65 protein-coding genes, 2 tRNA genes, 2 other RNA genes and 6 pseudogenes are annotated in these 90,205 nt (G+C 37.7%); 32 read left to right on the top strand and 43 right to left on the bottom strand.

Features of this window, described 5'->3' with window-relative positions; all coding sequences use genetic code 11:
- The 3 genes and pseudogenes from PVV59_RS05640 to PVV59_RS05630 all read left to right on the top strand — a co-directional run.
- Window positions 1–1,293 (top strand): annotated as a pseudogene (locus tag PVV59_RS05640) (MFS family transporter); the annotation flags it as partial.
- A gap of 534 nt (window positions 1,294–1,827) precedes the next feature.
- Window positions 1,828–3,135, top strand: coding sequence for an MFS family transporter (locus PVV59_RS05635; RefSeq protein ID WP_273755153.1), 1,308 nt, complete (start codon window positions 1,828–1,830; stop codon window positions 3,133–3,135).
- Window positions 3,136–3,622: 487 nt separating this feature from the next.
- Window positions 3,623–4,930: an MFS transporter gene (locus tag PVV59_RS05630; RefSeq protein ID WP_273755151.1), complete on the top strand. Its 1,308-nt coding sequence runs from the start codon at window positions 3,623–3,625 to the stop codon at window positions 4,928–4,930.
- Between the two features lie 68 nt (window positions 4,931–4,998).
- Here PVV59_RS05630 and PVV59_RS05625 read toward each other — a convergent pair whose 3' ends face one another.
- A complete protein-coding gene (locus tag PVV59_RS05625) occupies window positions 4,999–5,304 on the bottom strand; it encodes a DUF2853 family protein (RefSeq protein WP_273755150.1) in 306 nt (101 codons plus the stop codon).
- Window positions 5,305–5,401: 97 nt separating this feature from the next.
- Here PVV59_RS05625 and ssrA point away from each other — a divergent pair.
- The 5 genes from ssrA to PVV59_RS05600 all read left to right on the top strand — a co-directional run bounded on the left by ssrA (window position 5,402) and on the right by PVV59_RS05600 (window position 9,377).
- Window positions 5,402–5,758: a transfer-messenger RNA gene (gene ssrA / locus PVV59_RS05620) on the top strand.
- Window positions 5,759–5,935: 177 nt separating this feature from the next.
- Window positions 5,936–6,481, top strand: a complete 546-nt coding sequence (locus PVV59_RS05615) for an SspB family protein (RefSeq protein WP_273755149.1) — start codon at window positions 5,936–5,938, stop codon at window positions 6,479–6,481.
- An 8-nt stretch (window positions 6,482–6,489) separates the two neighbouring features.
- The gene (locus tag PVV59_RS05610) at window positions 6,490–6,672 is read left to right on the top strand and encodes a DUF4169 family protein (protein WP_273755148.1); all 183 of its coding nucleotides are present in this window, start codon (window positions 6,490–6,492) and stop codon (window positions 6,670–6,672) included.
- Window positions 6,673–6,682: 10 nt separating this feature from the next.
- The gene (locus PVV59_RS05605) at window positions 6,683–6,934 is read left to right on the top strand and encodes a ribbon-helix-helix domain-containing protein (protein WP_273755146.1); all 252 of its coding nucleotides are present in this window, start codon (window positions 6,683–6,685) and stop codon (window positions 6,932–6,934) included.
- A gap of 106 nt (window positions 6,935–7,040) precedes the next feature.
- The gene (locus tag PVV59_RS05600; protein ID WP_273755145.1) at window positions 7,041–9,377 is read left to right on the top strand and encodes an ATP-dependent helicase; all 2,337 of its coding nucleotides are present in this window, start codon (window positions 7,041–7,043) and stop codon (window positions 9,375–9,377) included.
- A gap of 37 nt (window positions 9,378–9,414) precedes the next feature.
- Here the strand turns inward: PVV59_RS05600 and PVV59_RS05595 are convergent, their stop codons facing one another.
- Window positions 9,415–10,056, bottom strand: a complete 642-nt coding sequence (locus tag PVV59_RS05595; protein ID WP_273755143.1) for a DapH/DapD/GlmU-related protein — start codon at window positions 10,054–10,056, stop codon at window positions 9,415–9,417.
- Window positions 10,057–10,194: 138 nt separating this feature from the next.
- Between PVV59_RS05595 and PVV59_RS05590 the strand changes: the two genes are divergently transcribed.
- Genes PVV59_RS05590 through PVV59_RS05580 form a run of 3 tightly spaced genes read left to right on the top strand, consistent with a single transcriptional unit; the run spans window position 10,195 to window position 13,520 of the window.
- Window positions 10,195–10,776 (top strand): SCO family protein, encoded by a 582-nt coding sequence (locus tag PVV59_RS05590; protein WP_273755141.1) that lies wholly within the window; start codon window positions 10,195–10,197, stop codon window positions 10,774–10,776.
- A 30-nt stretch (window positions 10,777–10,806) separates the two neighbouring features.
- Entirely contained in the window at window positions 10,807–11,676 is an 870-nt protein-coding gene (locus PVV59_RS05585) for a 50S ribosomal protein L11 methyltransferase (RefSeq protein ID WP_273755140.1), read from the top strand.
- Window positions 11,677–11,693: 17 nt separating this feature from the next.
- Window positions 11,694–13,520, top strand: coding sequence for an aminopeptidase P family protein (locus PVV59_RS05580; protein ID WP_273755138.1), 1,827 nt, complete (start codon window positions 11,694–11,696; stop codon window positions 13,518–13,520).
- Between the two features lie 239 nt (window positions 13,521–13,759).
- Here PVV59_RS05580 and ligA read toward each other — a convergent pair whose 3' ends face one another.
- The 23 genes from ligA to PVV59_RS05465 form a co-directional block, all read right to left on the bottom strand.
- Window positions 13,760–15,919, bottom strand: coding sequence for an NAD-dependent DNA ligase LigA (ligA, locus tag PVV59_RS05575; RefSeq protein WP_273755137.1), 2,160 nt, complete (start codon window positions 15,917–15,919; stop codon window positions 13,760–13,762).
- 112 nt (window positions 15,920–16,031) lie between these two features.
- Complete coding sequence (gene recN, locus PVV59_RS05570; protein ID WP_273755136.1) at window positions 16,032–17,693, bottom strand: DNA repair protein RecN; 1,662 nt, start codon at window positions 17,691–17,693, stop codon at window positions 16,032–16,034.
- Window positions 17,694–17,700: 7 nt separating this feature from the next.
- Window positions 17,701–18,594, bottom strand: a complete 894-nt coding sequence (locus tag PVV59_RS05565) for an outer membrane protein assembly factor BamD (RefSeq protein ID WP_273755134.1) — start codon at window positions 18,592–18,594, stop codon at window positions 17,701–17,703.
- Between the two features lie 161 nt (window positions 18,595–18,755).
- On the bottom strand, window positions 18,756–19,640 hold the full coding sequence (gene lpxC, locus PVV59_RS05560; RefSeq protein WP_273755133.1) for a UDP-3-O-acyl-N-acetylglucosamine deacetylase: 885 nt from the start codon (window positions 19,638–19,640) through the stop codon (window positions 18,756–18,758).
- 214 nt (window positions 19,641–19,854) lie between these two features.
- Window positions 19,855–21,627: a cell division protein FtsZ gene (gene ftsZ / locus PVV59_RS05555; RefSeq protein ID WP_273755131.1), complete on the bottom strand. Its 1,773-nt coding sequence runs from the start codon at window positions 21,625–21,627 to the stop codon at window positions 19,855–19,857.
- Between the two features lie 63 nt (window positions 21,628–21,690).
- Entirely contained in the window at window positions 21,691–22,992 is a 1,302-nt protein-coding gene (ftsA, locus tag PVV59_RS05550; protein WP_273755130.1) for a cell division protein FtsA, read from the bottom strand.
- Window positions 22,989–23,900: a cell division protein FtsQ/DivIB gene (locus PVV59_RS05545; RefSeq protein ID WP_273755128.1), complete on the bottom strand. Its 912-nt coding sequence runs from the start codon at window positions 23,898–23,900 to the stop codon at window positions 22,989–22,991. Before PVV59_RS05545 ends, ftsA begins: the two co-directional genes overlap by 4 nt.
- Window positions 23,888–24,808, bottom strand: a complete 921-nt coding sequence (locus tag PVV59_RS05540; RefSeq protein ID WP_273755125.1) for a D-alanine--D-alanine ligase — start codon at window positions 24,806–24,808, stop codon at window positions 23,888–23,890. Before PVV59_RS05540 ends, PVV59_RS05545 begins: the two co-directional genes overlap by 13 nt.
- 238 nt (window positions 24,809–25,046) lie before the next feature.
- Window positions 25,047–26,024: a UDP-N-acetylmuramate dehydrogenase gene (gene murB, locus PVV59_RS05535; RefSeq protein WP_273755124.1), complete on the bottom strand. Its 978-nt coding sequence runs from the start codon at window positions 26,022–26,024 to the stop codon at window positions 25,047–25,049.
- The gene (murC, locus tag PVV59_RS05530; RefSeq protein ID WP_273755122.1) at window positions 26,002–27,429 is read right to left on the bottom strand and encodes a UDP-N-acetylmuramate--L-alanine ligase; all 1,428 of its coding nucleotides are present in this window, start codon (window positions 27,427–27,429) and stop codon (window positions 26,002–26,004) included. Before murC ends, murB begins: the two co-directional genes overlap by 23 nt.
- The gene (gene murG, locus PVV59_RS05525) at window positions 27,413–28,549 is read right to left on the bottom strand and encodes an undecaprenyldiphospho-muramoylpentapeptide beta-N-acetylglucosaminyltransferase (RefSeq protein ID WP_273755120.1); all 1,137 of its coding nucleotides are present in this window, start codon (window positions 28,547–28,549) and stop codon (window positions 27,413–27,415) included. The genes murC and murG overlap by 17 nt, the downstream gene beginning before the upstream one ends.
- Window positions 28,546–29,694: an FtsW/RodA/SpoVE family cell cycle protein gene (locus tag PVV59_RS05520; protein ID WP_273755118.1), complete on the bottom strand. Its 1,149-nt coding sequence runs from the start codon at window positions 29,692–29,694 to the stop codon at window positions 28,546–28,548. The genes murG and PVV59_RS05520 overlap by 4 nt, the downstream gene beginning before the upstream one ends.
- A 144-nt stretch (window positions 29,695–29,838) precedes the next feature.
- The gene (gene murD / locus PVV59_RS05515) at window positions 29,839–31,233 is read right to left on the bottom strand and encodes a UDP-N-acetylmuramoyl-L-alanine--D-glutamate ligase (RefSeq protein ID WP_273755116.1); all 1,395 of its coding nucleotides are present in this window, start codon (window positions 31,231–31,233) and stop codon (window positions 29,839–29,841) included.
- Between the two features lie 4 nt (window positions 31,234–31,237).
- Window positions 31,238–32,308, bottom strand: a complete 1,071-nt coding sequence (gene mraY, locus PVV59_RS05510; protein WP_273755114.1) for a phospho-N-acetylmuramoyl-pentapeptide-transferase — start codon at window positions 32,306–32,308, stop codon at window positions 31,238–31,240.
- A gap of 21 nt (window positions 32,309–32,329) precedes the next feature.
- Window positions 32,330–33,751, bottom strand: a complete 1,422-nt coding sequence (gene murF / locus PVV59_RS05505) for a UDP-N-acetylmuramoyl-tripeptide--D-alanyl-D-alanine ligase (protein WP_273755112.1) — start codon at window positions 33,749–33,751, stop codon at window positions 32,330–32,332.
- Complete coding sequence (locus PVV59_RS05500; protein ID WP_273755110.1) at window positions 33,748–35,199, bottom strand: UDP-N-acetylmuramoyl-L-alanyl-D-glutamate--2,6-diaminopimelate ligase; 1,452 nt, start codon at window positions 35,197–35,199, stop codon at window positions 33,748–33,750. Before PVV59_RS05500 ends, murF begins: the two co-directional genes overlap by 4 nt.
- Window positions 35,200–35,222: 23 nt before the next feature.
- Window positions 35,223–36,965, bottom strand: coding sequence for a penicillin-binding protein 2 (locus PVV59_RS05495; protein WP_273755108.1), 1,743 nt, complete (start codon window positions 36,963–36,965; stop codon window positions 35,223–35,225).
- Window positions 36,962–37,369 (bottom strand): hypothetical protein, encoded by a 408-nt coding sequence (locus PVV59_RS05490; RefSeq protein ID WP_273755106.1) that lies wholly within the window; start codon window positions 37,367–37,369, stop codon window positions 36,962–36,964. Before PVV59_RS05490 ends, PVV59_RS05495 begins: the two co-directional genes overlap by 4 nt.
- The gene (gene rsmH / locus PVV59_RS05485) at window positions 37,366–38,364 is read right to left on the bottom strand and encodes a 16S rRNA (cytosine(1402)-N(4))-methyltransferase RsmH (RefSeq protein ID WP_273755105.1); all 999 of its coding nucleotides are present in this window, start codon (window positions 38,362–38,364) and stop codon (window positions 37,366–37,368) included. The genes PVV59_RS05490 and rsmH overlap by 4 nt, the downstream gene beginning before the upstream one ends.
- A gap of 263 nt (window positions 38,365–38,627) precedes the next feature.
- Window positions 38,628–39,017: RNase P RNA component class A (rnpB, locus tag PVV59_RS05480), an RNA gene on the bottom strand.
- An 84-nt stretch (window positions 39,018–39,101) separates the two neighbouring features.
- Window positions 39,102–39,611, bottom strand: a complete 510-nt coding sequence (locus tag PVV59_RS05475) for a lytic transglycosylase domain-containing protein (RefSeq protein WP_273755103.1) — start codon at window positions 39,609–39,611, stop codon at window positions 39,102–39,104.
- Window positions 39,612–41,036: 1,425 nt separating this feature from the next.
- Window positions 41,037–41,429, bottom strand: coding sequence for a hypothetical protein (locus tag PVV59_RS05470; protein ID WP_273755102.1), 393 nt, complete (start codon window positions 41,427–41,429; stop codon window positions 41,037–41,039).
- A 2,078-nt stretch (window positions 41,430–43,507) separates the two neighbouring features.
- Complete coding sequence (locus PVV59_RS05465; protein ID WP_273755100.1) at window positions 43,508–44,446, bottom strand: methyltransferase domain-containing protein; 939 nt, start codon at window positions 44,444–44,446, stop codon at window positions 43,508–43,510.
- Between the two features lie 533 nt (window positions 44,447–44,979).
- Between PVV59_RS05465 and PVV59_RS05460 the strand changes: the two are divergent.
- Window positions 44,980–45,327: pseudogene (locus PVV59_RS05460) on the top strand (Arm DNA-binding domain-containing protein); the annotation flags it as partial.
- Window positions 45,328–45,523: 196 nt separating this feature from the next.
- Here the strand turns inward: PVV59_RS05460 and ettA are convergent.
- Window positions 45,524–47,173 carry an energy-dependent translational throttle protein EttA gene (gene ettA / locus PVV59_RS05455; protein WP_273755098.1) on the bottom strand — a complete coding sequence of 550 codons (1,650 nt, stop codon included), beginning with the start codon at window positions 47,171–47,173 and terminating at the stop codon, window positions 45,524–45,526.
- Window positions 47,174–47,351: 178 nt separating this feature from the next.
- Here ettA and PVV59_RS05450 point away from each other — a divergent pair, with 178 nt between their 5' ends.
- Complete coding sequence (locus PVV59_RS05450; RefSeq protein WP_273755096.1) at window positions 47,352–47,888, top strand: hypothetical protein; 537 nt, start codon at window positions 47,352–47,354, stop codon at window positions 47,886–47,888.
- Between the two features lie 45 nt (window positions 47,889–47,933).
- The gene (pncA, locus tag PVV59_RS05445) at window positions 47,934–48,542 is read left to right on the top strand and encodes a bifunctional nicotinamidase/pyrazinamidase (protein WP_273755094.1); all 609 of its coding nucleotides are present in this window, start codon (window positions 47,934–47,936) and stop codon (window positions 48,540–48,542) included.
- 481 nt (window positions 48,543–49,023) lie between these two features.
- On the opposite strand, the gene PVV59_RS05440 is transcribed toward pncA, so the two are convergent.
- On the bottom strand, window positions 49,024–50,073 hold the full coding sequence (locus PVV59_RS05440) for a DUF475 domain-containing protein (protein WP_273755093.1): 1,050 nt from the start codon (window positions 50,071–50,073) through the stop codon (window positions 49,024–49,026).
- 364 nt (window positions 50,074–50,437) lie between these two features.
- On the opposite strand from PVV59_RS05440, the gene PVV59_RS05435 reads away from it, so the two are divergent.
- Both PVV59_RS05435 and PVV59_RS05430 read left to right on the top strand, forming a co-directional pair.
- Window positions 50,438–50,977 (top strand): helix-turn-helix transcriptional regulator, encoded by a 540-nt coding sequence (locus PVV59_RS05435; RefSeq protein ID WP_273755092.1) that lies wholly within the window; start codon window positions 50,438–50,440, stop codon window positions 50,975–50,977.
- 381 nt (window positions 50,978–51,358) lie between these two features.
- Entirely contained in the window at window positions 51,359–51,538 is a 180-nt protein-coding gene (locus PVV59_RS05430; protein ID WP_120122553.1) for a YegP family protein, read from the top strand.
- Window positions 51,539–52,324: 786 nt separating this feature from the next.
- On the opposite strand, the gene PVV59_RS05425 is transcribed toward PVV59_RS05430, so the two are convergent.
- Complete coding sequence (locus PVV59_RS05425) at window positions 52,325–52,636, bottom strand: hypothetical protein (protein ID WP_273755091.1); 312 nt, start codon at window positions 52,634–52,636, stop codon at window positions 52,325–52,327.
- Window positions 52,637–53,949: 1,313 nt separating this feature from the next.
- On the opposite strand from PVV59_RS05425, the gene PVV59_RS05420 reads away from it, so the two are divergent.
- A complete protein-coding gene (locus PVV59_RS05420; protein WP_005773173.1) occupies window positions 53,950–54,264 on the top strand; it encodes a helix-turn-helix domain-containing protein in 315 nt (104 codons plus the stop codon).
- On the opposite strand, the gene PVV59_RS05415 is transcribed toward PVV59_RS05420, so the two are convergent.
- Together PVV59_RS05415 and PVV59_RS05410 are read right to left on the bottom strand one after the other, a co-directional pair.
- Window positions 54,188–54,370, bottom strand: a complete 183-nt coding sequence (locus PVV59_RS05415; protein WP_273755090.1) for a hypothetical protein — start codon at window positions 54,368–54,370, stop codon at window positions 54,188–54,190. The two genes, PVV59_RS05420 and PVV59_RS05415, sit on opposite strands and share 77 nt — an antisense overlap.
- A gap of 1,196 nt (window positions 54,371–55,566) precedes the next feature.
- Window positions 55,567–55,643 (bottom strand) — tRNA-Ile (locus tag PVV59_RS05410).
- A 168-nt stretch (window positions 55,644–55,811) separates the two neighbouring features.
- Here PVV59_RS05410 and PVV59_RS05405 point away from each other — a divergent pair.
- Window positions 55,812–56,543 (top strand): SIMPL domain-containing protein, encoded by a 732-nt coding sequence (locus PVV59_RS05405; protein WP_273755089.1) that lies wholly within the window; start codon window positions 55,812–55,814, stop codon window positions 56,541–56,543.
- Between the two features lie 29 nt (window positions 56,544–56,572).
- Here PVV59_RS05405 and PVV59_RS05400 read toward each other — a convergent pair whose 3' ends face one another.
- The 3 genes from PVV59_RS05400 to dnaG all read right to left on the bottom strand — a co-directional run bounded on the left by PVV59_RS05400 (window position 56,573) and on the right by dnaG (window position 61,989).
- Window positions 56,573–57,034 (bottom strand): YcgN family cysteine cluster protein, encoded by a 462-nt coding sequence (locus PVV59_RS05400; protein WP_273755088.1) that lies wholly within the window; start codon window positions 57,032–57,034, stop codon window positions 56,573–56,575.
- Between the two features lie 617 nt (window positions 57,035–57,651).
- Window positions 57,652–59,667 carry an RNA polymerase sigma factor RpoD gene (gene rpoD / locus PVV59_RS05395; RefSeq protein ID WP_273755087.1) on the bottom strand — a complete coding sequence of 672 codons (2,016 nt, stop codon included), beginning with the start codon at window positions 59,665–59,667 and terminating at the stop codon, window positions 57,652–57,654.
- A gap of 384 nt (window positions 59,668–60,051) precedes the next feature.
- Entirely contained in the window at window positions 60,052–61,989 is a 1,938-nt protein-coding gene (dnaG, locus tag PVV59_RS05390; RefSeq protein ID WP_273755086.1) for a DNA primase, read from the bottom strand.
- A gap of 134 nt (window positions 61,990–62,123) precedes the next feature.
- Between dnaG and PVV59_RS05385 the strand changes: the two genes are divergently transcribed.
- The 4 genes from PVV59_RS05385 (at window position 62,124) to ubiC (ending at window position 67,701) form a co-directional block, all read left to right on the top strand.
- Window positions 62,124–63,341, top strand: coding sequence for a mechanosensitive ion channel family protein (locus PVV59_RS05385; protein ID WP_273755085.1), 1,218 nt, complete (start codon window positions 62,124–62,126; stop codon window positions 63,339–63,341).
- A gap of 70 nt (window positions 63,342–63,411) precedes the next feature.
- A complete protein-coding gene (locus tag PVV59_RS05380; protein ID WP_273755084.1) occupies window positions 63,412–65,103 on the top strand; it encodes a Na/Pi cotransporter family protein in 1,692 nt (563 codons plus the stop codon).
- Window positions 65,104–65,959: 856 nt separating this feature from the next.
- Window positions 65,960–66,211: a GlsB/YeaQ/YmgE family stress response membrane protein gene (locus PVV59_RS05375; protein WP_273755083.1), complete on the top strand. Its 252-nt coding sequence runs from the start codon at window positions 65,960–65,962 to the stop codon at window positions 66,209–66,211.
- A gap of 980 nt (window positions 66,212–67,191) precedes the next feature.
- Complete coding sequence (gene ubiC / locus PVV59_RS05370; protein WP_273755082.1) at window positions 67,192–67,701, top strand: chorismate lyase; 510 nt, start codon at window positions 67,192–67,194, stop codon at window positions 67,699–67,701.
- A 470-nt stretch (window positions 67,702–68,171) separates the two neighbouring features.
- On the opposite strand, the gene PVV59_RS05365 is transcribed toward ubiC, so the two are convergent.
- Window positions 68,172–68,624 carry a GatB/YqeY domain-containing protein gene (locus PVV59_RS05365; RefSeq protein WP_273755080.1) on the bottom strand — a complete coding sequence of 151 codons (453 nt, stop codon included), beginning with the start codon at window positions 68,622–68,624 and terminating at the stop codon, window positions 68,172–68,174.
- Window positions 68,625–68,882: 258 nt separating this feature from the next.
- Between PVV59_RS05365 and carA the strand changes: the two genes are divergently transcribed.
- Window positions 68,883–70,079 (top strand): glutamine-hydrolyzing carbamoyl-phosphate synthase small subunit, encoded by a 1,197-nt coding sequence (gene carA, locus PVV59_RS05360; RefSeq protein ID WP_273755079.1) that lies wholly within the window; start codon window positions 68,883–68,885, stop codon window positions 70,077–70,079.
- Between the two features lie 1,617 nt (window positions 70,080–71,696).
- Here the strand turns inward: carA and PVV59_RS09920 are convergent.
- Entirely contained in the window at window positions 71,697–71,897 is a 201-nt protein-coding gene (locus PVV59_RS09920) for an MFS transporter (protein ID WP_404978357.1), read from the bottom strand.
- Window positions 71,898–72,495: 598 nt separating this feature from the next.
- Here PVV59_RS09920 and PVV59_RS05350 point away from each other — a divergent pair.
- Complete coding sequence (locus PVV59_RS05350) at window positions 72,496–73,332, top strand: DUF1460 domain-containing protein (RefSeq protein WP_273755078.1); 837 nt, start codon at window positions 72,496–72,498, stop codon at window positions 73,330–73,332.
- A gap of 716 nt (window positions 73,333–74,048) precedes the next feature.
- Here the strand turns inward: PVV59_RS05350 and PVV59_RS05345 are convergent.
- Window positions 74,049–74,957 carry a cation diffusion facilitator family transporter gene (locus tag PVV59_RS05345; protein WP_273755077.1) on the bottom strand — a complete coding sequence of 303 codons (909 nt, stop codon included), beginning with the start codon at window positions 74,955–74,957 and terminating at the stop codon, window positions 74,049–74,051.
- Window positions 74,958–75,681: 724 nt separating this feature from the next.
- On the opposite strand from PVV59_RS05345, the gene PVV59_RS05340 reads away from it, so the two are divergent.
- The gene (locus PVV59_RS05340) at window positions 75,682–76,497 is read left to right on the top strand and encodes an RNA methyltransferase (RefSeq protein WP_273755076.1); all 816 of its coding nucleotides are present in this window, start codon (window positions 75,682–75,684) and stop codon (window positions 76,495–76,497) included.
- A 287-nt stretch (window positions 76,498–76,784) separates the two neighbouring features.
- Here the strand turns inward: PVV59_RS05340 and mnmA are convergent, their stop codons facing one another.
- Entirely contained in the window at window positions 76,785–78,008 is a 1,224-nt protein-coding gene (gene mnmA, locus PVV59_RS05335; RefSeq protein ID WP_273755075.1) for a tRNA 2-thiouridine(34) synthase MnmA, read from the bottom strand.
- Window positions 78,009–78,436: 428 nt separating this feature from the next.
- Here mnmA and PVV59_RS05330 point away from each other — a divergent pair, with 428 nt between their 5' ends.
- Window positions 78,437–78,712, top strand: coding sequence for a DUF1153 domain-containing protein (locus PVV59_RS05330; protein WP_120101864.1), 276 nt, complete (start codon window positions 78,437–78,439; stop codon window positions 78,710–78,712).
- Between the two features lie 141 nt (window positions 78,713–78,853).
- Here PVV59_RS05330 and PVV59_RS05325 read toward each other — a convergent pair whose 3' ends face one another.
- On the bottom strand, window positions 78,854–79,240 hold the full coding sequence (locus PVV59_RS05325) for a flagellar export protein FliJ (protein ID WP_273755073.1): 387 nt from the start codon (window positions 79,238–79,240) through the stop codon (window positions 78,854–78,856).
- A 552-nt stretch (window positions 79,241–79,792) separates the two neighbouring features.
- Here PVV59_RS05325 and ctrA point away from each other — a divergent pair.
- Window positions 79,793–80,494 (top strand): response regulator transcription factor CtrA, encoded by a 702-nt coding sequence (gene ctrA / locus PVV59_RS05320; RefSeq protein ID WP_120122575.1) that lies wholly within the window; start codon window positions 79,793–79,795, stop codon window positions 80,492–80,494.
- 225 nt (window positions 80,495–80,719) lie between these two features.
- Here ctrA and chpT read toward each other — a convergent pair whose 3' ends face one another.
- Window positions 80,720–81,358, bottom strand: coding sequence for a histidine phosphotransferase ChpT (gene chpT, locus PVV59_RS05315; protein WP_273755072.1), 639 nt, complete (start codon window positions 81,356–81,358; stop codon window positions 80,720–80,722).
- Window positions 81,359–81,573: 215 nt separating this feature from the next.
- On the opposite strand from chpT, the gene PVV59_RS05310 reads away from it, so the two are divergent.
- From PVV59_RS05310 to PVV59_RS05300, 3 genes and pseudogenes are all read left to right on the top strand, one after another.
- Window positions 81,574–82,170: a DUF1134 domain-containing protein gene (locus PVV59_RS05310; protein WP_273755071.1), complete on the top strand. Its 597-nt coding sequence runs from the start codon at window positions 81,574–81,576 to the stop codon at window positions 82,168–82,170.
- A 27-nt stretch (window positions 82,171–82,197) separates the two neighbouring features.
- Window positions 82,198–82,841 (top strand): annotated as a pseudogene (locus PVV59_RS05305) (hypothetical protein).
- Between the two features lie 411 nt (window positions 82,842–83,252).
- Window positions 83,253–83,501 (top strand): annotated as a pseudogene (locus PVV59_RS05300) (Arm DNA-binding domain-containing protein); the annotation flags it as partial.
- Between the two features lie 87 nt (window positions 83,502–83,588).
- On the opposite strand, the gene PVV59_RS05295 reads toward PVV59_RS05300, so the two are convergent.
- Together PVV59_RS05295 and PVV59_RS05290 are read right to left on the bottom strand one after the other, a co-directional pair.
- Window positions 83,589–84,707 carry a DegT/DnrJ/EryC1/StrS aminotransferase family protein gene (locus tag PVV59_RS05295; protein ID WP_273755070.1) on the bottom strand — a complete coding sequence of 373 codons (1,119 nt, stop codon included), beginning with the start codon at window positions 84,705–84,707 and terminating at the stop codon, window positions 83,589–83,591.
- A gap of 49 nt (window positions 84,708–84,756) precedes the next feature.
- On the bottom strand, window positions 84,757–85,713 hold the full coding sequence (locus tag PVV59_RS05290; RefSeq protein WP_273755069.1) for a Gfo/Idh/MocA family protein: 957 nt from the start codon (window positions 85,711–85,713) through the stop codon (window positions 84,757–84,759).
- A 161-nt stretch (window positions 85,714–85,874) separates the two neighbouring features.
- Between PVV59_RS05290 and PVV59_RS05285 the strand changes: the two genes are divergently transcribed.
- Window positions 85,875–85,951 (top strand) — tRNA-Met (locus PVV59_RS05285).
- Between the two features lie 216 nt (window positions 85,952–86,167).
- Here PVV59_RS05285 and PVV59_RS05280 read toward each other — a convergent pair.
- Both PVV59_RS05280 and PVV59_RS05275 read right to left on the bottom strand, forming a co-directional pair.
- Window positions 86,168–86,986 (bottom strand): DNA adenine methylase, encoded by an 819-nt coding sequence (locus PVV59_RS05280; RefSeq protein WP_273755068.1) that lies wholly within the window; start codon window positions 86,984–86,986, stop codon window positions 86,168–86,170.
- Window positions 86,987–87,128: 142 nt separating this feature from the next.
- Window positions 87,129–87,999 (bottom strand): annotated as a pseudogene (locus PVV59_RS05275) (phage late control D family protein); the annotation flags it as partial.
- Between the two features lie 295 nt (window positions 88,000–88,294).
- Between PVV59_RS05275 and PVV59_RS05270 the strand changes: the two are divergent.
- A pseudogene (locus PVV59_RS05270) lies at window positions 88,295–90,205 on the top strand (autotransporter outer membrane beta-barrel domain-containing protein); the annotation flags it as partial.

Below are 90,205 nucleotides of genomic sequence, written 5' to 3'. Positions count from 1 at the left end.
AACTGTAGATCCACATGATACAAGGAAACGTATTTTTGCTATCATATCCAGTGCATCAGGAAATCTGGTAGAATGGTACGACTTTTATGCTTACTCCTTTGCATCGGTTTATTTTGCATCACAATTTTTTCCTGAAGATGAAGATATTGTTACACAACTGTTAAAAACTGCAGGAATCTTTTTTATTGGCTTTCTTATGCGTCCTATTGGAGCATGGCTCTTTGGCTTCATTGCTGACCGCTATGGACGTAAACGCTCCATGCTTATTTCTGTTTTTATGATGTGTGGAGGTTCTTTTCTCATTGCTATACTTCCCACCTACAAAACTTTGGGAATAACAGCAGCATTTCTGCTGCTTTTAATCCGCATGTTTCAAGGGCTTTCCGTCGGTGGTGAATATGGTACAGCAGCCACTTATATGAGTGAGGTTGCCCTTAAAAATCATCGCGGATTCTTTGCATCTTTCCAATATGCCACTCTCATTACGGGGCAACTTCTTGCGAGTTTTATTATCTTTATTCTAGCACTTTATTTCACTGAAGATCAGTTAAAAGCATGGGGCTGGCGAATTCCTTTTGTCATTGGTGGCTTTGGAGCGATCATTTCAATTTATCTGCGCAGTTCGCTCCATGAAACAACGACCAAAGAAAGCCGCTCGACACAACATGCTGGAAGTATTATAGAACTTTTACGCAATCATAAAAAAGCTTTTTTTTGGTTATTGGCTTTACAGCGGGAGGATCGCTCACATTTTATACATACACCACTTACATGCAAAAATATCTGATCACCACCACCGGATTTGATAAACACACTGCGACGACAATAATGACTGCCGCACTCTTTATTTTTGTGTTACTCCAACCCCTCTTTGGTTCTCTAGCTGATAAAATTGGAGTAAGAGCTTCACTCATTATTTGGAGTATCTTATCCATTATCTGTACCATTCCAGTTCTTAAAATGATTGGAAATACCCATAATGCATGGACAGCACTCTTAATTATCATTGGAATACTCTGTATTATGAGTTTTTATACGTCCATTGCTGGTATAATAAAAGCAAAATTGTTCCCTACTTCAATCCGAGCAATGGGGGTTGGTCTCTCTTATGCTATTGCTAACGCACTGTTTGGTGGCTCTGCGGAATATGTAGCGCTTGGATTAAAAAATATGGGATATGAATCTGTTTTCTTTTTTTACATAATTGGTATGATGATTATTGCCCTCATCTCTATTCTCCTAATGCCAGATATAGACAAGGGGGGATATCTGAAAGATGATGAGATCCATTAAATTTGTATACACAATAAAAAGCCTAAATCCTTGGGCTTTTTATGAATATTCTAAAGTCTTTTAAAAAACAACAAACATAAAACAATTAATTTTCGACTGTTTCCATACAGTAAAAACTATTATGCTTCTTGCACAAGATGGAGAACCTATAAATTTATATTTATAAATTTATATTATTGAGACTTTTCAAAGATTTTTAATCACTAAGCGACAAGGTCATAGAAAATTACGCAACTTTTTCGCACTGTTCAAATATTCTATAGGAAATTTTTAAGCCAGTCATTTAAGCACTCTTTTTACCAACATTTCATCTAGCTTAAATCTCCTCTTCAATGCCCTCTTCCCCTTACATTCGCCGTAACGCACTTTACCTTACAACACAATAACGCCCTCAAAAGCCTCAAGCTTATATACAAACAGGCTTTCTTAAATAGCTTTCATAAGAAATTACTATGACACAATTAAATTTTAGTGATACAAGTAAAAACTTAAATAATAAAAAATAAATTATCAGTCTAATAAGGGAAAAATTTCATGAGTAACCAAATAACTGTAGATCCACATGATACAAGGAAACGTATTTTTGCTATCATATCCAGTGCATCAGGAAATCTGGTAGAATGGTACGACTTTTATGCTTACTCCTTTGCATCGGTTTATTTTGCATCACAATTTTTTCCTGAAGATGAAGATATTGTTACACAACTGTTAAAAACTGCAGGAATCTTTTTTATTGGCTTTCTTATGCGTCCTATTGGAGCATGGCTCTTTGGCTTCATTGCTGACCGCTATGGACGTAAACGCTCCATGCTTATTTCTGTTTTTATGATGTGTGGAGGTTCTTTTCTCATTGCTATACTTCCCACCTACAAAACTTTGGGAATAACAGCAGCATTTCTGCTGCTTTTAATCCGCATGTTTCAAGGGCTCTCCGTTGGTGGTGAATATGGTACAGCAGCCACTTATATGAGTGAAGTTGCATCCAAAAATCATCGTGGGCTCTTTGCTTCTTTTCAATATGCAACAACAATCTCAGGTCAACTTCTCGCGAGTTTGGTAATTTTTATTTTAGCCATTTATCTCAGTGAAGATCAATTAAAAGCGTGGGGATGGCGTATTCCTTTTGTCATTGGTGGCTTTGGAGCGATCGTTGCAATTTATCTGCGAAGCTTGCTTCATGAAACAACAACCAAAGAAAGCCGCTCGACACAACACGCCGGTAGTCTTAAGGAACTCTTTCGCAATCATAAAAAAGCATTCTTTTTGGTTGTTGGCTTCACAGCTGGCGGATCCCTCACATTTTATACATATACCACTTACATGCAAAAATATCTGATCACCACCACCGGATTTGATAAGCAAACTGCAACAACGATCATGACTGCGGCTCTCTTTATTTTTGTGTTATTGCAACCGCTTTTAGGGTCCCTAGCCGATAAAATTGGAGCAAGAGCTTCACTCATTATTTGGAGTGTCTTATCCATTATCTGTACCATTCCAGTCCTTAAAATGATTGGAAATACCCATAATCCATGGACAGCACTCTTAATTATTATTGGTATACTCTGTATTATGAGTTTTTATACGTCCATTGCTGGTATAATAAAAGCAGAACTATTCCCTGCCTCAATCCGAGCAATTGGTGTTGGATTTGCTTTTGCCATTGGGAATGCACTCTTTGGCGGTTCTGCTGAATATGTAGCACTTGGATTAAAAAATATGGGATATGAATCTGTTTTCTTTTTTTACATCGTTGGAATGATGATCATTGCCCTCATCTCTATTCTCCTAATGCCCGATATTGATAAAGGAGGATATCTTGATAAAGACAAACTTCATTAAACCTACTTACTAAACAAAAAAGCCCAAGAAATTGGGCTTTTTTGTAATTATTTACTCAAAAATTTAATTTTTTATAGTATAAAGCCCATTTCATTATCTTACTCTCAATCATGAAAAGTCATTGAACACTTTCTATGATCTTCAGGTATCATTTTCATAACATATTGAGTTATCAATACTTTTTATCATTTTGTATATCCAATAAAAAGTCTAAATACCGCAAAAATTTCTCATCTTTACCCTTTTTATATTAATCCCTCACAATAATACCTCTTGCAACGCATAAGAAGAATTAGTCTATGGATAAAAATTATTTAATAAATTAATCAAACTATTTATACTATATAATAAATAGATAAAACTTCCCAACATATGTTATTTAAAATATTTTTCATAAAAAATAATCATTATACGATTAAATTTTTCTAGCAATCATAAAACATTATGTTTAAAAATATGGATTATAAATCCAAAAGGGGAACAATTCATGAAAAATGGAACAGCTTCAGCATCACAGGATGCAAGAAAACGTATTTTTGCTATTATAGCAAGCGCATCAGGAAACCTTGTAGAATGGTATGATTTTTATATCTACTCCTTTGCATCGGTTTATTTTGCCTCACAATTTTTTCCTTCAAATGGCGACGCTATTACGCCACTCTTAAAAACTGCAGGAATCTTTTTTATTGGCTTTCTTATGCGCCCTATTGGAGCTTGGTTTTTAGGGTTTATCGCCGATCGTTATGGACGTAAACGCTCGATGCTTGTATCCATTTTTATGATGTGTGGTGGCTCTTTTTTTATAGCCATACTCCCCACCTATGAAACCTGGGGAATAACATCAGCAATCCTTTTACTTTTAGCTCGGATGATGCAAGGATTTTCAGCGGGTGGCGAATATGGTACAGCAGCCACATATATGAGCGAAGTAGCCCTCAAAAAACATCGTGGGCTTTTTGCTTCTTTTCAATCAGCCACCCTTATTACAGGCCAGCTTCTTGCCAGTTTCATTATATTTATTTTAGCATCTTATCTGTCTGAAGATCAGTTAAAAGCATGGGGATGGCGTATTCCTTTTGTGATTGGTGGATGTGGAGCGCTCGTTGCGATTTATCTACGCCGTTCACTCCACGAAACAACCACGAAAGAAAGCCGCTCTCACAAACATTCTGGGAGTCTTAAGGAACTTCTCACCAAACATACAAAAGCCGTTGTCGTAATTGCCTGTTTTGCATCAGGAGGATCACTTACATTTTATACCTTTACGACTTATATGCAGAAATATCTAATCACCACCACCGGCTTTGATAAACACACAGCAACAACGATTATGACAGCTGTACTGTTTATTTTCATCCTGTTCCAACCTGTAGCGGGGATCATCGCCGATAAAATTGGAACCAAAACTTTACTCATCATTTGGAGTATACTTTCTGCCATCTTTACATTTCCTGGACTCTGGATAATCGGAAATACCCATAGTATATGGGTTGCCTTATCTGTCATTATTGGCTTGCTCTTCATTATGAGCATGTATACATCCATCTCTGGTGTCGTAAAATCAGCCATGTTCCCCTCTTCCATACGTGCATTAGGCGTTAGCATCTCTCATGCCATTGGGAATGCCTTATTTGGTGGTTCTGCTGAATACGTTGCGCTTGGATTAAAAAAATACGGTCATGAATCACTCTTTTATTTTTACATAACTATCGTGATGATCATGGCTTTTATTGCTCTTCTTTTTGTTCCGAGTATGCGTCAAGGAGGATACCTCCAAGACGATGAAAAACGTTAACGCCCTCTATAAACGAAAAAGCCCAAAAAAATGGGCTTTTTTTATCATTATCACAAATTTAATATTGTTTAAATTTTATGAAGTGCATTGAGTTGTTTAGCAACTAAATAATAAAAAGTTATACGACTTTTTCTACGCTCTCCAGCCATCATCTGAGAAACTTTTGAAACAGCCATTTTAGCACTCTGCTCATCAACTTCTAAAACATCTTGAACCCATTTTTCAACACGTTCTAACTCTTTTGGATCCGATGTTGCAACAAGCGCTGCATCCTGCTTTTTCATCACCAAAGCTAAACGCTGACTAAGTCGTTCGACTGCCGCTGCATCAGGATTTGAATCATATACTTTAATATCTGCTAGATTATTTGTCATTTTACATCATCTCCTCTCCAAAAATGAGCGTCTATACTTTTATAGCCGCATCATATAGCTCCATAAATAATTAGAGGATTAAAAATATTAACAACCCCCCCTTTTCCTAAGACTGTTCTTCATCTATATTTAAAGAGCTGGCTTTCCAGCTATGGTAATAAATGGACGATGAAATAAGCCTATTGGACCCGGGGGCGGTACCCGGCGCCTCCACCAAAATATAAACAACCAAAATTATATTTTGGTGGGGGCGAAATAGGATCGACAAGGGTGTAAAGATCGCTCTTTTACTCGGCATTGTACCACCGTTATCGGGCTAAATGAGTAGTTGCAAATGACAACTATGCGGAAGCACGTCTCGCCGCCTAAGGTGGTGTGAATGTTTCAAATTGACTCTTAAACCGTCGCAGGTTTAAGCGGGGTTGGAAGGCACCTGGCAACAGAAGCCTTCACTTTTTAAAATGTTATTGATTGATCTTTCAGACATTATCAGACATTATTTTTTGTGTTTTTTGATTCAATGAGGTATCTTGTAGACAAAATACTGCTGGTTTTTAAATACATTCTATTACACAATATCGACACATCAGTACGGCCATTCTGCTACGTGAAATAAAAGGAATAAACTTCGATGGTTAAAGATCAAATCCGTTACGATATTCTCGTTCAGGATGCGCTTCGTGGAGTTATCCGTAAAGTTTTATCGGAAGTTGCTAAAGCAGGACTTCCGGGAAACCATCATTTTTTTATAACTTTTTTTACAAATGCTCCAGGCGTTAAAATATCTCCTCGGCTAAAAAATCGCTATCCTGAGCAAATGACGATTGTCTTGCAACATCAATTTAGAGATCTCAGTGTTTCAGAAACAGCCTTCGAAGTAACCCTCTCTTTCAGGGAAATTACCGAAAAGCTCGTAATTCCTTTTACTTCTATTCAAGTTTTTTATGATCCTGTAGCAACATTTGAAGCAGCATTTGATCTGCCCTCAAAACTTCCCTCTGTAGAAAGTGAAGTTTCAGAAAATATTCCATCTACGCTCATAGCTCCATCAAACAAACAAAAAAAAGAAAGTATGCTCACAAAAGAACAAAGTCTCAATACCAGTAAAGAGCCTTCAAATAACGATACAAAACAAAGTGCTGATGTTGTCTCTTTAGATTCTTTTCGGAAAAAATAATTTTTCTCATGACTGAACCGATAAATCTTCGCCAATTTCGAAAACAAAAAAAGCGTGCAGAAAAAGCTCTTCATGCCGAAGAAAATCGTTATCGTTTTGGACGAACAAAAACTGAAAGACTTTTCGAGCAACAACAATCTTTTAAAACGCAAAAATTTCTTGATCAAAATCGTTTGCGAAACGATGAGTAAAGGAGAAAAAATGAACGAGAGTAATTTTATGGATTGGTCAAAAGTCATTCCGCAAAAGATATCTGTTCGCGTTGATGGACACGCAACCAGCGTCTCTTTAGAACCGCCATTTTTAGATATTCTCAAAGATATAGCCCGCAAAAAAGGACAATCTTTAGCCTTTATTATCACTGATATTGATAGCCAAAGGCCACAACAAGTCAATCTTTCGGCCTCGTTGCGCATTTACGCTCTTCAAAGTATTCTTACTCAACGTCTTTAATATTTTCTTTTAACATTTCTTGTTCAATTAAAACTGTTGTAGCTTTTAAAAGAAAAGTTTTTTAAATCTAGCACTTTTATGAAAAAAAGATTACAAAAAAGGTATAATGAATAATTTTTCCGATCACATACCTTTTTTTGAAGAAGATGCCCCCCCAGCCTATGATGAAAAAAGCTCTGGGATTTCTTCCCATGTTCTAAAGAAAAAAAAATCATATAACACAGACTATTTAGAACAGCTCAATCCAGAACAACAACAAGCTGTTATGAATACTGAAGGCCCTCTTTTAGTTCTTGCAGGTGCAGGTACTGGAAAAACGCGTGTCTTAACAATCCGTATTTCTCATATTCTACGCTCTGGACTCGCCTCTCCTCAACAAATACTTGCTGTCACTTTTACCAACAAAGCTGCGCGTGAAATGAAAATACGTATTGGTGAACTTATTGGTGAAGTTGTTGAAGGAATGCCTTGGCTTGGAACTTTTCATTCTACTGGTGCTAAAATTTTACGCCGACACGCAGAGCTTGTTGATTTAAAAAGAAATTTTACAATTCTCAATAGCGATGATGTTCTTCGACTTTTAAAACAGCTTATTCAAGCTGAAGGCTTAGACGATAAGCGTTGGCCCGCACGAAACCTTGCCATGATGATTGATTCTTGGAAAAATCAAGGACTTTCACCAGAACATATCTCAAAAAGTGATGCGTATTCCTTTGGCAACGGCATGGGGCGCGAACTTTATCACAGTTATCAAAATCGATTAAAAGATCTTAATGCCTGTGATTTTGGCGACCTTCTGCTTCATTCTATCTCTATCTTTCAACACAATCCAGATATTCTTCGCAAATACCATTCTCAATTTCGCTATATTCTTGTCGATGAATATCAAGATACAAATACAGCACAATATCTTTGGCTTCGCCTTTTAGCACAACATCCTCAAGGTCGAAATGTTAATCTTTGTTGTGTTGGTGATGATGATCAATCCATTTATGGATGGCGTGGTGCAAAAGTCGAGAATATATTACGATTTGAAAAAGATTTTCCTTCTTCCCAAATTATTCGTCTAGAACGCAATTATCGCTCGACATCCCATATTCTTAAAGCTGCTTCTCATCTAATTGCTCATAATGAAGAAAGACTGGGAAAAGTCCTTTTTTCTGCTCAAATAAAGGGGGAGGAAGAAAAAGTAAAAATTCATTCAGCATGGGATTCGGCAGAAGAAGCACGAGCAATCGGAGAAGAAATCGAGCGTGCCCAACAAAACGGTCATGCATTAAATCATATGGCTATCTTGGTACGTGCATCATTTCAAATGCGTGAATTTGAAGATCGCTTTGTAACGCTTGGCCTTAACTATCGCGTCATTGGTGGTCCGCGTTTTTATGAGCGAATGGAAATACGTGATGCCATGGCTTACTTACGCGTTGTCGTCCACCCCGCTGATGATTTAGCTTTTGAGCGTATTATTAATACACCTAAACGCGGCATAGGCGATGCAACCTTGCGCATTCTTTATGAGAGTGCACGCGCACGTGCTGTTTCTCTCTTTTCTGCGGCTACTGACATCATTGAAACAGATGAGCTAAAGCCTAAGGCACGCAGTGCTTTACGAAGCCTTATTGAAAACTTCCGCCGCTGGCAAAATATGCTGCAAGACACCCCCCACAAAGAGCTTGCCGAGATCATCCTTGACGATTCTGGTTATACAACCATGTGGTTAGAAGATCGCTCACCAGAAGCTCCCACACGACTAGAGAACCTTAAAGAAATGATCCGTTCCATGGAGCAATTTGAAAATCTTCAAAGCTTTTTAGAACATGTTGCACTGGTAATGGAAACGGAAAATAATGAAAACATGGATGCCGTCAACATCATGACACTCCATTCCGCTAAAGGGCTTGAATTTGAAACAGTTTTTCTTCCAGGCTGGGAAGAAGGACTCTTTCCCCATCAGCGCTCATTAGATGAAGGTGGACGTTCAGGATTAGAAGAAGAAAGACGCCTTGCTTATGTAGGGCTTACAAGAGCAAAAAAATATCTGCATATATGGTTTGTATCCAACCGAAGAGTTCATGGACTTTGGCAATCTGCTCTTCCCTCCCGTTTTCTAGATGAACTACCAGCAGAACATATAGAAGCCATAGCCATGGAAACATCTTATGGTGGTTATGGAAAATACTCTTTTCAACATCAAGAATCCTTTTATAATGACTATGCTGCACCAAAACAAAATCGTGCACAAAAAAACAAAAACATTGAAGGGAAAGTTATTGCTCAATCAATCTCTGAAGCGCCATCAAATTTTTCTATCAATGATCGAATTTTTCACATAAAATTTGGTTATGGCCATATTACAGCGATAGATGATCATAAATTGACAATAATGTTTGAAAAAGCTGGAGAAAAGCGTGTACTGGATAATTTTGTAGACAAAGCTTAACGAAAGAAAACCACAATCCGTTTTTTCAAAGGGCCATTTATTCTGAATATCTTTTCCATTTGCAAATAAAAGCTTCAATGGGCAAGTTTTGCATATCAGGTAATGCGTTGTAAATTTTATCAAGCGGCCAATCCCACCAAGCCATATCTAAAAGATCTTCTATCACATGATTGGGAAAACGCATCCGCAATTGTTGAGCTGGAACCCCAGCAACAATCGTATAAGGCATAACATCTTTTGTTATAACAGCATTAGCTCCAATAATTGCACCATGTCCAACTGTTACTCCAGGCATAATAACTGCTCCATGCCCAATCCACACATCATGCCCAATGATAACACGTTTCGCACAACGCCTTTCACGAAAAGAACAATCGAGTGACTTATAACGAAAATATTCATTTGGACGATAGGTTATTTTATGCGTTGAAAGGCGCTCTATAGGATGCTCTAACGCATTTATCCGTACATGAGATGCAATAGAACAAAAACGACCAATATCGCTATAAATAGCCTCACTGTTACGTTCTAAATAAGAAAAATCTCCAACGATCACATTCCGCAAAATCACCCGCTCATTAATTTCCACATAGCGCCCTAATTTACAACCATGCAATCGTGCCGTTGTATGGATACGCGGTTTACTTTCGTGAAATCGAAGATCGTTCTCAATATTCATATTACCTTCCATCAATTATTTCATCAAGAGATATGGAAAGACATACCAAGCAAATCCATAAAATCAACCGTGAAACAAACATTGCAAAACAAACCAACCAATGCTAGATTTTTTCAACACTTTTAAGAGAGACAAGCGATGAAAAATGTAATCCGCATCTTAGGACTAACAGTTATATTTCTTACGGGGATTTTCATTTATGATACATTGATCAATAAGCCTTTAGGTGATGACTTTACTCTCACCGATTCAAATGGACAAACTGTTACGCAAGCTGATGTTCGCAGTAAACCTTCAATTATTTTCTTCGGTTTTACGATGTGCCCTGAAATCTGTCCTACGACATTAATGAATCTTGATCGATGGTTAACAGCTCTTGGGCCTGAGAGTGATAAATTAGGAAAATGGTTTGTGACTGTTGACCCTGAGCGTGACACCCCTGAAGTACTTCATGAATATCTCAGTAATTTTAACAATAAAATTATTGGCATTAGTGGAGATCCTGAAAAAGTTCATAAAATGGTCAATTCCTTTAATATCTTTGCTGAAAAAGTACCAGGGACAGATGGAAATTATACTTACGACCATACGGCTGCAATTTTTTTGCTTAAAAAAGGTGGCAAACTCGCTGGTATTATTCCTTATGAACCCAACGAGGATAATAATGAGTTAAAAGACCAAATTGCCATTGAACAACTCAAAAAACTTGTCTCAAACTAAATAAAAAGCCAATTATAAAGAAAGAACAGGATGTCACAGCAAATTCGTCTGTATTATACCACTTTTAAAAGTGAAGCAGAGCGATTTTATACGCTTATAGAAGCAGCTTTTGACGAAGAAGGGTATCCTTTGGCTCTTACAGAAATAGATGAAAAAAACACCATCTATGAACTTTCACTTTATGTAGAGCAAGACAATCAAGAGCGTGTTTTGCAACGTTTTGCACAGATCCTTTCTATAGATCCTCATAAAATTAACCATGAAATTTTACCCAATATTGATTGGGTACAAAAAAGCCTAGAAGGATTACAACCTATACATGCTGGTCCTTTTTTTCTCCATGGAAGCCATAACCGTAACGACATCCCCCAAGGTGTTTTTCCCATTGAAATTGATGCAAATCAAGCTTTTGGCACTGGACATCATGGAACAACAGCCGGTTGTTTGGAAATGATTGCCAAAATTATGAAACACGAAAATCCACACAATGCCCTTGATCTTGGAACTGGCAGTGGTGTCTTAGCCATTGGCATGGCAAAGCTCAAACCTATTGCTATACTTGCATCTGATATTGATCCCATTGCTATCAAAGTTGCAAAACACAATATCACACTCAATAGTGTAGAAAAATATATTACGGCAATTACAGCAATAGGCTTTGCCCATGATGAAATTGCATCACGTGCGCCCTTTGATCTCATCATTGCCAATATCCTTGCTAATCCGCTTATTGAACTTGCACCAGAAATGGTTCAATTTCTTCAAAAAGGTGGATCACTTGTACTTTCTGGAATTCTTGAAGAACAACATGATCTCGTATTGGGAGCCTATGTAAAACAGGGACTCAAACATCTTGAAACATACCACCATCAAGGATGGGTTACGATACATCTTAAATAAATGAAAAGGACGTTGTTATGTATCAATCTTTTGAAGCAACAACAAATCCCACCCATGCTCTCGAGCGTATTTCATCCCTTCGTAAAGAGCTTGATCGTCTTGGGCTTGATGGTTTTCTTGTTCCCCGTAGCGATGAACACCAAGGAGAATACGTCCCCCCCCATGCTCAACGCTTAAGCTGGCTTACTGGCTTTACGGGGTCAGCGGGTATGGCGCTCGTTTTAAAAAATAAAGCTATTATCTTTACTGATGGACGCTATAAACTCCAAGTTCGCCAACAAACTGATCCGCATATTTTTGAATATGAAGATCTCATCACTTGTCCTCCCTCACAATGGCTTGAAAAAAATGGAAAACAACTTTCTATTGGCTTTGACCCATGGCTCCACACCATTTCCGCTATAGATGCATTGAAAAAATCCTTAGAGATAAAAACAGGTGGAACGCTTATAGCAGTTCAACGAAATCCTATCGATCTTATCTGGCATGATCAACCACCATCACCGCAATCTGCCTTATCGCTTCACCCTCTCCAATATGCAGGATGGGATAGCGATGAAAAGCTCTCTTTAATCCGCAAAACCATACAACAAGCCCATGCAGATGCTTTTATTTTTACAGATCCCTCCTCTATTGCATGGATATTCAATATACGGGGTAATGATGTTTCCAACACACCATTTTCTCTTTGTTTTTCTCTAATCCCTATAGAAGAATCACCAACCTTATTCATTGACAGTAAAAAGCTTGGTGAAGAACAAAAACGATATCTGGAACGCTATACAAAATTATATGAACCAGAACAATTTATTGCCAAGATCAAAGATTATAGTCAAAAAGGCATGATTTTCGCCTTAGACCCACAGTTAGCATGCGAAAAGTTACGCACTGCACTTGAAGAAGATGGAAAATCTTTCATCCCACTAACCGATCCTGCTGCTCTACCCCGTGCCATTAAAAATGACACAGAACGAGAAGGTGCGCGCAAAGCTCACCTGTGCGATGGTGTTGCTCTTACCCGTTTTTTTGCTTGGTTAGACAAACAAACACCAAGCACAATAAATGAAATTTCTGCTGCTCAGAAATTAGAAGAATTTCGCATAAAGACAGCAAAAGACATGGGAAAAAAACTTGAAGATCTTTCTTTTGATACAATCTCAGCCGCAGGTGCAAATGGAGCTATTATCCATTACCGTGTAACGAATGAAACCAATAAAACACTCAAGGGTGGTGAACTTTATCTTGTTGATTCAGGAGGACAATACCGTGATGGCACCACAGATGTTACACGCACGATAGCAATTGGCGATATTGGAGAAGAAGAAAAACGCTGTTTTACTTTGGTTCTTAAAGGCATGATTTCTCTTTCAACAGCACTCTTTCCAAAAGGAACACGCGGACAAGATATTGATGTTCTAGCACGCATTGCCTTGTGGAAAGCTGGTTTTGATTATGCCCATGGTACGGGTCATGGCGTTGGTTCTTATCTTTCTGTTCATGAAGGACCACAAAATATTTCGCGCAAAGGATGCCAAGAATTGATCCCCGGAATGATTGTTTCTAATGAGCCTGGATATTATCGTGAAGGTGCATTTGGTATTCGTATTGAAAATTTACTCATTGTAAAGCCAGCACAAAAAACTTCTGGTGGAGAGAAAGAAATGCTCTCGTTTGAAACACTCACTCATTGCCCCATTGATCGAAAGCTCATTCTTCCGGAGCTTTTAACACAAGAAGAACGACAATGGCTCAATAATTACCACGCACGTGTTTATCAGATGAATGCACCTTATTTAAATGAAGAAGAGAAAGAATGGGCAAACGAAGCAACAAAACCCCTTTAAGTGAAAAAACACAGATACCTCTTAAAGCTTTCAACAAAAACAACCCCACCCCTTTTTCAAGCAAAAATGTAAACTAAACATAAGGAAATAATTAAAACTCTCCATTATTTCATCTTGATAAAACACTATCTTACAACATAAAAAAACAACTATAAATTGGCTTTCAATATCAGTAAATCGTTTCGAATGAGGAAAAATGAGAAGAATGTCCATCAATGCTTGAGCATCATTCCCCCTCCCTAAACATTATGTTCCTCAATCAGCTGTAGCCAAGCCTCTTCATCAATAATCTCAACACCTAACTCCCCAGCTTTAGTCAATTTTGATCCCGCTCCAGGTCCTGCAATAAGAAGATCTGTTTTTTTAGAGAGAGAACCGGAAGTCTTTGCCCCTAGTCGCTCTGCCAATGCTTTTGCTTCATCGCGAGACATATGCATCAAAGTTCCTGTAAAAACAATGATCTTTCCCGCTAACGGTGAAGATGCTTTCAAAACAGGCTCCTCATCGAGAGGAGTCACTTCTTCAAGCAAAACAGACAAAACCTCACGATTATGGGCTTCCTTATAAAAATCAATAATTGCGCACCCTACCTGTGGTCCAATTCCTTCGATATTGGTAAGCTCTAGCCAAGCTTCATTACCTTCTTTATCTTCCTGCTCACATGGCATAAGTGCTTCCATTGCCGCAGTTTCAAAAGCTGTATAAGTTTGATAAGCACGTGCAAGACGTCGCGCATTCACCTCACCAACATGACGAATTCCTAGAGCAAACAAAAAACGGCTGAGAGGAATTTTGCGGCGTGCATTAATGGCATCATAAAGTTTACGCACGGAAACAGCACCAAAACCCTCCATATTTTCCAAACGTACTAACGAATTTTCTTGGCGCCGCTGTAAAGTAAAAATATCAGCTGGTGTATGAATTCGAAGCGCTTCATCTTGAGCGTGGAAAAAAAACTCTACTTGTTTTTTACCCAAACCCTCAATATCAAAAGCATTGCGTGCAACGAAATGACGAATACGCTCAATCGCTTGTGCAGGACAAATAAGCCCCCCTGTACATCGACGTACCGCTTCTTCTGCTTCACGAACCGCATGACTTCCACAAGCAGGGCAAAGATGAGGGAAAACAAAAGCAGAAGAGTCTTTTGGACGTTTTTCCACTACAATGTCAACAACTTGAGGAATTACATCACCAGCACGTTGTATAATCACCGTGTCGCCGATACGAATATCACGCCCCTCACGAATGGGCTCTCCTTTATGACCAATTCCTTTAATATAATCCTCATTATGCAAACTAGCATTGGTCACCACCACCCCACCAACAGTGATAGGCGTAAGACGCGCAACAGGTGTTAATGCACCGGTGCGCCCCACTTGAATATCAATACCCTCTAAAAGAGTCATAGCCTTTTCTGCTGGAAATTTATGTGCAATAGCCCAACGCGGCGAACGAGAAACAAACCCCAAACGCTTTTGGAGCATCAAATCATTAACTTTATAAACAATGCCATCAATATCATAATTTAAAGAATAACGGCGTCCTTCTATATTATGATAATAGGAAATAATTTCTTCTACTGTCTTAAAAACTCTTGTTAATGGATTGATAATAAAGCCATATTCTTTGAGCTTTTTCATCATCTCCATTTGGCTTTCTGCAAATATTTCACTCACCTCACCACAAGCATAAGCAAAAAATTGCAGCTTTCTGCTGGCAGTTATCCGTGAATCCAGTTGACGCAATGAACCAGCCGCCGCATTTCGAGGATTGGCAAAAGTTAACTTACCCTTTTCTTGCTGGCTGATATTAAGTGCTTGAAAATCTTCCCGCCCCATATAAACTTCACCGCGAACCTCAAGAATATCAGGAATTTTTCCTTGCAAAACTTTTGGAATATCAGAAATTGTTCGTGCATTCGCTGTCACATTTTCTCCAACAGTTCCATCACCCCGCGTTGCGGCACATACAAGCCGCCCCTTTTCATAGCGCAAAGACAACGATAAACCATCAATTTTTGGCTCTGCTGTTATTTCTAACATTTGTGTTTCTGAAAGCCGTAAAAAACGACGCACACGTTCAACAAATTCAGTAACATCTTCAAAACTAAACGCATTATCAAGGGAAAGCATCGGTTGTGTATGAACAGATTTTTCAAACTTCTCCAAAACCGGTGCTCCAATTTTATGTGAAGGAGAATCTATACGAATCAGTTCAGGAAAGAGAGCTTCAATTTCCGCATTACGCCGGCGAAGGGCATCATATTCTGCATCAGAAATTTCAGGTTGATCATCACGATTATAAAGCACATCATGACGTGCAATCTCTTTTGCTAACCACTCTAATTCACTTTCTGCTTCAAGAGCAGTAAGGTTCTTAATTCCGTCCTTATTCATAAAATCTATTCCAAATGGTGGACTATCGTCATAAAAATCTCAACTCTTTAATTAAAAAGTGAACTTAAATAAGCACATGCTTGTCAATCTTTTTATCTTATCCCAATGATGACTAAGCAAGAAGCTTTTGAGCAGCCGCTCGTGCCTCCTCAGTAATCTGTTCTCCTGCCAACATACGAGCAATTTCTTCTGCACGTTCCTGCTCTTCCATTTTATGAATAGCTGTAACAAAGTGCCCTTTATCATCATTTTCCATCTTTGAAATAAGAAAATGACTGTGCGCTTTTGATGCGACTTGGGGTGCATGTGTAATAGCAAAAACCTGAATTCTCTCCGATAAACGCTGTAATCGTTGCCCAATAGCGGCCGCAACTGCGCCCCCAGCACCTGTATCAATTTCATCAAAAATCAATGTAGGAGCCGATCCGCGGTCAGATAACACAACCTTCAATGCCAATAAAAAACGAGATAGTTCACCACCAGAAGCAACACTCAGCATGGGGCCAGCCCGTGTTCCAGGATTGGTTCGAACAAAATATTCAATACGATCACACCCCTCTGCACTTCGCCTTTCAAAATCAGTCTGCATTTCAACAATAAATTCTGCCTTTTCTAATTTTAATGCCGGCAACTCAGCCATAACACTTTCAGATAAATGCTTTGCTGTCTCTCGACGCTTTATTGTTAAAGCTTGTGCCAATGTATCATAATTTTTCTGTGCTTGCCCCGCCTCATCTTCAAAACGCGTTAACGTGTTCTGAGCCTCTTCAAAATCAGTAAGTTCAGCATCCATTTTATCGCGTAACTGAACCAATTCATCCGCAGAAACTTGATATTTACGAGCAAAACCGCGAAGCGTAAAAAGGCGTTCTTCTATCCGTTCTAATTCATCAGGTTCAAAATCCAATGCCCGCATAGCCGCCTCAATCCCTTCCTGTGCTGTTGCAAGTGCATGCAATGCCTCATCAAGAGATTTCACCACTGGTGTAATAAGCTCTTCTGCCTCAGGAATTTTCCGCTCAAAACGCCTTACCAAATTAGAAAGAACGGGTATTGGCGATTTTTGACCACTTAAAAGATCATCTGCTTCTTTAATATCCGTCGCTATTTTTTCTAATTTAAGCATATCAGCACGACGCAAAGAAAGAGCATCTTCCTCACCAAATTGAAAATCAAGCTTTTCAAGCTCTTCTACACATGCCCGAAGATAATCCATCTCACGCGTTGCATTCTCTACTTTAAGACGCTGTTGATGCAAACGCTCTTCACATTCATGCCATACCCGATAACATTGACGTAAATTTTTCACATCATCTTCAAGTCCGCCAAAAGCATCTAATAACTGGCGGTGCGACGCAACATCAACAAGTGCACGATCATCATGCTGTCCATGGATTTCAACCAAGTGACGACCAACACTCCGCATTAAGGCAACACTCGCCACCTGATCATTGATAAAGACACGACTGCGTCCATCACTCGATTGCACACGTCGTAAAATGATATCCCCCTCATCATTAAGACCATTCTCACGAATAAGTTGACGTGCAGGATGTAAAAGAGGGACATCAAAAACAGCGGTGACCTGCCCACGATCACTACCATGACGCACAAGTGAAGCATCCCCTCGTCCCCCAAGAGCCAGCGACAAAGCATCAAGGAGAATAGACTTCCCCGCCCCTGTTTCACCAGTTAAAACAGTCAACCCCGCCGTAAAATTAATATCGAGCGTTTCGATCAAAACAATATTATGAATCGAAAGCTGTATCAGCATGAGAGAATCAACGTGCCCTCTTCTTATCACTACCTAAAGCATTCGAGATCCAAGAAGATTTATGCTCATGTGGCGCTATTTTATTCTTCTTCAAAAGATTATAAGAAAATTTATACCACTCACTTTTAGGATAATTACGCCCTAAAATAGCTGCTGCCGTCTGTGCTTCAGCCGTTAAACCAAGAGCCAGATTAACCTCTGTCAAGCGGAAAAGCGCTTCTTCAATTTGATTTGTATCGGAATATTCTTCAACGACGGTACGAAACCGTCTACTTGCAGCAAGATAACGCCGCCCTTCTTCATAATAGCGGCCAATCTGCATTTCTTTACCAGCCAACTGTTCGCGCCCAAAACGAATTTTATCTTTAGCATCTTTGACATATTCAGAATGAGGATAACGCTCTATAAGAAGCTGCATCGCAGCAATAGCGCGTTTTGTATCACGTTGATCACGCGTAACATCAGGAATCCGACGAAAAGAAGAAAGACCAATAATATAGTACGCATAAGCCGAGTCACTAGACCCAGGATAAAGAGTAATATAGCGTTGAGCCATACTAATTGAATCATCATATTTTCCGAGACGATAATTTGTAAAAGCACCCATGACTAAAGATTTACGGCCCCAGTCTGTATAAGCATACTGTTTTTCAATCTTCAAAAACTTTTTTGCTGCATCTCCAAGCCGCCCACTCTCAAGGCTAGCAAGCCCCTGATTATAAAGAACATCTGGTGGATCTATTTTCAAAACATAAGCAGATGGATCAAGGGTATTTTTCTCTTTAAAGAGACATCCCGCTAACATACAGGTGCTTCCCAAAAGCACCACACCTAATATCTTGCGTACAATGTTAGATTTCCTATATGCCATATTTCTAATGCACACATGAGATTTTTTCATAATTTTCCCGGCCTCCACAGAACATCATCTTGCAGCAAAAATAATTTATTAAAAGCTTTTATACCATATCACTTTAAAATGCACATAACCAATTTAGCAGTTTAGGTCAATCATCCCCTTAAAAATCAAATAAACAATAAAAAAATCTTGTCAATTTTCTTTTACTCTTTCTCTAAAGAGCTTTTTTCATAATATGATTCATCTGCCAAAAGAGCTTTCACCAATTGTGCATTAATTCTATGGCCACTACAATAAGAACGAAATAATCCAATAAAAGGTCCCCCGAGCAAAGCAGTATCACCAATCGCATCAAGCATCTTATGACGAACACATTCATTTTTCCAATAAGGACCATTAGAATTTAAAATTTTATCATTAAAACCGATAACAAGAGAATTTTCTAAAGAAGCGCCCCTCGCCTTTCCAGAAAGCCGTAATTTTTCCACCTCTTTGATAAAACCAAAAGTGCGTGCACGTGACAAATCATCGCGAAACCCTTGTGTCGTAAGATCAAAACTAAAATGTTGCTTACCGATGGCTGGAGAAGGAAAAGAAATCGTTATATCAAAACGGCGTCCATCAAATGGCAAAAGCTCTGCAAAACCATGAGATTCTTCAACCCGTAACGGCTTTTTTATCATGAAATAAGAACGGAGTGCATTTTGCTGGACAATGCCAACATCTTCAAAAGCTTGGCAATATTGCCATGCAGAACCATCTAAAATAGGAATCTCATTATGTGACACTTCAATAACAAGATTGTCTAAATTATAAGCAGCAATGGCTGCCATCAAATGTTCAATTGTTTCAACTCTTACTTCTCCATCTCCAAGCATCGTTGATAACTCAGTTTCTCCCGTTTGCGATGCATGGGCTTGAAATATTTTTTCTGTTCCGTCTAATCCACAACGCTTAAAAAGAATACCACACCCAACATCTGCTGGACAAACCTTTACCACTGACAAACAGCCACTGTGAACGCCAATCCCCTTAAATATTACTGCTTTTTTAAGAGTAGACTGATATCTTGGCACCAAATTCATCATATTATTTTATTGCATTTCTTTTACATCTTTTAACAAAATTTATAAAACCATAAAGAAAATATTCATAGTAAATAATAAAAAAACCGCTTGTTATAAGCGGTTTTTTTTTAAACAAAGTATTTTATCTAAAACAACAGTATATTTTACTTTATAATTTCTGTCTCATCGTCAAAAGAGATTATAAAATTTTTTACTTTTCCTCATTTCTTACAAATTAATTTGCCTGACGACGTAAAAACGCTGGTATTTCTAACTGATCTTCTTCACTGATAAAAGTACGCTGATCTTGTGGAACTTGAGGATGCAACTCACCAGAACGACGTGGAACATAAACAGAAGCATCTTGAGAAAGCGCCTGAGAGTTTTTATTGTAAAGAGAAGACTCTTGCTGCTGTGAGGATCTTACAGCAGGTTCCAACCTTGCTTCTGGCTCTTCATCCTCGCGATGTGTTAAGCTCTGTTTCAAACGCTGCCAAAGATTACGAGGGCCTTGATCAGTCACAGACGTTCTTTGTCTCTGTCCATGAGCAACAGGAGGAAAATCCTTTAGCTCAGGCATCCGCATTGGAGCACGCGCTTGCATCTGTTGCGTTTGTTTTGGTTGCACTAGCTTTTCTTTTTGCTTCACAACCCCTGTCATCTCATCAAGAACATGCGCTGTAGCCTCCATGCTCACAGGAGCCGTCATAGTTTGTTGAGAAGTACGACCTCCTTGCATACGTGGAGCATTTGATATCTGATCCTGCACAATATTTGAACCATAAGCAACAGCTTTTGTCGCACTTCGCGTCGTCATTGCTTCTGCAGGCTGTGCAAAAATTTGACTTTTAGGACGGAACTGTTCACCTGTTGGCTTCCCTTTTTCTATTTCAAGCGATTCAATGACTTCAACCATTGATTCAGAACGTAAGGGCGATGACTGAACATGAAAAGAACTGTGTGACGTTCCGGGATCGTTCTTGCGTATTGAAGAGGTCGATCTTTGAAGTTGAGGCTGAGATGGCTGAATCACATCACTAACCTCACGATCAATACCGGTGGCAACCACAGAAACACGAATAACACCTTCCAATGACTCATCATCAATGGCCCCAAAGATCACATTCGCATCAGCATCCACTTCTTCACGAATACGATTAGCAGCTTCATCAACCTCAAAGAGAGTCATATCACGCCCGCCCGTAATAGAAATCAATAAACCACGTGCTCCACGCATAGAGGTATCATCTAACAATGGGTTCGCAATAGCCGCTTCAGCAGCAGCCAAAGCACGCCCATCACCAGATGCCTCACCCGTTCCCATCATGGCTCGACCCATTTCGTGCATAACAGAACGAACATCAGCAAAATCGAGGTTAATCAAGCCCTCTTTAATCATCAAATCCGTAATGGAAGCAACACCAGAATAAAGCACTTGGTCAGCCATAGCAAAAGCATCAGCAAACGTTGTTTTATCATTTGCAATACGGAAAAGATTTTGATTGGGAATAACAATCAATGTATCGACAGACTTTTGTAATTCTTCAATACCAGCCTCGGCCGTTTTCATACGACGAGCCCCTTCGAACTGAAATGGCTTTGTCACCACACCAACGGTCAAAATACCTTTTTCACGTGCTGCACGAGCAACAACGGGAGCAGCCCCTGTTCCAGTTCCTCCCCCCATACCAGCAGTAATAAAAACCATATGAGAATCTGCAAGATGATCAATAATTTCATCAATACATTCCTCTGCCGCGGCTTGTCCAACTTCTGGTAAAGCCCCAGCACCCAAACCTTCTGTCACAGCAGCACCAAGCTGAATAACACGTTCAGCCTTTGACATAGCCAAAGCCTGTGCATCCGTATTTGCAACAACAAAGTCAACTCCCTGAAGACCAGCATTTATCATATTATTCACGGCATTCCCACCACCACCGCCAACACCAAAAACGGTAATGCGTGGCTTCAATTCCGCGATATCTGGCCGATGCAGATTAATCGTCATTTTCTTTTCCTTCTCATAAGACACCGCAAGCCAAAGCGATGAAATTTATCCAACTAGACTTAACTAAAAACTCTCACGTAACCACTGACCAACACGCTGAAAATACCCACGCGTGCCCATCGATAAATGATTTCCTGCTGCCTGCATTGTTTTTTCTTCAAAACCCACCAATTGGGGATAAATTAACAACCCCACAGCAGATGTAAACGCCGCCCCTTTTGCAAGAGAAGGAAGCCTCGAAATCCCTAAAGGCCGCCCGATACGAACATTTCTTCCTAATATAGTACGTGCCATTTCCGGCAACCCCGTTAACTGGCTTGCTCCCCCAGTCAAAATAACACGCTTACCAATGATGTGACCAAAACCAGAACGATTTAAACAATCACGAACCATTTCTAAAATTTCTTCAACACGCGCACGAATGATGCGCCCAAGAACCGCGCGAGGATATTGAATTTCACGTTGTTCACTCCCAATTTCTGCTACATTAATCATTTGCCTCTCATCAGCACTTGTTAAAAGTGCTGAACCATAAACCACTTTTAAACGTTCCGCCTCTATTAGAGACATAGAAAATCCGCGCGCAACATCAAGAGTGACATGATGCCCACCAACTGCCAAAGCATCCGCATGAACAAATTTTCCCTCAAAAAACACTGAAAACGTTGTTGTTCCACCACCAAAATCAATACAAGCAGCTCCTAAATGCGCCTCATCATTCATCAAGACAGCAAGACCACTTGCAAAGGGAGTAGCAACCATTGCTTCAACACTCAAATGCGCACGATTAATACACGTTTCTAAATTGCGCAAAGAGGCTGTTTCTGCTGTTACCACATGCACGTTGACACCAAATGTTTCCCCTGTCATGCCAATAGGATCAGAAATTCCTTTATCTCCATCCAAGATATAAGAAACTGGAACTGAGTGCATAATATGACGTTCAGCATCAAAAGCTTTACGCGAAACATCTGAAAAGGCCATACGCATATCACGCTTAGTGACTTCACGACCATTCAAATCGACCTTTCCCTGAATCAAAGTACTTTGTAATCGACTTGAAGAAAAATTCACAATTACTGAATCCACCACCAAACCAGCCATTTTTTCTGCCGCATCAACCGCCAAGCGTATTGATTGTTCTGCTGCAAACATATCCATGACAACACCGGATTTAATACCGCGTGAACGCTGTACTCCAAAGCCTAGAATTTCCATAGAATGCGTACGACCATGCAAATAGTGCGCATATTTCAAAGGACGTAAACAGGCAATAAGACAGACAATCTTACTTGAGCCAACATCAAGAACCGTTAAAAAACGTGTCTTACGCCCCCCCCGATGATGTGATCTGAGCAACATCATGGGTTTCCTACCTTTCGCGTCTTTAAAATACGTTCTTCTTCTGCGACACGAGCTTGATAACGCTCCAACGTTTCATCTGATAAAGAAACAGTAATTCGATCAGCAAGACGTAAATCAATACTGAGAATATCGCGCGATAAAAGATCTTGCATTATACCAGATGAAACAAGAGAGGAAAGTCTTTCAAGAGCACCATTTTCAGGCAACATAAGGCGCATTCCATTATCCAAAACAAGATCCCAACGCCGATCACCTACCCGTACAAAAGCACGAACACGATCATACACTTGCCGATAAACTGACAGCGCTTGAATAAATCCTTTAGCTGCATTTTGCGCACCCTGCCCAACCACAAGAGGCAAATCCCGAACAGTTTCTCCTTTAAAAGGCACAATAACACGGCCCGTATGATCAACAATATCCATTATGCTATCATGTTGCCAAATAGCATAAGGTTCACGCTCCACAACGGAAATACGCATTCTATTGGGATAAATTTTCTGAACATTTGCCGATTGAACCCAAGCCTGTTTTTCCAAAAGAGAACGTGCTCTTTCAACATCAAAAGTGAATATAGAAGGTGCAACATCAAGTTCTAAGATTTTTAAAATATCTTGCTTTGTCAAACGCTTATTACCACTGATATCAATATCAACGACCACAAAACCACTATCCGATATAATCGTGTTTACGACCATAGGCATCTGACCACTTGATGAAAGTCCATAAAAAGCTGTCATAAAGAAAAAACATACAACAGCAAAAGAGCCGAAATGGCGTGGAATATGAATGTTGACAAAAACAAACTCAAACATAAACCGAAGAAAACGACGATAAAGACGTGGCAAAGCCGGCACTGAAAGCACCTCCATCGGAACATTTATTTTATTAACATTCAACGCATACATGATGCGTCCTCCACCATCCATTGAACAATATCGCCGTAAGTACGGCCGCTCGCTTTTGCAATATCAGGAAGAAGAGACGTCGATGTCATACCCGGTTGCGTATTAATTTCAAGCCAAACCAATTCTCCTGTTTTCTCATCAAAACGAAAATCAGAACGGCTAACACCTCGACACCCTATCGCCTGATGGGCTGCTAAAGACATTCTTTGCACACTTTGGTAAATATTTAGTGAAAGTTGTGCAGGACAAATGTGAAGAGAACCACCTATCTTATATTTTGAGTCATAATCGTAGAACCGAAAATATTGGCTGGGAAGAATTTCACACACATCCAGCACTTCATTGCCCAAAACAGCACAAGTCAATTCACGACCAGGAATATATTTTTCAACCATCACCTCATCGGCATATTCCCATTCTCCCCCCCCAATACTATGCGGTGGTGCAGCTTCATTTTCTTGGACAATGACAACACCAAAGCTTGATCCTTCACACACAGGTTTAATAACATAAGGAGGCTCCATGGGATGTACCTGCCCAACAGCAAAGCGGTTCATAATACGAGAAGGAGCAACACAAACCCCAACACTTGCAACAATAATTTTTGCACGCCCCTTATCCATAGCCAAAGCAGATGCCATCACACCAGAATGGGTATAAGGAATTTTTAAATATTCAAGAATCCCCTGGATCCGACCATCTTCACCAAATGGACCATGCAATGCATTGAAGGCAATATCGGGCTGCAACTGTTCAAGAACAGAAGCAATATGAGTGTCAACATCCACGCGGCTCACGCGATACCCTTGTGCCTCAAGAACATCAGCACAAGCAGCCCCTGAAGATAAACTTACAGAGCGTTCAGAAGAAAAACCTCCCATTAACACAGCTATATGTTTATCTTTCATAATAAATCACCCTCTTTCGCATACTATATGTAGCCTATATAGAAGACATCAGTACCACATACAGAAAAAACACAGTTTATCCTTGCGAATCAATAACCTAGCATTTTGCATAATGAATCAGACTCAAAAGCTTGATGCAAGATATTCTTTGTTAATTTATTGATTCTTAATAGAAATTTTTTATTATCTCTTTGAAATGACTCAATTTTTTATTGATACTTTTTTAGTGAACAATAAATCAATGAAATGGATCAAAAGGAGAAACACTTCGACCCTGCTCAAATTGACCAATACGCTCTATTTCCCATTGTAAAAGGTGAGCCGAATGTGCAAAAACACGCGCACGCACTGTTTCTCCCAATGCTTCAAGATCATATCCTGTTGCTTGCCCTGTATTAATCATAAAATTACAGTGTATTTCACTCATTTGAGCCCCACCAATCCGTAAACCTCGACACCCTGCTTCATCAATCACGCGCCAAGCAGATGTATCTTTAGGATTTTTGAAAGTTGATCCCCCTGTCTTTTCGCGAATAGGTTGCACAGTTTCTCTGTGGAGGGCAACTTCATCCATAGCAGCACGAATAGTATCTTTATGACTGGGTTCCCCTTCCAATAAAGCGGCCGTAAAAATAAAACCTTTAGGAATATCACAATGACGATAGGAGTAATGCATATCTTTTAAACTCAAGATATGACGTTGTCCCTTACGATCCAGCGCATAGACCTCAACAACACGTGCTGCTGTTTCAACATCATTTGCACCGGCATTCATTTTGAGAGCCCCTCCAAGACCACCAGGAATACCATGATAAAAATGGAAACCTGCAATTTCTGCCTTTAAAGCGGCAGCAGCTAAATGTTTATCCGCGGTACCAGCGCCAACTAAAAAGCCTTTTGGAGAAACTTGCTGCACTTGCCCAAAATTTTTGGGCGAAAGACGAATCACAACCCCAGGAACACCGCCATCACGCACCAGAAGATTAGAACCAATACCTACAATTGTCACAGGAACAGTTTCAGGCAAATTTTGAAGAAAGAGGGCTAAATCTTCTTCATCAACAGGCTGATAAAAAAGCTCTGCCAACCCGCCGGTGCGAAACCATGTCACCTTACGCATCTCAACATTAGGGGTAAGCTTGCCTCTTATACCTCCCAACAGCGGCTGCAATTGCGCCAATAGCGCCTCACCATCAATGTGCTGAAAATTTATCATGACCATCAATTCCCGACAACTGATGAGGCAACGCACAAGCCCATTGTGTAATATTGCCAGCACCAAGAAAAACAACATAATCCTCTGCCTGAGCAAATTTTGAGACGAGAGATACAACGTCTTCCAGACCGTTTATCAAGCGCACATCACGATGACCCGCCATTTTAATATGTTCTACTAGTTCTTTCGAACCAAACCCTACAATAGGCTCTTCTCCAGCCGCATAAACAGGGGCAATCAACACTGTATCGGCATCATTAAAACAAGCAGCAAACTCATCAAATAAATGATACAAACGCGAATAACGATGGGGTTGTGCAATGGCAATGACACGCCCTTTTGCACTCTCACGCGCCGCACGCAAAACAGCTTTTATTTCAACAGGGTGATGTCCATAATCATCAAATATTTCAATGCCACGCCAACTTCCTGTTCGTGTAAAACGCCGTTTTACGCCTCCAAATTCCGCTAACCCCTTCTTTATTAATTCATTTGAAATGCCAAGTTCATACGCAATCGCTATCGCTGCTGTTGCATTGGCAACATTATGCTCTCCTGCCATGGGCAAAAGCAAATTTTTCAACTCAATCGTCCTTCCTGTCTTGCGTGAACGAACAAGAACATCAAAATAGGTTTTTTGACCATCCATCGAAAGATTAAGAAAACGAACATCCGCTTGTGGATTTGCACCATAAGTAATCACCCAACGATCATCAATACGGCCCGCCAATGACTGAACCTCTGGATGATCAAGACACAAAACAGCGAAACCATAAAAAGGAACATTTTCGACGAATTGCCGAAAAGCTGCGCGGACAGCATCAAAACTTCCATAATGATCCAAATGCTCAGCATCAATATTGGTAACAACAGCAATATCAGCAGGCAGCTTTAAAAATGTTCCATCGCTTTCATCGGCTTCAACAATCATCCAATCGCCCTCTCCCGTACGAGAATTCGTACCATAGGCATTAATAATACCGCCATTAATCACCACTGGATCAAAACGACCAGCATCAAGAAGCGCTGCAACCATTGATGTAGTCGTTGTTTTACCATGTGTACCACCCACCGCGATTGCGCGCCGAAATCGCATTAGTTCCGCCAGCATTTCTGCACGTCTGACAAGCGGCAAATGTCTTTCTTTTGCAGCAATATATTCAGGATTTGTTTTTTTAACGGCAGTAGAAAAAACAACAACCTCTGCATTTCCTAAATTTTCAGCACAATGACCGATATGAATATTAATTCCTTTTCTCCGTAAACGTTCAACATTGGCACTCTCAATTTGATCGGACCCTTGAACTTTATAGCCAAGATTATAAAAAACCTCCGCAATTCCACTCATACCAATCCCCCCGATTCCAATAAAATGGATAACGCCTATATCAAGTGGCATTTTCATCAAAAAGCTCCTCTTTTATATCTGACAACAATCGCCCTGCAATTAAGGATTCAGCCATATCAGCAAGGCACCGTGTTGCATGAGGTTGCCCAACTTTTTTTGCAGCAAGCGCTTGTTCTTCCAATAAATGTGGTGCACAATAAGCTTGCGTTAGAAGAGCAGAAAGCTTTTGTGCATTTAAATCTTTTTCTAATATAATTTGCGCACCACCCATACGTGCAAGAAGAGCAGCATTGGCAGCCTGATCATGATCCAAAGCATGAGGATAAGGAACAAGTAAAGCAGGTCGACCAATCACCGCTATCTCACAAACCGTTGAAGCCCCTGCGCGCGACAAAATAAAATGGGCATGTGCCATACGTTCAGCCATATCATCAAAGAAAGGAGCAACCTCAGCTTGTACCCCCATATCACGATAGGTTTTAATCAACTCTTCAGCGTCACCACGAATTTGCTGTACAATGCGTAAGCGTTTACGGTTCTGATCATCGAGCAAAGCAATCGCTTCTGGAACAATATGTGAAAAAAAAGAAGCTCCTTGACTACCCCCAAAAACCAAAAAATAAAATGGCTCATCACCTATAGAAGACTGATAAGGAATTTCTGCCGCTTTCAACACAGCCTCACGCACTGGATTCCCCGTTAAAAGCGTTTTATGAGCATAAGGACCATGTGGTGACAACAAACCACCAGCGATTGCACGCACAAAAATTGCCAACACTCGGTTAGCACGCCCCATAACAGCATTTTGCTCATGAATAAATGTTACACGCCGCATTAAGGTCGCCATAAAAAGAGGAGGGAAACTGGGATACCCCCCAAAACCACCAACGAGAACAGGACGTAATTTGTAAAATAACGCCAACGATTGCCCCATACCTTTTAGCAAAGACCAAAACGTTTTTATCAAAGCAAAAGGATGGCGTCGTATAAATGTTGCCGATGAAACGATATGTATATGCTCTTCATCAAAGCTGCTTACAAAAGATCGCGCTCTTTCGTCTGTTATTAAATGAACATCATATCCACGCCACCTTAATTCAACAGCAAGGGCCTCAGCAGGAAAAAGATGTCCACCTGTCCCCCCCGCCACCAAAACAATAACTTTTTTATCATTCATGAAGAGGTATCCAAGACAGAAGAAGAAACAGCTGAAAGACGGGACTCTGGCCAACGACGTGTTAAACTGAGTAAAATTCCCATTGAAAATGCAATCGCCACCATTGATGAACCACCATAAGAAATAAACGGCAATGTCATGCCTTTGGGAGGGATTAAGTGAAGATTAACAGCCATATTAATCGCTGATTGAAAGCCTATCATCATGGCTATGCCCGTAATACCTAGACGTATAAAGGAATCACGCGTATTCATAGCTATATACAATGAGCGCATAACGATAAAGCCAAAAAGCATCATAATTAACAAACAAAGAATAATACCATATTCTTCAGCAGCAACAGAAAATACAAAATCTGTATGGCTATCAGGAATGATCCGTTTTACTGTTCCCTCTCCAGGACCTTGTCCAAACCAACCACCATTTAAAATAGCCTCACGTCCTACATCCACTTGGAAGGTATCTCCTTCCCCTGTCAAAAAACCATTGATACGATCGCGCACATGAGGCAGAAAAAGATAAGCAAGAATAATTCCTACAACGCCAAAAATGAGAAAGAAAAAAATAACCGTAAGAGGCACACCAGCAATAAAAAAAAGCCCTCCCCATGTTGCACTTATTAAAATTGTTTGTCCAATATCAGGCTGTAAAACCAGAAGAACACAACAAATGGCATAAAGTAGAGTTGCTAACATGTAACCTGGAATTCCCCTCTTACGTATCTGTTCTGAAAAAAGCCAAGCGGACATCACCACAAAAGCCGGCTTCATAAACTCTGAAGCTTGTACAGAAAAACCAAAGAGCAAAATCCACCGCCGTGCTCCCTTTAATTCAGGACCCCAAAATAGAGTTACAACCATAAGAACAAGCGTTACAATGAGCAAAAGAGCACATAAACGACGAATATTAGGAAGCGAAAAAAAGGAAATAGTAACCATTGTAAAAAATGCTAAAATGCTAAAAATGATATGCCAGCGAACAAAATAAAAACTATCAGCAATTCCGATTTTTTTTGCAATAGTGGGACTAGCAGCAAAAGACAGCATAATGCCAATCCCCATTAAAATTAAACAAGCAGCAAAAATAGAGCGATCAATTGTCCACCACCAATTCGCAATTGGGTCTCTATCTGCACGCGTAATCATTTATATCCACCTTATCCGTTTTATAAATCGTCTCAAAGTGATAAGGTTCCCCAACCTGCCTAACAAACACTTTAAAAACTAAATTATACAAAAAAAGATTCTGGAGTCTTAACGCAAAAATATTTTTTTATAATTGATACTTTTTTATTGTAACTGCATCACCAAAGAGACAAATGCTTCACCCCGCACCTCATAATTTTTAAATTGGTCATAACTTGCACAAGCAGGTGACAAAAGAACCACCACCTCCTTTGCCTTGCAATGCATTGCATCAATGCTCGCTTCATGCACCGCATTCTCCAAAGTTAAACTCATTGAAAAAGGAAAAGCAGAACCAATAATGCGAGCAAATTCTTCTGCCGCACTCCCAATCAAATAGGCCTTACGAATTTTAGGAAAAAAATCTCTAAGAGACTCAATTCCTCCCTTTTTTGCCTGCCCCCCAACAATCCAAAAAATATCATTAAAGGCGCAAAGTGCAGGCGCTGTTGCATCCGCATTCGTCGCCTTGCTATCATTGATAAATAAAACCGCCCCCATTTTACGCACCTGCTGCATACGATGAGGCAATCCTTTATAGCTTGCTAAATACTTGTCCATAAAAGGATCGGTTATTTTTAAAGCCTGCAACGTTGCCAAAGCCATAAGAGCATTTTGCGCATTATGACCTCCACGCAAAGAAGGCACAGAAGCAAGATCTGCAAGCATATATCGCTGTCCTTGACGAACAGAAAAGAGCTTGGTCCCCTCTGCATAAAAACCATTTTCTAGCAAATGATCCTTGGAAACTGCCTCAATTTGATGCCCCTCGTAAAGCAATTGTTGATACAACATCTCACAAGCGGCATCATCAACTGAAATAAAAGCCTTAGAAGCCTGAGCAACCAAATGCCTTTTGGTTTGCACATAATGCGCAAAACTCCCATGACGATCAATATGATCAGGTGTCAAGTTTAATAAAAGCCCAATGGTTGGCTGAAGAGAGGGCGTAAGATTAATTTGAAATGATGAACATTCAATCACATAGATACGTTGTTTAACAAAAGGCTTAAGCATCAATATTGCATTTCCAATATTTCCCCCCATTTGCACATCATAACCCATTTTTTCCAACAAATGTGCAAGCAAAGCCGTTGTTGTCGACTTTCCATTCGTACCCGTAATCGCAATGAAAGGAACATCCTCATCACAAAAACCATAACGCTGTAAAAAATGATGGCGCGCACGAACAAATAATTCAATATCACCGATAATTTCTATATTCGCTTGACGTGCTTTTTTAACAACCCAATGAGGTTGAGGATAATTTAAAGGAACGCCAGGGGCGAGAATCAATGCTACAAATTCTGACCAATCTTCACTGTGGAGATCTCTTGTTGGAATATTTTGCCGAAAAGCTTCTTGCACGCTCGCAGGATTATCATCCCATGCCACCACTTCTGCATCACCACACATCAACGCTTGTGCCGTTGCTAATCCAGACTTTCCTAATCCAAACAAAGCAACTTTTTTCCCCTTATAACACGCAATAGAAATCAAAATCTCACCGCAATTTAAGTGTTGAAAGACCAATGAGAGCAAGAACAATTGAAATAATCCAAAACCGTATCACCACTTGGCTTTCAGTCCAGCCTTTTTTTTCAAAATGATGATGGATTGGTGCCATAAGAAACACGCGTTTTCTTGTCAATTTGAAATAACCAACCTGAATAACGACCGAAAAAGCTTCCATAACAAACAGTCCACCAATAAGAGCCAACACAATTTCGTGCTTTGTAGCAACCGCAACAGTCCCCAATAAACCTCCAAGAGCCAACGAACCAGTATCCCCCATAAAAATAGCAGCAGGCGGTGCATTAAACCATAAAAAGCCAAGCCCTGCCCCTACAACAGCTCCCAATAAAACAGCCAATTCACCTGTTCCCGATACATAGTGTATTTGGAGGTAATCAGCAAAATTCATATTACCACAAAGATAAGCAATCAGAGCAAAAGATAAGGCAGCAACCATCACAGGAACAATAGCAAGACCATCAAGACCATCGGTCAAATTAACCGCATTCCCTGTCGCGACAATAACAAAAGCAGAAAAAGGAATGAAAAACCAACCCAAATTGATAAGATAATCTTTTAAAAAAGGCAAAGCGAATCCAGATGAGCCAATTTGCAGGATGATAAAAGCAGCAATTGCTGCAACAACAAACTCAAGACTTAAACGTGCTTTCCCAGAAAATCCTTTGTCTGTTTGTTTTGTAACCTTAAGATAATCATCATAAAATCCAATTGCCCCAAAAGAAAGCATAACCAAGAGCGATACCCAAAAATAAATATTCGATAAATTACACCACAAAAATGCTGATACAACAATGCCGGTTAAAATCATTAATCCACCCATTGTAGGTGTTCCAGCCTTTTTAAAATGTGTTTGAGGGCCATCGGCACGAATTGGTTGCCCTTTGCCCTGCCGCAACTTAAGAGAAGCAATGATGCTAGGTCCGAACAAAAAAACAATGAGTCCAGAAGTCAGCATCGCTGCTATCGTACGAAAAGTAATGTAGCGGAAAACATTCACACCTGGAAGCCAATCACTAAACGAAGAAAAAAACAGCATCATGGGACAAAAAACCTTTTAAAACTATGAAGAAACCGCTTTATAGCGCTCAAGCAATGCCGTAACAATATTTGATGAACAAAGGCTATTGGATGATTTAATCATCAAGAGATCTCCAGGAGAAATTTCTGCCAAAAGAAGCGGTAAAATTTTCTCAATATTTTCAGCATAATGAACCTCAACATCAGCAGATAAATCACTGACTAAAGATTTCATCGCCTTACCAAATAAAAAAACGGGATTAGCTCCAGAAAGACGTATGGGCTTTATTAAATCACGATGAAGCTTTTCACTATACTCTCCTAACTCTAGCATATCCCCTAAAACAGCAATTCGCCGCCCCCCTTCCCCGACTGCTCCTGTCGCAAGAAGCTCAAGAGCCGCACGCATAGATGCGGGATTAGCATTATAGCTTTCATCAATGAGATAAAATTCACCTTCATTTGATAAAGACAACCGATAACGAACACCCCGCCCTTTTTGAGAAGAAAAATGACTCAAAGAAAACACAATAGGATCTAAATCAACACCAATAGCATCACAAACAGCAAGAACAGCTAAACTATTTTGCACAATATGGCGTCCAGGAGCACCAATTTGGACCTCCCTATCCTGTCCTCCAATGCGCACCATCATAGAAGAATGATCGGTTAAAAGACGTATATCCCGTGCCTGATAATCAGCATTTTCAGTCTCACCAAAGCTTAAGATCTTTTTCACACCGCATTGCATTGCTTTTTGAACGAGATAAGAAAAAAAATCACTATCTGCATTTAAAATGGCAATGCCTTCCTCATTCAATCCTTCAAAAATTTCAGCTTTTGCCTCTGCTATTTCTTCAAGATCTTTAAAAAAACCCATATGTCCTGCACAAATATGCGTAATGAGAGCAACATGCGGACAAACCAGTTTAACCAGAGGACGAATTTCATCCTTATGATTCATACCAATTTCAAAGATACCATAATCACTCTCTTTAGGCATTCGCGCCAAAGTAAGTGGAACCCCCCAGCAATTATTTAAAGAAGCGAGATTGCCATGAACATTCCCAGCCATTGCAAGGACTTGTTTTAAAGCTTCTTTTGTTGTTGTTTTTCCCACCGATCCTGTTATCGCGATAATTCTAGCTCTTGAACGTTTTCGTGCGGCTTTTCCAAGTTTTTCTAGGGCTTGCAAAACATCAGGAACAACAATCAATGGAGCTGATATCTTTTCCATATCCTTCAAACGATTTTCCGCAACAATAAGAACGCCTGCACCTCGTGCATAAGCCTGCGCAGCAAAATCATGACCATCGAGATAATTCCCCTTAATGCAGAAAAAAATATCGCCTTCTACAAGAGTACGGCTATCAATGGAAACCCCAGAAAAAGTTTCCGGCACGCTTCCTATACCAATACCATCAATGGCCGCAACAAGTGCTTGTTTATCCCATAAAGCTGTCATCTCCTCTGATCCTTTAGAGCTTCTATAGTCTTCAGACGATCTGAAAAAGGATAAGTTGTCTGCCCTATAATTTGGCCATCTTCATGACCTTTTCCAGCAATGATGAGTGTATCACCAGCTTTCAAAAGCCCCACCGCATAAGAAATAGCTTCACCACGATCTGCGATCTCTATTGCTGTTGGTACCGCCTGCAAAATATCCTTGCGTATTTTTTCTGGTATTTCTGTACGCGGATTATCATCCGTTACAATAACAATATCCGCTTTATCGGCTGCAATTTTTCCCATCAAAGCTCTTTTCCCTTGATCTCGATCTCCTCCACAACCAAAAACAACAACCAAACGCCCTTGCGTAAAGGGACGAACAGAAAGCAAAACCTGCTCCAAAGCTTCTGGTTTATGCGCATAATCAATATAGACAGGCGCATTATTTTCTTTCTTTCCAACAAGCTCCAACCGACCAGGGGCCCCCTGCAAAATTTCAAGCGCAGAAAAAACCTTATCAGGAGAAAGACCTGTTGCAATGGCTAGCCCAGCCGCCACCAGTGCATTGGTTACCTGAAAATCTCCAGCTAAAGGCAAATCAAATGTATAAATCTTGTTTTCCACACGACATTCGATACACTGTTTTGAACGTTGATGTTCAACACGATTAATCGTGATAAATTGTCCCTTACGTCCAATTGTCAAGATACGGCGGCGCGCTTGTGTAACAGCATTAATAACCTTTTGTGAATAGACATCATCAGCAAAAACCAGAGCAGGAGCATCTTCAGGCAACAGTGTATCAAACAACCTCATTTTCGCCCGCAAATAATCCTCTACACACCTGTGATAGTCCATGTGATCTCGCCCTAAATTGGTAAAGGCACCAGCCGTTAAACGGACTCCATCAAGGCGTCCTTGATCAAGTCCATGTGAAGAAGCCTCAAGAGCTGCATGAGTCACACCTTCATGAGAAATTTCATAAAGAAGACGGTGCAAGACAACCGGATCAGGTGTTGTGAGAGAACCATAATCATTCCGGTGAGGAGAAACAACACCAACCGTTCCTATACTGGCAGCACACAATCCAACATGAGTCCAAATTTGCCGAACAAAAGAGACAACAGATGTTTTACCACTTGTACCGGTCACAGCAACGACTGTTTCAGGCTGAGAGCCATAAAAACGTGCAGCCGCCAACGCGAGACTATGACGAACATTAGTAACCCGTAAAATCGGAACAGATAAATCCTCAAGAACCGCCTCGTAATCAGTAACAATTGCGCGCGCTCCCCGCTTTATCGCATCATTGATATAGTCTCTTCCATCCCCTTTCGTTCCTCGAACAGCGACAAAAACATAGCCCGGCAAAACTTGTCGAGAATCTGCACTGATCCCTGTTATTTCTATTGAAGAAAGCTTCTGATCTTCAAGACATTCTGTAAAAACTGTTCCAAACAACATAACGACACACCTTTATATTTATTTTACCGCTGTTTAACGAAACTTGAATGGCTCTTTTTACCTAAAAAAGGCTCATATTCTTTTTTGAAATCAGGTTTTATACCAAGAAAACTGGCTGAGCGACGAACAATATTCGCAAGCATTGGTCCAGCATTCATCCCTGCTGTTGCGGAATGTTTTCCCTCCTCTGGCTTAGGTTCATCAATAATTGTTAAAACAACATAAGCAGGATCATCAATCGGAAAAGCAGCCAGAAAACTATTGAAATTTTTTGTTTTAGAATATTTCCCATTTTCAACTTTCTCAGCTGTTCCTGTCTTTCCACCCACCCGATAGCCTTCTACTTTTGCATTACGTCCAGAGCCAATATCACTATTTAATTTATAAAGGTAACGCATATTTTGACTTGTTTTGGCCTTCAAAACCTGTTTTGCATGGTGCAAAGTTTGTTCTTTTGTCCGTTTTAAAAATGTCGGTGTAATCAACCAACCACCATTCATTAAAGCAGCAGCCCCAACAGCTGTTTGCAAAGGTGTTGTCGCCATACCATGCCCAAAAGAAATTGTCATAGAATGGATATCTTTCCAATGATGGGGCACAATAGGATGGGCAACTTCAGGCAACTCTGTTGTAAGACGATCCAAAAGCCCAAGTTTTTGCAAAAAACCACGATGTTTATCAATCCCTATCGCCAAAGCCTCTTTAGCAGAACCAATGTTGGAAGAATAAATAAAAACCTCCCATAACGTTAAAGGACGATTTTTTCCGTGAAAATCATGAATCGTATAGCCACTACTTGCTTTTATAGGCTTGGAAGCATCGATAACACTGTTTAAGTGAAAAATACCGGAATCAAGGGCCATGGCGGTCGTAAAACTTTTAATGATCGACCCCATTTCAAAGGTTCCAGCCGTCATCCGATTAAGACGATCACTTTTTAAAGCTTCAATAGGATTTCCAGGATCAAAATCTGGGAGTGATGCCAAAGCCAAAATTTCCCCCGTATGTATATTTAAAATAACAGCACCTGCAGCAATTGCCTTATAACGCTTCATAGCCTGAATAAGTTCATCATGAACAATTGTCTGAAGTCGCACATCAATCGAAAGCTGAACTTGTTTTAATGATTCTTCCACGGCAAGACCAGCAGCACGCAAAGCACTCAACCCCGTATCATCGATATATTTTTCCATACCTGCAATGCCCTGATTATCCACATTGACCATGCCGAGAATATGGGAAGTTATCGCTCCATCGGGATAAAAACGACGAATTTCAGTCCGAAAACCAATTCCTGGGATACCAAGAGCCATAATTTGCGTTTTCTGCATAGGTGTTAACCCACGCTGTATCCAAGAAAAACCGGTTTTTCTTTTTAAACGTTTATAAGTTTCCTGCCAATTCAGATCCGGTAAAACTGTTGAAAGCAATTCAATTGTTTCATCTACATCAATAATACGTCGTGGCTCAGCAAAAAGTGAATAGGTTTTAATATCTGTTGCTAATAAACGACCATTACGATCAACAATATCTGGCCGTGCCGTCAATTGAAGAACGCTTGGCCCTTTTGCTTCTTCAATCTGTCCACCTTCCAACCCATAAGAAATCAGGCAAGCTCCCATGATGCCATATAAAACCAAAAAACAGAACAACGAAAAAAGCAAACGTGGACGACTAGAATACGAACGATGAATAGAAACATTAGGATGATTCAACGAATCCTTTAAGCGCTTTTTTTTCTGTGAGGATAAACAAGCCGATTTCATTGCTGTACGCCTTTTTGAACAACGCGATTGACTTGAGAAGCCCTATTATTTACTAAAATATCCTGATTATCTTCCAAGATATTTTGTTTAATTATATCTTCAATTGGATCGTGTTCTCGTACAGGAATATCTTTAAGCTCCACGATTTGATGCGGCTGTATAACCTCTAACCCAAGTTGTTTTTGATAACGTTTCGCAAGTTTTTGCATGCGTGAAGGCTTTATCATGACAGCCCACTCAGCATGAAGCAAACTCACCGTATTTTTTGCTGCAGCAATTTCATGCTCAAGATGACGAACCTCGCTCATTCGTTTTTGAACATCATATTTTATTTTATAAGTAAGACCAGCCATACAAATCATAATCATCACTAAAATCATATCAAATGTACGGAAAACTGTCATTTTTTGCCACCTTTAAAACCGGCAATCTCTGCTAAACCAAATAACTTTATATCCTCTGCAAGAGCTTCTGCATCAGTCCGCACCCCTATACGCAATCTCGCAGAACGTGAACGAGGATTTTGCTGTAATTCCTCTTTATTTGCCGTTATTCCCCCTTTAAACAAAGGGAAAAATGTTGCTGGAGAATGCTTTGTTTCAGGTAAATGGCGTGATCTCATACCTTCTCCAGAACGAGCGACAAAAAATCTTTTGACCATACGATCTTCAAGAGAATGAAAACTGACAACACCCAAACGTCCTCCAGCTTTTAAAACGCGTTCAGCAGCAAATAAACCACGCGCTAATTCACCAATTTCATCATTAACATAGATACGAAGAGCCTGAAATACACGTGTTGCAGGATGAATGCGATCTCCAGGCTTACGCCCTACCAACACCTCAATGGCATGCGCAAGATCACCTGTACGCAAAAAAGGCTGAACAACACGACGCTTTTCAATCATTCGTGCAATTCGTCCCGCATAACGCTCTTCTCCTAATATCTTAAAAATACGTGCTAAATCTCTTGCTTGTAGATGATTTACAACATCACTTGCTGTAAAACCCGTCTGAGCCATTCGCATATCTAAGGGACCATCTTTTTGGAAAGAAAAGCCTCTTTCTGCTTCATCAAGCTGCATTGAAGAAACACCAATATCCAAAATAACTGCATCCACTTTCTCTTCAACGACACGATCGAGCTGTGAAAATTCCATATGAACCAAACGAAGCCGTGGAAAAAATTCATCAACAAGAGATTGCCCAGCATCAATAGCGTGAGGATCACGATCAAGAGCAATCACCTTTGCCCCTGCCTTTAACAAAGCGCGCGTATAACCACCAGCACCAAAGGTGCCATCAATCACTTTTGCTCCAACCAATGGCATAAGCCCAGCCAAAACTGGCTGCAACAACACTGGAATATGGCGTTCAGCTCTTTGATCCTGTTTTGTCAAAATAATCCGTCTTGAAGTTATGCTGTTTCAAATCAACAGCTCTCTCATAACAACCGATATAAGAATAACCCAACCCTTAACTTTCATATTAATGACTATGAACGAAAAAAGCTAAAGTTATCCCAAGACATATCCTAGTGTATTATACTTAAAGAAATGTTATAATTTTTAAAAATACTCTTTATTCAAGTGCCTATTTCAAATACAGACTTTATAAAAGCCCATACGTCATTGAACGTATAAAATATCGCGTATCATCATGAAATATCAGTCGGCCTATAAGCCGGGTTCTGTATAGTAAAGCTCACACTTTACATGGCAACCATTCATCTGGGACGGATGTTACCACCCGCCTCGTGCAACCTACCCGAATGACTCGCCCGGAAATCGGCTGCAATTAAATTTTGCACGTCATTTCTATTTGGTCTTGCTCCCGGTGGGGTTTACCTTGCCACATTCATTACTGAATGCGCGGTGGGCTCTTACTCCACCCTTTCACCCTTACCTATAAAAATAGGCGGTTTACTTTCTGTGGCACTTTCCCTAGGGTCACCCCCGCCGGGTGTTACCCGGCACCGTCTTTCCATGGAGCCCGGACTTTCCTCACCTGCCGCTTTTCAGCATTGGACAAGCGCGGCTGCCCAGCCGACTGACGTGTTAAATCATAAAACATTTTCTGCTCCGTGAAAATAGCCTCTTAAAAATATTTTATAGCCCCTCCCTTTCAGAAGACGTTTTTATTTTAATGAAGCTAAATACATTTTCACTTTTGCGCAATATTTTGCCGAAATGGAATTCATTTTTTTTGCAGCATGACCTGCGTTATATTTAAGGATTGTACCACACGTACTTCCACCACTGAGCTTATAGGCTTGCGCCAAATAACGCATACCATATTCAAGATTGGTCGCAGGATCGTACAAATCTTTTACAGAACCATTAAAGCCCAACCCTCGTGCTGTAGAAGGTTTTATTTGCATCAAACCTATTTCGCCCGCGGCCCCTTTTATGCTTGCCTTATAATTACTTTCAACTTTTACAACAGCATGTGCTAAATTAACGGGAACATTATGCTTCGTTGCAAGTTTCCGAATAAGAAACTCATAAGGACGCGCAGGTGTCTTAGAAGCAACAATCACTGAGCCTTCTTTTGATTCTGCAATATTTAAGGCACTATGAGTCCAGTTTATATCAAATATAAAAAATACAGCACACGCTGTATTTAACAAGATTTTTAAAAATTGCATTTTCTTTCTCTTCACAACATTCTCAAATTCTATCCGCAAATAATTTGCAAGCATATTGTACAAAAAAAGAAAGCAAAAGAACGGCTTAAAAAAGGAAATACTAAGATAATTTCAAGATAAAATTCTGTATCAAAAGAAAATCTCTTTATGCACAAATTATAGATTGGCCTATATCATAAAATAAAAAAATAAAGAAACTATAGTTAATCTTATAGCATATTCAATGAATATGATATATTCGATCCATTTCTATTATTGCTGTCGTATCACCAATTTTATAGTACAAAGATAGCAATTTAAATAGGCATAATATTTTTTACAAGCAATGATTAAATTCTTTATTGAAATTAATTCAACAAAGCAATAGAGACAAAATCATCTTTATTGAAGAGCCTCGATATCGCAAAAGTTTCACAAAAAATAAAAACCGTTATCCATGCTTCTCACGCGCCAATAAATAACCGGCAACACTTTTTATCATCAATAAACCATTAACCCAAAACCAATCTCTTACCTCAGCATCGTGCATAAAAAGCTCATAAATATACCAAAATTCTCATAATCTTTATCAATTCAAAATGTAGCAACAGCCTTTGATATTTGAGATAACTTAAAGAAAGCTTTTTGCTTCTTTCTAAAAAGAGTTTTTATCCACAAATGTCCCCTTGCTTTGTGTTGTGTAAAAAACTGATCTTGATTTCTTTAACAGATTGAAAACAAGAGAATTCCACAATATTCGAGATTCAAACTTCACGTATAAAAGGAAAAATGACTATTAAAAACAACATCCTTCTTTGTTCATACAACAAAGATTAATAATTATTTTTATCTGTTTTTTAATTCTTGAAAATGCAATATCCTCAAAGCCTTTTGAAGGAAAATAGACCTCTCATCCTCATCTAAATATTTTTTACTTGATCCCAGATTATCACCTTATCAGTCTTGCACCTCATCTTTACAAATCGTACAAATGAATAAACATCTTAAAATCCGCAAGAAAAGAAAAGGAAAATCAAGCCTTTTGAGAACTTTCTATTCTCTTAACTCAAACAAAAAATAACGGACATATAAAATCCGCTTAATATGCTTTATTATAACAACCCATGCCTTTGCTTTGTTAGCAATAAGCGCTATCAGATTATTCGCACTCTTTAATGAAAATACTGTTTTGATTTAAGCTGCTTTTTATTCCTTTTGTCACTGTAACCATTGACAATATAGTTAACCTGAAGCATCCCTTATAAACTTGCGATCACTCTCTGTAATGATCACAACATGATTCTTATAATCCGCTTGTTTTACATTTTAGGTAATATAAATTTTGCGAATGATCTCACAAATTGACTATTTTCCATGCACTTTTCAAAACATCACAAAAAGCCCTACCCATCAAAATCAAACCCAAAAGCGCGATAAAAAAAATAATTAAAAATAAGCATTTGCAATGGAAGGACGAGACATCGCTTTTGAGAGAGCCATAGCAACAGTTTCACCAAACTTGTGGGCTTCTTCACGACTCTGACCACTCTCCGAAGCAAATGAAACCGCATTGCGACGCACTTGCTCAATAAACAGCTCTTGCTGCTGAGGACTCATCTTAGAAAGACGCTCAATAATATCTGGAAAAGCCATCGCCCATCTCTCTAGCAATAACGCCTCTGTTACCTCAACCTGCTGAGAAGAAGAGGAGGAGGAGGAAGAGAATAGGTAGCTAGAAAGAAACTTATGAACCACAACACTGCGAGAAGCAAAAATGCACACGCCAAAAAGAAGAAATATAAATAAAATAAAAACAATACGACTGGAGGAAAATCCCATTATCTCTTACCTAAAGACCACAGAATCAAACACAGTTTCTCTTTATAGCATTCAACGATTTTTCAATAAAGAAAAACTCTCATCATTGCAAATGAACACGATAACACGAACCACTCAACGAACTCTTATCTCCCCCCTAGGACTACATGCTACGTAATAATAAATTTTACATCTTTTAAGGCCCCAGAAAACACCTTACCAAGCCCTAAAAGTAATTTATAAAAAAACCTGACTGAGGAAATCCTCAGTCAGGCCAGACGATCTAGGGGATCCACGCGGGGGGGGGGGGAGGAGGTTCCCCGATCGTCTTCTCGCATCGACCACTAAGATAGCCGATGCAATATTCTTGCTATGGAATAAAATGCTTTAAACAACAAGAAATTCTTATCATCTTCTACGCAAAAAAACAAAAAAGAATTATAAATTGTTTAAAAATGGTGTAATTTAGGCAAAAAAAATTTAAAATGACCCAATTTGAAGCAATTTTATTCTCCAAAATATTAATCAGAATCTACAACCATCATGATTTTTATAATAATTTCTTTCACAACTTTAGTGATCATCATTAAAAAACAAGTAATCTGTATATATTCATCCTATAAAAAATAGAATCAGGAGAATCACTTGTCCAACAGCGATCACCACAAAAGAAAAACGTCGTCTTTAAGTCTGATACAATAACAGTAGAAATATCTGTTCAAAAGAACAGATAAATTATTTAAAATAAAACAATAAATTAGAGAGAAAAAATCTTATCTATCTTCATAAAAGTTTCTGAAAATAGCCCTTAAAAAAATACTATCAAATCTCTTGACTGCTAGCATCAATGAAGAGAATTGAAACAGCTTACAAAAAATGAGAATTCTAAAGGCATTTATTTCGAATCATGCCTCATGATCATTCTCAATAACAATAAACTACCTTACAATAGCCAACCACCCCCTCTATGCTATCGTAACAAAAACGATAAATACAGACCTTTTAATCTTTACCACTTAAACTGCCTTACAAAATGATCAATAAAACAATTTTTGTATTCAAAAATCTCTCTACTCTTTTCACATATCAAGATATTGATTTTAATAATTATTGATCATTTTTATATTAAATGGCCGTTCCCAATCTTAATAAGCACCCCCTATTTTAAATCTTCCAATATTGAATCAATCACAGCCACACTCTCAGAATATCATAAATAGATTGGCATAGGAATAAAAGTAATAAAAAAAGAGTCAAAATATCTCCGATGAGCCATTTTAAAGCAAGGATGACACAATATTGAAAACTGAAAATAAAATGATGATGCAGGCTTACAATTTTTATTTAAACGAAAAAAGACACCGCTCCATGAATTTTACGCTATATCATTCATAAACTGTACCGTAAGATGCCCGCATAAGAAAAAAAGAAATTCACTTTTGGCAAGAAAAATGGACTTATTTAATAACCTTCATGATTTTTCATGATCAAGAAATACAAAGATTTCATGTGATATGATGCTTTTTCTTATTGCTTTCAAACACGGATTACCCATAGCTCACTACCAATCTAATTTTTATAAATATAACACAAAGCATATATATGAATGCTTGTAAGATAAAATTAAAAAGCACCATCTTTGACATTTATGAAGATACAAACCACCACCATATTATATTGTAGCTGCTCTCATATTGAGCAATATGTATGAAAGGTTTATGCCTTTTTCAAACGGTTTTATTGACACAAAAACCTCTCTTTGTAACAGAAAAACAGATGCCTTTTGATTGTAAAAATTAAAGATTTAAAATAAAAAATATTCTTTTATTGAAAGACCTTATTGGAGTTTTAAAAGATCATTCATCTTTTAAAATCAATTTATTGATGAATTAATAACACGATATCAAGACACCTGAAATGATAATTCTTACAACCTTACTCTATAAGAATTACACAGGCCTCCACGCCGCTATGAAATACCAATACCTTATATAAAGACATAATACAAAAAATAATAACTTCTCAATAATTGAATAAAGTTTTATCACTGCGCTATTCCTTGAGAAAAATAGAGAATAAAGCATATTAACAAACACGGTTTATGCAAAATTGATTTGTTTATCTTTAATATCATCAACCAATAAACGCGGATCACGAGCAAGCCAAATTGTTACCCCACACACTTCACTGTTTTTACTTTGTATAGGAGTAAGACAAATCGTTTGCTCTAAAACAAGTTCCGCATTTTTAAGCCATTGTTCTATTTGTGAATCCGAAAATCCAAGGTGTATCCGCTCTTGATCAGGATGTGAAGATTCAACTTTATGATAACAAAAATCCACAATCAATAAACGCCCATGAGGACGTAAAACATCTGATATCTTATGAAGAACCATTTCAGGGTTTTCAAGAAAATGTAAAACCCAATGAAGAATGACTAAATCAAAAGTTGTCTCTCCAACAGGCAAATGCAAAATATCACGATTAAGCACAACTTCAACCGCATGCGTATAAAGATCAGAAAACAATTTTAAGAGAGAAGCTCCCCCCATTCCAATATTGAGCATCGTCTGAAATGGCTTATCACCCACGATTTTAAGTAAAGCATTTTCAATACTCTGATCTGCCACATAAGAGGATCGCAAGACATCCCATTGCGATGTATTTTGTAAGAAATGTTTCTTCCTCGTTTTTTGACGCTGCTTTTTGATATCCTTCAAACGCTCTAAATCATGCGCTAACAACATATCATGCTTTGGCAAAGATGAAAGAATGCTCATCACAATGTCTTTACCCCAAAAATCATGACAAAACTTAAAATAAAGACAACCTTCCTTCTGATAACGCCCAATCAATCGTGCTTCGTACAATAAACACAAATGTCGCAATATACACGCTTGCGACTGATTAAGAATAAAAATAAAATCAGGAATTGTTAAATCTTCATGATTTAAGAGTCTGAGAATACGTAAATGACTCACTTCTGCAACTGCTTTCAGCAGCACAATCATCGCATCTAAACTTGCACTTTTTTTCATAATTATTCCCTAACCTTTCCTATAAAGATTTATTTATAGGAACAAAAGTCAAGCATAATGCGCATATTCTTATCTATTTCGTTACCACTTTTTATCACACTACGAAAAAAATGGGCCACTACAAAAGATGAATAGCTCTTATTTCATTGCCAAAAATAATTATAATATATTGATTTATAATAGTTACTTATCATTTTTAACTTAAATAAAAGGCTATCGTAATTTTTTCTCATTTCGAACCTATTCATGGTAAATCAAACAAAACCATTCTCTAGCACCTCAAAAACAGTGCTCTATAGATAAAAAACATGAAGGTAAATAAAATGCCTCTTCATAACTATCTCAAAACAAAAACGATCCAATATGGAGAGAGAATAAATAATAAGATAGTTTTACTTTTCGCTTTTTAAGAAAAGACGCTCATTCTTAATATAACCAATTGATTTATAATAATAATCTATCGTTATTCATATTGAATTAGACCCTCGAATAACGTAAGATTATCTCATTTCAAATCTCTCTATCTTGAATCAATCAAAACCACTCACCGTCTTAATGCTAGGGCTGTCGCAACATTGGGGGCTGGTAAATAATAATTGATGGTGCCGGCCTGCTTCTCCACAAGCGTAAAGATGGGAGTGCTCAATGGGGCTTTATCGTTATACTCTTCACGGGCGTCGTCGCGAAATGGGTTTTAGGAGCGTTGAAAAACGTCTCTTTAAAAAAAGCACGTGAATTGGCAACTGGGTGGCGTTCTGTTTTCCATGAGGGGCGTGCCCCCCATTAAAGAACGCAATAAACAAAAGCGTGAGGCAATGCGTAATCTTCATTATGACCAGAGCATTTGCAGAATAGCATTTTCCATAAAAAGATTCTCCCTCTTCATGGCAACTTTATAAATAAGAACAACTATATCACGAGTAGAATGGCGTTATTTACACCATGGACTCATAAACAGTCTCTCCTTTTTTCAATGAATAAAAACTTTCACAAAGCAAACACGACTTTATTGATGAATATCATTAACACAACAACACACTTATTTTCTCGATAAAATTCCAATAAGATTAAGAAATTCTAGCGTGTAAGAGGCTTATAATTTACATGCTTAGGATTAAGGGATTCTGCCCCAAGGCGGCGAACTTTATCAGCCTCATATTCAGCAAAATTCCCTTCAAACCATTCCACATGACCATCACCTTCAAAGGCTAAAATATGTGTTGCCAATCGATCAAGAAACATACGATCATGCGATATAATCACTGCACAACCAGCAAAATTTTCTAATGCATCTTCCAATGCACCCAACGTTTCAGTATCAAGATCATTTGTCGGTTCATCAAGAAGCAGCACATTCCCCCCCTCTTTTAAAAGTTTAGCCAAATGGACACGATTGCGCTGCCCTCCTGACAAATTTGCTACCCTTTGCTGTTGGTCGGTCCCTTTGAAATTAAAAGCACCGCAATAAGCACGACTATTCATCTCATATTTGCCTAACTTAATAATATCATTTCCGCCAGAAATCTCCTCCCAAACAGTTTTATCCCCAGCCAAGGAATCGCGACTCTGATCCACATAACTCATGTGAACTGTTTCACCGATCCGTATTTGACCTGAATCGGGCTGTTCTTGTCCCGTCAACATTTTAAACAAGGTCGACTTTCCCATACCATTGGCCCCAATAACGCCAACAATGCCCCCAGCGGGAAGTTTAAAAGAGAGAGAATCAATCAACACACGTTCACCATAAGCTTTAGAGAGATGATCAACTTCAATAACAACCTGCCCTAATCTTTCTCCAATAGGAATAATGATTTGCGCCTCTCCAGGACGGCGTTCACGTGCCGCCTGAACCAACTCATCATAAGCTTTAATCCGCGCTTTTGACTTTGCTTGTCTCCCTTTTGGACTAGAAGCAATCCATTCTTTCTCACGTGATAAAGCACGTTGACGCGCCGCCTCTTCACGCCCTTCTTGAGCCAAACGCTTAGCTTTAGCCCCCAAATAAGCAGAGTAGTTCCCCTCATAAGGGATACCTTTACCACGATCTAACTCTAAAATCCATCCCGTAACATTGTCGAGAAAGTAACGATCATGGGTTATTAAAAGTACAGCGCCAGGATATTCACGCAGATACCTTTCAAGCCAAGCCGTCGTTTCAGCATCTAAGTGGTTTGTTGGTTCATCCAAAAGCAACAAATCAGGTTTTGACAAAAGCAATTTACAAAGCGCCACACGCCGCTTTTCACCACCCGAAAGTTTTGTCACATCACCCTTAGCAGGCGGACAACCAAGAGCAGCCATCGCCATTTCCACTTGACTTTCTAAATCCCAAAGATTCTGACTGTCAATAATATCCTGAAGCTTTGCACTTTCATCAGCCGTTTCCTCGCTATAATTCATCATCAATTCGTTATAACGCTCAAGAATAGCCTGTTTATCCGCAACACCTTCCATCACATTGCCACGCACATCTTTACTTGCATCAAGCAAAGGTTCCTGTGGTAGATAGCCACAACGTGCCCCTTCAGAAAGCCATGCTTCTCCTGTATATTCTTTATCTAGCCCAGCCATAATCCGTAGAATAGTCGATTTACCCGCACCATTTGGTCCTAAAATGCCGATCTTCGCATCTGGATAAAAAGACAAATGAATATTTTCTAAAATTTTTTTATTGCCGTAAAACTTGTTGAGCCCAGCCATATGGTAGATAAATTGACGTGCCATAAATTTCTCTTTATATAAGTTTCTTTTTATATTGTGCGATATTAAAGATCAGGATTTTGAGAAAACTGCTTTCGCTTTTTGAAACTGTACAGTAAATAGAGCTTACATCATCTCAAAAGCTTTTCGCTTTAATATTGGTACATTTTTTCCTATCTCACAAGCCCCAGTATGGTTTTAAATGCAAAAAAACATCCCTTCAAGAAGAAAAAAGAAAATCTTTTTAGCAGTACCAGAAACATGTTATCAAACATTACCCCTCTTTTCCATACCAGATATAACATTATATTTTTACCGTATTAAACCAACCTATCAATGTAATATGGAGACAGAAAGAAAAGTAGTTCTCTATGCGCCTTCTTTTTTTTCTTTATGGGCTTTGCATTACGCAGTAAAAAATCCTTCCCTCTTTTCATCAGTTTTTTGTTACGGGAAACAATGGACTTCACCCCTTGCCTTGATGTGGCTTAAATTGCGTTTACAAAACGACTGCCGCCTTATGGGATCTGACGTCCCAAGCCCAATGATCATGAAAGCTTTGCGTCAACACGTCGCAACAAATAACGACAGTACGCTTCCCATTGGTACGTGGTTACACTTCGTAAAAAACTATAAAATAAACTGTAAAAACTTACCTATTCCCCTCTTTTGGCTTGATAATTATAAAAATAAGATCAATCTTCAACAAGCCATTTTAAAACTTCAAGACGAAATATAGCTTTTAAAAATACGATAAAAGCTCATCTCCTATAGGAATATATTTATGGAAAAAAAAGCCTTACTCGTCATTGATGTTCAAAATGACTTCTTACCTGGTGGAGCACTTGCAGTACCACAAGGTGATGCTATTTTACCCACTGTCAATAATCTCATTAATCGTTTTGATCACGTTATCTTAACCCAGGACTGGCACCCCCAAAACCATTGCAGCTTTGCTTCCTGCTATCCTGAAAAAAAGCCCTATGATACCATCAATCTTGACTATGGTCCTCAAATACTTTGGCCTGATCATTGCATACAAGGAACACAAGGAGCAGAATTTCACCCATCTCTCAGAGTAGAAAAGGCACAACTTATCCTTAGAAAAGGCTATAATCAAAAAATGGATAGTTATTCTGCTTTTCTTGAAAATGATCAAAAAACACCAACGGGTTTACAAGTTTATCTCAAAGAACATGGTTTTACCAAGCTCGTTATGTGTGGCTTAGCAACAGATTTTTGTGTTGGATTTTCTGCTCTACACGCCATACAATATGGTTTTCAAGTCAGTGTTTCATTAAATGCCTGTGCTGGTATTGATGTAAACGAATCCCTGAACACAATGCTTAAAACGATGAACGAAGCTGGTATCGAACTGTTAATGGTTTCCTAAAATATTGTTTTCTAGCGATCTATTATAAGGGCACTGATTTATAAGAAATAAATTATTCTTTGCATATTTTTTCATATTAAGTGAGAAACCTAGAATAGGATAAGATTCTCTCATTTCAAACCTAATTTATAATGAATGAACTATTCTCTTACACACCACAAATAGGATCAATATAAAAATAAAAATCATTCAAGAAAGCAGCAAAAATGCCTCTTATACATCGTTAAATACAAGAGCTGTCGACATCCTTAAAGCGGATAAAAATAATAATGCCCGTTTGCACCTTTTATTTAAGTTCAATCTATCCAAGAGATTTTACATTATCCCTTCACGGGAAGAAGCACGTCATAGATTCAACTTTAAAATAAGGACTCCACTAAGAAAGACAATGGCATTTTGTTTTGCACGAAAAATCTCTTCTATTAATTCTATTACGAATATGCGATAAACAAAATTATGAAAAAAATAGAAGTTTTATTAGTTAAGACGCAACATGTTTATCCAATTGACGACGTTTAAAACGAAGCGAAGAATACAATGCCATTCCAATAATACAGACTCCCACAAGTCCTGTTAAGACTTCAGGAACCGATATAATCGTTTGCAGATACATAATCACGGCAAGAACTAAAATTGCATAAAAAGCACCATGCTCCAAATAACGATAATGCAATAATGTACCTGATTCGACCAACATAATTGTCATAGAACGAACGTAAAATGCACCAATTCCAAGACCAATTGCGATAATAAAGAGATTGTGTGAAAAAACAAAAGCACCAACCACACCATCGAAAGAAAAACTCGCATCGAGAACTTCTAAATAAAGAAATGCCCCGAGTCCCCCTTGAGCTACTGTCGTCAAAGTTTTCTTAGAAGAATCCAAGAAATGACCGGCAGCCTCAACAGCTATAAAAGTCAAAAGTCCATAAAGGGCTGCCAATAAAAAAGTGACTTTATCTTCCGCCCCAATCTGCCCTGATATGAATAAGATCAAAATCAAAACAATTGCAATATCCATTCCAACAAGTGCTCCAAACTTTTGAGCAGGTTTCTCTATAACATCAAGCCAATGGACCTCTTTTTCAAAATCAAAAAAATATTTTAAACCAACCATCATAAGGAAAGTTCCTCCAAAAGCGGCAATTCCCATATGCGCATTGGTTAAAACTTCGGCATATCGATGTGGTTCCCCTATTGCTAATTTAACTGCCGCAATTGGATTAATTCCAACAGCCACGACAACTACTAACAACGGGAAAACAATCCGCATCCCAAATACAGCAATCAAAATACCCCATATAAGAAAACGACGACGCCATAACGGATTCATTTTACCAAGAACACGTGCATTAATAATAGAATTATCAAAGGATAAAGAAATTTCCAAAACCCCTAAAACACAGCAAATAAAAAAATATTTAAAAAAACCAGTAATGCTTCCCGTTTCAAACCAACCGATAGCCCCTCCTAAAAAGACACCAATAATGGTGAAAAAAAAAGCAAAACCAAAATAGCGTAATAGAGACATGATCATTCCTCAAAGTTTATTTTCTAATTCACTTACAGAACACACATAATACAAATCAAAAGCTTGTATTTCTTTAAAGTTGCATCTCTTAATGCAGAGGTGTATAGAATATATATGGTAAAGTTACATGAAAATTTTCTCAAAAAAGCAAAAGACAAATGCAGTAAACAGAGAATTTTGTTTTGAAATGAATGTTAATCGTCAACACAAGAGAGTTGAGAGAGTATTTTTTATCCATTAAAATAAAAAAATAAAGAAAAATTAAAACGATAAATATTGACATTGTGTCATAGAATATTAATACATAGTGTGCTTTTATTATTTAATGATTTATACCATGATGATTTACTGAGGGAGATAATTCGTGGCACGTCCTGAAACTGAATCAAAAACCATATTTGGAAAACGTTTACGTTATGTACGTCTTGCTTTAGGCGATCCATCACGTGAAACCTTAGCTAAAAGTTTTAGTATGACAAAAAATTCCATTGCTTTTTATGAGCGTGGAGAGAGAGAACCCAATCTTAGTGTCTTACAAACATATCGCACGTTATATGGTGTCAACATTAATTGGCTTTTAACCGGACAAGGAAAAATGTTTGACACCGAATATACAAAAGGTGATTTTGACTGGAATTATTTTATAAAAAAAATTGAGGGGTTAGAAGAAACACTTACCAAGTGTGATCGTAATGAAAAAATAAATCAAGAAAAAATCGACAGCTCTTATGAAAAATTGCAGCAATATTTATCAAGACAAGGTTTATCAAATGGCCTTAACCCTAAAACTGCAACCTCTCTGATCGATATGAAAGCCAAAATGTCTAATTCTTATACCCTTAGCTTATTCATTGATTTACTCATTCGAAGCGTATCCCAAAAAGAAGTTATTGCTAATCAATAAACGCCTACTTCAAAAAAACAAGAAGTGATTAAGCGCCACCAGCATGGAGACTAGTATCTTTCCTCTGTCAATGCTGGTGGAAGTTTTTGCGCTCTATAAAATTTACTTCTGTAAAAGAAAAATATTTGTATTGTAAATGAACATATAGTGTCATTAAATTAGAAAAATAATTTTATAGTATAAAATTCTTATTCATATCTTATTGACAAGAAATTTTTTCTTGTTAGAAGAATAATAGCTCTCATAGAAATTATTTTTAAAGGTCAGAAAATTTAAGGGGAATATATTGACGACTTCCTATAGAGACATACATTAGTATTTGTAAATGGGTTAGTTGAGTATTCATCCTGAAAATTATCAGCTATTTTATGAGGTGGAAACATGTATTTTGAGGTGTTTCAAGGTGTTCACAATCAGTGGTATTGGCGTTTAATCTCAGGAGATGCACAAAAAGTTGCTTTTTCGAGTAAAGGATATCCAACAAAACAAGATATCTTAATGAATATTGAGCAAATCAAAGAAATTACCCATAAAGCTCTTATTAAAGAACTGCAGTCTTAACATTCCTTACCATTAAGGTTAAGAGTTTAATTTGTATAATGAGATTGCTGGTTGCATTTTTGTAATGAATGAGAGGTAACTGATTTTTTCTCAATAAAGGAGTTTTTTGCGTTATTTTTAGTACGTGTGCGTAACAATTAAATGTTTGTAGAGTGTGTGTTATATTCAGATATAATTGAATTTTGATAGCATCTATCAAGCAGAAAATTCCACAAGCCCTGCGTCTCTTCATAGAACAAACGTCCATGAAGAGAAAATAAATTATAAATTGGGAATGTAAGTGCTTTCCTAGCTGTCAATATCATTTGCATTTATCGTTCTATTTTATATCGAATTATCATAACTGACTTATCCCTTCATCATCATAAAAATAAAATATCTCTTTCTTTTTATTATCATGCAATTTTTTATGCCTATTCCTTGAAACTATCGAAACATTATACCTAAAACCTAATAAGAATACGCAAAATTGTTTTCTACAATAATATAAATCCACCACAACAATAGCCGGACCGTATAGATCCCCTTTTTAATACTCTAGCATAGCTATAAACTGGGACAGTATCATAAATTTTATTTTGTCGCCAACGATTACTTTTCTATAAACTTTAACGATTTTATAAATTATTGATCAGAGCAACCTTGAATATTCTTTTCCAAAACAACCTCTCTATAAGCATCATTATAAACTTTATGAAAGTCATGTCTCTTTCTTATTATTTCTAATCTTTCTAACGCATCTAAAAATCCTTTAATGGATAAATTGGATGCAAAATATAAATATGATTAGCTTTTATTATCTTCAGATTTAAGCACTTTTTGATATTTTTTTTCATTTTCTTCATATTGCCTAATTTGTTTTTTTAGTTTTTCAATTGCTTTATCACGTCTTTTAATCACCATATTTTGCTCTCTAAGAGTTCTATCTCGTTCTTCAGTCATCTTCATAGAATCCCTCAAAAACTCATGCTTTATCCTTCTGGATTCCTCTTTTAGAGCTTTAATTTGACTGCGATAATATAAAGAAAACCGAAATATAACTCCACTGAACAACAAAACAACAATCATTGCTCCCAATAAAATTTCGTTTACACTCATTTTGATCTCCTCTCATTACCGCTCAAGTGATCATCTTAAGCAATTTGTTTTGATTCATCCTCCATCAAAAAAGAAGGCAATAAACCACATATTCCAAGTGCGAATAATCGCCCTCGGCATTCCTATTTTCTCCATTAAAACATTGATAAATGACGCAAAAAACACTCTGAAAGCGTCTAAATCCACACGCTCTCACCAATTACTTTCGACATATTTACTGATCCAAAATATAAAAAATAAGGAACTCCTAACAAAACGAATAATGTGATAAAACCAATACACGCCTTCTTTGAAATGTCCCTATCTTCCTCTTTTCGCTGTATGGAATATGGATGTATGTGAAAATTTTTTCGTTATTACAAAAATCTTCAGTGTCACAAAACACAGCTTTTCTGTAAAGTAGTTTTACCTTCCCACAAATTTTTACATCACCACAAACCAAAACATTATTATAAACACGAGCCTTTCTATAATCACGAGTATCTCTATAAACTTCAATATATTGAGATATTAAGCATTCAAAATTTAACCCAAAACGACTACGTTAGTATAAACATATACCTCTCCACTCATATTCAAATGACAAAAAATTCTCCCCCCTCATAAACATGCAAATTATTGACCAACTTAGACGATCATATATTAGCGCATTGTCATAAACACAGATTTTATTATAAACTGTCGTATCATCAAAAGTACCCCCATCTTCATAGAACTATTGGTTGCGTATATTCTATTCCCCACACAACCATCTTCGTGCCCCAAATTATTTTTATGTTCTATAAAAACAGCAAAATCACTTTTTTTGATATTTCCAAAGTTTTTTAACACATACATACGACATACCATCTGATAGTGACCTAATTTATTACAATAAAAGAGAAATGAGCATTTTAAACCTATGAATTTATGTTTTTTCTATAATCACGATTTTATATCTTAAGGCTGTAAAGCTTTCATCATATACTCACATATCGACTTAACACAGAATTTTTACAAATGCTGATGTTGGGGTATATCTTGATTTATAATGCTGCTACGTATACTATCACAGCGAAATCTTATGAAAACACGCATGCGTATTACCGTTTCTGGTATACGCGCTGATTTCTTCACAACCGTGGAACTAAGGAACCATTTTTATTGATTCGAATCTAAAAGTGTATGGGGACATTTTGTTATTAGTTAAAAACAACTCTATATGCTTCATTAGCGAAGAGCTACGCATGGATATTTTCACGCTCCTTGTATCATATATTATGGATTCGCGATGCAATATTAACGCTATAGCGTAAATGTGTAAAGGTCTAAAAATGACAAAGACTGAAAAAGATTGGTTCCAACGCTTAATTGAATTGATAAAAAGTGACGGACGGACAATGATCGAAATAAGCAGAGCAGCAGGATGTGGACAAAACTATGTCCAACAAATGATAAAAGGAGGCAAGAGACCTTCAGTCGATAAACTGATGGCTATTCTAAACACACTCGGAAATGCTAGCGCCATATATGTCATAACTGGCTTCAACATCTCCGATGAAGACTTAAAACTTATAGCTTTGATTTCGTCTGGAGATAAAAAGAAGATTGAGGCTTTAAATGTTCTGTTGAATGAGAAGCAGTTGTAGAATTTTCTACTCTATCCAATATTGCTTGCTTTTGAGAGGTTGATAAAGACTCCCATTTAACAATAATATCCGATAAAGTCGTCTCAAATTTTTCATCACTCTTCATAGTCACACTCCATATTGTCAAACAATATAACGCTAAAGCGTTTAAATATATCTCATACCTTAGAAAAAAATATTTGCAATAGGCAGTATGGAAGCAATTGTGTACAAACTTATTTTATAAAATAAGATAAAATTCTATGAGTTATGTACCATGGTGAAAAAGAAAGCATCGCTCGATCCAAACTTTCTTATGAAAATTGGTACGATCTATCAACAACGCACATAATATTACGAAAATCTTGTGATTCGGACCAATAACAAATTAATGTGAAAATATCCCTGAAGATACCCCTGAACTCTTTATAAAAGAATACGAAGAAGCTTATTTCAAAAGAAAAATATACCATAATCTTATTCTACATAGAACCATCTATGTTTTTTAAACAATATTACAAAATAAGAATATAACAATGTTATAAGAATAAGTCCTTATAAACAGTCATGTTCCCTAAAACCCTGTAATGCATTTACAAAGCAATCTCCCTCTAAAAACACTCTTTAAATACTGATTCTCTATCATGAATAAAAATGGCGATGTTAAAAAAATAAAATGAATCATCACCTATGATCTCCATACGTAAATTGTATATAGATTTACAACAAGGAAGAAATTCTCTCACGTAAATAAAAAAATGGAAGATTTACCAAAATACGGAAGATTCCTTATGAGAATAAGGTAAAAAAAGATTTTCTGAGTTCAATAACAATTTGAGCATGAGGCAGAAGATGTTATTCAAACGTCTCAAAAGGTAGAGATCATTCAAAGAAAGTGGATTAACACTCACCGTTTTCCGCGACATTTGCTATGAACAAACACAATGTTTAGCTTTGATTTTATTCGATCCTGTCATTTGCAGAACAAGCATAAACAAACTCACCTCATGAAGAGGTTAAACTCCTACTTTATGAAAAACATCTCACAGAATAAAGTAAAAAACAGTATATGAATTAAGAGTGTAAGCAGAAACACACATCAAATTAATCCAGATTTCCCCAATGTTGCAAATGAAAGCATTTTTTTGATGAGACTGAAAAGTATATCATCATTCTATATATTAAAATGATTTATAGAAAAACACTGCAACAAAAAATGACAAAACAATCAAGAACAAACGGAGAAATAAATCAAAAAACGAAGCAAAGGAGCATCTTCAAACTTTCACTAAGTATTCATTTTCCTATTGGACAATCCCCTATTGGTGGGCCCGGAGGGACTCGAACCCCCAACCAAGCGGTTATGAGCCGCTGGCTCTAACCAATTGAGCTACAGGCCCCATATAGGTGGTCTCTCTCTAAACTAAAATGCTCTATGATACAAGAGCTGACGTGGATTATAACCCATCTTTTTCTCTTTTCTATTGGTTTTTTTTCTAATGCCCTAATTTCTTTACAAGAACTCTCAAAAATGAGAGAGTAGTCATAACAAATGTAAAGGAATAGATATGATAGAAAAGAAAATTCAACCATTGAAGAGTTCTTTGGTTAAAATAGCTATATTAATATTCACACTCTTAGCAACTTCGTTGACTATTGTACGTGCTTATGCTGAAGAAAATAAAAGAGATGCAACGATTACAGTGACCGCAGTGGGAGAGAGTCAAGCTGCACCGGATATGGCAATTATTAATCTCGCCGTTGTCACCCATGATAAAACAGCTCAGAAAGCATTAGCGTCCAATAATCAATCAGTCAACGATATTATAAAAGCTTTTAAAAATAATGGCATCCAAGCCAATGATTTACAAACATCAGGTTTATCTATTTATCAGTCGTCCCACGAAAAAAAGAATAATGAAAAACTCTATCACGTTTCAAATTCTTTAACTGTACGCATTCGTGATCTTAACAATGCTGGTAAAATCTTTGACCAAGCAATGGCCTTGGGAGTTAATTCAGTGAATGGCATCACTTTTACCAACGCAGATACAAAGCCATTTTATCAAGAAGCACGTAAAAAAGCCATTACTGAAGCCATTGAAAAAGCGCAAACAATAGCAAAAGCGGCTGATTTAAAATTAGGAAAAATTATTGAAATCAATGAAAAAGATGATTACTATCGTCCAACCCCGCGTCTCATGAGTAGAGCAGCAGATGCAAGCTACGCAGATACAAATTTTGCCGGGGGTGAATTAAATTATAATGTGAGTATCACTGTCGTCTTTGCGATCGATTAAATCACCAACCATTCTATAAAACGCTCATATTACTGGCCTTCGCATAGGAGACCAGTAATATGAGTAAGGTAATCTTCTTCAGATGACAATTCATCTTCGTAGATCTCTATGTATCCACGTGCAGAAATATGTGCGTTATGCACCGTCTGACAATCTCCTGATATCAATGGATGCCACCATGGGAGATCTTTTCCTTCATGAATTAATTTATAAGCACAACTTCTTGGAAGCCAACGCGCCGTTTTAACTGTTGTAATATCTAACGATATACAATCTGGTACAATTGATTTACGATGAACATAGTCTCGACACTGGCAAGTTTCCCCATCTAAAAGACGACAAGCAATACTAGTCCCATATAGATCGCCCGTATCATCATCCTCAACTTTATGGAGACAACAACGACCACAGCCATCACAAAGGCTTTCCCACTCAGAAAAGGAAAGTTCTTCTAATTTTTTTACTTTCCAAAAAGGAAGTTCTCTACTCATAAACTCAGACACACCTTTTTAAAATTAAAACGATTAATAAAAAAGAAAAAATTAGAAGTTTAACTTCTATAATTTTATTGATTTCTGTCTCTTAAAAAGATTCAGCTCAATGCTTACTTCATACAATTTTCTTAAAATTGATCTGAAGAAAAAAGGCATATTCAAAAAATAGCGCATATAAATGAATATAACCCATTGAAAAATCCCTTTGTAAACTGACAAGGAGTAAAATGCGTTGTGTAAAAACAAGTGAATAATTCTTACAAAGAATACATCTTTCTCATCAAAAAGACAGTACGCTGTACGGTAAATTTATTTTTAAGATATCCCATCTTTAAAAAAACGAACCGCTCCAGGCAAGATAATATTTTATCGTTCATTTCTTAAAAGCTCCCCTCACCTCTCTGCTTCATGACCATTCTTTGCCTTATATCTATTCTTTTGAAACAGAGAAGTACAAAACCTCAAAGCTATAAAAAACGTTAAATATCGTAAGTTTTCTAGATTATTTGAAGTCTTCCCATATTTTTCTCAAAAAATCTCTAAGTACACAGTAACAAACCTCCTCCTCTATGAAGAAGAAAGGGAAAATGATTTAAATGCACCAATTTCTTTATTTAAGAATCGAGAAAACTGCGTAATTTTCGTGAGCGGCTAGGATGCTTCAATTTACGAAGTGCCTTTGCTTCAATCTGACGAATGCGTTCTCTTGTAACTGAGAACTGTTGTCCTACTTCTTCTAGAGTATGATCTGTATTCATCCCTATCCCAAAACGCATCCGCAAAACACGTTCTTCGCGTGGTGTTAATGAAGCAAGAACGCGTGTTGTCGTATCGCGTAAGTTTGCTTGAATAGCAGCATCAATGGGTAATAATGCATTCCTATCCTCGATAAAATCACCCAAATGAGAATCATCTTCATCACCAACAGGTGTTTCGAGCGAAATAGGCTCCTTTGCAATTTTTAGAACCTTTCTCACTTTTTCTAACGGCATAGAAAGCTTGCTAGATAATTCTTCTGGTGTTGGCTCTCGTCCAATTTCATGGAGAATCTGACGTGAAGTACGAACGATTTTATTAATTGTTTCAATCATATGAACAGGGATACGAATAGTACGTGCCTGATCTGCAATTGACCGCGTAATGGCTTGACGAATCCACCATGTGGCATAAGTTGAAAATTTGTAGCCGCGCCGATATTCAAACTTATCCACAGCCTTCATCAAACCGATATTTCCCTCTTGAATAAGGTCAAGAAACTGCAAACCACGATTCGTGTATTTTTTTGCAATTGAAATGACAAGACGTAAATTAGATTCGACCATCTCTTTTTTCGCAATGGTTGATTCGCGTTCACCTTTCTGCACCTGCATCACAATCCGGCGAAATTCACCAATAGAAATAGCCGTTTCTTGCGCGAGATTTTGTATTTCACTCCGCAGTTTTTGAATTTCTTTTGCTTCACGCATTGAAAATTCTTTCCAACCCGGTGCAGGCAAAGCGGCAATATAATTCATCCAATCCGCATCCAATTCACGGCCTTGATATTCCTTTAAAAAATCTTCATGGCCAATGCCATAACTGTTCGCAATTCGTTTCAGCTTACCTTCATTATGAATCAATCTCTTATTGATGTCATAAAGCTGTTCAACCAAAGCTTCGATACGATTTTGGTTCAAAGAGAGAGACTTTACGGCTTGAATCAACTCACCCTTTAGTTGAATATATTTTTTCTTTTGAGAAGCTGTAAGAGCCCCCTCTTTACGCTCTGCCAAACTGCTTTCAACATGCTGGTCTTGTAATTTGCGTAATTTTACATAGGTTTGAGCAATAAAATCCAATGTTTCCATAACTTGAGGACAAAGTTCATTTTCCATTGCTGCAAGGGATAAGTTAACATCATCATCATCTTCTTCATCATCGTCTTCAATGCTTCTTTCTCCTATATTTTCCCCCATATTACGTATAGCAGAAGACATCTTTTCTTCTTTTATCTTATCAACTTCACTTCGCTCAATAACAGGAGCCTGTTTTGCTTCTGGACCAGCATAAGTCGTTTCAAGATCAATAATTTCACGAAGAAGAATGCGCTGTTCTTTTAACTCATCACGCCAGATAATCAGGGCCTGAAAAGTTAAAGGGCTCTCACAAAGTCCCGCAATCATTGTCTCACGCCCTGCCTCAATACGCTTAGCAATGGCAATTTCGCCTTCCCGTGACAGAAGCTCAACAGCTCCCATCTCACGTAAATACATACGCACCGGATCATCCGTACGATCTGTTACTTCGCGTTTATTCGTTGTCGTTGCAAGTGCGTGGCTAGAGGCCTCTACTAAATCCCCCCCCTCTACCGTAACTTCGTCTTCATAATTTTCGGACTCAACTTCATCCTCATCATCGACAACATTAACCCCCATCTCAGAAAACATCGCCAAGATATCTTCAATTTGTTCGGACGTAACCTCATCGGAAGGAAGAACAGCATTGAGTTCATCCATCGTTACGTAACCATTTTTTTTGGCAAGTTTAATCATTTTCTTGATGGCATCATCAGAAAAATCAAGAAGAGGACCCTCCAAACTCGCTTGGGTTGTTACTTCCGTATTATCTTTCTGTTTAACCTTTGTTGCCATACCATAAACTCCACTCGATCACTTCATAGCTTCCATGTAACCATAGTTTCCATGTGACCAGCTTTTTTGTTCTCACTTAAATCGACCAACAGCTTCTCATATATACTTCCTTTTAAGAGATTACTATTGGAAAGAATACATTTTGTATATGCCTTAATATCCAGATAAACTTATCATCCAGACAAAAACGCGGGAAAACTCCAGAAGTTTCCCCGACACCTCTCAGTCCTTCTGAGATAATCTCTGTACCCTATCGTTAAGAACCAATTTCCCGCTTTTCCTAAAATTCATTCTAAAATTTCATTATCATCTTTATGAAAATGTCATTCCACATACACTTCCTTATCTAAAATTTAAGTGACTGATTCGCACTAAAAAAGCGAATCATTTTATCGTATCTTGTGTATTCCCGTCTATTTTTTCATCCAACCAACTTCCAAACCCTTCAATTAATGCTTCTGTCGCCTGCATCTGCTCCAGCTCATTTTTTATCTCCCGAAGCAGATCAAAAACCTCACTCTTAGGATTTTCTACAAGTTGCTCTTCAATATCCTGTAACCTCTTATGTAGGTGGTATTCCTGAAGATGCAAGTAGACAGCTTGTTTTAATATAGCACGTGCATCTTCTATAGGAGCTCCAGCAAAGATAATACGCATACCAATATTTTGCACAAGATGTTTCATACGCTCTAATAAAGCCTTTTGCCCTCTTCTTTCTAAGAACGCAACCATTGTTTCTTTATCATGAAGCAGCTGATTCCCAAGAATTTCCAGCATCGTTTGGTGAAAATACATCAATTGTGTATTTTTTAATTCTAACTCAGAGAGAATCTCAAAATTTTCATGCCATAACTCAGGATAGTAAGCTAAAGTAAGTAAAATCACAGCTTCACGTAAAGGTATAGCCTGTGAAGAATTTCGCACTATTTCAGAATTTTCTAACAGAGAAAAGGATTGATCTTTAAAGATCCTATTGGATGAAACCTGTTCATAGCGCCCTCCCCCCTTCTTTTTAAAAAAAGAGGGACGAAAAAAATCAAAAAGGCGTTGTTTTATATCTTGCAAATAATAACGACGGACATCTTCATCCTTAATCGTAAAAATTTGTTGTTTGAGTTGTTTTTCAAGCGCCGCTCGTGCCTCTGGCGTTTCAAAATGCTTTCCATAGGTAGCCCGCCACCATAAAAGCTCAATCAAAGGTATGGCTTTTTGCAAAAAAGAAGAAAAAAGGGACGCACCACCAGCACAAACAATTTCATCAGGATCTTTTCCTTGTGGCAACAAAACAAAGCGGACACAAACCCCCACCTTTAAAAGAGGCAATACCCGATCAGCAACGCGAAAAGCAGCCTTTAAACCAGCAGCATCACCATCAAAACACAAAATAGGCTCCTTGCCCATCTGCCATAAAAGCTCAATTTGCGCTTCCGTCAATGCTGTTCCTAAGGGTGCTACGACTCCCTCAAAACCGGCTTTAGTCAAAGCAATGACATCCATATACCCCTCGACAACCAGAAGTGAATGAATTTTTTCATCGCCAACAAAGCGACTATTTTTGCGAGCCGCTGCCGCATTATAAAGTATATTTCCTTTATGAAAGAGCACTGTTTCCGGGCTGTTAAGATATTTTGCGCGCTTCTCTTTTTCTAACGCACGCCCTCCAAAAGCCACCACACGTCCACGCAAATCTTCGATAGGAAACATAATGCGATTTCTAAATCGATCATAAGAAGCCCCCCCCTCCTCATGCGCTGTGAGAAGTCCACATTCTTCCATTTGCTTTATTGAGATACCACGAGCACTTAAAGCTTCTTTCAAAGCTGTACGCCTTACCGGTGCAAAACCAATTCGAAAACGCTCTATAAGTTTTTGCGTAACACCACGTTCCTCCAGATAACAACGTGCCTTCACACCTTCTTGATCGCGTAAATGATATTGAAAAAAATCTGTCGCAATCTTCATCACATCATAAAGGTCAGCTTTTTCCATTTGACGTTGATGACTTTGTGGATCCAAAATAGGGAGTTTCATTCCTGCAAAATCAGCCAAACGCTCGACACTTTCTGAAAAATGCAATCCATCAAGCTCGCACAGGAAGGTAAAAATATCTCCGCTTACACCACAACCAAAACAATAATAACGCCCTTTATGATCATCACAATGAAAACTGGGCGTTTTCTCACCATGAAATGGACAACAACACCAAAAATCTCCCCGTGAAGGCTTACTTTTTCGAGGATCAAAGTCCACCCGTTGACCAATCACTGTTGAAATTGGAAGTCTGCTACGCAGTTCATTAAGAAAATCAGACGGGAAACGCATTATCTCTCACAGAGTTTAAAAATTCTTTTTTGCATATTTAACGACTTTAGAGCATAATTCCAAGACTTCCTCTTAAGCAGTTGTAAAATTTTAATCTCTCAACTGCCTATAATTTTAGAAATGGAGAGTAAAAAGTGATCGAATTTATTGTTCAATATCCGTGGTTAGAAGCTATTTCTTGGCTTGTTATTCTTACTATATTTGCCCTTTTAATCAACTTTGCAGGACGAAAATTACTCATCCACGGAGCAAAAAAACTTTCTTCTCTCCTCCCCAAGAATACAACAACTGATATTAAAAATGCTATTCAATACCTAGCAAATATCATTTCAGCTTTTATTCTTTCAGTCGGTGTTAATTTTATACCAACATTGCCCGATGCATTCAGCACTGTCATCAATAATGTTGCCAATGCCTTCATTATCTTTTTTGTTGTTCTAACAATTTCTGCCTGTCTCAACATCATTAACATCCTTTACGAACAACGGCCAACAGCCCGACTAAAACCAATAAAAGGTTATATTCAAATTGCTAAAATTGCACTTTTTGCGATTGCGGCAGTTTTAATGGTCGCCACATTAATTGACCGCTCCCCTCTTATTCTTTTCTCCGGTCTTGGTGCAATGGCCGCAGTTCTCATGTTAATTTTTCAAGATACACTTCTTTCTCTTGTTGCCGGTATTCAAATTTCATCCACCGATATGGTTCGTGTTGGTGATTGGATTGAAATTCCCAATCTTGGTGCTGATGGTGATGTTATTGAAATTGCCCTTCATACTGTTAAAGTTCAAAATTTCGACAACACTATCACCTCAGTACCGATTCGTAAGCTTGTAACCGATCCTTTTAAAAATTGGCGTGGAATGCAAGAATCAGGTGGCAGACGCATCAAACGCTCTCTTTTTATTGATCAATCTAGTATTCATTTTCTCACAGAAGAAGAACAAGAATATCTTTCCCGATTTAATTTATTAGAAAATTATTTCACGCAAAAAAGAGCAGAAATTGATCAATGGAACGCTCAATTAGATAAAAATCATGACGTTGTAGCCAATACGCGCCGTTTAACCAACATTGGAACTTTTCGTGCTTATGTTTTTGCTTATCTACAACAGCATCTCAACATCAACCCCAATATGACCTTTATGGCCCGACAACTGCCCCCTACAGAAAATGGTTTGCCCTTGGAAATCTATTGCTTTACGAATACCACTGTTTGGCTAGACTATGAACAAATTCAAGGTGATATTTTCGATCATCTTTATTCCATTCTTCACTGTTTTGGTCTAAAGGTTTTTCAAAATCCAAGCGGTTCTGATTTTAATCAAGCATTCAAAGCAAAAGCAAAGTAAAAGCAATAAACTTCAAGTTATCAATTTTGAGTTAACCCTATTCATAAACAAAAGAGAAAGAAAAAGTATCATGAATGGTTCATTGGTACTCCTTCATCTTGCAGGCGCTGTTTCTTTACTTCTCTGGGCGACACGCATGGTGCGTACAGGAATTGAACGCGCCTATGGTGACAGGCTTAAATATAACCTGCGCCACGTCATTTCAAAACCATTGTTTGCTGTAAGTTTTGGTCTTTTTACAGCGATGATCTTACAGAGCTCTACAGCCATAACGCTTCTCGTTGGTTCTTTCGTTGAATCTGGTTTTGTCTCTGGAGTAGCAGGACTTATGGCTGTACGTGGAGGAGAATTAGGATCAGCACTCGTTGTTAAAATTCTCACCTACGACCTCACACTTGTTGTGCCCCTTTGTCTTTTAATTGGTACTTGTATCTTCATGACAACACAAAAACGTGAGTGGCGTCAAATAGGACGTATTGTCATCGGTATTGGTCTTTTGATTTTATCTTTACAAATGATCAGTACAGCGACAGAACCTTTGCGGGATAGTGAAATTTTGCCGAACATCATTCGTTACCTTTCAACCGATCCTGTTTCAACTTTTTTGTTAGCTGCGGCTTTAACCTATCTCTTGCATTCATCCATTGCAGGAATCATTTTACTGGTTAATTTTGCCAACTACGACCTTATCCATACACAACTTTGCGTTGTCATGGTTCTTGGTGTCAACTTTGGCTCTTCTCTTATAGCACCGCTTTTAACACGCAATGCTTCTCCGAATACCCGTCTTGTTCCTTTGGGGAATTTACTCATGCGTGGAGCTGGTTCAATCCTTGTGCTTATCTTATATCTGTCTTTTCAACCACCTATCACATGGCTTGGCAACAACGCCCCTACTCAAGTGATCAACGCCCATATCATTTTTAATGTTTTCATTCTCCTCGCTGGAATACCGCTTTCAAAATGGGTTTTAAAATTAACCACTCAAATCGTTCATATGAGTACAAAAAAAACGCAAACCGATAAAACGCTCAATTTATCGGATCAAACAGCTCTTGACGATAGCGTTCTTGAACGCCCAGCTCTAGCGCTCTCCAATGTCATGCGTGAGGTTATTCATATTTGTGATCTTGTCGACATCATGCTAGAAAAAATCATGGGACTTTATGAAGAGCCAGATCCCAATATTATTGCTGAGCTCAATCAACTAAACACCATATTGGACAAAAAACATATCGCCATCAAACTTTATCTTGCACGATTAGCAGGACAAAAATTATCGGATGAAGAAGCTCTTCAAACACAAGAACTTTTAGGCGCCTGTATAAAATTAGACCAAGCAGGCGATATCATTATTCATAATATGCTGATGCTGGTTAAAAAGAAGCAACAAAAAAATCTAAAGTTCAGCAACGAAGGCTGGAATGATCTCCTTCGTTTCCACGCCATTGTACTGGCCAACGCGCATATCGCATTTAATGTTCTCGTCTCCCGTGATACTCACACTGCCCATCTATTGGTCCAAAAAAAAGATCAACTACGAAACTTAGAAAAAGAGATGAGTTTAAAACATTTTAAACGCTTACGTGAGGGGGATCTCAAAAATGTAGAATCATCCAGCCTTCATCTTGATACTGTCCGTGATCTTAAACAAATTAACTCTCTGTTGACCTCAATGATCTACCCTATTTTGGAAGAACAGGGGCTTCTTCAAAGTTCGCGCCTACGCAATCCTACTGAAGAACAGATAGAAAAATCTTAAACTTATAAAATAAATCAAACAAGAAACAGCCCCCATAAATTATTCAATTTTGAACCTTCAAATATCTTGCTTAATATATTGATTTATAATGATAATTTACTCATTTATATTGAATGAGCCCCAAGATATTGTAAGATTCTTTCATTCCAAAGCCGTTCCCTGTTAAATCAATCAAAACCATTCACTTACACATTAAAATGTGGATAATTCTGCATGGAATAAGATGATACAAAAAAGACTTTAAACACCTCTTATGAACTGTCTTAAGAACAAAGAACTATTCGAGACAAGTGTGTTATACTACCGGCTTGCTCTTTTATGAGGCCCAAAGATGGGGCGTAAGGAGATGGCAAAAGTATGATCGTGCCAACCTAAATTCACCTTGGAAAAAAGCGACCACTTCACAGGAGTAGGAAAATAAAGAAATATCCGATGAGGAATGCAAAATGCCCCCTAATTGCAACATTTATATTAATATTTCTAGAGATTTAATTTATACAGTATTTTATAAAGCATGAACAAAAAAATTTTAAATCTTATTAAAAACAATATTGATATCAATTGGAAAGCTAAAAATATTTAAATATCCATTTGACTTATTGTTTTAATCACAATTTTTTATTTAAAAACTTTGTATAAAATAATTATTTTAAAAGTATAACAAATAAAATTTATTATATATAAACATACTAAATATATTTATAAATATATTATATTAATACTATTTAAATATACAGAAACTTAATAAGTAAAGTCTTCAGAAAAATATCCTTTCCACTGGGTAAAAAGGGAATAAACCTTGATCTTTACAAAATTTACTCTAGTTACAATCTAAATTCAGGCAAAGGAGAGTACAATGGAAAATGCAAATATCGGTTGGATAGCAGCGATCATTATCGGCGGGGTTGCTGGTTGGGCTGCACAGTACATTATGAAAAGCCAAACAGGAATATTGTTAAACATTATCTTAGGGATTATTGGCGCTGCCTTAGCGAGCTTCCTTTTTAGTCTTTTAGGCATAAGTTTTGCTGGTTGGCTTGGTTATCTTATTTCAGGTTTTATAGGAGCCTGTATTCTTATATGGATAGGACAAAAAATCCGATCATAAAATATTTATTTATTCAAACACCTTTGGGTGTTCAATATAGAATTGGAATATTTTGAAATATTTTCCCGTAACGCATTGATATCATTTTGGGTATGATGGTGAAGTGCTTAAGTTACGACTTCTAGCATACACCATCATACATCTAACAAAAAGCGGTGAAAACTTTTATAATACGCCATTCTATATCTATAGCCTACGCATATTACGGAAAGGTGTATGCATTATTTTAATAAAATACGAACTTACTTTGTACCGCGTCTTGGCACCAAACCTGCAAATCCAGCTCATTGCACTGTCATGGCAATCTACAAAGGCGAAAACTAATCATGATAATTAAAGATCCTACCGCGTAGTACTTAACGTCTATACACTTCATCAACAAGATTATTTTTACTAAAAAAAACGAAGAGCTCTTTTATATTTTAAAAATATAAAGATAAGGAGTAAGCGTAAATGATAAAAATAAATTTTCTAGTATGAAAAATAAAAGAATAAACGCTATAAAGTTGATATCCTCCTTTTCCATATTTTTATTATTATCAATTAAAGGAATCAAAAGCATTGAATAAAAAATTTAAATGATGATACATTCGTGCATTGATTTTTAACGATGAAAAGATATTAATAATCATTAATATAACTTAAAATCTATCTAAATAATGCTACTTTTATTATAAAAAATACGATAACCGTTTCATCTTAATCTAAAAGGTTTGAGTATCCCGCTTTTTAAAATATAATAGTAAGGGGCTTTATTCCTCATCCCTTTTCCTATGCAATTACAAACGAATGTTAAAGTAGAAAATACTCCATAACCTATTTTTACATATCTTCTTTTAAAGATATTTTCTTTCGATTTTTCATTTGATATTTTCCTATTAAAATTTCGCTGCTTTTATACGTCTGTACGACAATAAAGCCATCTCTTTAGTGTACTCAGCATAACATGTGGAATAGGATTTTAGATGTGGAGTAAAACGATGTCTGATCTTGAAGTTTCCATCTTACCACCTCTGAAGTGGCTCTTTGATCAAAATCCTTCCATACCAGAAAACATTCGGGATTGGCTCATGGAAACGGGTTCGATGACGCTTCGATTAAAAAAATATTGCACCTGCTTCCAAGTTCAACAACAACGCGAATGTTTTATTACACGAGATAAATTAAAGGAAGAAGCAGAACATCTTCCCAAAAGTGCGCGTTATTGGTTACGTGAAGTCATATTGATGGGTGATAATAAACCTTGGCTCCTTGGACGCACTGTCATTCCACAAGAAACCCTTCACCACAATCAAGCCTTGATGCATTTAGGAACGATCCCCTTAGGCAACTATTTATTTAACAGTGACAAACTAACCCGCGATTACATTCATATTGGCCAACAAGGAACGTTATGGGCACGCCGTTCCCGTTTGCGACTAACGGGTGAGCCATTGTTGCTCACTGAGCTGTTTTTAAAAGACTCACCACTGTACTCCCACCATCAATGAGGATACTCATTTTATTTTGCACAATATATAGATTTTTCATAGTTTTAAGGGGGGTATCAGAGCAAAAAATTCTTAAAGCCGTTTTAAAACAAATTACAAACAAAGACTTCTATTCGGAATATTTCTTTATCTCAGCTTAAAAATGTTTTTTATAAAAAAGCGTTTTAAAATTTTTCTGTCCTTATCACAATCATGAAAACCATCTGCATTTAAACTTCTTGCTAAATAATCACCACTCTTAAAAAATAACAGAAATTCTTTATCAAAAAGATGCTTTGAAACATCACAAAAGATGACAATAAATCTTTTTAAAAGTAAAAAAACTATAATCTTTTTGTTCTTTTATGATGTAACAGCTTTGAAAAACAGCAAAATATAAGATAGAAAAAACGTCCTATTGCCCCATAAGCCCGCAAAACAACCGGCTTATTTCAAAAGATCATTGTCCAATTCCTTTGAGTTGATAAGATCTATTGCAATTTTTTACGAAGATTATTGCACACCTTAGAAAAATTCATTTGCCCTGCATACCGTTCCTTAAGCCACGCCATTACCTTACCGATATCACGTAATTTTTTAGCTTTCGTTTGTGCCAAAGCTTCACAAATAACCTGTTCTACTTCCACCTCTTTAAGCTGATAGGGAAGAAATTCACGAATAACTTCTATTTCTGCTTGTTCTTTCTTTGCTAACTCCAAGCAACCAGATTCTTTATACACATGCATTAACGCTTCACGCTGTTGAAGCATTTTCGTAAAAACAGACTGTATCTGCTGATCATCGACTTCTAGTTTTCCTTCATCATAATAAAGAATATCACGATCCCTAACCGCAGCATTCATTAAACGAAGTGTAGCAAGACGCGCACTATCCTGCACTTTCAAAGCAGCCCTAAGAGCCCCATCAATCTGATCACGCAACATAAATTTATCCAATTTTGTTCAAATGGAAAATGCCTTTTAACCAATCTTTATTCATCTTGCAATGGGGATAAAAAAATAATTGAGAGCTCGATCTTAGAAAAGATAAAAACAAGACTTTACCTCTTCATGGAATATCCTTATACTCCCTATTTTAAGCAAAACATGACTAGAATAATAGACACAGCATCTGTTAGAGGTATAATTTTTGTGTAAAGTTAACCATTATACCTTTCAGAAAGTAAATTGTGGATAAGCACTATGATACAAACAGTTTCATCGAACAGCCCTTGGAGTGTTAGCAAACCTACAGCCCTCTTAGTCCTTGCTGATGGAACCGTCATTGAAGGCAAAGGAACAGGTGCGACAGGTATTGCTGAAGCTGAGGTATGTTTTAATACCGCCATCACAGGCTATGAAGAAATCCTCACAGACCCATCATACACACAACAAATCGTTAATTTTACATTTCCTCATATAGGAAATGTAGGGGCAAATAGTGAAGATATTGAAGCTGTTACACCTCTCAACAATCACGGTGCTGTTGGGGCTATTTTCAAGGCAGATATTACACATCCTTCAAACTATCGTGCCAATGAAAACCTTCATCAATGGCTTAAAGCCCGTAAAATTATTGCACTTTGTGGTATTGATACACGTGCACTTACAATCCTTATTCGTGAAAAAGGTGCGCAAAATGCTGTTATTGCGCATAATCCTGATGGAAATTTTGATATTCCTTCTTTAAAAAAACGTGCACAAAAATGGCATGGTCTCGTCAATCTTGATCTTACGAAAGAAGTGACATCTCAATCGTCAATGCAATGGGATGAAAAACCATGGCGTTGGAATAAAGGATATAGCACAAACAATGTGCACAATCTTCATATCGTTGCCATTGACTATGGTATTAAACGCAATATTCTCCGCCTTATGGCAACACAAAAAGCACGCATCACTGTTGTGCCCGCCCACACAACGGCACAAGAAATTCTGGCAATGAATCCTGATGGTGTTTTTCTTTCTAATGGGCCAGGAGATCCTGCAGCAACAGCTCAATATGCCATCCCAACAATCAACACATTGATTGATCATAATTTACCAATTTTTGGAATATGTCTTGGTCATCAACTCCTCGCCCTCACGGTTGGCGCAAAAACCGTAAAAATGCACCAAGGACATCATGGTGCAAACCACCCTGTTAAAGACCTTAACAGTGGAAAAGTTGAAATTGTATCGATGAATCACGGTTTTGCTGTCGATACTACCTCTTTACCAAAACATGTTCAAGAAACCCATATCTCTCTCTTTGACGGTTCAAACTGTGGTATTCGAATCATTGGAAAACCTGTTTTTTCTGTTCAATATCATCCCGAAGCTTCTCCGGGACCACAAGATAGTCACTACCTCTTTCAACATTTTTCTGATCTCATTATGAATTATAAAAAAATATCTTAAAATAAAATGCCTCACCTTCTTGCTTCTCGTCTTCGAATTATATCATTTTCCTACCCATAACGGTATTTTTACCGACAATTTATGGAATAAGTATTATTTTCATTATTTTACAACTTAAATAAAAATGCTGAATAGCGTAAAATTCTCATCCTCTCCTCCTGTTCGTCCTCATACCTTTCCTTTTAAGATTGTATTAATCAAAATCACGGGCTTACACACCCCACAAACAAGATGAGTATCAATAATTTATTGCCTAACTAAGAGCTGTCGTAACATTGAAAACTGGTAAGGTAAATGATGATGTATCTTTTATAAATAAAGAGAAGTGTATTGTGGATCTTATACCATTTATAGAAACTATTCCCTTCCATTTTTCATCGACATGATCATGAAATTGGTACAGCCCCATTGAAAACGATCCTCTCAAAACAAGTGTTAGATTTACAATACAGTTCTAAATATTCTTACTCGGGCTCAGAGGCATCACTTCTATTAAAAAATGAAATAAACAAAAGTGTGAGATAAGGCAATAAATCCCTGCTTTAAAAAAAATATTTGCGTAAATAATAATTTTGAAAATGGTACGTCGAATGAAAAGAGGAGAGCTAAAAACGGTTTTTCAATTTTATAATTTTATATTCTTCACAAATGAGATTTGCTTCTGATTCCAGAAATTATGCAAATAAATATACGCAGTATTTTACTTCCAATTTGAGTATCAAAAATTTGAAATTATTCGTACAACACTGATGCATCTAACACTGGAGCATTTTTTCAACGTACTGCTTCATGAATACTGAAGGGTAATGAAAAAAAACACGAGCTTTACGATTCAGCCCCATATTGCAAAACAAATATCACAAAAAAATTGCATTCTCTAGCAAAATATTCTTACCAGCCCCCTTCAACAAATTAACCTACGCGCAAGGTAAAAATAACCATTGCAACGACAAGAAGCCTTCAACAAAAAGAGCACCAAAAAAATAAAACAGTGCATTTTTATCTGTAAAACACTCAAAGAAAAACACATAAAAAAACAGAATCAAATATTAAACTTAATGAAACAACAGATGTCATGGCTCCTTGTACATTTGTCGGCACCTACACTGAAGCAATAGTACGTATAAGAGCATGAACAAAATATTCAAGCATTGTACACGCACAAACCATATAAAAACCATCCACTCCTTTGTTGTGAATGTATAACCTAGCATAGCGACCGATGCAAACAAAAGCTTCACTATCGTAATACGCCAATCGCTCCATCGTTCAGAAAAACAAGGCAAAATAAGAGCGACGACAGTAAATTGACCTATTCCCAAAACGCTACTATATATAAACTAATGCAAAATGAATTCCACTCATAGCGTTCTTTTGCAATGAATGCCCAAATACTTAAGCCATATAGATTCCGCAAACCAATGAAGAAAAAAGACCAACAATATCCAAAGAACCATCGGATATTACTTCAGTTGCCAAACAGCACCTAAGGGATTTTCCTGCTTAATATCAAAAAAGCGCTTATTTCATAAAGAAAGAGTTTCAGGAACCATAACCCAAGAAAAAATAAAATTAATGAGTGAAAAACCAGCAGCGAAATAAAACAGTATACGCAGATCAAACTGACCTAAAAAAAACACCAATAAATGACCCTAAAATAAATCCTAATGAGGATGCAACGCCCAATAGACCTAAAATTACATGTACGTTTTTTTCATCAGATATATCAGTAAGATAAGCTGTATACGTTGCAAAACTAGCACCACTTATTCCTGACAAAAAACGCCCGATAAATAACATAGAATAACACCATGCTATATTATCAAGAGCAAAGCAAATAATAGAAACAAGTAAAACAGGACAAATAATTACAATACCTATCTAACAATAAAGTGATGAACACTAAAATGAGCCCACGCCGAACAAATTTTGCGATTGAACATGTGATTTTGCATAACATACATACTATTTTACACTCAGTTACTTATTTTACACGCACACTACCCCCGCTTTCTTTTATCTTTTCCTTTTTTAAGTATTCTATACCGCATAAATTTCACATACAAAATAATAGAAAAGCTCAACAATTTTAGAGATATTATAATTTATTTTATTAAACATTATTTCCATTATCGCATCTTAAAAAAATTTAATTCTATTGAAGAGATATACTATAATCATTAAAACCTAAAAGAGATAATCTTTTAAAGTTTTTTCTCATCCTCAAAATATACGATAGAGTTAAAGAAGCATCATCAGAATAACTTAGCACTATAAAAACGGAGCATATTTATTGAGGCCATCAATGATTATATGTTATTATTAAACCCAATAATAATCTAACGAATAAGCATGAGGAAATACCACTTTTAGTGAGAGTTGACCGTGAGCTGTGAATTTAAAAATGGTGTATAAAATGCAAAAAATATCCCTATTAATTCTCACTTTAATGTTTGTGACAGGATGTGATGTTCAAAATTCTGATTCACAAGAGGGTATTTTAGAAAATAAAATAGAAAGTCAACAAACAACCAACGTAGAGCTAGATCCCTACACTTTAAATAAATTAAATGCTCTTCTCCAAAAGCGTTCAGAAATAAATGATCACGAAAAAGGAACTCTGATTGATTTTTTTTCTAAAGCTTTTTTAGGAACACCTTACAAAGCAAATATGTTACATGGATCAGAAAAGATACCAGAAAAACTCATTATTGATTTTAGAGGCTTAGATTGCTTCACTTATCTGGACTATGTTGAAGCATTGCGTAAATCAAAATCTCCAAAAGAGTTCATCAATAACGTCATAAAAACGCGTTACATTAAGGGTAAAGTTCATTTTTTAAATCGAAAACATTTTTTTACAGACTGGGCTTATAGAGAATATAAACGAGCCACTGATATTACCGCTGAAATAAGCCCTCACGCAATCAGTGTAGAAAAACATCTCAATAAAAAAGCTGATGATGGAAACTATCTTCCTGGACTTCCCGTTGTAAAACGCACAATAACGTATATTCCCAATAACTTTATTAATGAAGAAGTTATAAGTCGTTTAAAATCAGGTGATTTCATTGGCATTTACACAAAACTTGCTGGATTGGATGTAACACATGTGGGGTTCTTTATCATGACAGATAAAGGCCCAATGTTACGAAATGCCTCTTCACGAAAAGAAAACGAAAAAGTCGTTGATTCCCCTTTTATGGATTATGTTGCAAAAATACCAGGAATCATTGTTTTAAGGGCTCTTTAATAACATCATAGCGATATGAAAATAATTTCTCTATTCTTAATAGAGATACTAAAGTTATTCAATAAACCTCTAATTTCGTACAAGTTACACGAATAAGATCATTTTGGGAAAATTACAGATTTAAAATTATCTTACTGACTGAAAGCTGAAGACACGCAAAACTCTGTTATCTTATCACACTTCTTTTTTATACTCTCAACCAAGAATGATCTATAGATTACCGCACTCTAATTTTTATGAATATAAAAGACATATTTTTTGTAGGAATAAGTAAAGCCAGATATCTTATGGTTGTTGTCTCATAAAGTATTTTATATAAAAATTTATAATTAAGCTTCGTTCCCCCTCATCCTAAAAAACAAGAGATCTATTCCCGTCAGTCCTATAAACAGTCCATCTTCTTAAAGGAATTCCAGCGACAAACCATTTCATGTGATTCACTTAAGCTCCACCAGTAAGCCTTACTACTGAAGATTTATCGCACACTCTAAAAGAAGTTAATAAATCAAACTTTATAGCTCTTATCTCACTACCCCTTAAATGATAGCGTACGGCAACAGAATAAATCTTGTCTTAGATAGTCAGTTTAACCTTCCATTTTATTGATGCCACAATAAAATCATCGAAAGAACATCATTGTATTTTCAAGAAATATAAACTACCTCACCGTAAAAAAATAACATTCGTAACATGACAGGTAATTTAAAAAAAACTTTTTATATAAAAGGTATCATTGTTGTACCGGGAGGCAATTTTGCCTCATTTTCAGGCTCGACATGAATAGAAATACGCACATTATCAAATTCTTTTTGAAGAACACCTTCAATTTTATCACAAATTTTATGGGCTTCCCCGACCTGCATGACAGCTGGAACAACCAAATGAAACTCTATAAAAGTAACCCTCCCAGCAACACGCGTGCGTAAATCATGGATCTCAAGTGCGCCATCTGCATTCGCAGAAATAAGCTCCCGAATCCGCATAGTTTCATTCAATTCAACGCCAACATCCATTAATCCTTGAACAGCATTCCTAATCACCTTCCAACCCTGTAAGAGAATATTAACAGCAACGATTATCGCTAAAATAGGATCTAAAACACCCCATCCCCCTACAAAACCAGCAATCAGACCAATTAAAATTGCAAGCGAAGTAAAAACATCCGTTATAAAATGTACCCCATCAGCTTTAAGAGCTGGTGAGCGATGATGTTTTCCCTGCCAAATCAGAACCATACCCCACATGAAATTTATAACAGTTGCAACAAGATGAATAACAAGCCACATTCCAGGTTTCTGCAATAACTTAACGGTGGCAAGCGCTATCCATGCTTCTCTTAAAATAACAATTGCCGCAATAATAATGAGAACTCCTTCAAGAATCGCAGAAAAATATTCCGCTTTATGATGTCCAAAAGGATGATCATGATCTGCTGGCTTCATACTCACCTTAACAGCCCACCATGCGGCCAATGACGCAAGAATATTGACAATTGATTCCAAGGTATCAGAATAAAGTGCAACCGACCCTGTGATATGATAAGCCCAATATTTCAAAGCAAAAACAATACACGCAATAAAAATAGAGTATAAAGTTAAGCTTTGTATATTGATTTTCACTTTCATGAAACCCATCCTTTTCTTTACGAAACAAGGAATAATATTCTTCAACTCTATAACGATATTTGTGACATATCGCCAATATTTTCTCAATATTACAGAAGTTTCACTATACACTAAACGTCTCAACGCGCCCTTGTTATCGCAAAAAATTCTCCGGTCACATGAACATCAGCAATAAAGGATAAAGAGAATAAGGCATAAACAAATAAATCCCCTTCATAGAATCATCTTTTGAACAACTTAAAGCCATCTTACCTTTTATGAGCGAAAAACCTACTTTTGCTCAAATGTGTCATGATCACGCATTCTTTTTTACATTTTATAATATGCACGATGACGCCATCTATAAGCATCTCTGCACCTAGAAAAATGACTGAGAATTCCCCTATACCTTTACAGCTTAAGGAAGTTTTAAAATATGATTGCCAAAAAACTTAGAAAAAGATTTATGAACCCCAAAAAGAATCTGGGCATTGGGGACCCAGATTCTTTTCCCTTATCATTAAGGGCATACAGAACTTGGGAAATAGCGGGGACCCAAGACACTGCACCCGATACGAAAATAAAATTTATCCCGCATCAGTATTTTTACAATACACCTATTTATATAGGTTGTCAATACAGATTCTACCATAAGTTTTAAAATAGTGTTTTTTATCTCTCTTTTTAAAAATAAAGCAAATTCTAACAACTGGAAATTGAAAGAAAAAAGCATTAAGAATCTCGCATGTATTTAAATATCACAACAATCGACGAAACAAATGACCCACGCCTAAAAGACTATCATAATATCCGTGAAAAAGATCTCGTTGGACGACAACAGCAATTTATTGCTGAAGGTAAAATAACGTTGTCCGCTTTATTGCATTCGAAAGAATTTTCTCCTCTCTCGCTGCTTATCCTAACAAAACGCCTCCCTGGACTTCTACCGCTTTTAGAAAAAACACAGCCTCGTTGCCCCATTTATTGCGTGTCACAAAAAGTCATGGATGATATCACCGGTTTTCATGTTCATCGTGGCGTCCTTGGCATCGGTAAACGCAAAACGCTCCCATCATTACAAAGTTTTTTACAAAATCTTCCAGAAAAAGCTTTGATTCTGGTTTTATGTGGTATCTCGAATCATGATAACATGGGATCAATTTTTCGTAATGCAGCAGCCTTTGCCAGTCAGGGCATTATTATCGACAAAACCTCTTGCGATCCACTTTATCGCAAATCAATCAGAGTTTCTGCCGGCGCTGCTCTAAAAGTACCCTATACGCAAAATGCTGATATAAACGACATTATAGCTGCTCTAAACGATGAAAACTTTCATCTTTATGCGCTCTCCCCTTCTGCCTCTCACACACTCAAGCAAGCAAACAAAACCAAAAGAATGGCTCTTATTTTCGGAACAGAAGGTGATGGCTTACCACCTTATATACTACAACAATCACAAGCCTTACGGATTCCTATGATTGATGGCTTTGATAGTCTCAATGTTGCCACAACCTCAGGGATTGCCCTCGCCCATTTTAGCGATTTTAAACACTCAAGATGATAAGATTTTAAGTTGTAACAAATTTGCAATGATGTGTGTTTCTTTGGCCAACCCCACAAGTTGCTATCCGCTAGCATTTGAGAGCATTCATCAAAGACATTTTTACATTTCTTTTTATCAACTTACCCACCATAAGCCTACTTGTCCACCATCCCTCCTTGTAATAGGCAAAAGACATGATTTTGATAGATTCAATCATAAAAAAAACCGCAATAAGAAAATTTTACACAAACCTCTCATTCAAATTGAAGAATAAAATTATCATTATAAATTAATTTACTATCTTTTTATGAAGCTGTTGTCTTAAGTTCAGAGGAAACAGAATCTTCTGTTTCAAGATTGCACAAAACACGCTTCAACATCATTTCAATGTCAGCAGCACGTTCTGAATGCGTTACAAATCCTCCCCCAAGAATACGCGCCTCATGGTTATTTCCATCATAAAGAACGCAAGCTTGCCCTGGTGCCACACCATTTTCACATTCCAACAGATCAACGGAAAAAACTCCTTCTTTATAATGTAAGCGCGCAAGATGAGGCGGACGGGTTGAACGCACCTTGACCGCCACCTCAATACCTTGAGAAGGAAAATTATCCAACGACTCATCACCAAGCCAATTCACATCACGTAAAAAAAGCTTATGCGTTTCTAACATTTCACGCGGACCAACAATAACACGGGCATTTTCCACATCGAGATAAACCACATAAAGTGCTTCCCCCGTTGAAACCCCAATACCACGACGTTGACCAACAGTATAATTAACAATCCCCGAATGTTTGCCTAAAATCTTTCCATCAATATGGACAATAAAACCAGGATTAGCGGCCTCTGGACGCAGTTTTGCGATAACATCTGAATATTTTCCCTGTGGAACAAAACAAATATCCTGACTATCATGCTTATTGGCAACCGCAAAGCCCATTTCTGCGGCCATTTCACGAACGCGCGCCTTTGGAAGATCGCCAAGGGGGAAACGCAAATAATCAATCTGTTCTTGTGTCGTTGCAAAAAGAAAATAACTTTGATCACGATCGTTATCGAGAGGACGAAAGAGTGCTCGATGTGCCCCATGAGAACGCGAACGAATATAATGTCCTGTTGCCAAAGCATCTGCCCCCAATTCACGGGCTGTTGCTAATAAATCAGCAAATTTAACTGTCTGATTGCACGCAATACATGGAACTGGAGTCTCTCCATGAGCGTAGCTTTCTGCAAAAGGATCAATAACAGCTTCACGAAAGCGTTTCTCATAATCAAGAACATAATGCGGTATTCCTAATGTTTCTGCCACACGGCGCGCATCTTCAATATCTTGTCCCGCACAACACGCCCCTATCCGATGCGTTGCAGCCCCATGATCATAAAGCTGCAATGTAATGCCAATGACATTATACCCTTCCTTTTTTAAAAGACCTGCAACGACCGATGAATCAACCCCCCCTGACATTGCAACAACAATGCGAGAATCCTCAGGTTGTCCTGGTAAATCAAGACTATTTAAAAACATATACTCATTCTCTATTTATTGCTCTATTAATGGATACCCATATGTTAACATTCTGATATGCGCTTCTTCACCACTTTTATACTATTGCCACTTTTATACTATTGATTGCCTTTATATTGTTTTTTTACCCTTTCCACAACCATAGCATCACTTTTCTTAAAAGCAGCTGTAAATAAAAAAGAGTGATAGAAATAAGGCACCATGGTAATCACTTGGAGGAAATCACTTAGAAAAATCATTGAGAAAAATTTTTTCTCTTTCTTAAAATCTGACAAAATGTTGCAAAAGACGCTTCTTCACAGTTCGCTTGAGTCTCTTTTTAAACGCTCAATCACTTTATTAATTTTTTCTTTCAGCGCGTTTAGCTCTTTTTTAAATTTCATGCTCTATAAACGAATCAAATCCTTGACGAGAGGTAGAGGATACGAATGACCAATTTGATAAAAACACAAATGAAATATGTTATTGGGCCAGATGGAAGTCCACTTACAATTGCCGACCTACCGCCACAAACAACACGGCGCTGGGTGATTCGTCGCAAAGCTGAAGTTGTTGCGGCTGTCAGAGGCGGATTGTTAAGCCTTGACGAAGCGTGTCAACGTTATACTTTAACTGTGGAAGAATTTCTTTCATGGCAAAGTTTGATCGATGAACACGGCTTAGCGGGATTACGAACAACCAAGATTCAACACTACCGACATTAAGTTACCATTAATCAATAACATAAAGCACTTTATAAAAACAGCCAAACTTAATAAAAGTTTGGCTGTTTTTATATTATTTTAATAAGATAAATCTGAAAAAATAACTAATTCAATAATTTTTTTGATCACCCATTCATTGAATTAGCCAACCATTAAATTAGACTGAATCGAAATATTTTCATCATCCGTGGTAGTCTTTTTTTCTCGTGCTTCCAAAAGCTGTGCATGTTGTAGCTGTGTATGAGCTTCATGAAGAGCAATTTCAGCATTGGTTTTTTGAAGCTGTAAATCACGAATGGAGTTGAGCAAATTATCACGTCTTTGCCGAGCAGCACGCGCAAGAGCAGAATAAGCAAAGTGGTGAACATCATTGTTTCCAGATTTACGTTCTTCATGAGAAATTTGTGTTTCCAGTTCTAACACCATTCGTTCAAATTCTGCAATCATCATCTCAAGCTGTGCAATCTCACGGCGCTTTCCACGCACCTGAAACATTCTCAACCGCACCATATTTTCCCGTGGCTTCATACTCACTACTCCTTGATTGTGCCAACTCAAAACGCGCATTCATACTCAATTCATATCGTTTTAGTTATATATCTAGCCGAAAAAAACAGTCTATTAATGAGACTATAAACTCCGCCCTTCCTTAAAGCATCTGCAAACACAACCTTCTTTAAAGAGCCATAACTATTTCTTTATTTTCCCTCCCACTATAAAATGAAGAGGTTTAAAGCTCCGTAAATAAACACTAAAATTGTAAAAAAGTAATTTATAAGGCCTTTTTTAGATTAAAGCTTATAGAAGAAAACCTTCATCTCTTAGTTATGTTAAAAAATACGCAATTTTTTAAAAATAATTTTATAGCCTCTTTCAAAAATAACAATATTTTGTTAACCACTATCATGGATAGTGGGGAATTTGGTAGTGATTGTTACGCGTACTACTGAGATATTCATAAACGCTTATCGCTAAGTGTTTGATTTCATGAATTACTTTTATCAACAATGGTTTTACCAACTGTTGATAGCATAGAAATGCTCCTTATGATTCGTAAAGGAGCAAAGTGAGGGATCTAAAATGCGCGTATTATTAATTGAAGATGATAGAGCGGTTACTCAAAGCATTGAGTTGATGTTAAAGTCAGCTAATTTTAACGTTTATATCACTGATCTTGGTGAAGAAGGTATCGATTTAGGGAAACTCTATGATTATGATATTATTCTGCTTGATCTGAATTTGCCCGATATGTCAGGGTATGATGTCTTGCGAACTCTAAGGTTGGCAAAAATAAAAACGCCTGTCCTTATCCTTTCCGGTATGAATGCCATTGAGGATAAGGTTCGTGGTTTTGGCTCTGGGGCAGACGATTATATGACAAAACCTTTTCATAAGGATGAGCTTATTGCACGTATTCATGCGGTTGTTCGTCGTTCTAAAGGACATGCACAGTCGGTTATTGTTACTGGTGATCTCACCGTTAACCTTGACGCAAAAACCGTCGAAGTTGCCGGACGCCCTGTTCACTTAACAGGTAAAGAGTACCAAATGCTAGAGCTTCTCTCTTTGCGCAAAGGCACAACACTTACCAAGGAAATGTTTCTCAATCATCTCTATGGTGGAATGGATGAGCCAGAGCTGAAAATTATCGATGTTTTTATCTGTAAACTACGGAAAAAATTGGAAGCAGTCTCTTCTAATGCAAACTACATTGATACCGTTTGGGGACGTGGTTATGTATTGCGTGATCCAATTGAAGAGAACGTACGAAAAACCGCTTAAGCAGTGAAGATACACATTCTAAAATCTCGGGATGTAGCGGGCCGAGATTTTTCCCAAGATTTTTCTCTGTCACAAATAAAAAAAACTCGCACCCAAAAAATCTCATATAGAAAGCGCTTAAAGCTTAAGAAGTAACCACACTCTACCCACAAATATAATTTTATCGCTCGTAAATTTGATCGAAGTTTCTTTTCCCCAACACGGCTTAAGCGCTTCTCTATTAATTCAAAGCTTTTTCATACTTTCTAAAACAATACAATGATCTCTTTCATCAATATTTATTTTCATCTCTGTCACTTCAGCAAGTAACATTGTGTAATAAAATTGGATGACATGCGCATCAATAAGCTCTTCTTGAGCTTCTCCGTGATATAACGCAAGAAAATGTGGAGGTATACGGAGATTTTCACCCAAAATCTCAAATCGAAAAGAACGTTTATTTTCCTCTTGCACAATCACAACAACAATTTCACCACCACGAGAAACTGTTGCATTTGCAATCAATAACAAATTAAGCAAAAGTTTAACTTCATTTTTTTGTAATAAAAGAGAGGGAACCTGCCATTTTAAAGTTGCTTTTTCTTGCCGCATATATTGTTGAGCAACTTTCTCTACAGCACCTGTATCTATTTGTCCTCCACTTGCACCAGCAAAACCAAAAGCCAATCGCGCAAATTGTAGACGTGCAGAAGCACTCGCAACAGATAACCGCACCAGTTGCAAAGCCTCTTCTTCAGCGTCCCCCTCGTCATAAAGCTCCATTGCATTTTGAATAGCCCCCACAGGTGAAATTAAGTCATGGCAAATACGACTACAAAGCAAAGCAGCAAGATCCATAGGCTTCAAAGAAATAGCGAACGTCATAACGATTAAAAACTCCTAAATTCAAAAAACAAACTCTATTTTAAAGAAAAACTCTTAACATCTGATGCATAAGAGAAAACATTAACAATCATGCTAAAAAAAATTCAGAAATAAATTCAAGAATTTAAATAACCTTACATCTTATTTTTTATTTGAATAGAATGAAAATTCTAATATTATCTTTTTGTTTGTCACTAATAAAAGGAGAAAACTCTATGGCTCTCTCTCTGCTAAAATACTGGTACAAAAATATTATATCTTTAATCTTCCTTTTATTCGTCACCATAAACACTACATATGCTCAACTAAAACCGATAGAGCAAAATGAGCCTCATTATTCACTTCAAGAAATTATTGATTCTGGTCATATTTTTTTTGGAAAAACAACCAGTGGTCTAGCGATCGCAATTCAAAATATTTTTTCACAATACGGTTATCCCAATGCCTATATTTTAGGAGAAGAAGCTTCTGGCGCCTTTTTTGCTGGATTAACCTATGGCGAAGGAAAAGTTTTTACCAAAAGTTATGGCCAGCATAAAGTTTTTTGGCAAGGTCCCTCAGTAGGATGGGATTTTGGTGGCCAAGGTTCTCGTCTCATGATCTTGGTTTACAATCTTAAGAGCATAAATAATTTATGGGCCCGCTATGGTGGTATTTCAGGTTCGGCCTATTTTATTGCAGGTGTTGGTTTTCATGTTCTCAAATACCGTGATACCTTGTTAATCCCAATACGGACAGGAATTGGTGCACGCCTTGGTATCAACATAGGATATTTAAAATTAACACCTAGACCGACATGGAATCCGTTTTAAATGTATTCTTATTTGAAAAGGGGTATTATGCTTATTCAATCGTTTCTTTTTTTTATTCTTGGGATTGCCTCCACTTCTTGGTTACTGGTGCTTTTATCTCCTCTCATTTGGCGTAAAGCCGTTCATTTTGCGCATAGAGATATTTGTGCACAAATTCCATTATCACTCACGGAAATACAAGCAAACCAAGATTTTATCCGCGCACAACATGCTGTAGAATTAGCAAAAAACCAACAAAAGTACGAATCTTTGCAAAAAAAATACGCCCAACAAAAAATACATCTGAGCCAAGTAACAGAACAACTTTATCAGCGATGCCTCCCCACACAAAATACTTCTTCCAAAGAATCGATCGCCATCAAACAAAATATTGTCAAAACAAACAGCTTCAAAGGAAATCAAAAATGATGCGTGAAAAAATCGCATACTATCAGCAACGTTTACAAAAAATCCAAATGCATGAGCTTGATACGACTGCTAACCACCAACTACTGGAAGAACTCCGTGAAGAAACAAAAGACCTTGCAGCAACATTAGCTGCACAAATAGCCCTACAGGAGGGACATACATCACCCATCAACACATTAATTCAAAAACCCAAAAGCAAAAACGACTTAGCATCACGCATTCGCAAAAAAATAACTTGTCTCTCCTCTAAAAAAACCTATTAAATAAGTTATTTCTTAAAACACTTTCAATGGAGAGAAAAATCAATAAAGGTTCATTGTAACTCTCATAATTCACATGCCTTTTACCAAACGTGACTTTCTCGCTAAACTAAAGAAAAATTTCTTCCCCTACAACGACTTGAAAAAATCCATCTTCTTATCTAACGATTCCGCTTGCCTGTCATATCAGCACCCTAAAGGACGACATTTCATGCGTCCTAAAGGCAAATAACACTTAGTCAACACACTGATTTATAATGATAACTCACTGTTTTGTATGTTGAATGAGAGTCTCGAATAACGTAGGATTCTCTCATTTCAAATCTGTGTATGTTGTATCAGTCAAAACCACTCATTTGCACATAACAAGTGGGATGAGTGTGTGGATCAAATTTGTATAAGAAAGGAGTAAAAATGGTCCTTATGAACCGTCTTAATGCAAGGTCTGTCGCAACATTGGGGGCTGGCAAATATAATGATGGTGCCGGCTTGCTTCTTCATAAGCGTAAAGATGGTGGTGCTCAATGGATTTATCGTTATACCCTTCACGGGCGTCGTCGCGAAATGGGATTGGGTGCTTTGAGAGATGTTTCTTTAAAACAAGCCCGTGAATTGGCAACAGGATGGCGTTCTGTTTTACGTGAGGGGCGTGACCCCATTAAAAATACGCATCATACATTCTAGCAAAAAATACCATCTAGGATGGTCCCATAAAGCTTTTACACAAATTTTAAAGATAAAAACACACTTTCAAGAGTGATAAAAATCTCTTATTTTTTGGATAATGATATCCTGATCCGTTTGCGCTAAGTAAGGATGCATTGGTAAACTTAACACACATTCCCCTAAAGATTCTGAAACAGAAAGGGAATCCTTTACATAAGGAAAGCGTTTATAAGCTGGCTGTTGATGTAAAGGAGCTTTATAATAAATCATTGTAGGGATAGAATTTTTTTGTAAAAAATCTTTTAATTTATCACGCTCTTTTACCTTAATTGTATATTGTGCATAAGCAGAACGAATATTCTTTCCTATTTCTGGAACTGTAACAATATCTCTTAAACCATTGGAATAGCGTTGAGCAATTTCTCCACGCTTTTCCATTTCATCTTCAAAAATCACAAACTTTTCGAGTAAAATTGCAGCCTGAATACTATCAAGACGTGAATTCATACCAATCCGTACATTATCATATTGTGTTTCACCTTTCCCATGAAACAAAATAGAGCGTAAAAGTTCTGCCAAATCATCATTATTAGTGATCATAGCACCTCCATCGCCATAACACCCTAATGGTTTTGCAGGATAAAAACTTGTGGCAGCCACCTCACCAAAAGCACCACACATCGTATTACCGCTTCTTCCACCCATAGATTGAGCAGCATCTTCAATGACAAAAAGATTTTCCTTTGCAGCCACTTGAGCAATTTGCACATAGTCAGCAGGAAGCCCAAATAAATCAACAGCAATAATAGCCTTTGGCTTTAACCTTCCCTCTTTTTTAACCATTTCAATAGCGTGAGACAGTTTTTCAACATCAATATTAAACGTATCGGGTAAAACATCCACAAAAACAGGCTCAGCTCCCACCAAAGCAACGACTTCAGCTGTTGCCGAAAACGTAAAGCTAGGACAAAATACAGCATCCCCTAGACCAATATTTTTAGCCATAAGAGGCATCTTCAAAGCATCTGTTCCATTCGCACATGCAATGACATGTTTAACGCCAAGATACTCAGCCAATTTCTCTTCAAACTCCGTTACTTTTGGCCCCAAAATATACTGACCACTCGCAACCACATACGCAATTGCAGAATTAATTTTATCTTCAATACGCGCCCGCTGCGCCCCAAGGTCGATGAATTGCATATTAACTCCATTGATCATCATAAGAATACAAAAGCACTACTTATCTCTTTTATTTATTATAATTGACACCAGCAGCTGTTAAAATCCGTAAAACCGCAATAGCATCACTACCATGTGTACGAGGCAATTGACGCGTTTGAATACAATAAAGAAAATGCCGTAATTCACAAGTAAGTGGCAAATCTTCACAAACATCAATGTAACTCAGCTCATCCATGCTAAAAGCCCACTCTTGATTTTCTTTCCAAACGGCAAAATAGTGCATTGCCAATTTACGGTTCCACGATTCCATATCATCAAAAACGAGCATAGCCTTTGTCCCAACAACAGTTAAACGCCTCTCACGATAAGGGCTTAAACGTGAAGCAAAAAGATGACTACGTACACCATTTGGAAAAGTCATATGAACATGAGAAAAATCAGAAATCTGATCAACAACAGCAGCCCCCTCACCGCGAATTTCAGAGGGTTCACATCCTGTCAACGCTAAAATCATTGAGAGATCATGAGGGGCAAGATCCCATAAAGCATCACTGTGTGTGTGAAATTTTCCAAAGCCTAATCGATGAGAGTAAATATATCGCACCTCCCCCAATTCCCCGTTTTTCACCAATTCACACATTTTTTCAAAAGCCGGATGAAAACGTAAAATATGACCCACCATTAAAATCCGTTCGTACTGACGAGCAATTTGGACTTGGCATTCAGCATCAGTAATATTCAAAGCTATTGGTTTTTCCACCAAAACATCTTTACCATTTTTAACAGCACGCAGCACATTTTCCGTATGAAATTGTGGCGGCAGAGCTAATACGAGCGCATCAATATTTCGATGAGCAAAAAGATCATCTGGTGAAACAACCTCTACACCATACATCGCTGCAAAACTGGCAGCACGATCAGCATTAATATCAGAAACTGCCGCTAAAGCCCCAAGAGAGTGGAGTGTCCGTATATGGTTTTCACCCCAATGACCGCATCCTAAAACCGCTACACGTGGCACCATTTTTATGCCTTACCTTACCTTATCATATAAAATTATACTTTTACATATCCAGGATAAAATAGAATGACAAGCAAAAAGCTTAAAAACGATGCTTGACATCTTACTATTCTACCCCTTATATCCGCAGAAAATGTAATTATTTGCACTTATAATTTTATTTTGGCGGAGTAGCTCAGTAGGTTAGAGCAGAGGAATCATAATCCTTGTGTCGGGGGTTCAAATCCCTCCTCCGCTACCATCTTTAGATGTAGCTTGTTTGTAGCTTGTGTAGCTTGCCAGCAGGTTTTGTATATTTTGACTGTATGTAGCTTGCCAGCAGGTTTTGTATATTTTGACACCAGGTTTTGTACCAATTTATTTTTTTTCACATGATTTTTAAGGGGGTCTCAAAGGGTCTTTAAAGGCCTTTCAAAGGGTATTTAAAGACCCTTTAATGAATCTTTTTTCTCTTCTCCTATAAATCACAATTTGAGATGATGAGCTCTTGAGCCGGAGTCGGATTATTTGAACCACACGTATAAGATGTATTCACCTCTTTTATCTTAAATTGGCTAAAGATTTTCCGGATCTCAGGCACATCATTGAGAGAGAGCAGAAACTTCCCCTTTAATTGCGTAAGCAGCGCAGACATCGTCTGATAATCCTCACGCTTAAACAAATCCTTCCCATAGTAATCCTCAACGCCAAAATAAGGCGGATCTAGATAAAACAAAGTGGTAGGCCGGTCATAGCGCCTGATAAACTCAGACCAGTCTAAATGTTCAATGGTCACACCCGATAAACGGCGGTATATAAGCTTTAATAAGCCTTCAAGTTTGAAACTGTTAAACCGTGCACCACGGTTAGGATCAACGCCAAATGTTCGTTTAGTCACCTGCCCAGCAAAACTCAACCGCTGGAGATATAAAAACCGCAAAGCCCGCTCTAAATCTGTCAGGGTCTTTGGATCTTGTAGAGTGAAACGCTGAAACGTCTCACGACTGCTTATCTGGAACTCCAACAGATCCATAAAAGGGTGATAATGGCGTTGCAACACCCGAAAAAAATTTACCACATCACCTGAGCGGTCATTGATGACTTCATATAAGGGAATCAATTTCCGCCTGAAGAATATTCCCCCCATTCCAACAAAAGGCTCAGCATAAGTGCGATGGGGAATGCCTTCAATGATTTTGATAATGGTCTTCGCCAACTTGATTTTGCCACCAACATAAGCAGCAGCTGGTTCCGTAGGATCAACAGATTTTAATGTTTCTTTACAAAGTGTATCCATAATTTTTTAACACTCTTTCATCTATATTAGCCATCTTCTCATTGCTTTAAGTGATAAGAAGTGGCTGCGATGTTAAGTTAAGTTGCATCGGACGGGGTGTTCGCAAAACTTCTCCCGTTGGCTGGGTTGACCAGCCCAGCCTCTATTTTTTTTCCTTTCCTTGATTTGGTGCCTCTAAGATGATTTCTGTGGTGTAACCACTTTGCTTTTCATAGCGATGGGTAACGGTAGCGGCTTTCCATGGACCATTGATTTCTCCGCGGAACCCCTGCAACACTAGAAGCTGATCCGCCATGATTTCTGGGCGTCCCGCAAGGGTCAAAGAACCACTGCCCACAGCACGACACAGCCTGTCTGATTCTGATGCAGCAGCAGCTTGTGCTTCTTCTTTACAAGTGTAACAACCACGCAGACAACGCACGGGACCACTAAAACCTGTCTGATGCTTGACTTGGCATTGCTGCCCTTTTGAGCGATCAAAATAAGCAGCTTCAATAGTGCCATATTGCGTGCGTGGCTCGAGACTAAATTCCCAATGGGAACATTCCTGTTGATGAATGGTCTGGAGGGGGAGATTGTCCCCGCTTAAAAATAAAAACTTATTGTCTTTGATTAAAAAACGCGCCTGCATCCGATCAGCAAGGCGGGTTAAAAAATCAATCGCCGATTGATCGGTGCGTACCACATAAGGCAAGGTTTGTTTGGTAAATTGTGGACTGACCTTTGCTTGATAGCCATGGCGTTTGGCGAGTGTCTCAACAATCTCCCCAACAGTTTTGTGATCAAAATGCTCACTCACCTGTTCTTTGAGCTCTTTACGCATCGAGGCACTTTTGCCACAAAGACGCAAGATCTCTCCATCACTGCCACCACAACTTACAACCGATTCGGACAACAAAACACCCCATAAATGCACTGATGCTGTTCTCATAGCCAAAGATCACCTGTAGCGCGCTGTTACTGGAGGAAATCTCTAAATCATTGCCGCTATCATCAAATTCCGCTTCAATTGAGGCTGAAAAGGAACTCTCAACAACTACAAAAAATTCAACCTAACTATCATTTAAAATGAAAAATGAATGCATGTTCCTCCTTACATTAAGAATTTTTATTTATAATTTATTTTATAATAATTAATATTATTGGATAGACGGTAAATCATTATGTGTTTTATTATAAATTTTATTTTTATACTTTACACGAGAATAAAAGCAATCTATTTATCCCACAGTAGAAAACCATTCATTTAATATCCTTCTTATAAGCGGGGGAGGAAATGCGTGGGGCTTATAAGTTAGGAAAATATCAATGTATAAAAAATCTCTGTTACTCTGTACAGCAGCGATAGCTGTTACGCTGTTTAGCGCCCATTTCAACGCATATGCTAAAAATCTCGAAATTACTGATGGGAAAGTAGAAAAAAAGTCCCAAGAAACTTATGAAACTATTCGTGCAACAACAGGTGGAAAAATCACTGGTGACAAATTAACAATAACCGGAAATAAAGACACGAACAAAGATACATATGTTATAAAAGCTGAAGGCGATAACAGTGAAATTACATTAACCGGTTCGACTATTAAAAGTAATGATAATGATTCTGATATTCACTTAGGTATTAAGGTCAAAGATAATGCTAAAATTAAAATGACAGGAGGAAGCATTACGGCTATTGAAAATGGTGCTTCTTTTGAAAACAGTAGTAGTGAAAACGAGCTAACAACTGTGGTTATAAGCGGTAAAAATGACCACTTTATTGACAAAGGAATAAATGCTACCCACAGCAACCTCACTTTGAAAAACACAGCTGTTTCTTTAGCAAACAACGGTATATTAGCAGAGGATAACTCCACGATAAAAGTCTCTGGCGGAATATTTAATGGAAAAATGAATGGAGTATATGCTAAACAAGGCAGCACCATTACGTTAAACGAAAAAGTAACAGTCACATCATCTGAAGGCAATGGACTTCATGCAGAAGGTTCAGAAGCCAAAATTACAATGGTGGAAGGAACTGTGAGTGGGAAAACCGCCGCAGTATATACAGAAAATGGCGGACAGATCGATGTCTCGAATATTACTCTAACAGCAAATGGTATCGGAATCGGTGCAAAAGCTGATGGTTCTAATAGCAAGATCGAATTACATAAAAATACTACGATTAAAGATGCTATTATTGCTCTTCAAGCAAACGGCGGTACCATTAAAATGACCGATGGCTCTATTACAGCGTCTATAATGGGTGCTGTTTTCAATGATAGTAAGAATGATGAAAACAAGCTGGAAAATGTAACGATATCAAGTAGCCAAGATGGACGCTTTATTGACAAGGGAATAAGTGCCGAAAAAAGCTCTGTGACTTTAAACAAAGTAACCGTCACGAATGCAAACACAGCTATATTAGCAAATGATGACTCCACGATAACAGTATCCGAAGGGTCATTCGATGGAAAAACCAATGGAGTATATGCTAAACAAGGTAGCTCCATCACTTTAGACGAAAAAACAACCGTCACATCATCTGAAGGTAATGGACTTCATGCAGAAGGTCCAAAAGCCAAAATCACAAAGACGGGTGGAACTGTCAGTGGAAAACAAAATGCATTATTGGCAGAAAAAGGCGGACAGATCGATGTTACAGATGTTGCTTTAACAACAACAGATAGCAAAGGAACTGGTGCTAAAGCCGATGGCGCTGACAGCGTGATTACATTAAAAGGCAAAACAACCATTGAAAAAGTTGCCAATGGGCTTGAGGTAGAAAATGGTGCTACAATCAAGATGACTGATGGTTCTATTACAGCCTCTCAAATTGGTGCTGTTTTCAATGATAGTAAGAATGATGAAAACAAGCTGGAAAATGTAACGATATCAAGCGGAAAAGATAATCCCTTGATGGATAAAGGTATAGATGCCGAAAAAAGCTCTGTGACTTTAAACAAAGTAACCGTCACGAATGCAAACACAGCTATATTGGCAAATGATAACTCAACGATAACAGTATCCGAAGGGTCATTCGATGGAAAAACCAATGGAGTATATGCTAAACAAGGCAGCTCCATCACTTTAGACGAAAAAACAACCGTCACATCATCTGAAGGTAATGGACTTCATGCAGAAGGTCCAAAAGCCAAAATCACAAAGACGGGTGGAACTGTCAGTGGAAAACAAAATGCATTATTGGCAGAAAAAGGCGGACAGATCGATGTTACAGATGTT

The sequence above is a fragment of the Bartonella sp. MM73XJBT.G genome (assembly GCF_028618435.1).
Taxonomy (GTDB): Bacteria; Pseudomonadota; Alphaproteobacteria; order Rhizobiales; family Rhizobiaceae; genus Bartonella.
The sequence above is the reverse complement of the archived record's forward strand: the minus strand, read 5'-3'. Positions and strand labels throughout refer to the sequence as shown.

Excerpts from the sequence above, each read along its gene's own strand:
- PVV59_RS05330 (WP_120101864.1), top strand. The coding sequence starts at position 78,437 with ATGACCAATTTGATAAAAACACAAATGAAATATGTTATTGGGCCAGAT.
- PVV59_RS05625 (WP_273755150.1), bottom strand. The coding sequence starts at position 5,304 with ATGACAAATAATCTAGCAGATATTAAAGTATATGATTCAAATCCTGAT.
- chpT (WP_273755072.1), bottom strand. The coding sequence starts at position 81,358 with ATGACGTTCGCTATTTCTTTGAAGCCTATGGATCTTGCTGCTTTGCTT.
- rpoD (WP_273755087.1), bottom strand. The coding sequence starts at position 59,667 with ATGGCAACAAAGGTTAAACAGAAAGATAATACGGAAGTAACAACCCAA.
- PVV59_RS05365 (WP_273755080.1), bottom strand. The coding sequence starts at position 68,624 with ATGTTGCGTGATCAGATTGATGGGGCTCTTAGGGCTGCTTTGAAAGTG.
- murG (WP_273755120.1), bottom strand. The coding sequence starts at position 28,549 with ATGAATGATAAAAAAGTTATTGTTTTGGTGGCGGGGGGGACAGGTGGA.
- PVV59_RS05475 (WP_273755103.1), bottom strand. The coding sequence starts at position 39,611 with ATGCAATTTTTAAAAATCTTGTTAAATACAGCGTGTGCTGTATTTTTT.
- PVV59_RS05295 (WP_273755070.1), bottom strand. The coding sequence starts at position 84,707 with ATGCAATTCATCGACCTTGGGGCGCAGCGGGCGCGTATTGAAGATAAA.
- PVV59_RS05325 (WP_273755073.1), bottom strand. The coding sequence starts at position 79,240 with ATGAAGCCACGGGAAAATATGGTGCGGTTGAGAATGTTTCAGGTGCGT.
- PVV59_RS05310 (WP_273755071.1), top strand. The coding sequence starts at position 81,574 with ATGGCTCTCTCTCTGCTAAAATACTGGTACAAAAATATTATATCTTTA.
- PVV59_RS05490 (WP_273755106.1), bottom strand. The coding sequence starts at position 37,369 with ATGACAGTTTTCCGTACATTTGATATGATTTTAGTGATGATTATGATT.
- PVV59_RS05415 (WP_273755090.1), bottom strand. The coding sequence starts at position 54,370 with ATGAAGAGTGATGAAAAATTTGAGACGACTTTATCGGATATTATTGTT.
- carA (WP_273755079.1), top strand. The coding sequence starts at position 68,883 with ATGATACAAACAGTTTCATCGAACAGCCCTTGGAGTGTTAGCAAACCT.
- recN (WP_273755136.1), bottom strand. The coding sequence starts at position 17,693 with ATGCTGATACAGCTTTCGATTCATAATATTGTTTTGATCGAAACGCTC.
- PVV59_RS05425 (WP_273755091.1), bottom strand. The coding sequence starts at position 52,636 with ATGAGTGTAAACGAAATTTTATTGGGAGCAATGATTGTTGTTTTGTTG.
- lpxC (WP_273755133.1), bottom strand. The coding sequence starts at position 19,640 with ATGATGAATTTGGTGCCAAGATATCAGTCTACTCTTAAAAAAGCAGTA.
- PVV59_RS05405 (WP_273755089.1), top strand. The coding sequence starts at position 55,812 with ATGATAGAAAAGAAAATTCAACCATTGAAGAGTTCTTTGGTTAAAATA.
- murC (WP_273755122.1), bottom strand. The coding sequence starts at position 27,429 with ATGAAAATGCCACTTGATATAGGCGTTATCCATTTTATTGGAATCGGG.
- PVV59_RS05380 (WP_273755084.1), top strand. The coding sequence starts at position 63,412 with ATGAATGGTTCATTGGTACTCCTTCATCTTGCAGGCGCTGTTTCTTTA.
- PVV59_RS05345 (WP_273755077.1), bottom strand. The coding sequence starts at position 74,957 with ATGAAAGTGAAAATCAATATACAAAGCTTAACTTTATACTCTATTTTT.
- PVV59_RS05595 (WP_273755143.1), bottom strand. The coding sequence starts at position 10,056 with ATGAATATTGAGAACGATCTTCGATTTCACGAAAGTAAACCGCGTATC.
- PVV59_RS05600 (WP_273755145.1), top strand. The coding sequence starts at position 7,041 with ATGAATAATTTTTCCGATCACATACCTTTTTTTGAAGAAGATGCCCCC.
- PVV59_RS05580 (WP_273755138.1), top strand. The coding sequence starts at position 11,694 with ATGTATCAATCTTTTGAAGCAACAACAAATCCCACCCATGCTCTCGAG.
- PVV59_RS05440 (WP_273755093.1), bottom strand. The coding sequence starts at position 50,073 with ATGTCTCTATTACGCTATTTTGGTTTTGCTTTTTTTTTCACCATTATT.
- PVV59_RS05615 (WP_273755149.1), top strand. The coding sequence starts at position 5,936 with ATGGTTAAAGATCAAATCCGTTACGATATTCTCGTTCAGGATGCGCTT.
- PVV59_RS05540 (WP_273755125.1), bottom strand. The coding sequence starts at position 24,808 with ATGAAAGATAAACATATAGCTGTGTTAATGGGAGGTTTTTCTTCTGAA.
- murB (WP_273755124.1), bottom strand. The coding sequence starts at position 26,024 with ATGATAAATTTTCAGCACATTGATGGTGAGGCGCTATTGGCGCAATTG.
- ctrA (WP_120122575.1), top strand. The coding sequence starts at position 79,793 with ATGCGCGTATTATTAATTGAAGATGATAGAGCGGTTACTCAAAGCATT.
- pncA (WP_273755094.1), top strand. The coding sequence starts at position 47,934 with ATGGAAAAAAAAGCCTTACTCGTCATTGATGTTCAAAATGACTTCTTA.
- PVV59_RS05340 (WP_273755076.1), top strand. The coding sequence starts at position 75,682 with ATGTATTTAAATATCACAACAATCGACGAAACAAATGACCCACGCCTA.
- PVV59_RS05430 (WP_120122553.1), top strand. The coding sequence starts at position 51,359 with ATGTATTTTGAGGTGTTTCAAGGTGTTCACAATCAGTGGTATTGGCGT.
- ettA (WP_273755098.1), bottom strand. The coding sequence starts at position 47,173 with ATGGCACGTCAATTTATCTACCATATGGCTGGGCTCAACAAGTTTTAC.
- PVV59_RS05610 (WP_273755148.1), top strand. The coding sequence starts at position 6,490 with ATGACTGAACCGATAAATCTTCGCCAATTTCGAAAACAAAAAAAGCGT.
- PVV59_RS05520 (WP_273755118.1), bottom strand. The coding sequence starts at position 29,694 with ATGATTACGCGTGCAGATAGAGACCCAATTGCGAATTGGTGGTGGACA.
- ubiC (WP_273755082.1), top strand. The coding sequence starts at position 67,192 with ATGTCTGATCTTGAAGTTTCCATCTTACCACCTCTGAAGTGGCTCTTT.
- PVV59_RS05350 (WP_273755078.1), top strand. The coding sequence starts at position 72,496 with ATGCAAAAAATATCCCTATTAATTCTCACTTTAATGTTTGTGACAGGA.
- PVV59_RS05635 (WP_273755153.1), top strand. The coding sequence starts at position 1,828 with ATGAGTAACCAAATAACTGTAGATCCACATGATACAAGGAAACGTATT.
- PVV59_RS05495 (WP_273755108.1), bottom strand. The coding sequence starts at position 36,965 with ATGAAATCGGCTTGTTTATCCTCACAGAAAAAAAAGCGCTTAAAGGAT.
- PVV59_RS05400 (WP_273755088.1), bottom strand. The coding sequence starts at position 57,034 with ATGAGTAGAGAACTTCCTTTTTGGAAAGTAAAAAAATTAGAAGAACTT.
- PVV59_RS05280 (WP_273755068.1), bottom strand. The coding sequence starts at position 86,986 with ATGGATACACTTTGTAAAGAAACATTAAAATCTGTTGATCCTACGGAA.
- PVV59_RS05500 (WP_273755110.1), bottom strand. The coding sequence starts at position 35,199 with ATGTTGTTTGGAACAGTTTTTACAGAATGTCTTGAAGATCAGAAGCTT.
- ftsZ (WP_273755131.1), bottom strand. The coding sequence starts at position 21,627 with ATGACGATTAATCTGCATCGGCCAGATATCGCGGAATTGAAGCCACGC.
- PVV59_RS05585 (WP_273755140.1), top strand. The coding sequence starts at position 10,807 with ATGTCACAGCAAATTCGTCTGTATTATACCACTTTTAAAAGTGAAGCA.
- PVV59_RS05465 (WP_273755100.1), bottom strand. The coding sequence starts at position 44,446 with ATGAAAAAAAGTGCAAGTTTAGATGCGATGATTGTGCTGCTGAAAGCA.
- PVV59_RS05450 (WP_273755096.1), top strand. The coding sequence starts at position 47,352 with ATGCAAAAAAACATCCCTTCAAGAAGAAAAAAGAAAATCTTTTTAGCA.
- PVV59_RS05565 (WP_273755134.1), bottom strand. The coding sequence starts at position 18,594 with ATGAAAAAATCTCATGTGTGCATTAGAAATATGGCATATAGGAAATCT.
- mraY (WP_273755114.1), bottom strand. The coding sequence starts at position 32,308 with ATGATGCTGTTTTTTTCTTCGTTTAGTGATTGGCTTCCAGGTGTGAAT.
- PVV59_RS05375 (WP_273755083.1), top strand. The coding sequence starts at position 65,960 with ATGGAAAATGCAAATATCGGTTGGATAGCAGCGATCATTATCGGCGGG.
- PVV59_RS05470 (WP_273755102.1), bottom strand. The coding sequence starts at position 41,429 with ATGGGATTTTCCTCCAGTCGTATTGTTTTTATTTTATTTATATTTCTT.
- PVV59_RS05605 (WP_273755146.1), top strand. The coding sequence starts at position 6,683 with ATGAACGAGAGTAATTTTATGGATTGGTCAAAAGTCATTCCGCAAAAG.
- PVV59_RS05420 (WP_005773173.1), top strand. The coding sequence starts at position 53,950 with ATGACAAAGACTGAAAAAGATTGGTTCCAACGCTTAATTGAATTGATA.
- ftsA (WP_273755130.1), bottom strand. The coding sequence starts at position 22,992 with ATGATGTTGCTCAGATCACATCATCGGGGGGGGCGTAAGACACGTTTT.
- dnaG (WP_273755086.1), bottom strand. The coding sequence starts at position 61,989 with ATGCGTTTCCCGTCTGATTTTCTTAATGAACTGCGTAGCAGACTTCCA.
- PVV59_RS05290 (WP_273755069.1), bottom strand. The coding sequence starts at position 85,713 with ATGGTGCCACGTGTAGCGGTTTTAGGATGCGGTCATTGGGGTGAAAAC.
- PVV59_RS05590 (WP_273755141.1), top strand. The coding sequence starts at position 10,195 with ATGAAAAATGTAATCCGCATCTTAGGACTAACAGTTATATTTCTTACG.
- murF (WP_273755112.1), bottom strand. The coding sequence starts at position 33,751 with ATGACAGCTTTATGGGATAAACAAGCACTTGTTGCGGCCATTGATGGT.
- ligA (WP_273755137.1), bottom strand. The coding sequence starts at position 15,919 with ATGAATAAGGACGGAATTAAGAACCTTACTGCTCTTGAAGCAGAAAGT.
- PVV59_RS05545 (WP_273755128.1), bottom strand. The coding sequence starts at position 23,900 with ATGTATGCGTTGAATGTTAATAAAATAAATGTTCCGATGGAGGTGCTT.
- mnmA (WP_273755075.1), bottom strand. The coding sequence starts at position 78,008 with ATGTTTTTAAATAGTCTTGATTTACCAGGACAACCTGAGGATTCTCGC.
- PVV59_RS05630 (WP_273755151.1), top strand. The coding sequence starts at position 3,623 with ATGAAAAATGGAACAGCTTCAGCATCACAGGATGCAAGAAAACGTATT.